79 protein-coding genes, 2 tRNA genes and 1 pseudogene are annotated in these 104,998 nt (G+C 71.1%); 33 read left to right on the plus strand and 49 right to left on the minus strand.

The window, feature by feature from the left end:
• The 14 genes from ACGWYJ_RS17960 to ACGWYJ_RS18025 all read right to left on the minus strand — a co-directional run.
• Window positions 1–334, minus strand: a 334-nt coding sequence (locus tag ACGWYJ_RS17960; protein WP_395107174.1) for a hypothetical protein, incomplete at its 3' end; no start/stop codon positions are given.
• Window positions 335–539: 205 nt separating this feature from the next.
• Window positions 540–1,409 carry a TIGR03936 family radical SAM-associated protein gene (locus ACGWYJ_RS17965; protein WP_395107175.1) on the minus strand — a complete coding sequence of 290 codons (870 nt, stop codon included), beginning with the start codon at window positions 1,407–1,409 and terminating at the stop codon, window positions 540–542.
• Window positions 1,410–1,573: 164 nt separating this feature from the next.
• On the minus strand, window positions 1,574–3,496 hold the full coding sequence (locus ACGWYJ_RS17970; RefSeq protein ID WP_395107176.1) for a TIGR03960 family B12-binding radical SAM protein: 1,923 nt from the start codon (window positions 3,494–3,496) through the stop codon (window positions 1,574–1,576).
• Window positions 3,497–3,583: 87 nt separating this feature from the next.
• The gene (gene rodA / locus ACGWYJ_RS17975) at window positions 3,584–4,768 is read right to left on the minus strand and encodes a rod shape-determining protein RodA (protein WP_395107177.1); all 1,185 of its coding nucleotides are present in this window, start codon (window positions 4,766–4,768) and stop codon (window positions 3,584–3,586) included.
• Window positions 4,765–6,846 (minus strand): penicillin-binding protein 2, encoded by a 2,082-nt coding sequence (gene mrdA / locus ACGWYJ_RS17980; protein ID WP_395107178.1) that lies wholly within the window; start codon window positions 6,844–6,846, stop codon window positions 4,765–4,767. Before mrdA ends, rodA begins: the two co-directional genes overlap by 4 nt.
• A complete protein-coding gene (gene mreD / locus ACGWYJ_RS17985) occupies window positions 6,843–7,478 on the minus strand; it encodes a rod shape-determining protein MreD (protein WP_395107249.1) in 636 nt (211 codons plus the stop codon). Before mreD ends, mrdA begins: the two co-directional genes overlap by 4 nt.
• Before the next feature lie 5 nt (window positions 7,479–7,483).
• On the minus strand, window positions 7,484–8,494 hold the full coding sequence (gene mreC, locus ACGWYJ_RS17990) for a rod shape-determining protein MreC (protein WP_395107179.1): 1,011 nt from the start codon (window positions 8,492–8,494) through the stop codon (window positions 7,484–7,486).
• Window positions 8,495–8,611: 117 nt separating this feature from the next.
• The gene (locus tag ACGWYJ_RS17995; RefSeq protein ID WP_285699552.1) at window positions 8,612–9,646 is read right to left on the minus strand and encodes a rod shape-determining protein; all 1,035 of its coding nucleotides are present in this window, start codon (window positions 9,644–9,646) and stop codon (window positions 8,612–8,614) included.
• Between the two features lie 222 nt (window positions 9,647–9,868).
• Window positions 9,869–10,279 (minus strand): nucleoside-diphosphate kinase, encoded by a 411-nt coding sequence (gene ndk / locus ACGWYJ_RS18000; RefSeq protein ID WP_395107180.1) that lies wholly within the window; start codon window positions 10,277–10,279, stop codon window positions 9,869–9,871.
• A 96-nt stretch (window positions 10,280–10,375) separates the two neighbouring features.
• Window positions 10,376–11,740: a hypothetical protein gene (locus tag ACGWYJ_RS18005; protein ID WP_395107181.1), complete on the minus strand. Its 1,365-nt coding sequence runs from the start codon at window positions 11,738–11,740 to the stop codon at window positions 10,376–10,378.
• A gap of 120 nt (window positions 11,741–11,860) precedes the next feature.
• Window positions 11,861–12,211, minus strand: coding sequence for a DUF4233 domain-containing protein (locus ACGWYJ_RS18010; protein WP_395107182.1), 351 nt, complete (start codon window positions 12,209–12,211; stop codon window positions 11,861–11,863).
• Window positions 12,208–13,590, minus strand: coding sequence for a bifunctional folylpolyglutamate synthase/dihydrofolate synthase (locus tag ACGWYJ_RS18015; protein WP_395107250.1), 1,383 nt, complete (start codon window positions 13,588–13,590; stop codon window positions 12,208–12,210). Before ACGWYJ_RS18015 ends, ACGWYJ_RS18010 begins: the two co-directional genes overlap by 4 nt.
• Before the next feature lie 103 nt (window positions 13,591–13,693).
• Entirely contained in the window at window positions 13,694–14,671 is a 978-nt protein-coding gene (locus ACGWYJ_RS18020) for a hypothetical protein (RefSeq protein ID WP_395107183.1), read from the minus strand.
• Between the two features lie 37 nt (window positions 14,672–14,708).
• Window positions 14,709–17,333 (minus strand): valine--tRNA ligase, encoded by a 2,625-nt coding sequence (locus ACGWYJ_RS18025; protein ID WP_395107184.1) that lies wholly within the window; start codon window positions 17,331–17,333, stop codon window positions 14,709–14,711.
• Window positions 17,334–17,472: 139 nt separating this feature from the next.
• Here ACGWYJ_RS18025 and ACGWYJ_RS18030 point away from each other — a divergent pair, with 139 nt between their 5' ends.
• The 3 genes from ACGWYJ_RS18030 (at window position 17,473) to ACGWYJ_RS18040 (ending at window position 20,299) form a co-directional block, all read left to right on the plus strand.
• On the plus strand, window positions 17,473–18,174 hold the full coding sequence (locus ACGWYJ_RS18030; RefSeq protein ID WP_395107185.1) for a hypothetical protein: 702 nt from the start codon (window positions 17,473–17,475) through the stop codon (window positions 18,172–18,174).
• Window positions 18,175–18,406: 232 nt separating this feature from the next.
• On the plus strand, window positions 18,407–19,204 hold the full coding sequence (locus ACGWYJ_RS18035; RefSeq protein WP_395107186.1) for a sensor histidine kinase: 798 nt from the start codon (window positions 18,407–18,409) through the stop codon (window positions 19,202–19,204).
• A 435-nt stretch (window positions 19,205–19,639) separates the two neighbouring features.
• Window positions 19,640–20,299: a response regulator gene (locus ACGWYJ_RS18040; RefSeq protein WP_395107251.1), complete on the plus strand. Its 660-nt coding sequence runs from the start codon at window positions 19,640–19,642 to the stop codon at window positions 20,297–20,299.
• On the opposite strand, the gene clpX is transcribed toward ACGWYJ_RS18040, so the two are convergent.
• The 4 genes from clpX to tig all read right to left on the minus strand — a co-directional run bounded on the left by clpX (window position 20,296) and on the right by tig (window position 24,762).
• Window positions 20,296–21,570, minus strand: a complete 1,275-nt coding sequence (gene clpX / locus ACGWYJ_RS18045; protein ID WP_395107187.1) for an ATP-dependent Clp protease ATP-binding subunit ClpX — start codon at window positions 21,568–21,570, stop codon at window positions 20,296–20,298. The genes ACGWYJ_RS18040 and clpX overlap by 4 nt on opposite strands.
• Before the next feature lie 185 nt (window positions 21,571–21,755).
• The gene (locus tag ACGWYJ_RS18050) at window positions 21,756–22,382 is read right to left on the minus strand and encodes an ATP-dependent Clp protease proteolytic subunit (protein WP_285699599.1); all 627 of its coding nucleotides are present in this window, start codon (window positions 22,380–22,382) and stop codon (window positions 21,756–21,758) included.
• 89 nt (window positions 22,383–22,471) lie between these two features.
• On the minus strand, window positions 22,472–23,104 hold the full coding sequence (locus ACGWYJ_RS18055) for a ClpP family protease (RefSeq protein WP_285699598.1): 633 nt from the start codon (window positions 23,102–23,104) through the stop codon (window positions 22,472–22,474).
• 182 nt (window positions 23,105–23,286) lie between these two features.
• On the minus strand, window positions 23,287–24,762 hold the full coding sequence (tig, locus tag ACGWYJ_RS18060; RefSeq protein WP_395107188.1) for a trigger factor: 1,476 nt from the start codon (window positions 24,760–24,762) through the stop codon (window positions 23,287–23,289).
• Between the two features lie 362 nt (window positions 24,763–25,124).
• Between tig and ACGWYJ_RS18065 the strand changes: the two genes are divergently transcribed.
• On the plus strand, window positions 25,125–26,528 hold the full coding sequence (locus tag ACGWYJ_RS18065) for a hypothetical protein (RefSeq protein WP_395107189.1): 1,404 nt from the start codon (window positions 25,125–25,127) through the stop codon (window positions 26,526–26,528).
• Here the strand turns inward: ACGWYJ_RS18065 and ACGWYJ_RS18070 are convergent.
• On the minus strand, window positions 26,525–29,017 hold the full coding sequence (locus ACGWYJ_RS18070; protein ID WP_395107190.1) for a Tex family protein: 2,493 nt from the start codon (window positions 29,015–29,017) through the stop codon (window positions 26,525–26,527). The genes ACGWYJ_RS18065 and ACGWYJ_RS18070 overlap by 4 nt on opposite strands.
• 178 nt (window positions 29,018–29,195) lie before the next feature.
• Between ACGWYJ_RS18070 and ACGWYJ_RS18075 the strand changes: the two genes are divergently transcribed.
• Together ACGWYJ_RS18075 and ACGWYJ_RS18080 are read left to right on the plus strand one after the other, a co-directional pair.
• The gene (locus ACGWYJ_RS18075; protein WP_395107191.1) at window positions 29,196–30,488 is read left to right on the plus strand and encodes a sensor histidine kinase; all 1,293 of its coding nucleotides are present in this window, start codon (window positions 29,196–29,198) and stop codon (window positions 30,486–30,488) included.
• Entirely contained in the window at window positions 30,440–31,087 is a 648-nt protein-coding gene (locus ACGWYJ_RS18080) for a response regulator transcription factor (protein ID WP_285699488.1), read from the plus strand. The genes ACGWYJ_RS18075 and ACGWYJ_RS18080 overlap by 49 nt, the downstream gene beginning before the upstream one ends.
• Before the next feature lie 7 nt (window positions 31,088–31,094).
• Here the strand turns inward: ACGWYJ_RS18080 and ACGWYJ_RS18085 are convergent, their stop codons facing one another.
• The gene (locus tag ACGWYJ_RS18085; protein WP_395107192.1) at window positions 31,095–31,517 is read right to left on the minus strand and encodes a cupin domain-containing protein; all 423 of its coding nucleotides are present in this window, start codon (window positions 31,515–31,517) and stop codon (window positions 31,095–31,097) included.
• A 59-nt stretch (window positions 31,518–31,576) separates the two neighbouring features.
• On the opposite strand from ACGWYJ_RS18085, the gene ACGWYJ_RS18090 reads away from it, so the two are divergent.
• From ACGWYJ_RS18090 to ACGWYJ_RS18105, 4 genes are all read left to right on the plus strand, one after another.
• The gene (locus ACGWYJ_RS18090; protein WP_395107193.1) at window positions 31,577–32,074 is read left to right on the plus strand and encodes a MarR family winged helix-turn-helix transcriptional regulator; all 498 of its coding nucleotides are present in this window, start codon (window positions 31,577–31,579) and stop codon (window positions 32,072–32,074) included.
• A 126-nt stretch (window positions 32,075–32,200) separates the two neighbouring features.
• Window positions 32,201–33,481 (plus strand): glycoside hydrolase family 18 protein, encoded by a 1,281-nt coding sequence (locus tag ACGWYJ_RS18095; RefSeq protein ID WP_395107194.1) that lies wholly within the window; start codon window positions 32,201–32,203, stop codon window positions 33,479–33,481.
• A gap of 192 nt (window positions 33,482–33,673) precedes the next feature.
• Window positions 33,674–36,364, plus strand: a complete 2,691-nt coding sequence (alaS, locus tag ACGWYJ_RS18100) for an alanine--tRNA ligase (RefSeq protein WP_395107195.1) — start codon at window positions 33,674–33,676, stop codon at window positions 36,362–36,364.
• A 57-nt stretch (window positions 36,365–36,421) separates the two neighbouring features.
• Window positions 36,422–36,943, plus strand: a complete 522-nt coding sequence (locus tag ACGWYJ_RS18105; RefSeq protein ID WP_395107196.1) for a hypothetical protein — start codon at window positions 36,422–36,424, stop codon at window positions 36,941–36,943.
• A gap of 6 nt (window positions 36,944–36,949) precedes the next feature.
• Here ACGWYJ_RS18105 and ACGWYJ_RS18110 read toward each other — a convergent pair whose 3' ends face one another.
• A complete protein-coding gene (locus ACGWYJ_RS18110) occupies window positions 36,950–37,639 on the minus strand; it encodes a DNA polymerase beta superfamily protein (protein ID WP_395107198.1) in 690 nt (229 codons plus the stop codon).
• 122 nt (window positions 37,640–37,761) lie between these two features.
• Between ACGWYJ_RS18110 and ACGWYJ_RS18115 the strand changes: the two genes are divergently transcribed.
• On the plus strand, window positions 37,762–38,997 hold the full coding sequence (locus tag ACGWYJ_RS18115) for a PP2C family protein-serine/threonine phosphatase (protein WP_395107199.1): 1,236 nt from the start codon (window positions 37,762–37,764) through the stop codon (window positions 38,995–38,997).
• 56 nt (window positions 38,998–39,053) lie between these two features.
• Here the strand turns inward: ACGWYJ_RS18115 and ACGWYJ_RS18120 are convergent.
• Window positions 39,054–39,127 (minus strand) — tRNA-Pro (locus ACGWYJ_RS18120).
• 122 nt (window positions 39,128–39,249) lie between these two features.
• On the opposite strand from ACGWYJ_RS18120, the gene ACGWYJ_RS18125 reads away from it, so the two are divergent.
• Window positions 39,250–39,323, plus strand: a tRNA-Gly gene (locus ACGWYJ_RS18125).
• A 52-nt stretch (window positions 39,324–39,375) separates the two neighbouring features.
• Here the strand turns inward: ACGWYJ_RS18125 and ACGWYJ_RS18130 are convergent.
• The 6 genes from ACGWYJ_RS18130 to ACGWYJ_RS18155 all read right to left on the minus strand — a co-directional run bounded on the left by ACGWYJ_RS18130 (window position 39,376) and on the right by ACGWYJ_RS18155 (window position 53,026).
• A complete protein-coding gene (locus ACGWYJ_RS18130; RefSeq protein ID WP_395107200.1) occupies window positions 39,376–39,888 on the minus strand; it encodes a MerR family transcriptional regulator in 513 nt (170 codons plus the stop codon).
• Window positions 39,889–39,897: 9 nt separating this feature from the next.
• Window positions 39,898–40,773 carry an SDR family NAD(P)-dependent oxidoreductase gene (locus ACGWYJ_RS18135; RefSeq protein ID WP_395107201.1) on the minus strand — a complete coding sequence of 292 codons (876 nt, stop codon included), beginning with the start codon at window positions 40,771–40,773 and terminating at the stop codon, window positions 39,898–39,900.
• Window positions 40,774–42,881: 2,108 nt separating this feature from the next.
• Window positions 42,882–45,065: a UvrD-helicase domain-containing protein gene (locus tag ACGWYJ_RS18140; protein ID WP_395107202.1), complete on the minus strand. Its 2,184-nt coding sequence runs from the start codon at window positions 45,063–45,065 to the stop codon at window positions 42,882–42,884.
• Window positions 45,062–51,643, minus strand: a complete 6,582-nt coding sequence (locus tag ACGWYJ_RS18145) for a DEAD/DEAH box helicase (protein WP_395107203.1) — start codon at window positions 51,641–51,643, stop codon at window positions 45,062–45,064. The genes ACGWYJ_RS18140 and ACGWYJ_RS18145 overlap by 4 nt, the downstream gene beginning before the upstream one ends.
• A 382-nt stretch (window positions 51,644–52,025) precedes the next feature.
• Entirely contained in the window at window positions 52,026–52,217 is a 192-nt protein-coding gene (locus ACGWYJ_RS18150) for a DUF397 domain-containing protein (protein ID WP_395107204.1), read from the minus strand.
• A complete protein-coding gene (locus ACGWYJ_RS18155; protein WP_395107206.1) occupies window positions 52,214–53,026 on the minus strand; it encodes a Scr1 family TA system antitoxin-like transcriptional regulator in 813 nt (270 codons plus the stop codon). Before ACGWYJ_RS18155 ends, ACGWYJ_RS18150 begins: the two co-directional genes overlap by 4 nt.
• 103 nt (window positions 53,027–53,129) lie before the next feature.
• On the opposite strand from ACGWYJ_RS18155, the gene ACGWYJ_RS18160 reads away from it, so the two are divergent.
• Window positions 53,130–53,519 carry an ATP-binding protein gene (locus ACGWYJ_RS18160; RefSeq protein WP_395107207.1) on the plus strand — a complete coding sequence of 130 codons (390 nt, stop codon included), beginning with the start codon at window positions 53,130–53,132 and terminating at the stop codon, window positions 53,517–53,519.
• Between the two features lie 74 nt (window positions 53,520–53,593).
• The gene (locus tag ACGWYJ_RS18165; RefSeq protein WP_395107208.1) at window positions 53,594–53,803 is read left to right on the plus strand and encodes a hypothetical protein; all 210 of its coding nucleotides are present in this window, start codon (window positions 53,594–53,596) and stop codon (window positions 53,801–53,803) included.
• A gap of 260 nt (window positions 53,804–54,063) precedes the next feature.
• Here ACGWYJ_RS18165 and ACGWYJ_RS18170 read toward each other — a convergent pair whose 3' ends face one another.
• The 4 genes from ACGWYJ_RS18170 to ACGWYJ_RS18185 form a co-directional block, all read right to left on the minus strand.
• Entirely contained in the window at window positions 54,064–55,317 is a 1,254-nt protein-coding gene (locus tag ACGWYJ_RS18170) for a hypothetical protein (RefSeq protein ID WP_395107209.1), read from the minus strand.
• 265 nt (window positions 55,318–55,582) lie between these two features.
• Window positions 55,583–60,607, minus strand: coding sequence for a class I SAM-dependent DNA methyltransferase (locus ACGWYJ_RS18175; protein WP_395107210.1), 5,025 nt, complete (start codon window positions 60,605–60,607; stop codon window positions 55,583–55,585).
• Window positions 60,604–63,354: a DEAD/DEAH box helicase gene (locus ACGWYJ_RS18180; protein ID WP_395107211.1), complete on the minus strand. Its 2,751-nt coding sequence runs from the start codon at window positions 63,352–63,354 to the stop codon at window positions 60,604–60,606. The genes ACGWYJ_RS18175 and ACGWYJ_RS18180 overlap by 4 nt, the downstream gene beginning before the upstream one ends.
• A 13-nt stretch (window positions 63,355–63,367) precedes the next feature.
• The gene (locus ACGWYJ_RS18185; RefSeq protein WP_395107212.1) at window positions 63,368–64,366 is read right to left on the minus strand and encodes a serine/threonine-protein kinase; all 999 of its coding nucleotides are present in this window, start codon (window positions 64,364–64,366) and stop codon (window positions 63,368–63,370) included.
• Between the two features lie 1,325 nt (window positions 64,367–65,691).
• Here ACGWYJ_RS18185 and ACGWYJ_RS18190 point away from each other — a divergent pair.
• From ACGWYJ_RS18190 to ACGWYJ_RS18200, 3 genes are all read left to right on the plus strand, one after another.
• A complete protein-coding gene (locus ACGWYJ_RS18190; protein WP_395107253.1) occupies window positions 65,692–66,204 on the plus strand; it encodes a flavoprotein in 513 nt (170 codons plus the stop codon).
• A 77-nt stretch (window positions 66,205–66,281) separates the two neighbouring features.
• Window positions 66,282–67,394 carry a PP2C family protein-serine/threonine phosphatase gene (locus ACGWYJ_RS18195; RefSeq protein ID WP_395107213.1) on the plus strand — a complete coding sequence of 371 codons (1,113 nt, stop codon included), beginning with the start codon at window positions 66,282–66,284 and terminating at the stop codon, window positions 67,392–67,394.
• A gap of 110 nt (window positions 67,395–67,504) precedes the next feature.
• The gene (locus tag ACGWYJ_RS18200; RefSeq protein WP_395107214.1) at window positions 67,505–67,828 is read left to right on the plus strand and encodes a DUF3040 domain-containing protein; all 324 of its coding nucleotides are present in this window, start codon (window positions 67,505–67,507) and stop codon (window positions 67,826–67,828) included.
• Between the two features lie 28 nt (window positions 67,829–67,856).
• On the opposite strand, the gene ACGWYJ_RS18205 is transcribed toward ACGWYJ_RS18200, so the two are convergent.
• Window positions 67,857–68,426 (minus strand): hemerythrin domain-containing protein, encoded by a 570-nt coding sequence (locus ACGWYJ_RS18205; protein WP_395107216.1) that lies wholly within the window; start codon window positions 68,424–68,426, stop codon window positions 67,857–67,859.
• A gap of 371 nt (window positions 68,427–68,797) precedes the next feature.
• On the opposite strand from ACGWYJ_RS18205, the gene ACGWYJ_RS18210 reads away from it, so the two are divergent.
• Both ACGWYJ_RS18210 and ACGWYJ_RS18215 read left to right on the plus strand, forming a co-directional pair.
• A complete protein-coding gene (locus ACGWYJ_RS18210) occupies window positions 68,798–69,217 on the plus strand; it encodes a CBS domain-containing protein (protein WP_395107217.1) in 420 nt (139 codons plus the stop codon).
• Between the two features lie 46 nt (window positions 69,218–69,263).
• The gene (locus ACGWYJ_RS18215; RefSeq protein WP_395107218.1) at window positions 69,264–69,767 is read left to right on the plus strand and encodes a nitroreductase family protein; all 504 of its coding nucleotides are present in this window, start codon (window positions 69,264–69,266) and stop codon (window positions 69,765–69,767) included.
• 8 nt (window positions 69,768–69,775) lie between these two features.
• Here the strand turns inward: ACGWYJ_RS18215 and ACGWYJ_RS18220 are convergent.
• Window positions 69,776–71,335 (minus strand): annotated as a pseudogene (locus ACGWYJ_RS18220) (FAD-dependent monooxygenase).
• A gap of 155 nt (window positions 71,336–71,490) precedes the next feature.
• On the opposite strand from ACGWYJ_RS18220, the gene ACGWYJ_RS18225 reads away from it, so the two are divergent.
• Window positions 71,491–71,922 (plus strand): Lsr2 family protein, encoded by a 432-nt coding sequence (locus ACGWYJ_RS18225; RefSeq protein WP_395107219.1) that lies wholly within the window; start codon window positions 71,491–71,493, stop codon window positions 71,920–71,922.
• A 223-nt stretch (window positions 71,923–72,145) separates the two neighbouring features.
• The gene (locus tag ACGWYJ_RS18230) at window positions 72,146–72,826 is read left to right on the plus strand and encodes a hypothetical protein (RefSeq protein WP_395107220.1); all 681 of its coding nucleotides are present in this window, start codon (window positions 72,146–72,148) and stop codon (window positions 72,824–72,826) included.
• Between the two features lie 6 nt (window positions 72,827–72,832).
• On the opposite strand, the gene ACGWYJ_RS18235 is transcribed toward ACGWYJ_RS18230, so the two are convergent.
• Window positions 72,833–73,525, minus strand: a complete 693-nt coding sequence (locus tag ACGWYJ_RS18235) for a hypothetical protein (protein WP_395107221.1) — start codon at window positions 73,523–73,525, stop codon at window positions 72,833–72,835.
• Window positions 73,526–73,884: 359 nt separating this feature from the next.
• On the opposite strand from ACGWYJ_RS18235, the gene ACGWYJ_RS18240 reads away from it, so the two are divergent.
• Window positions 73,885–75,339, plus strand: coding sequence for a hypothetical protein (locus tag ACGWYJ_RS18240; RefSeq protein WP_395107222.1), 1,455 nt, complete (start codon window positions 73,885–73,887; stop codon window positions 75,337–75,339).
• On the opposite strand, the gene ACGWYJ_RS18245 is transcribed toward ACGWYJ_RS18240, so the two are convergent.
• Window positions 75,336–76,151 (minus strand): IPT/TIG domain-containing protein, encoded by an 816-nt coding sequence (locus ACGWYJ_RS18245; protein WP_395107223.1) that lies wholly within the window; start codon window positions 76,149–76,151, stop codon window positions 75,336–75,338. The two genes, ACGWYJ_RS18240 and ACGWYJ_RS18245, sit on opposite strands and share 4 nt — an antisense overlap.
• A 176-nt stretch (window positions 76,152–76,327) precedes the next feature.
• Here ACGWYJ_RS18245 and ACGWYJ_RS18250 point away from each other — a divergent pair, with 176 nt between their 5' ends.
• Together ACGWYJ_RS18250 and ACGWYJ_RS18255 are read left to right on the plus strand one after the other, a co-directional pair.
• On the plus strand, window positions 76,328–76,675 hold the full coding sequence (locus tag ACGWYJ_RS18250; protein WP_395107224.1) for a hypothetical protein: 348 nt from the start codon (window positions 76,328–76,330) through the stop codon (window positions 76,673–76,675).
• A gap of 51 nt (window positions 76,676–76,726) precedes the next feature.
• Window positions 76,727–77,722 carry an LLM class flavin-dependent oxidoreductase gene (locus tag ACGWYJ_RS18255; protein WP_395107225.1) on the plus strand — a complete coding sequence of 332 codons (996 nt, stop codon included), beginning with the start codon at window positions 76,727–76,729 and terminating at the stop codon, window positions 77,720–77,722.
• Between the two features lie 5 nt (window positions 77,723–77,727).
• Here the strand turns inward: ACGWYJ_RS18255 and gabT are convergent, their stop codons facing one another.
• Window positions 77,728–79,092, minus strand: a complete 1,365-nt coding sequence (gene gabT, locus ACGWYJ_RS18260; protein WP_395107226.1) for a 4-aminobutyrate--2-oxoglutarate transaminase — start codon at window positions 79,090–79,092, stop codon at window positions 77,728–77,730.
• Between the two features lie 113 nt (window positions 79,093–79,205).
• Between gabT and ACGWYJ_RS18265 the strand changes: the two genes are divergently transcribed.
• The 3 genes from ACGWYJ_RS18265 to ACGWYJ_RS18275 are packed head-to-tail and all read left to right on the plus strand — an operon-like array spanning window position 79,206 to window position 82,868.
• Entirely contained in the window at window positions 79,206–80,750 is a 1,545-nt protein-coding gene (locus ACGWYJ_RS18265) for a PucR family transcriptional regulator (RefSeq protein ID WP_395107227.1), read from the plus strand.
• Window positions 80,751–80,754: 4 nt separating this feature from the next.
• Complete coding sequence (locus ACGWYJ_RS18270) at window positions 80,755–82,182, plus strand: aldehyde dehydrogenase family protein (protein WP_395107229.1); 1,428 nt, start codon at window positions 80,755–80,757, stop codon at window positions 82,180–82,182.
• The gene (locus ACGWYJ_RS18275; RefSeq protein WP_395107230.1) at window positions 82,179–82,868 is read left to right on the plus strand and encodes a gamma-glutamyl-gamma-aminobutyrate hydrolase family protein; all 690 of its coding nucleotides are present in this window, start codon (window positions 82,179–82,181) and stop codon (window positions 82,866–82,868) included. Before ACGWYJ_RS18270 ends, ACGWYJ_RS18275 begins: the two co-directional genes overlap by 4 nt.
• Here the strand turns inward: ACGWYJ_RS18275 and ACGWYJ_RS18280 are convergent.
• Both ACGWYJ_RS18280 and ACGWYJ_RS18285 read right to left on the minus strand, forming a co-directional pair.
• Window positions 82,840–84,327, minus strand: a complete 1,488-nt coding sequence (locus ACGWYJ_RS18280) for a carboxyl transferase domain-containing protein (RefSeq protein ID WP_395107231.1) — start codon at window positions 84,325–84,327, stop codon at window positions 82,840–82,842. The genes ACGWYJ_RS18275 and ACGWYJ_RS18280 overlap by 29 nt on opposite strands.
• Window positions 84,328–84,399: 72 nt before the next feature.
• Window positions 84,400–85,383 carry a sensor histidine kinase gene (locus tag ACGWYJ_RS18285; RefSeq protein WP_395107232.1) on the minus strand — a complete coding sequence of 328 codons (984 nt, stop codon included), beginning with the start codon at window positions 85,381–85,383 and terminating at the stop codon, window positions 84,400–84,402.
• A 603-nt stretch (window positions 85,384–85,986) separates the two neighbouring features.
• Here ACGWYJ_RS18285 and ACGWYJ_RS18290 point away from each other — a divergent pair.
• Window positions 85,987–87,162: a serine/threonine-protein kinase gene (locus ACGWYJ_RS18290; protein ID WP_395107233.1), complete on the plus strand. Its 1,176-nt coding sequence runs from the start codon at window positions 85,987–85,989 to the stop codon at window positions 87,160–87,162.
• 27 nt (window positions 87,163–87,189) lie between these two features.
• Here the strand turns inward: ACGWYJ_RS18290 and ACGWYJ_RS18295 are convergent, their stop codons facing one another.
• Window positions 87,190–88,305, minus strand: a complete 1,116-nt coding sequence (locus tag ACGWYJ_RS18295) for a PP2C family protein-serine/threonine phosphatase (RefSeq protein WP_395107234.1) — start codon at window positions 88,303–88,305, stop codon at window positions 87,190–87,192.
• A gap of 612 nt (window positions 88,306–88,917) precedes the next feature.
• On the opposite strand from ACGWYJ_RS18295, the gene ACGWYJ_RS18300 reads away from it, so the two are divergent.
• Window positions 88,918–89,133, plus strand: coding sequence for a hypothetical protein (locus ACGWYJ_RS18300; RefSeq protein WP_395107235.1), 216 nt, complete (start codon window positions 88,918–88,920; stop codon window positions 89,131–89,133).
• A 17-nt stretch (window positions 89,134–89,150) separates the two neighbouring features.
• Here the strand turns inward: ACGWYJ_RS18300 and ACGWYJ_RS18305 are convergent, their stop codons facing one another.
• From ACGWYJ_RS18305 to ACGWYJ_RS18335, 7 genes are all read right to left on the minus strand, one after another.
• The gene (locus tag ACGWYJ_RS18305) at window positions 89,151–89,618 is read right to left on the minus strand and encodes a ribose-5-phosphate isomerase (RefSeq protein WP_395107236.1); all 468 of its coding nucleotides are present in this window, start codon (window positions 89,616–89,618) and stop codon (window positions 89,151–89,153) included.
• Window positions 89,619–89,650: 32 nt separating this feature from the next.
• Complete coding sequence (locus ACGWYJ_RS18310; RefSeq protein WP_395107237.1) at window positions 89,651–90,604, minus strand: ATP-binding protein; 954 nt, start codon at window positions 90,602–90,604, stop codon at window positions 89,651–89,653.
• Window positions 90,605–90,744: 140 nt separating this feature from the next.
• Window positions 90,745–91,500, minus strand: a complete 756-nt coding sequence (locus tag ACGWYJ_RS18315) for an energy-coupling factor ABC transporter ATP-binding protein (RefSeq protein ID WP_395107238.1) — start codon at window positions 91,498–91,500, stop codon at window positions 90,745–90,747.
• Window positions 91,497–92,264 (minus strand): cobalt ECF transporter T component CbiQ, encoded by a 768-nt coding sequence (gene cbiQ / locus ACGWYJ_RS18320; RefSeq protein ID WP_395107239.1) that lies wholly within the window; start codon window positions 92,262–92,264, stop codon window positions 91,497–91,499. Before cbiQ ends, ACGWYJ_RS18315 begins: the two co-directional genes overlap by 4 nt.
• Entirely contained in the window at window positions 92,265–92,609 is a 345-nt protein-coding gene (locus ACGWYJ_RS18325; RefSeq protein WP_395107240.1) for a PDGLE domain-containing protein, read from the minus strand. It abuts the gene before it with no gap.
• Window positions 92,606–93,298: an energy-coupling factor ABC transporter permease gene (locus tag ACGWYJ_RS18330; RefSeq protein WP_395107241.1), complete on the minus strand. Its 693-nt coding sequence runs from the start codon at window positions 93,296–93,298 to the stop codon at window positions 92,606–92,608. The genes ACGWYJ_RS18325 and ACGWYJ_RS18330 overlap by 4 nt, the downstream gene beginning before the upstream one ends.
• A 199-nt stretch (window positions 93,299–93,497) precedes the next feature.
• Window positions 93,498–94,115: a DsbA family protein gene (locus ACGWYJ_RS18335; protein ID WP_395107242.1), complete on the minus strand. Its 618-nt coding sequence runs from the start codon at window positions 94,113–94,115 to the stop codon at window positions 93,498–93,500.
• Window positions 94,116–94,295: 180 nt separating this feature from the next.
• Here ACGWYJ_RS18335 and pepN point away from each other — a divergent pair, with 180 nt between their 5' ends.
• The gene (pepN, locus tag ACGWYJ_RS18340) at window positions 94,296–96,851 is read left to right on the plus strand and encodes an aminopeptidase N (RefSeq protein WP_395107243.1); all 2,556 of its coding nucleotides are present in this window, start codon (window positions 94,296–94,298) and stop codon (window positions 96,849–96,851) included.
• Window positions 96,852–96,931: 80 nt separating this feature from the next.
• Window positions 96,932–97,927 carry a hypothetical protein gene (locus ACGWYJ_RS18345; RefSeq protein ID WP_395107244.1) on the plus strand — a complete coding sequence of 332 codons (996 nt, stop codon included), beginning with the start codon at window positions 96,932–96,934 and terminating at the stop codon, window positions 97,925–97,927.
• Here ACGWYJ_RS18345 and malQ read toward each other — a convergent pair.
• Complete coding sequence (malQ, locus tag ACGWYJ_RS18350; RefSeq protein WP_395107245.1) at window positions 97,924–100,062, minus strand: 4-alpha-glucanotransferase; 2,139 nt, start codon at window positions 100,060–100,062, stop codon at window positions 97,924–97,926. The two genes, ACGWYJ_RS18345 and malQ, sit on opposite strands and share 4 nt — an antisense overlap.
• Window positions 100,063–100,168: 106 nt before the next feature.
• Window positions 100,169–101,593: an amidase gene (locus ACGWYJ_RS18355; protein ID WP_395107246.1), complete on the minus strand. Its 1,425-nt coding sequence runs from the start codon at window positions 101,591–101,593 to the stop codon at window positions 100,169–100,171.
• A gap of 216 nt (window positions 101,594–101,809) precedes the next feature.
• Here ACGWYJ_RS18355 and ACGWYJ_RS18360 point away from each other — a divergent pair, with 216 nt between their 5' ends.
• On the plus strand, window positions 101,810–102,691 hold the full coding sequence (locus ACGWYJ_RS18360; RefSeq protein ID WP_395107247.1) for a nuclease-related domain-containing protein: 882 nt from the start codon (window positions 101,810–101,812) through the stop codon (window positions 102,689–102,691).
• Window positions 102,692–103,086: 395 nt separating this feature from the next.
• The gene (ilvD, locus tag ACGWYJ_RS18365) at window positions 103,087–104,934 is read left to right on the plus strand and encodes a dihydroxy-acid dehydratase (protein WP_395107248.1); all 1,848 of its coding nucleotides are present in this window, start codon (window positions 103,087–103,089) and stop codon (window positions 104,932–104,934) included.
• Window positions 104,935–104,998 lie beyond the last annotated feature (64 nt).

Raw genomic sequence — 104,998 nt, forward strand, 5'->3', positions numbered from 1 at the left:
CGGCCTCGCCGGACGGCGCGGTGCTACCGGTCACCTGCGAGGCGCCGCCGGACTGCTCAGCGCCAACGAAATGGCCAGCGTCACCGACCTCCTGTGGCTCCTCGACGGATTCGCCGGCCTCCACGCTCTCGCCGGGCCGCGTGGCCTCGGCGGGCTGGGTGGTGATGCCGGAGTGGCCGGCGTCTACGGACTCCTGCGATTCCACGGCCGGTTGTGTGGTCTCGCCAGGCTGCGTGGTGGCGGGTTCCTTGGTGCCGCCGGGTTGGGTGGGGGTGTCGTCTGTCGTGTTATCGGTGCCTTCGGCTTGCGCCTGATCGGCTTCGTTCTCCAGCATGCGGGCAATCTCCCGTCAGGTTCCCGGGCGCGACCGCCCACCGCCGCTTGGGGCGGGCCGGTGCGGTGCGCCGCACGGGAACTCTCCAGTCAGTCGTCGGCGCCGCCGCCTCCGGGCCAGAATGGTGGCCCGAGGCGACGACAAAGTCGTCGGGGGCGCGCCCGCCGCTCCCTGGAAACCGGTTCCGCGTCACCACGGCTTCGGTCTACGAGCGGGCGCCGGCGACATCCGCGATCGCGGCCTGATCGGACTGCAGCGGCGCGTGGCCGAGCGCCGTCCCGGCGTGATCGCCGGACGGCACCGCGGTCTGGCGCCCGGGCGAGAAGGCCCGGTCGAGTTCGAGCGGATCCGCGAGCTCACCGGTCTGCGCGTCGAGTGGCCCCTGCGCCAGCCTGGTCACCAGCGGCGGTGACGGCGGCGCGAGGTCGGCGACCTGGCGCAGTCCGGTGAGGATGTCGTCGGGTCGAACGGCAGGTGTGGTATGCCGAACAACCATTCGAAGTATTGCACAAGGGGCGTCCGCCGCCTCCGCGGCGCGCCGGTCCCGCTCTGCCTCGAGAGCGCTGACGGCGGCGCGCACGTCGAAACGGCGCCGTCCCTTCTTGGTGAGCCGTTCCACCTCGATCGTGGCGGCGCCGAGGAAGGCGGCCACGGCCCGTGCGGCGTCGCTCTCGCGTACGCCGTCCAGCCGCACCCGCCACTCGGACGCCTCGAGCCGGTCCGCCAGCGCGCTGGTCTTCTCCGGTCCGGCGGCCACGACATCCACGATGTCGAGCCCGTCCGGCAGCGCGGCGTCCAACTCGGCCCGTACCCGCCCAGGGTCGCGGGTCTCGGTCAGCCCGATCTCCAGGTACTCCGCCTCACTGGCCACCCCGGTCGCCGCCGCACCCGCGTACGAGATCTTCGGATGCGGGCTGAATCCGGCGCTGAACGCGACGGGGATCCCGGCGCGCCGTACGGCGCGTTCCACGGCCCGGGATATGTCGCGGTGGCTCGTGAACCGCAGCCTGCCGCGCTTGGCATAGCGCACGCGCAGGCGCTGGATCACTGGGGCCGGCGCCGGGCCCTCCGGCATGGGAGCCAGGGCTTTCGTCCTTCCTACTCGTGCCGAGTCGAAAACGTCTCCCTATAGAGTACGGGTCACCGGGGGCCCTTCGACCCGCCGGGCCTCTGGGAACAATCCAGAAGCGGCGCGACGACCTGGGCTTTCGTCCCGGAAACCGCGCGTGGAACGACGTTCTAGACAACCGAGAGCGGGAGCAGTTTCTTCCCGGTCGGGCCGATCTGGATCTCGGTTCCCATGGTCGGGCAGACCCCGCAGTCGTAGCAGGGCGTCCAGCGGCAGTCCTCGACCTCGGTCTCGTCCAAGGCGTCCTGCCAGTCCTGCCAGAGCCATTCGCGGTCGAGCCCGGCGTCGAGGTGGTCCCAGGGCAGCACCTCGATCTCGTCGCGTTCGCGGACGGTGTACCAGTCCAGGTCGACCGGCTCGCCGGCCAGTGCCCGCTCGGCGCAGGCCGTCCAGCGGTCGTAGGAGAAGTGCTCGCTCCAGCCGTCGAAGCGGCCGCCGTCCTCCCACACCGCGCGGATGATCTTGCCGACGCGGCGGTCGCCGCGCGACAGCAGGCCCTCCACGATGGACGGCTTCCCGTCGTGGTAGCGCAGCCCGATGGCGCGGCCGTACTCCTTGTCGGAGCGCAGCGCGTCCCGCAGGGCGCGCAGGCGCCGGTCGACGGTCTCGTGGTCGCACTGCGCGGCCCACTGGAACGGGGTGTGCGGCTTGGGCACGAACCCGCCGATGGACACCGTGCAGCGGATGTCCCGGCGGCCGGTGGCGTCCCGGCCCGCCTTGATCACGCGCCGGGCCATGTCGGCGATGGCCAGGACGTCCTCGTCCTCCTCGGTGGGCAGCCCGCACATGAAGTACAGCTTGACCTGCCGCCAGCCGTTCTCGTACGCGGTGGTGACGGTGCGGATCAGGTCCTCCTCGGTGACCATCTTGTTGATCACCTTGCGCATCCGCTCGGAGCCGCCCTCGGGCGCGAACGTCAGCCCGGACCTGCGCCCGCCCCGGGAGAACTCGTTGGCCAGCGTGATGTTGAAGGCGTCCACCCGGGTGGAGGGCAGCGACAGCGAGGTGTTGGTGCCCTCGTAGCGGTCGGCCAGGCCCTTGGCGACCTCGCCGATCTCGCTGTGGTCGGCGCTGGACAGGCTGAGCAGGCCGACCTCCTGGAACCCCGACTCCCTGAGGCCCTTGTCGACCATGGCGCCGATCGTGGTGATCGACCGTTCCCGCACCGGACGGGTGATCATCCCGGCCTGGCAGAACCGGCAGCCGCGGGTGCAGCCGCGGAAGATCTCCACGCTGAACCGCTCGTGCACGGTCTCGGCCAGCGGCACCAGCGGCTTGCGCGGGTACGGCCACTGGTCCAGGTCCATGACGGTGTGCTTGTCGACGCGCCACGGCACGCCGGGCCGGTTGGGCGCGACCCGCTGGATCCGCCCGTCCGGCAGGTAGGTCACGTCGTAGAACTTCGGGACGTACACGCCGCCCGACTTGGCGAGGCGCAGCAGCAGCTCGTCGCGGCCGCCGGGGCGTCCCTCGTCCTTCCACTCGCGGACCACCTCGGTGATCGCCAGCGCGACCTCCTCGCCGTCGCCGAGCACCGCCGCGTCCAGGAAGTCGGCGATCGGCTCCGGGTTGAACGCGGCGTGCCCGCCGGCCAGCACGATCGGGTGCTCGTCGCCCCGGTCGGCGGCCTCCAGCGGGATCCCGGCCAGGTCGAGCGCCGTCAGCAGGTTGGTGTAGCCCAGCTCGGTCGCGAACGACACGCCGAGCACGTCGAACGCCCCGACCGGACGGTGCGCGTCCACGGTGAACTGCGGGATGCCGTGCTCCCGCATGAGCGCCTCCAGGTCCGGCCAGACGCTGTAGGTCCGCTCGGCCAGCACGCCCTCGCGCTCGTTGAGGATCTCGTAAAGGATCTGGACGCCCTGGTTGGGCAGTCCTACCTCGTAGGCGTCCGGGTACATCAGCGCCCACCGGACCCGCGCCTCGTCCCAGTCCTTGACCTGGGAGTTCAGCTCGCCGCCGACATACTGAATCGGCTTGCCCACGCGCGGGAGCAGCGGCTCCAGACGCGGGAAGATCGACTCGACAGGCATGCGATGGGCCTCCGGAATCACGGATCTGGTGGAGTCACGGGGAACCCTCAGCCTACCGCCGCGCCCGGGACGCCCCGGCCGTACGCGCTAGTCGTACGGGCGGCGTCTCAGATGCACGGCCTGCAGCAGACCAAGGGCGATCATGTTGGCGAACGTGGCGGAGCCGCCGTAGGACACGAACGGCAGCGGCAGGCCGGTGATCGGCATGATGCCCAGGGTCATGCCGATGTTCTCGAACGACTGGAAGGCCAGCCAGCACACGATGCCGGAGGCGACCAGGGTGCCGAACAGGTCGGCGGCCTGCGTCGCGATGCGCAGGCCCCGCCACATCACCAGGCCGAGCAGCAGGACGATCGCGGCGCCGCCGACGAAGCCCAGCTCCTCGCCCGCGACGGTGAAGATGAAGTCGGTCTGCTGCTCGGGGACGAAGTGGCCGCCGGTCTGCTCGCCGTTGAACAGCCCCTTGCCGGTGACGCCGCCGGAGCCGACCGCGATCCGGGCCTGCTGCGCGTTGTAGCCGGCGCCGCGCGGGTCGGCGGACGGGTCGATGAACGCGGTGAAGCGGGCGATCTGGTACGGCTTGAGCAGCCCGAAGAACCACACCGCGAACGCCAGCAGCAGGCCGCCGCCCACCAGCCCGCCCAGCCAGCGCTTGCGGGCTCCGGAGACGGCCAGCATGCCCAGCACGACGAAGATGAACACCAGCGTGGTGCCCAGGTCCGGCTGCAGCATGATCAGGACGGCGGGGGCGCCGACCAGCAGCAACGCCAGCAGCAGGTCGCGGGTGCCGGGGCCGACCTCGCCGTCGCGCGGCTCGCCCAGGATCATCGCCAGCAGCACCACCAGCCCGACCTTGGCGAACTCCGAGGGTTGCAACTGGAAGCCGCCGCCGACCACGATCCAGGAGTGCGAGCCGTTGATCGTCTCGCCCAGCGGGGTGAGCACGGCGATCAGCCCGACGCAGGCCAGCCCGTACAGGATCGGGGCGTAGGCGCGCAGCAGGCGGTAGTCCATGACCGACACCAGCGCGCCGATCGCGAACGCCAGCACGACGTTGAGCACGTGCCGCTGCACCATGCTCTCGGGATCCTCGCCGCGCTCGGCCAGCAGCGGGTACGTGGCCGCCCTGACCAGCAGCGACCCGAGCACCGACAGGACCAGCACCGACAGCACCAGCACCCAGTCCAACTGGCGCAGCGCCGCCAGCCGCCGCTTCCACAGGCCGCGTTCGCGGTACCCGTCGAGCGTGCCGATCCCGGTGTCGCCGATCACTGCGCGGTCCCCGTCGTCAGCCTGGGCTGGAGGTCGGGCAGGTTCTCCGGCAGCTTGCCGTCCTTGAGGGCGGGCTTCTTGCCGTTCAGCCCGTAGATCGCCTCGTAGATCTCGCGGACGGCGGGCGCGGCGGTGGAGCCGCCGGTGCCGCCCTGCGAGACCATCACGACCACGGCGAACCTCGGCTTGTCCGCGGGGGCGTAGGAGGCGAACCAGGAGGTGTCGCCCTTGCCGAAGACCTCGGCGGTGCCGGTCTTGCCGGCCACGCGCAGCTTGCCGAAGTCGAAGCCGCTGAACGCGCCCGCCGCCGTACCCGACTTGGGCACGTCGGCCAGGCTGTCCCTGATGTAGTCGAGCACCTTGGCGCGGACCGGCAGCCTCGGCGCCGTCGGCGCCTCGATGCGGCGCACCAGCGTGCCGTCGGGGTTGAGCACCGCGACGCCCAGCCTGGGCACCACCAGCCTGCCGCCGTTGGCCAGCGCCGCGTAGGCCCTGGCGAGCTGCAACGGGGTGACCAGGACGTCGCCCTGCCCGACGGAGAAGTTGGCCGCGTCACCCGCGCGCCACAGGTAGCCTCCGGCGCAGTTCTCGGCGGCGACGGCCTTGAGGTAGGCGGCGCGGCCCGGGTCGGACTTGGCGAGCTCCGGGTAGCCGCGCTTGGCGCCCTTGCAGTTGGCCTCCTTGGTGGCGTTCCAGTACTCCAGCTTCCACTTGCGGTCGGGGATGCGGCCCGTGGCCTCGTCGGGAAGGTCGATGCCGGTGCGGGCACCGAAGCCCCAGTCGCGGGCCATGGCCACCATCGGGTCGGCCGGCTTCTTGCGGGGCCTGGTGCCGCCGTCGCGCAGCCACTGCTCGTACGCGAACTTGTAGAAGATCGTGTCGCAGGAGACCACCAGGGCGCGGTGCAGGTTCATGTTGCCGTGCGCCTGGCCCTCGAAGTTCCGGAACGCCCGGGTGCCGACCTTGAACGAACCCGGGCAGGGGTACGTGCCGTTGAGCGGGTAGCCGTTCTCGACCGCCGCGGCCACCGAGGAGACCTTGAACGTGGACCCGGGCGCGAACTGGCCCTGGGTGACCCGGGAGATCAGCGGCTCGCCCCGCTTCTTGCCCAGCAGCGCCTCGTACTCGTCCTGGGAGATGCCGCCCGTCCACACGCTCTGGTCGTAACTGGGCCGGCTGGCCAGCGCCACCACCCGGCCGTCGGTCACGTCCATCACCACCGCGGCGCCCGCGTCGGCCTTCTCGCCGCGTCCGCGCGCCGCCTCCATCTGGTGGTCGAGCGCCTTCTCGGCCGCGGCCTGCACCTTGGCGTCGATGCTGGTCACCAGGGTGGAGCCGGGCACGGCCGCCTGTTCGGAGGCGGTGCCGGTGACCCGGCCCTGGCTGTCGACCAGCACCGTGCGCAGGCCCGGCTCGCCCCGCAGGTCGGCGTCGTAGGCCGCCTCCAGGCCGTCCCGGCCGATCAGGTCGACGGCGCTGTAGCCGGTGACGAGCAGGCCCTTGCGCCGGTCCATCTCCTCCTGGGTGATCGGCTGGAGGTAGCCGATGGCCTGCACGGCGGTGGCGCCCTCCGGCTTCGGGTACTCCCGTACGGCCTGGACCTGGGCGGTGACGCCGGGGAACTCCTCCTGCCGCTCCATGATCTGCATGGCGCGCTTGGGATCGACCCGGTCGTCCACGGGGATCGGCTGGTACGGGGAACCGGGCCAGCACGGGCGCTTGACCGTGGGCGAGCACAGGCGGGTGCGCTTGGTCAGCTCGTCGTAGGTGGTGCCCAGGACGCCCGCCAGCTTGGTCAGCACCGCCTTGCCCTCGTCCTTCTGGCGGGACAGCGCGGTCTTGTCGACCGACACCACCAGGGCGGTGCGGTTGCGGGCCAGCGCGCGGCCCGAGCTGTCCAGGATCATGCCGCGGACCGCCGGGACGACGATGTCGCGGGTACGGTTCTGCGCGGCGACCTGCCGGTAGTAGTCCCCGTCGAGGACCTGCAACGTCCACAGCCGGCCCAGCAGCACCAGCGTCATCGCGCCGACCAGCACGTACAGCACGACCAGCCGGAAACGGGTCTTGGGGTTCACAGGCCCGGCCCCCGGCCCGAGATCGCGCCGAACCCGCTGTCGGTGGCCCTGCGGTCGGACAGGGCGCGGTAGCGGGCGGCGGGGACGATCATCCGGTCGCGCCCGCGTTCGCGGCGCTCATGTCTGCCGGTGACGCGCAGCACCGCCCACACCACGAACGGGCTGGCGAGCACGTCGTACAGCACCTGCAACGGCACCATCCGGGACGCCAGCGTCCAGGTCGAGCGGGCGTCGCCCAGCATCATCCCGGTCACCGCGTACAGGACGGACCCGGCCAGCGCCCCGGCGGCGACCGCGAAGAACGGCACCAGCGACTGGCGGTCCATCTCGTCGGCGGCCAGCCCGCACACGTACCCGATCAGGCAGTACGTCAGGGCGTACCGGCCGATGGTGTGGTCGGCGGGCGGGATGATGTCGGCGGCGAGCCCGGCCGCGAATCCCGCCACGATGCCGGTCATCGACCCGTACACCAGGGCCAGCGCCACCACCGCGAGCAGCACCAGGTCGGGCGTGACCTGGCCGGGCAGGGGCAGCCTGTTGGCCACCGACACCTGCAGGACCAGCGCCACCGCGAGGATCAGTCCGGCCAGCAGGTTGCGGCCGGTCGGCGTGGTGTCCGGTGCGTTGAGCACGTCGATCAATCCCCCGATCGTGTCGTGGTCGGCCTCGGTGACCCGGAGCCGTCGCCGCTGGGGCGCGCCTCCGGGGCTCCGCTTCCGCGCGGACTGGGGGTGCCGCCGCCCCTCGGGGTCGGGGTGGGCGTGGGGCTGGGCCGCGGCGGGAGGACGGCGTCGCGCGGGTCGGCCTTGGGCGGCGCGACCACGACGGCGACCACGTCCAGACTGGTGAAGTTGGTGAACGGGCGGATGTAGGCGGTGCGGATCAGCCCGCCCGAGGGGGCGTCGATCCGCTCGATCACCCCGATGGGCACCCCGGGGACGTAGGGCCGCTCCCCCTGCGATCCCAGCGTGACGAGCCGCTGGCCGACCTGGAGCGGGGCGTTGGCGTTGAGCATCTGGAACCGCATCGGGGTCGTCCCGCCGCCGCCCAGGCCGCGGCGCCCCCTGCCCTGGACGAGCCCGATCTCACGGCTCGCCTCCAGCCTGCTGCCGACCGTGGAGGTGACGTCGGTGGCCAGCAGCACGGTCGCGGTGTGCGGGCCGACCCTGGTGACCCGGCCGACCAGTCCCTCGGCGCTCATGACGGTCATGTCGGGACGGACACCGCTGGCGCTGCCGACGTCCAGCGTGACGGTGTCCTCGTAGCCCTGCCCCGCGGAGATCACATGCGCGGCGACGATCTTGTAGCCACCGATCCCGGCGGTGCCGAGCAGCCGTTGTAGCTGGGCGGACCGGTCACGGTCGAGCCGCCCGGCCCGGAGCTGCTCGCGGAGCCGCTGGTTCTCCCGTTCCAGCCGGTCGGCCCTGCGCCGCTGGCCGGGGGCGTCGGTGATCGCGTCGAAGGTGCCGCCGATCGGGCGCACCACCGCGGCCGACGCCCGCTCGACCGGGCCGAAGACGGCGGCGCCGAGGCCGCGGAGCCCGCGCAGCGGCGAGTTCGCGCCTCCGCGGTAGTCGACCGTGATCATCGTCAGCGCGACCACCAGCAGCACGCCGAGGACCACGCGGGTCCGCCGGGTGTCCTTCACCCACCGACCTCCCGATTCGTCGTCATGGGGGGACGGCGCCGCCCCCGGGGGGCCGCGGTCCCCCGATCGGCTCCGGCGGACCGGCGTGCCGCCGGGCGGCCGGGCCGCGTCAGTCCGTCAGTGGCGGGGCTCGGGGACGAGCACCTGCCGTAGCGACTCGAAGTCCTCCACGCACTTGCCGGTGCCGAGGACCACCGAGTCCAGCGGGTTGTCGACCAGATGGATCGGCATCCCCGTCTCCTCGCGCAGCCGCTCGTCCAGGTTGCGCAGCAGCGCCCCGCCGCCGGTCAGCGCGATCCCGCGGTCCATGATGTCGCCGGACAGCTCGGGCGGGCACTTGTCGAGAGTGGTCTTGACCGCGTCCACGATCGAGTTCACCGGCTCCTCGATCGCCCGCCGCACCTCCTCGGCGGAGATCACCACCGTCTTGGGCAGCCCGCTGACCAGGTCGCGGCCCCGGATCTCCGCGTGGGGCTCCTCCTTCTCCGCGGGGAACGCCGAACCGATCGCCATCTTGATCTCCTCGGCGGTGCGTTCCCCCAGCATGAGGGAGTACTCCTTCTTGGAGAACGAGATGACGGCCTGGTCGAGCTCGTCGCCGCCGACCCGGACCGACTGGCTGGTGACGATGCCGCCCAGCGAGATGATCGCGACCTCGGTGGTGCCGCCGCCGATGTCGACGACCATGTTGCCGGTCGGCTCGTACACGGGGAGACCGGCGCCGATCGCGGCGGCCATGGGCTCCTCGATGATGTAGACGCGGCGGGCGCCGGCCTGGTAGCCGGCCTCCTTGACGGCGCGCTGCTCGACGCCGGTGATGCCGCTCGGCACCGCGACCACGATCCTGGGTTTGGCGAAGTGGCGTCTCTTGTGCACCTTCTGGATGAAGTAGCGCAGCATCCGCTCGGTCACGTCGAAGTCCGCGATGACCCCGTCCTTGAGGGGGCGCACGGCGACGATGTTGCCCGGGGTGCGGCCGATCATCCGCTTCGCCTCGATGCCGACCGCGACGATCTTTCCGGTGTTGGTGTTGATCGCCACGACCGAGGGCTCGTTGAGGACGATGCCGCGCCCGCGCACATAGACCAGCGTGTTGGCGGTGCCCAGGTCGACCGCCATGTCACGGCCGAGAAACGACAACTTGTTACCCATGAAAAAAGGGAGCCCTTCATGCTTGACGGGCGTGCAGAGCGGCGTCCCCATCGTAACGCGACGAAGCCGGGCAGGGCAGGCACCCCCAGGCCGCGCGTCGGCTAAAAAGCCCGTGCCCGACGGCTGACTTTTCGGTGAAACGCGACGCGGGCCGGATGATCCGGCCCGCGTGCCGTGGTGATCGTGCCCGGTGATCGTGCGCCGTTCGGCGGCCGCGCGCGATCAGGCCAGTTCGGGGAAGAACAGCTTGATCTCGCGGGCGGCGGAGTCGGGCGAGTCGGAGCCGTGCACGATGTTCTCGCCGATCTCCAGCGCGTGGTCGCCGCGGATGGTGCCGGGGGTGGCCTTGACCGGGTCGGTCGCGCCGGCCAGCGCGCGGAACGCCTCGATCGCGCGGGGCCCCTCGACGACCATCGCCACCAGGGGGCCGCCGGTGATGAACTCCACCAGCTCGCCGAAGAACGGCTTGCCGGCGTGCTCGCCGTAGTGGGTCTCGGCGGTCTCGCGCGACAGCGTGCGCAGCTCCAGCGCCACGAGCCTCAGCCCCTTGCGCTCGATCCGCGAGATGACGTCGCCGACGACACCGCGGCGGACGCCGTCGGGCTTGACCAGGACAAGAGTGCGCTCGGACACCGGTGGTTCTCCTTGGAAGGCTCGTGAACGTTGGAAGACTCTAGAACGATGGACCCGCGCCCCTCGCGAAGGGGCCTGCCGGGTGCGCCGCGAAGCTTACCCGGCAACCGGCTCCGGCAGCGCCTTGGCCGGGCCGGAGGCCCTGTGGCGCCGTGCCGCCAGGGCGGGCGGCAGCGCCAGCATGAGGGCGATCGCCGCGGCCGTGAGCAGCCATGTCTGGTAGCCGGCGACCAACGCCTGTGCCTGCTGCGCCGGGGTGGCCGCGTGCGCCCGCTCCCAGCGTCCCGCCTGGAGCGAGAGGACGAGGAGCTGGCCCGCCAGGAGGGCGGGGAAGCACAGCCCGAGGCCGAACAGCGCCGCGCCCGCGCCCGCGTCCCGGAGCGAGGCGGCCAGCGCGGCGCCCACGCCCAGGCCCAGCGGGACGAGCACCGCCGTCAGCGTCCGGGGCTCGGTCGGGACGCGTGCGGCCAGTGCCGCCAGCACCGCCACCACGATCAGCGTGTGCCCGGCCAGGACGATGCCGTGCATCGCGCGCTCCGGGAACCGGCCGGTGAGCAGCGCACCGGCCAGCGCCGCCGCTCCGCACGCCGCGAACGGGACGGGCGGCACCGCGCCCTCGGCGGCGGCCAGGCCCGCCAGCGGCCCTGTCACCGGGTACGTGAGGAGCCCGGTGGTGACCATCACGACCGCACAGCGGAACGGGCTGCCCGCCGCCGCGTCCCGTCCTGCCGCCAGGGCCGGTCCGCACAGCGCGACCAGCGCGATGCACGCCACGACCAGTTGCGCGCCCGGCGACCACTGGTGCGTGGCCATCACCGCCAGGAACGCGACACCGGCGGCGGGGGCGATGGGCAGCATCACCTGCCCGCGTTCCGCCTGCTTCGGTACGGGCAGGGGTTCACAACGCCAGGCCAGGCACGGCACGAGCGCCGCTAGCGCCACCAGTGCGGGCCATGGGAAGGGGGCCAGCGCCACACGCCAGTGACCGCTCATGGGAAGCACGTCCAGGGCCAGGGGCATCGCCACCAGCAGGCCAGCGGCCAGCGCCCCCGCCCACAGCGCGACGAGGAACCTGCTGCGCATCGCCCACACCAGCACGGCCGTCGCAGGGAGGACGAGCCCCGCTCCCACACCTTGCAACACCCGTCCCGCTGCGATGAGCGGCACGGTCTCGGCGTACCGGACGCAGGCGAGCCCGGCGAGCAGGCTGAGCAGGCCCGCCCCCAGCACGGCCCGCGCCGGGAGGCGCCGCGCCATCACCGCCGCGGGCGGGACGGTCAGCACGAGGGCGGGCAGCGTGAGCCCCGCGGCGCGGACGAAGCCGGACGCCGCCGCCAGGTCGGCGCGCGCCCCCTCGGCGACCTGCGCGCTCAGATCGGGAACGACCAGCGCGGCCGCCGACGGGGCCGCCAGCGCCAGCAGCGCCGCTCCCGGCATGGCGATGAAGGAACGGTAGGACACGGCCCTCCCCTTCCGAAGGTCGCCGCCCACCGTTCGCGTTGTACCTAAATTAACGGGAATTTCCCGAAATAACCGTTTTGGATTGCGCGGCGGGCGAATGGCGAAGCCGTCCCCGCGAATTTAGCGCGCGCCCGCGCGCTCCGTCCGGCGGCCCATCCAGATGACCGTCCCCCAAAGCACGCCGAAAAGGGCGCCAAGGAAGAACATGGTCGGCACCATGAAACCGGTCGCGATGATCAGTACCTGGAGCGCCGACCCGGCGGCCACCGCCCACGGGAACCGCAGCATCCCCGCCATGACCAGGCACAGCACCGCCAGGCCCCCGCACACCAGCCCGGCCGCCTTGGCGTCCACCCCGCCCACGGTGATCGCCACCGGGATCGCGAGCCCGATCACGACCGCCTCGCACGTCAGGATCGTCGCGAACAGCCGCCGGACCGCGCTCATGCCCGTCTCGTTCGCCGCGCTCATCGGGAACCCTCCACACGGAGCAGGACGCGGGCGTCGCCCACCGTGACCGTCGAGCCGGTGATCAGAACGCCCGCGCCGCGGTACTCGCCGGTCTCCTCGGCCAGGCCGATCGCCAGGTCGATGGCGTCGTCCAGGCGCGGCGACGGATGCACGCGCTCCGGACCGAAGATCCCTTCGGCCAGGTCGGCCAGCTCCTCCGGCGGCAGCGAGCGGGACGAGGAGTTGCGGGTCACCACCAGCTCCGCCAGCACCGGCTCAAGCTGGTCGAGGACGCCCGCCAGGTCCTTGTCGGCGGCGCCCGCGAACACCCCCACCAGCCGGGTGAAGCCGAACGACTCGGTGATCGTCCGCACGGTCGCGGCCATCCCCTCCGGGTTGTGCGCCGCGTCCAGCAGGACGGTCGGGCCGGTGCGCACCACCTCCAGCCGTCCCGGCGAGGTCGACTTGGCGAACCCGCTGCGGACCAGGGCCGGATCGAGCTGCCCGGCGTCGCCGCCCGCGTACGTCTCGCCCGGAGCGATCCGCGTCGCCGCCTCCAGATTCGGCTCGCCCCGCGTCGGGGCGCCGCTGGCGAACGCCTCCACGGCGGCCAGAGCGGTCACGGCGTTGCTCGCCTGATGGTCGCCGAACAGCGGCAGGAAGATCTCGTCGTACTCGCCGTGCAGGCCCTTCAGCCGCAACTGCTGGCCGCCCACCGCCACGTCGCGTCCCAGCACGCCGAACTCGACGCCCTCGCGGGCCACGACCGCGCCGACCTCGGCGACCCGGCGCAGCAGCACCTCGGCGGCGGGCACCTGCTGCTGTGCCAGCACCGCGACCGCGCCCGGCTTGATGATCCCGGCCTTCTCGGCGGCGATCTCCTCGATCGTCCCGCCCAGGTAGTCGGTGTGGTCCAGGCCGATCGGCGTGATCACCGCCACGGCGCCGTCGGCCACGTTCGTGGCGTCCCAGGCGCCGCCCATCCCGGTCTCCACCACCGCCACGTCCACCGGCGCGTCCGCGAACGCCGCGAACGCCATCCCCGCCAGCACCTCGAAGAACGACAGGTGCGGCTCGTGCTTGTCGTCGACCAGCCCCAGGTAGGGCAGCACGTCCTCGTAGATCTGGACGAACCGCTCCTCGCCGACCGGCTCCCCGTCGATGGCGATCCGCTCCCTGATGGTCGTCAGGTGCGGGCTGGTGAACAGGCCGGTCCGCAGGCCGCGCTCGCGCAGCAGCGCCTCGATCAGCCGGGCGGTGCTGGTCTTGCCGTTCGTCCCCGCGACATGGATCACCGGGTAGGCCCGCTGGGGCTCGCCCAGCAGCTCCACGAGATCACGGATGCGGTCGAGGGTGGGGTCGAAGCTCCATTCGACGCCGCGCGCGCCGATGGCGGCCATGACCTTCTGGTAGTCGCTGAGTCGGGATGCCGGCACGCAGCCAGCCTACTTGCGCTCCGCCCTGTGCCGGACGCACCCCGCGTCCCCCGGCCGCTCCGGGGCGTCAGCTCGTGCGCTTCTCCAGGTCGGCCCGCATGCGGGCGGTCAGCCCGGCCAGACCGGCGGGCCGCGCGGTCTCGGCCGGGAGGTTGGACGCGATGAAGCCGAAGGAGTTCGCCGTCGCCCACGCGCAGTAGAGGTGGGTGGCCGACAGCACCGCGAACGTCCCGCAGGAGACCTGCCCGCCGCCCTTGCCCGGGACGGTCGGCGCCGCGGTGAGCAACGTGCTGGGACGTGCCCGCTGTAAGAAGGCGGCGGGGTCACCGATGGCGGCCTTCCCGCCGAGGAACAGGACGTCCTGCCGCCCCGCCGAGGGATCGAGGTAGGCGCCCTTGGCGGTGACGGCGTGCGCCACACCGCCCACGCGGGCCGCCGCGAGGAGGAACGGGTAGGCGGCGGTGGCCTCGGGGAGGCCGTCGTCCTTGCGCAGGCCGCCCGCCGTCCCGGCCGCGGTGACCTCGTACACGGGGATCTTCTCTTGCCTGGGCAGGGTGACGAAGACCGCCGCCGCGACCACTCCCAGGAGCAGCACGACACCGAGCGCCGCCCACAGGCCCTTCCGCCTCCGCCGCCGTGGCCGGGGCTCAACGGGGGTGGGCAGCGGCGCGGGGGCGGGCGGGGGCGCCGCGTGCACGTCCACAGGAGGCGCCTGGACGGGCAACGGCCCCGTCCCATGGGGTAATGGCCGGGCGGGCTCGGACAGGAGCGGAGGGGCCGTCTCGATGATGTCCTGGACAGCGCCCTGTCCCATGCCCTGCCCCAAGCCCTGTCCCAAGCCCTGGGCGGCGTCATGGGCGTAGTCCCGAGCGTCCCCGAGGGGCAGGTGCTCCGGCGGCGTGGGGTCCGGGGTGGACTTGGCCCACCAGGGCGCCACCGGCAGCGGCGCCGGAGGCAGCATGAACGGGCGCCCCGCTCCCCCGTCCGCGTCCAGTTCGAGGTCCTCGTCCGGCGGCAGATCCGGCCGGGGGAGCGATTCAGTCATGGCGCTTGCGAAGCCTCTCCTCCACGGGCCGCCGCGCTCAGCCGGACGGCAGCGCGGCGAGCTGGGCCTCCAGGCGCTCGATATCGGCCTCCGCCTGGACCAGCCGGTCCCGGTTCTTGGCCACGACCGCCTCGGGCGCCTTGGCCAGGAACGCCTCGTTGGCGAGCTTGCTACGGGCCTGGTCGGCGTCCTTGCGGGCGGCGGCCAGGTCCTTCTCCAGCCGCCTGCGCTCGGCCGCCACGTCGATCGCCCCGGCCGTGTCCAGCCGCACCGTCACGCCCTCCACCGGCAGGGACGCCGTCGCCGAGAACCCCTCGCCCGGCTGGTTGAGACGCAGCAGGGTGCGGATGCCCTCCTCGTGCGCGGCCAGTGGCGACGCGCCGAACTCCAGCACGGCGGCCACCCGCTGCCCCGGCTTGAGCCCCTGGTCGCTGCGGAACCGCCGGATCTCGGTGATCAGCCGCCGCAGCGACTCCACCTCGGCCTCGGCGTCCACGTCGTGCCGCGCCGCGTCGGCGACCGGCCACGCGGCCGTCACCACCGTCTCGCGGCCGGTCACCGACGTCCACAGCTCCTCGGTGACGAACGGGATCATCGGGTGCAGCAGCCGCAGCAGCGTGTCGAGCACCTCACCCAGGACCCGCCGGGTCCTGTCGGCGCGCTCATCGGTCAACTGGACCTTGGCCAGCTCCACGTACCAGTCGCACACCTCGTCCCAGGCGAAGTGGTACAGCGTCTCGCACGCCTTGGCGAAGTCGAAGCCCTCCAGCAGGGCGTCGGCCTCGGCCACCACGCGGTTGAGCCGCGACAGGATCCAGTTGTCGACGGTGGTCAGCTCGTCGGCGGACGGCAGGTCGCCGCGCACGTGCGCGCCGTTCATCAGCGCGAAGCGGGTGGCGTTCCAGAGCTTGTTGCAGAAGTTGCGCGAACCCTGCGCCCACTCGTCCGCCACCGGGACGTCGCCGCCCGGGTTGGCGCCGCGCAGCAGCGTGAACCGGGTGGCGTCGGCGCCGTACCGCTCGATCCAGTCCAGCGGATCGACCACGTTGCCGAACGACTTGGACATCTTCTTGCCGTGGGCGTCGCGCACCATGCCGTGCAGCGCGATGACCTTGAACGGCTCGACACCGTCCATCGCGTACAGCCCGAACATCATCATCCGGGCGACCCAGAAGAACAGGATGTCGTACCCGGTGACCAGCACCGAGGTCGGGTAGAAGCGCTCCAGGTCGGCGGTGCGGTCGGGCCAGCCCAGGGTCGAGAACGGCCACAGCGCGGACGAGAACCACGTGTCGAGGACGTCGGTGTCCTGCGTCCAGCCCTCGGGCGGCTCCTCGTCCGGGCCCAGGGCCGCGACCTCGCCGTCCGGGCCGTACCAGACCGGGATGCGGTGTCCCCACCACAGCTGCCGGCTGATGCACCAGTCGTGCATGTTGTCGACCCACTCGAAGTAGCGGGCCGCCATCTCCGGCGGGTGGATCGCGACGCGCCCGTCCCGGACCGCGTCGCCCGCCGCCTTGGCCAGCGGGCCCACCTTGACGAACCACTGGAGCGACACGCGCGGCTCGACGACCGTGGAGCAGCGCTGGCAGTGCCCGACCGCGTGCTCGTACGGGCGGACCTCCTTGACGATCCTGCCCTGCTGGCGCAGCGCCGCCACCACGGCGGGGCGCGCCTCGAACCGGTCCAGGCCCTCGAACGGACCGGGCTCGGTGATCACGCCACGCTCGTCCATGATCACTTCGAGCGGCAGGCCGTGGCGGCGGCCGATCTCGAAGTCGTTGGGGTCGTGCGCCGGGGTGACCTTGACGGCGCCGGTGCCGAACTCGGGATCGACCAGCTCGTCCGCCACCACCGGGATGCGCCGGCCGGTCAGCGGCAGCTCGACCTCGCGCCCGATCAGGTGCTTGTACCGCTCGTCGTCGGGGTGGACGGCCACCCCGGTGTCGCCCAGCATCGTCTCGGCCCGGGTCGTGGCCACCACGATCTCGGTGTCGCCCGACCCGTACCTGATGGAGACCAGCTCGCCCTCGCGCTCGGCGTGCTCCACCTCGATGTCCGACAGCGCCGTCAGGCAGCGCGGGCACCAGTTGATGATCCGCTCGGCGCGGTAGATCAGGCCATCGTCGAACAGCCGCTTGAAGATCGTGCGGACGGCGCGGGCACGCCGGTCGTCCATCGTGAACGCCTCGCGGGTCCAGTCGACGCTGTCGCCCAGCCGCCGCATCTGGCCGAGGATCGCGCCGCCCGACTCGTTCTTCCACTGCCAGACACGCTCGACGAACGCCTCCCGGCCCAGGTCATGCCGGGAACGGCCCTCCTTGGCCAGCTCTCGCTCGACCACGTTCTGGGTGGCGATGCCCGCGTGGTCCATGCCGGGGACCCACAGCGCCTCGTACCCCTGCATGCGGCGCCGCCGGACCAGCGTGTCCTGGATCGAGTGATCCAGGGCATGGCCCATATGCAGCGAACCTGTCACATTAGGAGGCGGTATGACGATGGAGTAGGCGGGGGCGTCCGGACGCCGGTCAGGGTCGGCGGTGAAGTGCCCAGCCGATACCCAGCGTTCGTAGAGCCTGCTCTCGACGTCCGCAGGCTGGTACTGGGTGGGCAGCTCTACCTCGGCGGCCCCATGGCCGCGCTGAATGCTGGGCGTTGTCACGGAGCCCGATTCTACGGGGCGCCGCGCAGTAGAACGCTCGGACGGTCGGATGCGTCCAAACATCCGTCACAGGGGATTCGGACAGGCCGGACCGGAGGCGCCGCCTCCGGAGCCGGCGGCGACAAGGAGTACGGAAGAGATGAGCGGTTGGAACCCCCCGCCCGCGCCCGGCGGGCCGCCGGGCCCCTACGGTTACGGCGTCCCGGGCCCGGCGCCCTATCCGCCGCCACCGCCGCGCCGCTCGTCGAGCGCGGGGCTGGTCATCGGGTTGATCCTCGGCATCGGCATGATCTTCGTGCTGCTCGTCGTGGTGGTCGTGGTGGTGCTCGCCGGCAGCAGCCACAGCATCGGCACACCCCCGCCCACCGCGGGCGGCTACACCAGGGACTACTCGACCGAGAGCCGGATCTCCTCGCAGATCAACTCGCAGCGCTCGATCATCCGGCGGGCCACCAACTACGCGATCGACGACGTCTACACGGCCGTTTACGGGTCCGGCTCCGACAAGTACCTGTTCGTCGGGGGCAACGGCGACTTCGACCCGAGCGACCTCTACAGGGAGTTCCGCACCGCCGTGAACTCCGAGATCAGCAGCAACGTCACGGCCGCCGTCATCCCCCTGGCCGACGCGGGCGGCGACGGCGAGGCGGTGTGCGCCACCGTCCTCAACCGGCAGTCGTCCCTCAGCACCTACAGCACGGCCCTGTGCGCCTGGGCCACCAAGGACACCTTCGGGACGATCATGCCGGTGCCCGAGGGGTCGCTGAGCACGTCCCGCAGCTACAGCTACGGCACCGTCGCGACCGCCATGCGCCTGATGCGCAAGGACCTGGAGGACTGAGCGGGCCCTCCGACCCGCTCTCCCGACGGCCGGTCCCCGCGGGGGCCGGCCGTCGGCCGTTCCCGCCAAGGTCGGGACTCCGGTCACCTGACACCGGGTCGCCCCGCACGCGACGCTGGTCAGCGGCGTCCCGACCGGCCGGGAACACCGGCGGCGTCCCGACCGCGCCGTACGACCGCCCCGACCGGGCATGGGATCAAGGGACGATGAAGGGACATCGAGGGAGGACCGGATGCGAGCGGTACTCGCGGGCGCGGCCGGCGCGGCGGTGGCGTTCGCCTGCGGAGCGGCGGTGGCGCACATGGCGCACGCCCCCCGGCTCGCCCGGCTCACCTCGGACCTCCAGCGCTCCCGCGAACGCATCCTGGCCACCCGCGAGGAGGAACGCCGCCGCCTGCGGCACGATCTGCACGACGGGCTCGGCCCCACCCTGGCCAGCCTCGCCATGTCGCTGGACACCGCGCGCCTCACCCTCGCCGGCGAGCCGGAACGGATCGAGCCGGTCCTGACGGACCTGCGCGACCGGCTGGCCACCACCGTCGGCGAGATCCGCGAGATGGCCCGCGGCCTGCGCCCGCCCGCCCTGGACGACCTGGGCCTGCCCGCGGCGATCGAGTCGCTGGCCGAGGGGTGCAGCGACCGCGTGGACGTCCGCTTCGACGGCGACCACCGCCACCTGCCCGCCGCGGTCGAGGTCGCCGCGTACCGGATCATCGAGGAGGCGGTGGAGAACATCCGCAAGCACTCCCGCGCCGGCACCACGCTGGTGCTGCTGACCCGGGAGGCCGACCTGCACATCATGATCGCCGACTCGGGCGTCGGCCTGCCCGAACCGGTACGGGGCGCGGGCCCGCCCGCGACCGGCGGCCTGGCCCGGATGCGCGAATGGGCCGCCGAGGTCGGCGGCACCTGCACCGTCACCTCCCGGCCCGGCGTCGGCACGATCGTCTCCGCCCGCCTCCCCCTCGCCGTCCCGGGCTACCATCGGGCATTCAGCGGCGAATCGGGGCGAGCGGGGAACACGTCATGAGCGGACCGCAGGGGCGCGGCGGCGCCTGGACCGACGAGCGAGGAACGAGCGAGGAGGGCCGAGGCGGTCGGCGGGGTCGGCTGGTCGGGGCGGACACCGGGCGCCAAAGGGCGCCCCGGAGGTCCGCGGGGGACCGATCATGAGCGGACCGCAGGGGCGCGGCGGCGCCTGGACCGACGAGCGAGGAACGAGCGAGGAGGGCCGAGGCGGTCGGCGGGGTCGGCTGGTCGGGGCGGACACCGGGCGCCAAAGGGCGCCCCGGAGGTCCGCGGGGGACCGATCATGAGCGGACCGCAGGGGCGCGGCGGCGCCTGGACTGACGAGCGAGGAACGAGCGAGGAGGGCCGAGGCGGTCGGCGGGGTCGGCTGGTCGGGGCGAACACGGGGCGCCAAAGGGCGCCCCGGAGGTCCGCGGGGGACACGAGCGCCGAGGGAATCAGGGTTCTCATCACCGACGACCATCCGGTGTTCCGGCAGGGCCTCAAGGGTCTGTTGCAGGCGCTGGGCGTGGAGGTGGTCGCCGAGGCCGAGAACGGGCCGGACGCGGTGCGGCTCGCCGCCGAGTTGCAGCCGGACGTGGTGGTGATGGACCTGCACATGCCGGGCGGCAACGGCATCGAGGCCACCCGGACGATCACGCGCACCAGCCCGCGGATCGGGGTGCTGGTGCTGACCATGTTCCGCGACGACGACTCGGTGTTCGCGGCCATGCGCGCCGGGGCGCGCGGCTATCTGCTCAAGGAGTCGGGGGCCGAGGAGATCGCGCGCGCGGTGAAGGCCGTGTCGGCGGGCGAGGCCATCTACGGCCCGGAGATCGCCCGCCGGGTCCTGGCGTACTTCACCGAGATGCCCGACCGCAGGCAGACCGCGTTCCCGCAGCTCACCGAGCGGGAACGGGAGGTGCTCGAGCTGATCGCGCAGGGCCGCAGCAACCAGGAGATCGCCTCGGCGCTGTTCCTCAGCCAGAAGACCGTCCGCAACCACGTCAGCAACATCTTCATGAAGCTGCACGTGGCCGACCGCGCGCAGGCGATCGTCCTGGCCCGCGAGGCGGGCCTGGGCGAGACCGCCCGCGACCGCGACGGCGTCCCTTAGGCGCTCTTCTCGCGGGGCTCGCGCTTGGTGCGCTCGCGCGGCACGAGGGTCGGGTTGACGTGCTCCAGGACGGCCTCGCGGGTGATGACGACGCGGGCCACGTCCTGACGGCTCGGCACCTCGTACATCACCGAGAGCAGGACCTCCTCCATGATGGCGCGCAGCCCGCGGGCTCCGGTGCCGCGGAGGATGGCCTGGTCGGCGATCGCCTCCAGGGCGTCGTCGGTGAACTCCAGGTCGACGCCGTCCAGCTCGAACAGCCGGTGGTACTGGCGGACCAGCGCGTTCTTGGGCACCGTGAGGATGTTGATCAGGGCCTCGCGGTCGAGGTGGTGCACGCTGGTGATGGCCGGGAGGCGGCCGATGAACTCGGGGATCATGCCGAACTTCAGCAGGTCCTCGGGCATCACCTCGGCCAGGTGGTTGGTCGAGTCCTCGTAGTCGGACTTGGAGCGGATCACCGCGCCGAAGCCCATGCCCTGCTTGCCCACCCGGGCCTCGACGATCTTCTCCAGGCCGGCGAAGGCGCCACCGCAGATGAACAGCACGTTGGTGGTGTCGATCTGGATGAACTCCTGGTGGGGGTGCTTGCGGCCGCCCTGGGGCGGGACGCTCGCGGTGGTGCCCTCCAGGATCTTCAGCAGCGCCTGCTGGACGCCCTCTCCGGAGACGTCCCGGGTGATCGACGGGTTCTCGCTCTTACGGGCGATCTTGTCGACCTCGTCGATGTAGATGATCCCGGTCTCGGCCTTCTTCACGTCGTAGTCGGCCGCCTGGATCAGCTTGAGCAGGATGTTCTCGACATCCTCGCCGACATAGCCGGCCTCCGTGAGCGCGGTCGCGTCCGCGATCGCGAAGGGCACGTTGAGGAGCCTGGCGAGCGTCTGCGCGAGCAGCGTCTTGCCCGACCCGGTGGGGCCGAGCAGCAGGATGTTGGACTTGCCCAGCTCGACGGCGTCGTCCCGGCCGTTGTCGCCGGACTGGACGCGCTTGTAGTGGTTGTAGACCGCTACCGAGAGCGCCTTCTTCGCCGTCTCCTGCCCGATGACATAGGAGTCCAGGAACTCGTAGATCTCCCGGGGCTTGGGCAGGCTGTCCCACTTGAGGTCGGAGGTCTCGGAGAGCTCCTCCTCGATGATCTCGTTACAGAGATCGATGCACTCGTCGCAGATGTACACGCCCGGACCCGCGATGAGCTTCTTGACCTGCTTCTGGCTCTTCCCGCAGAACGAGCACTTGAGCAGGTCACCACCGTCGCCGATGCGTGCCACCCAACTGTCTCCTTTTCGTGGGGCCGTCCGCCCGCCTTGGACGCCGCGGCGGATGCGGCTCGGTTCGTTGCGTCCCGAAGGCTTTCGACGTTGGACTCGACGTTACCGCCTCGGGCGGACTTGGTAAGCCCCTCGCCCGGAAGATGTGGCGTCCGGGCTGAGGGTCTCCCAGGCCGCGCGCCGTCTCAGGACGACACTACCTCGGCCGTGCGCTTCCTGCTGACGAAGACGTCGTCGACCAAGCCGTAGGCCTTGGCCTCCTCCGCCGTCAAGATCTTGTCGCGTTCGATGTCCCGGCGCACCTCGTCCACGGACTTGCCGCTGTGCCGGGCCAGGATCTCCTCCAGTTGCTCGCGGATCCGCATGATCTCGCGGGCCTGGATCTCGATGTCGCTGGACTGCCCGTAGCCGCCCTCGGTGGCCGGCTGGTGAATCAGCATCCTGGCGTGCGGCAGCGCGGCCCGCTTGCCGGGCGTCCCGGCCGCCAGCAGCACGGCCGCGGCCGAGGCGGCCTGGCCGATGCAGACGGTCTGGACGTCGGGCTTGACGAACTGCATCGTGTCGTAGATCGCCGTCATGGCGGTGAAGGAGCCGCCGGGCGAGTTGATGTAGATGCTGATGTCGCGGTCGGGGTCGATCGACTCCAGCGTGAGCAACTGCGCCATCACGTCGTTGGCGGACGCGTCGTCGATCTGCACGCCGAGGAAGATGATCCGCTCCTCGAAGAGCTTGTTGTACGGGTTCATCTCCTTGACCCCGTACGTGGTGCGCTCGACGAAGGACGGGATGATGTACCGGTCGTCCACCGGCATCGGGCGCCGCCCGCCCTGGGTGACCAGGTCGGCGAAGCCGGGTCGGATCAGATCGCTCACTGTGTGCCTCCGATAGGGATTTCTGCGCGTCAGGAGACGGGGCCCTCGGAGGGCACCTGGTTGGCGCTGAGCACCACGTGGTCGACGAAGCCGTAGTCCTTGGCCTCGTCGGCGGTGAACCAGCGGTCGCGGTCGGAGTCGCGCTCGATCTGGTCGAGCGGCTGCCCGGTGTGCTGGGAGATCCGCTCGGCGAGCATCCGCTTGACGTAGAGCATCTGCTCGGCCTGGATCTTGATGTCGGAGGCCGTGCCGCCGATCCCGCCGGACGGCTGGTGCATCATGATCCGCGCGTGCGGCAGGGCGTAGCGCTTGCCCGGCGCCCCGGCGCACAGCAGGAACTGGCCCATCGAGGCGGCCAGGCCCATGCCCACCGTCACCACGTCGTTCGGGACGTACTGCATGATGTCGTAGATCGCCATTCCGGCGGTGACGGAACCACCTGGCGAGTTGATGTACAGGGTGATGTCGCGGCGGCCGTCCTCGGCGGACAGCAGCAGCAACTCGGCGCAGATGCGGTTGGCGATGTCATCGTCGACCTGCTGGCCGAGGAAGACGATCCGCTCGCGCAGCAGCCGCTGGAACAGCTGGTCGCCGAGCGGCAGCAGGGGCGCCTCGGCGACCCGCGCCATGATCCGCGACGACTCGTCGAAAGTCGGAGGCATGCTCACCGGGTGTTCCTCCGGTCCTTTTATCGGTTCGGATGCTTTGGACATTAACGCGCCCCGGCGGCCGATCACGCCGCGAGGCCCCGCTTTTCGCTGGGGGCGTACCCGCGCATGGTGATCTCAATAGAAGGGGAACGCCCCGTGCCCGGGCCGGGCACGGGGCGTGAGCCGATACGGGATCAGGCGTCCTTCTCGGACGTCTCCGAGCCCTTGGCCTCGGCGGTCTCCTCGGCCTCGCCCTCCCCGTCCGTCTCCTCGTCCTTGTCTCCGTCCGTCTCCTGGGCCTCGGTCGCGGTCTCGCCCTCGGCCTGGACGGTCTGGCCGGTCTCGTTGTTCAGCTCGCGGCGGATCGCCTCGACGTCCACCTCGTTGCCGGCGGTGTCCTTGACGGTCACGTGCTCGACCAGCAGGTTGAGCGCCTTGCTGCGCAGCACCTCCGAGACGATCGCCGGAAGCTGGTTGTTCTCGGTCAGGTACTCGGCGAGCTGCTGCGGCTGCACGCCCATCTGCATCGCCTGGGTGACGACGTAGTCGCTCAGCTCCTCGTTCTCGACGCCCAGCTCCTCCTGGACGGCGAGCTGGTCGAGCACGAAGCCGCCCTTGACCGCCTGCCGGGCCGCCTCGGCCACCTCGGTGTCGAACTCTTCTTCGGACTTCTCCTCGCGGGCGAGGTAGTCCTCCTTGGTCATCCCGGCCATCTGCAGTTGCTGCTCCAGTTGCTGGCCGCGGCGCTGGATCTCCTCCTCGACCACCTTCTCGGGCAGCGGGATGTCGATCTTCTCCAGCAGCGCCTCCAGGGCCTTGTCGCGGGCCTCGGCGATCTGCTGGAGCCGCACCTGCCGGGACAGCCGGTCGCGGATGTCGGCGCGCAGCTCCTCGATGGTGTCGAACTCGCTGGCCATCTGGGCGAACTCGTCGTCCGGCTCGGGCAGGTTCTTGACCTTGACGCTCTGCACGGTGACGGTGATCTGGGCCTCCTCGCCGGCCCGCTCGCCCTCCACCAGGGTGCCGGTGAAGGTCGTGCTCTCCCCCGCCGACAGGCCCAGCAGGGCGTCGTCCAGGCCCTCGATGCCGGACTTGCTGCCGACCTCGTAGGAGTAGCCGGAGGTGGAGGCGTCCTCGACCTTCTCGCCGTCGATCTCGGCCACCAGGTCGAGGGTGACGAAGTCGCCCTCCTCGACCGGCCGGTCGGCGGCGGTGAGGGAGGCGAACCGCTCGCGCAGGTTGCCCAGGGTCTCCTCGATCTGCTCCTCGCCGACCTCGGCGGACTCGACGGTCACCTCAAGGCCGTCGTAGTCGGGCACCTCGAACTTGGGGCGGATGTCGACCTCGGCGGTGAAGGCGAACTGGTTCCCGTCGTCGAGCTCGGTCACCTCCACGTCCGGCTGGCCGAGGACGAAGATCTCGCTGTCCTCGACGGCGCGGCCGTACAGCTCGGGAAGCGCGTCGTTGACCGCCTCCTGCAGGACCGCCCCCCGCCCGACGTACTGGTCGATCAGCCGGGCGGGGACCTTGCCGGGCCGGAAGCCCTTGATCCGCACCTGCTGCGAGATCTCCTTGTACGCCTTGTCGAGGTTCGGCTTGAGCTCGTCGAACGGCACCTCGACGGTGAGCTTGACCCGCGTGGGGGTCAGCTCCTCGACATCGGTCTTCACTGGGGTAGGTCTCCTTGATCGGGCGCTGTCTCGGCCGCGGCGTTCGACGCGTGCTTGGCCCGTCGTCGTCTCTCACCGCAGGTCCCGCGCTGAACGGGCCACGGTGGACGGGTCCACCGCGGGCGGGGCGACGCGGGCAGCCGGTAGCCGGGTCCGCGCGTTCGCGCGCCAGTCTATGGGGTACGGGCCGGGAGTGCCGACACCGCGCCCACCGAGCCGGGGCACGTCGCCGAACTAGTGGGCATACCGCTCGTCACAGCGGGTCAACCGCCGGTTCTCGATAGGTTTCTCTAACGCGCCGGTATCAGCAATGTGTTGCCGGGGTGTGACATTGAGCATCCGGACCCCCATAATCGTGCGGGATGAACGGGATAGTTGCGGCCTTTGGTGCGACCGGCCTCTACTATGTCGGCTTCGCGATCTTCAAGGTGGCGGCCGACCGCCTCGAACCGCTGCGCACCAACAGGCTGATGCGCTTGGTCCGGGTGATCCTTTCCAACTGGATCTTCCTGCTCGGCCTGGTGCTCGTTCTGGGCGGGCTCGCCCTGCAGATCGTGTCGATGTCCGAGGTCTCGCTCGCGATCGGCGTGCCGATCTTCATGTCCGGCGCCTTCCTGCTGCTGCTCATCGCGCTGCTGTTCTTCCGCGAACGGCTCACCGGACGGGAATGGCTGAGCCTGTTCATGATCGCCGCCGCGATGGTGCTGATCGTCGCGTCGATCGGTCATCCGCCCCCGATCAGGGCCGTGGACGTGCCCCCCGGGAAACTCGCGGTGATCATTACACCGGCGTTGCTGGTGCCCGCGATCATCTGGCTGATCGGCGATCATCGACCGGACGGAAAACACGCCCGCGAGATCACCGGGATCGCCTACGGGCTCAGTTCCGGCCTGCCCATCGGCACCGCCGAATTGTGCATCAAGGGCTGGAGCGACTCGGGCATCAGCGTGTCGAGCCTGTTCACGCCCTACCCGTACGCGACGGTCGCCTCGGCGGTGATCGGCTTCGCCGCGCTGATGGCCGGGTTTCAGCGGTGCCGGGTGTCCATCGTGGCCGTGGTGATGACGGCCGTCGCCAAGACCCATCTGCTGGTGACGGGCACGTTCATGTACGGCGAGCCCTGGCCCCAGGACGCACGGCACCTCGGGATGCGGCTGGGCGCGCTGGCGCTGGCCGTGATCGCCGTCCTCCAGTTCCCCCGGCACCGGCCCGTCGCCGCCCAGCCAGCCTCCGAGTTGGGCGAAGGCCGGGAGGAGACGGGACGAGGCCCGAAGTCCACCTCGCCTCCCTTGTCGCCCCCTCCCCAGGCACGGCGCTTCGGCGACACCTCACCCGTCCCGCTTGCGGCCCCGACGCCCACGACGACGCCCAAGACAGTGTGGCCCTCGGCGCCCTCGGAGCCGCCGCCTGAGGAGTTCCCGCCGTTCGAGGACGCGCCTCCGGGGCTGAGCCCGTTCGACCGGCCGAGGGAGCGGCGCCCGCCGGGCCGCCGCCGTCCCGGGGGCGGGTCCCCGTCCGGGCACCTGGCGCCCGACCGGGGCTCCGGCCCGCAGGCGTTCGGTCATCCCCCGCCGGAGGACCGCGTCACCGGTGAGCTCCCGTCCGTGACACCGCCGGCGCCCGGCCCGTACGCGCAGGACCCCCTCGGGCGCGGGCCGTCCTGGGACGACGACACGTTCGCCACCGGCGTCGGGGAGGACGGCGCCGAGGAGCCGTCCGGCGGCGTCCACGATGGGACATGGAGGCCGCCGGGTTCCGCCGGCTAGCGGCGGCGTTTGCCGCCCTTGCCCATGTCCCCGGGAAGGCCCTTGTCGAGGCCCGCCCGGCGCAGCGCGTCGGCCATCGCACCGCCGCCGGACCCGCCCGCACCACCGCGGCCGGAGCCTGCGCGGCCACCGCCGCGCCCGCCCTGACCCCGGCGGTTCCCCTGGCCCGCCCGGCCGCCCCTGCCGCCCTGGCCGGCGTCGCCCCGGCCACGGCCGCCGCCCTGGGCGCCGCCTCCGGCGCGGGCGTCGTCGTCGAGCCGCAGCGTCAGCGAGATCCGGTTGCGCTTGAGATCCACGTCCAGGACCTTCACCCGGACGATGTCGCCGGGCTTGACCACGTCGCGCGGGTCCTCCACGTACCGGTCGGACATCGCGGAGATGTGCACGAGCCCGTCCTGGTGCACGCCCACGTCCACGAACGCCCCGAAGGCCGCCACGTTCGTGACGACCCCTTCGAGGATCATCCCGGGCTCCAGGTCGGCGGGGGTGTTGACGCCCTCCTTGAACGCGGCGGCGCGGAAGGCGGGACGCGGGTCGCGGCCCGGCTTCTCCAGCTCGGCGAGGATGTCGGTGACGGTCGGCAGCCCGAAGGTGTCGTCCACGAAGTCGGACGGGCGCAGCCCGCGCAGCACGCGGGTGTTGCCGATCAGGCTCCGGATGTCGCCGCCCGCGGCGTCCACGATGCGGCGCGCCACCGGATACGCCTCGGGGTGGACGCTGGAGGCGTCCAGGGGGTCGTCGCCGTCGGGGATGCGCAGGAAGCCCGCGCACTGCTCGAACGCCTTGGGTCCGAGCCTGGGCACCTCCTTCAGCCCTGACCGCGTGCGGAACGGGCCGTTGGCGTCGCGGTGGGCGACGATGTTCTCCGCCAGGCCCTCGGAGATGCCCGACACCCGGGTGAGCAGCGGCGCGGAGGCGGTGTTGACGTCCACGCCCACGGCGTTCACCGCGTCCTCCACGACGGCGTCCAGCGACCGCGACAGCTTCACCTCCGACACGTCGTGCTGGTACTGGCCCACCCCGATGGACTTGGGGTCGATCTTGACCAGCTCGGCCAGCGGGTCCTGGAGGCGGCGGGCGATCGAGACCGCGCCGCGCAGCGAGACGTCCAGTCCGGGCAGCTCGCGCGCCGCGTACGCGGACGCCGAGTACACCGAGGCGCCCGCCTCCGACACCATGACCTTGGTGAGCTTCAGCTCCGGATGCCGCGCGATCAGGTCGGCGGCGAGCCGGTCGGTCTCCCGGGACGCGGTGCCGTTGCCGATGGCGATCAGGTCGACGGCGTGCTCGCGGGCGAGAGCGGCCAGCGTGGCGATGGACTCGTCCCACCGCCCGCGCCCCGCCGATCCCGTGTGCGGGTAGATCGTGTCGGTGGCGACGACCTTGCCGGTGGGGTCCACGACGGCGACCTTGACGCCGGTGCGCAGGCCCGGGTCCAGGCCCATGGTGGTGCGGGACCCCGCGGGCGCGGCCAGCAGCAGGTCGCGCAGGTTGGCGGCGAACACCCGTACCGCCTCGTCCTCGGCCTCCTGCCGCAGCCGGGTCCGGATGTCGATGCCGAGGTGGACGAGGATGCGGGTGCGCCAGGCCCAGCGCACCGTGTCGTTCAGCCAGCGGTCGGCGGGACGGCCCAGGTCCTCGACGCCGAAGCGCCGCGCGATCTCGGCCTCGTAGGAGCTGCGGGACGCCGGGTCGTCCGGCTCCTCGGGCTCCAGGTCGAGTTCGAGCACCTCCTCCTTCTCGCCGCGGAACAGCGCGAGGACCCGGTGCGAGGGCAGCTTGGCGAAGGGCTCGGAGAACGCGAAGTAGTCGGCGAACTTGGCGCCCGCCTCCTCCTTGCCCTCGCGCACCTTCGACACCACGCGGCCGCGCGACCACATGCGCTCGCGCAGCCCGCCGATGAGGTCGGCGTCCTCGGCGAACCGCTCGACCAGGATCGCGCGGGCGCCCTCCAGCGCGGCGGCCTCGTCGGCGACGCCCTTCTCCGGGTCGACGTAGGCGGTGGCGGCGGCCCGCGGGTCGTTGGACGGGTCGCCCAGCAGCAGGTCGGCCAGCGGCTCCAGCCCGGCCTCGCGCGCGATCTGCGCCTTGGTGCGCCGCTTGGGCTTGTACGGCAGGTAGATGTCCTCAAGCCTGGCCTTGGACTCGGCGGCCAAGATCTGCGCGCGCAGCTCGTCGGTGAGCCTGCCCTGGGAGTCGATCGACTCCAGGATCGCGGCGCGCCGCTCGTCCAGCTCCCGCAGGTAGCGCAGGCGTTCTTCGAGCTGCCGCAGCTGGCCGTCGTCGAGGGTGCCGGTGGCCTCCTTGCGGTACCGGGCGATGAACGGCACCGTGGCGCCGCCGTCGAGAAGCTCGACGGCGACCCGCACCTGCCCTTCACGGACGCCGAGCTCCCGCGCGATCCGCTCGGTGATCGGCGGGACCGGCGGCGGGACGGCCCGGCCGTCCGCGCCCTCGCTGGACACGTTCTGGCTGATGGACGCTGTCACGATGTGGATTCGCTCTCCCCTGGAAGTCCCCTGGTGGTGCCCAAGCATTGTGCAGGTAACCGGGCCGCTTGTCGCGCCGCCCCGAAGATCGGTGAAGTGGACCTAGCACCACTGAGGTGGCGCGCGGAAGCGTCCACAATGGACGCGACGACGCAAAGACGACGGGAGGCGGATCCGCATGGACGGCGACCGCAGGGCCGAGATCGCCCGGGTGGGTCTCGTCACCTGCCTGCGCGGTCTGGTGCAGGCCGTGCTGGCGCTGGCCGTGGGCATCCCGCTGTTCGTGATGACCGTCCTGTCGATCGCCTTCATCCCGCTGGGCGTCGGGGTGTTCCTGGCCCCTGCCTCGCTGTCGGCGCTGCGCTCGTTCGCCAACATCCAGCGGATGTGGGCGGCGGAGTGGTCGGGCGTGCCGGTTCCCCTCCCGTACCGGCCGGAGCCCGCGAACGCGCACAACCCGTTCCGCCGCCTGTGGTGGATGCTGTCGGATCCGGCGACCTGGCGGGATCTGCTGTGGCTGGTGGTGAACATGCCGGTCGGGCTGGCGCTGGGCCTGTTGCCGGCGTGCCTGCTGGTGTACGGGGTCGAGGGCATGTTCGTGGCGCCCTGGCTGGGGCAGATCACCGCCTACGGCTGGGGCCCGTTCTGGCCGCTTGAGGCGTGGGGCATCGTGGGCGTCGTCGCCCCGGTCGCGCTGGGCGCCCTGCTCACGGCCGTGTCGCTGCCGGTGGGTCCATGGATCCTCAAGGGGCACGCCCTGGTCGCCCAGGCCCTCCTCTCCCCCGCCCGTACCGCGCTGGCCGAGCGGGTACGGGAGCTGACCGAGACCCGTACCGAGACCGTGGACGCGTCAGCGGCGGAGCTGCGCCGCATCGAGCGCGACCTGCATGACGGCGCGCAGGCCAGGCTCGTGGCGCTGAGCATGAACATCGGCCTGGCCGAGCAGTTGATGAAGCAGGATCCGGAGGCCGCGCAGGAACTGCTCGCCGAGGCGCGGTCGGCCAGCGGCCAGGCGCTGACCGAGCTGCGCGACCTCGTCCGTGGCATCCACCCGCCGGTGCTGGCCGAGCGGGGCCTGGACGGCGCCGTGCGGGCGCTGGCGCTGTCGCTTCCGCTGCCCGTCGAGGTCGGCGTCGACGTGCCGGGGAGGGCGGAGGCGCCGGTGGAGTCCGCCGCCTACTTCGCGGTCGCCGAGATGCTGGCCAACGTGGTCAAGCACAGCGGCGCGGGCCGGGCCTGGGTCCGGATCGAGCACGCCGGGGACAGGCTGCGGATGATCGTCGGGGACGACGGCGTGGGCGGGGCGGACCCGGCCTCGGGCAGCGGAATGCGGGGCATCGAGCGGAGGCTCGCCGCCTTCGATGGCACGATGGCGGTGACCAGCCCCTCCGGTGGGCCGACCGTCGTGACCATGGAGCTGCCGTGCGCGTTGTCATCGCCGAAGACCTCGCCCTCCTCAGGGACGGGCTGATCCGCCTTCTGCAGGCGTTCGGGTTCGAGGTCGTCGAGGCGGTGGACAACGGTCCCTCCCTGCTGCGCGCGCTGACCACGCACCGCCCCGACGTGGCGGTGGTGGACGTGCGGCTGCCGCCCACGTTCACCGACGAGGGGCTGCGCGCGGCGCTGGAGGCCCGCAAGCAGGTCCCGGGCCTGCCGGTGCTGGTGCTGTCGCAGCACGTGGAGCAGCTCTACGCGCGGGAGCTGCTGTCCGACAGCACCGGCGGCATCGGCTACCTCCTCAAGGACCGGGTGTCGGACGTGAGCCAGTTCGTGGACGCGGTGCGCCGTGTCGCCGACGGGGGTACGGCGCTCGATCCGGACGTGGTGGCCCAGTTGCTCACCAGGCACGCCCGCGAGGAGCCGTTGCAGAGGCTGACTCCGCGTGAGCGCGAGGTGCTCGGCCTGATGGCGGAGGGCCGCTCGAACGCGGCCATCGCGTCGGCCATGTTCGTGACGGAGAAGGCCGTCAGCAAGCACACCAACAACATCTTCAGCAAGCTGGGCCTGCCGCCTTCGGAGGACGACAACCGCCGCGTCCTGGCCGTCCTCACCTACCTGGGCATGGCGTAGGCGCGGCTCAGCGCGCCCACAGCGGGACGAGCCGCTCGTCCCCCTTGGGCGCCAGGTCGCACGGTCGCTGTTCCTCGCTGGGCTCGGCCAGGACGTAGACCTGGGTGCCGGCGGGGGCGGTGACGACGGCGGAGAACCCGCCGTCCGGGCCGGTGGTGACCTGACGGGGCACGTCGGCCGGTATGACGACGGTGTCGCCCGGCCCGACGGTGAGCTCCTGCCCGCCGAGGTCGATGGTGGCGGCGCCGTCCAGGCAACTCCACACCTGCCCGGTGTCGGCGGCGTGGCGCGGCCCGCGGCGGTCGGGGATCATGTCGACCCGCCACAGGGCGAGATCCGCGACTCCGCCCTGGGTGGGGCTGGCAAGGGTCGTCATCACTCCGTTGGGCGTCTCGGTCCTGCGGCAGTCGGCCCGGCGTACGAGGGTCATGGCGATCTCCCCTAAGATAGACAATCAAGTTGTCCATATAGTCAATGAGGTTGTCTTTTATGTCAAGCGCCTCCGGGACGGGGCCCGACCTCCGCCCCGGCACCGGATACGAGCTGCCGCTGCGGATGCTCATGGCCTTCCGCCTGGTCATCGACGAGGTGCACCGGGAGCTCGCCAGGAAGGGCCACCCGAACCTGCGCCCGCTGCACGGCTTCGTGTTCCAGGCGATCGGCCCGCACGGCACCACCGCCGCCGAGCTCGGCCAGCGGCTCGGCGTGTCCAAGCAGGCCGCCGGCAAGACGGTCGAGACCCTTGAACGGCTCGGCTACGTGGAGCGCGGCACCGATCCCGCCGACGCCCGCCGCAAGATCGTCCGGTTGACTGCCAGGGGCGCCGACTCGCTGGCCCGCTCGTCGGCGGCGTTCGACCGGATCAGGGCGCGCTGGGCGGACGACCTGGGCGCCGACCGCCTGCGCGCGCTGGAGGAGGACCTGCGCAGGCTCACCCCCGAGGACTTCTTCCGGCTGGACGTGCCGGGGTGGTTCGGCACCGCCTGACCGGTGGTCCGGCCCTTGCCAGACCGTCTCCGGTCGCCTACGATCCGTTCAACTCTTAGGAAAGTTTCCTAAGAGTTAGAGCGGGGTTCCGATGTTGGGTTCGGGGGCGAACTTGAACGGAGGACCATGTCCAGGCCAGAGGGACGGCGGGCCGGAAGACGCGCCCGCGCATCGATCATCACGGCGACCGCACTCTTCGTGACCACGCTGACCGCGCTCCCCGCGTCGGCGACCGTCACCCCAAGGCTCCCCTCCACCACGCAGGCGACCGCGCCCGCCCCTGCGCAGGCGGCGAACAGGGTGGTCGGCTACTTCGCGCAATGGGGCGTCTACCAGCGCAACTACCACGTCAAGAACATCGACACCAGCGGCTCGGCCGCCAAGCTCACGCACATCAACTACGCCTTCGGCAACGTCCAGAACGGACAGTGCGCGGTGGGCGACTCCTACGCCGACTACGACCGCTTCTACCAGGCGTCCGAGAGCGTGGACGGGCAGCCCGACTCCTGGGACGCCGGAGCCCTGCGCGGCAGCTTCAACCAGCTCCGCAAGCTCAAGGCCAAGTACCCGCATCTGAAGGTGCTCTGGTCGTTCGGCGGCTGGACGTGGTCGGGCGGCTTCGGCCAGGCCGCCGCCAACCCCGCCGCGTTCGCCGAGTCCTGCTACAGGCTGGTCGAGGACCCGCGCTGGGCGGACGTGTTCGACGGCATCGACATCGACTGGGAGTACCCGAACGCCTGCGGCCTCACCTGCGACACCAGCGGGCCGGGGGCCTTCCGCGACCTGATGGCGGCGCTGCGCTCCCGGTTCGGGCCCGGCAACCTGGTGACCGCCGCGATCACCGCGGACGCCGGCGCGGGCGGCAAGATCGACGCGGCGGACTACGCGGGCGCGGCGCAGTACGTCGACTGGTACCTGCCGATGACCTACGACTTCTTCGGAGCGTTCGACGCCGACGGGCCGACCGCCCCGCACTCGCCGCTGTACTCCTACGACGGGATCCCGCGGCAGGGGTTCGACTCCGACGCGGCGATCCAGAAGCTCAAGGCCAAGGGCGTGCCGGCGAGCAAGCTGATGCTCGGCATCGGGTTCTACGGCCGCGGCTGGAGGGGCGTCACGCAGAGCGCGCCCGGTGGCGCGGCCACCGGCCCAGCACCCGGCACGTACGAGGCGGGCGTCGAGGACTACAAGGTGCTCAAGACGAGCTGCCCGGCCACCGGGACCATCGCGGGCACCGCGTACGCGCACTGCGGCGACCAATGGTGGAGCTACGACACCCCCGCCACCATCGGCGGCAAGATGGCCTACGCCAGGGACCAGGGCTTGGGCGGGGCCTTCTTCTGGGAACTGAGCGGCGACACCTCCGGAGGTGAGCTCATCACCGCGATGCGGAACGGCATCGGCTGAGCCCGTTCCGGGTGAGCCGCCGAGGCGCGCATATCCGGATGCATGTGCTCACGGCGGGCGCTATTTTGACTCGCATGGTGCTTCACGAGGCAGGGCGGCGAGCTAGCCGCGCCGAGCCGGGGAACGGGCGGTCGCGCCCGGCCCGGTTCGGCGTGGCGTGCCGCCGTCCCTTCGACCTCGTGAGGCCCTTCCATGCTTTCCGGTGAGATCCGGCAGACCTTCCTCGACTTCTTCACCGAACGCGACCATCGCGTGGTGCCGTCGAGCCCGCTCGTCCCGTCCGATCCGACGCTGCTGCTGACGGGCGCGGGGATGGACCAGTTCAAGCCGTACTTCCTCGGCCGTTCCGAACCCGACCACCCGCGCGCGGTGTCGGTGCAGAGATGCGCGCGCACGACCGACCTCGACCACGTCGGCCGCACCACGCGGCACACGACGTTCTTCGAGATGCTCGGGAACTTCTCCTTCGGCGACTACTTCAAGGAGGAGGCGACCGCCTGGGCGTGGGAACTGCTCACCCGCGGCTTCGGGCTCGACCCGTCCCGGCTGTGGGTGACCGTCTACCTCGACGACGACGAGGCGGTACGGCTGTGGCGGCGGATCGGCGTCCCCGGCGAGCGGATCCAGCGGCTCGGGATGGCCGACAACTTCTGGTCCATGGGCGTCCCCGGCCCGTGCGGCCCGTCCTCGGAACTCCACTACGACCGTGGCCCGGCGTTCGGGCGCGAGGGCGGGCCCGCGGTCGACGGCGAACGCCACCTGGAGATCTGGAACCTGGTCTTCATGCAGAACGTGCGCGGGGAAGGGCCGTCCAAGGAGGGCTACCCCATCGTCGGCGACCTGCCCGCGCCCAGCATCGACACCGGCCTGGGCCTGGACCGGCTCGCCGCGATCCTCCAGGACGTCGACACGCTGATGGAGACCGACCTGCTGGCGCCGACGCTGCGGCTCGTCCAGGACCTGTCCGGGCGCGAGTACCCCGGGCGGGACGGCGGCGAGGAGTCCACGTCGTTCCGGATCGTGGTGGATCACGCGCGCACCATCGCGTTCCTCATCGCGGACGGGGTGCTGCCGTCCCCGGAGGGCCGCGGGTACGTGCTGCGCCGGCTGATGCGCCGCGCCGTCCGCCACGCGCGGCTCCTCGGGGTGGACGAGCCGGCGCTGCCCGCGCTGACGTCGCGCGTCGTCGACACGCTCGGCCCGGCCTGGCCGCGGCTGGTGGACGGGCGCGAGCTGATCACGCAGGTGTGCGAGGCGGAGGAGGAGACCTTCGCGCGGACGCTGCGGCAGGGGTCGCGGATGCTGGACTCGGCGATCGGGCGTGCGCGCACGTCGGGTTCCACGGTGCTCCCCGGACGGGCGGCGTTCGACCTGCACAACTCCTACGGCTTCCCGTTCGACCTGACCGTGGACGCGGCGCGCGCGGCGGGCCTGACGGTGGACGAGGACGCGTTCACCGCGCTCCTCGAAGAGCAGCGCAGGCAGGCGTACGAGGCGAGCAGGGAACGCAAGGGCGGCGAGGCGGCGCGGCGCGACCTCTACCGGCGCGTCGCGGACGAACACGGCCTGACCACCTTCGTCGGGTACGACGCGACCTCGGCCGAGTCCCGGGTGCTGGCGCTCCTGGACGGATCGGGCCGCTCGGTCGCGTCCGCGTCGGAGGGCGACGAGCTGGAGGTGATCCTCGACCGGAGTCCCTTCTACGCGGAGGGCGGCGGCCAGGTCGGCGACACGGGCACGCTGCGCACGTCCGGCGGGACGGTCCTGGAGATCCGTGACACCCGTCCCGGACTGGACGGGCTGCACGTCCACTCGGCGCGGGTCGTCTCGGGTGAGATCCGTACAGGGGACGAGGCGGAGGCGATCGTCGACGCGGCGCGGCGGGCGGCGACCGCCCGTTCGCACAGCGCGACGCACGTGCTGCATGCGATGCTGCGCCGCTTCCTGGGCGAGCATGCGGTGCAGCGAGGGTCGCGGGTCGAACCCGGGCGGCTTCGCTTCGACTTCTCACACTTCGCGCATGTGGACGTGCGGCACGTCCAGTCCCTGGTGAACGACTACCTGATGGACGATCCCGAAGTCCGCGTGTGGGAGGCGAAACGGGACGAGGTCATGTCTCCCGGCTTCGGCCTGATGGCGGACGCGGTCGCGCTGTTCGGCGAACGCTACGGCGAGCGGGTGCGGATCGTCGACATCGGGGACGCCTCCCGCGAACTGTGCGGCGGTACGCACGTCGGTCACGGGTCGCAGGCCGGTCCCCTGCACATCCTCAGCGAGACCTCGATCGGGACGGGCCTGCGCCGCATCGAGGCGCTGACGGGCCCGGACGCGCTGCGCCACCACGACCACGAGCACGCGCTGCTGCACGAGCTCGCGGCGCTGCTGAAGGTGCCCGCGGACCAGGCGCCCGAACGGCTCCGGCAGAGGCTCGACACCTTCGCGGAGGCGCAACGGCATCTGGAGGCGCTGCGGGCGTCCGAGCGCGCGGCGCTCGCGGACCGCCTCACCGGCGGCGCCGAGATCCTCCCCGGCGGCATCTGGCTGGTCACCGCGACCGTCCCGGACGGGGTGGTCTCCGACGCCGGCGACCTGCGGACGCTGGCGCTGGAGACGATCGCGCGCTGCCCGTCCGGCGAGGGCGCGGTCGTCCTGGGCGCGCGCACCGGCACGGCAGCGTCCCTCGCGGCGGCGCTGACCCCGCGCCTCGCCGGCTCCGGGCTGCGCGCGGCCGAGCTGCTCACCACCGCGGCGCGGACGGTCGGCGGCGGCGCGGGCGGCAAGGGCGGCGTCGCCACCGCGGGCGGACGGGACACCGGACGGCTGGACGAGGCGGTCGCGCAGGCGGCGCGCACCGCCCGCGAGCTCCTCACCAGCGCGCCTTGATTGTTGATATTTCAGGCGTATCGTCCGAATCAGTCGGGCCGATCGAGTGAGGGGAGCGTGGCTGTGCTGCGGGTGTTCTGCTTCGGCAGTCTGGGAGTGACGGTGGAGGACGTCTTCCTGATCGATCCCGACCCCGAGCACGCCGCACGCGAACGCGGCGTGCGGGTCGAGCTGCGCCTGCTCGACCCGCAGCCGTGGCGCGGCTCCATCAACGCGTCCCAGAAGGTGGTCGTCGACCAGGCCGTGTGGCGCGCCGACTTCCTGGAGACCGAGGAGGGCGGGCCCGGCAGCAAGGACCGGATGCACTACCACCCCGGCATGCGGAACAACGAGCCCGGCCGGCGCACCTTCCGCGACGAGCTCACCGACAACCCGATGGGCTGGCTGGCCGGCCAGCTCGCCGACCCCCTCTCCCTGCTGGAGGACGCCGGGATCCAGGACCTCGACGCGTACCGTCCCTCCGCCGACGCCCTCCGCGAGGGCCTGGGCGAGGTGGTGCTGAGCGTGACGAACGTCCTCGCAGGCGTGCGCGCGGGCGACCTGGCCAAGGTGCCCGTCCGCCCCGGCCCGCCGACCTGAGCCCGTTCAGAGGAAGGCCGCGCGCACCTCAAGCAGCCAGCGCTCCACCGCGTCCTCATCCGGCCGCTCGGCCAGCGGCGTCCGGATCGCGTCGAACTTCGACTCGGCCTCGGCCAGCAGGCTTTTGGCCTCGTCCAGTTCCCCTTGGGCCACGCGCTCACCGAAGTCCCGGTACCACTGCGGGTTCTCCAGCCTCACCGTGAGCCGTCCCGTCCGGTACAACTCCAGGCCCTGGTGGACGAGCCGCGCCAGATGCCGGGCGTGCTTGGCCGTCCGCTTGCGCGTGTCCGCCGAGAACGACCCGTCCCCGCGCCCCTCCAGCCTGCGGAACTGGGACACCGCGTAACCGAAGTACGCGTCCCTGACCCGCCTGGCCGACAGGAACGCCTCCCGCACGCCGATCAGCCGGTCCCCCAGCTCCGTGCGCGTCTCGTACTCGTCCAGCCACAGCAGCTCGGTGACCGTCGGGTTCACGCCCAGGCACAGCCCCGCGAACTTCCCCGCCTCATGCCGCGTGACGTCCGGGTCGGTGGTGACCGTGGTGGCCTGCTTGCCCACCGGCGGACGCAACCCGTGGAACAGCACCGTCGGCGCGGCGAACACCGCCAGCCGGTCCACGTCCGACTCCGGAGTCGCCAGGCCGTACGCGGTGGACCCCACGACACCGGCAAGCAGCACATTCGTCACATCCACCATCACGGCCTCCTTCCCGGGACATTCTGGGGACCGCCCCTCGCCGCCGCACCACCTTTTCCGGGACGGCGGGAAGGATTCGCCGCGCCAGGGGTAGACCCACCGTGACGGCAGGGGGTGAAGACGTGGCCGAACTGCGCGGCGGAGATCGCGACCAGATCCAAGCCGGGCTTCAACGGCTCGCCACCGAGCGCGGCGAGGCCCGCGAGCTGCTGGACGCCGTCCTGGAGATCAGCAGGCATCTGGAGCCCGAAGAGGTCCTGGATACCATCGCCCAGGCCGCCCAGGAGGTGGTCAACGCCCGGATCGCCGCGGTGGGCGTCCCGGACGAGGAGGGCCGCTTCGGCAGGCTGATCAGCTCGGGCTCCGGGGCCGGGTCGTTCGCCGATCAGATCGGCGACCTGCCCCCTCCGGGCAACACACAGCAGGACCCGCTACAGCTGCGCCTCGACCAGCTCAAGGAGGCCCAACAGCCGACGATCACCTCGCTGCTGACGGTGCCGATCCCGATCCGCGGCGCGGTGTACGGCCACCTGTACCTGATCGACAAGGCCGGGGGACGGTTCACCGACCGGGATCGGCAGGTGGCGACCGCGCTGGCCGGCGCGGCCGGGGTGAGCATCGAGAACGCCCGCCTGTACGCCAGGCTCCGCGCGGCCACCGAGGACTTCCAGCGCCGGCTGCTGCCCCCCATGCCTCAACTGCACGAATGGGAGCTGGAGGCCCGGTACCAGCCCTCGGGCCAGGCTCCGAACATCGGCGGCGACTGGTACGACCTGATCCACCTGCCCGAGAAGGTGCCGTGCCTCATGGTGGGCGACGTGATGGGCCACGACGTACGGGCCGCCACCGTCATGAGCCAGATCAGCAACATGCTCCGCGTGATCGCCTTCGACCAGCGCGAACCGCCGAGCCGCATCCTGCAACGCCTGGACGAGGTCCTGCACGCCCTCCACGGCGGCCCGATGGCCACGGTCATCGTGGCGCGGCTGGAGGGCACCGGCCCGTCCCGCCGGATTTGGTGGTCCAGCGCCGGTCACCTGCCGCCCCTGCTGGCCGTCCCCGGCGAACCGGCCCGCTACCTGGACGCCGAGGCCGGACCCCCACTCGGCGTCGCCCCGGAGATCGCCCGTCCCGACAACAAACACCCCATGCCCGCCGGCGCCACCCTCATCCTGCACACCGACGGCCTGGTCGAAGACCGCGCCCACACCCTGCAACAAGGCATGGACCGCGCCGTCAGCATCGCCGCCACCCACGCCGACTGCCCGCTGCCCCAGCTATGCGACACCCTCCTGGCCAGCAGCCGCCACCCCTTGGAGGACGACGTGGCCCTCCTGGCCGCCCGCCTGGCCCTCTGACCACCAAGCGAAAGAGGCCCCGTCCTCCACAGCGGAGTCCAGAGCCCCTGCCTACGTCGGGCTGGCGGGATTTGAACCCACGGCCCCCGGCACCCAAAGCCGGTGCGCTACCAAACTGCGCCACAGCCCGTCCGACCCGAGCAGTCTAATGCCGATCAAGCCCGGACGCCTCGCCCAATACGCGCGCAACGCGAGCACGCCCGAAACCCTGTACCCTACGGGTGTCGATCAGCGGCCCTCCGGCCCACCGACGCGGGCGTAGCTCAATGGTAGAGCCCCAGTCTTCCAAACTGGCTACGCGGGTTCGATTCCCGTCGCCCGCTCCACCCCAAAGGCCCAGGCCAGGGACCGATGTCCCCACCTGGGCCGTGCTCGCCTTCACGATCGCCTCCGGTTCCGCGCCCGTTGCGCGTTCTCCATTGACGACGGGCCGGTGTGGCCGCCGTAGGTGGCGATCTTGTATTCGGTCGCTGCCAGGGACAGGGTCAGTTCCCTGAGCCGGCGGCGGATCGTGTCGCGGTGTTCGAGGAGCAGGTCAAGGCGCTCCGGGACGGTGTCGTCGCCCTCGTCGGCCAGCCGCATGTAGTGCTGGAGGTCGCGCATGGCCATCCCGGACAGGCGCATGCGGGTCAGGAACACCAGCCTGCGTACCGCCTGCGCGTCGTAGCTGCGGTGGCCGCTGGCGTCGCGGCCCACCTCGACCAGCCCGATCCGCTCGTAGTAGCGCAGCGTGTGCGGCGATATGTCGAGGAGGTCGGCGACCTCGGTGATGGTCATGGGGTCGGTGGCGGCGCTGACGTCAACGAGGCGGTGGATCACCTCGGCCGGCATCCGGCCGTCGACCTCGTCGAGGGCGGCCAGGGCCCTCGACATCAGATCGTCGGTGGCCATGGTGACACTCTAGATCGGCCGGGCGGACGCGGGGGCGCCGGGGAAGTCGGCGGCACGCGCGGTCGGAGCCCAGCGTTCGACCTCCTCAAGGTTCTGCCGGTAGGACCTGGCGATGCGCTCGACCGCCTCACGCCCGAGCGGAAGGCGAAGCGGCAGCTCGTCACCGGCGACCAGGTCAACGATGATCTCCGCGGCCCGTACCGGATCGCCTTCCTGGATTCCGTCGGCGTTCGCCATGTCGTTGCGGACGGCCCCCAGCAGGTCTCTGTAGGTGGCGCCGGCGTCGGCGAATCCGAGCACGCCGGGCGCGTTGAACGAGGTGCGGAAACGGCTCGGCTCGACGATCATCACGCGGACCCCGAACGGCGCGACCTCACCGGCCAGCGCCTCCGACCAGCCTTCGAGCGCGAACTTGCCGGCCGAGTACGCGCCGACACCCGGGAAGGAGACGCGCCCGCCCTGGCTGCTCATCTGCACGATCGTGCCCGACCCCTGCCCGCGGAAGTACGGCAGGACGGCCCGCACGAGCGCCGCCGGACCCAGCAGGTGCAGTTCCAAGGACGCGCGAAGCTCCTCCTCGCCGACCTCCTCGGCCGCGCCGACGATCCCGCGTCCGGCGTTGTTCACCAGCACGTCCACCTGACCGAACCGGCCGACCGCCGCCCGTACGACGTCGCCGGCGCGCCCGGTGTCACGCACGTCGAGCTCGGTGACCAGCACCTGGTCGCGGTGCGCGTCCGCGAAGTCGGCCACCGACCGGGGCCGCCGCACGGCCAGCACCACGTTGTCACCCCGCCCGACCGCACACTCCGCGATGGCCCGGCCGAAGCCCGTCGAAGCGCCGGTGATGATCCAAGTCCGCTGAGTCCCCGGTTGAGATGTCATGCCGGCGACGCTAGAAGTTCGAGCGCACTCGAACGCAAGCGCGGCGTCCGCCGCCACCTGTCGACGGCTGCCCCCGGCCCCCGAACCAAGGACCGGATACGCCCACCACGGACCAGCCGCCATGGACGCGCTGGCCGCCGCGCTCGGCGACCCCGACCCGCAGGTACGAATATCCGTACTCAGCGCGCTCGGCCAGCACTCATGCCACCGCAGCAGTCCCCCACATACCCGGCTCGGCAAGGCCACGCCTACCAGGAGGGGTCCAGCCATCCATCCGAGTAGTCGAGCCGTGCCACCCCACTTGTTACGTTCTGCTCTTTCAGATCAGGCGTCCCAATGGAAACTCATTTTCTTTTGGTGGCCGTTTGCAACATATGGAGATTTTCACAGACAGCGGTCGGCCGACTGACTACTCTGACCGGAGCCATAACGGAAAGGAGAATTATGGGGCGCAGGCAAACACGAGCAGAGAAGGACCGAAACAGAGTCATCTCCTGGTGGGCGGCCATCGCTCTACTCGGAATATTCGCATGGCAATCCGGTCGTCCAGAAACCTGGCTCTTACCGATCCTCGCCTGGTCCTACTACCAGCTGTTCTCCGCCCCGAAGCTCTGCGGGGTGGAGACCACCAGGGGCCATCCGTGCAAGAACCGTGCCTACGGACGCCTGATGGCCTGCAAAAGGGAACCATCTCACGACGTCTACAAGCGAGATGCCTTCCTCCGCCTGCTCGGCTTCCATCGTGGCGCACGACCGATCTCCGCGCCCGCCTCATACAGACGAGCCGACCGGGCACCCATTGACCAATCCGAGAACCCGCAGGGTCCTGCAACAATCGATTCGACTCAGCAAACCTATGCCATTGCGACCATTGGTTTGGCACTGATAGGGACCGCGGCAACAGTGGTACAGACCATATTGGCCGCCTAAACGGAGTAGATGAAGGCGGACCCGTCCCGCGTGAACACCATGCCGTGCAGGCGCCGCCCGTCCCGCTCCAACCAGGCGTGCCCGGCGATCGGGGACTGTTGCAATGCCCTTGCAAGGCGTGCGGCATCGCCCGTTCGGCCGCCACGCACCACCGGGTCTCGGGGTGATCGAGCAGACGTACCGACTTCACGATGTCGCGGTCGGCGGCCCGGCAGTCGACCGCCCACGGCGGGGACGATGCCGAGCTGCTCCCCATGCCTTCGATGCCCAGCCGGGTCAGGCCGGCCCGCGCCAGCACGATCGCAGCGAACTCCCCCGCCTGCGTCCAACCGGGCGAGGCGGGGAGTTCACATTGCCGCGCAGGTACCCCACCCGCAGATCCGGGCGGAACCTCCCGCGCTGGGCGCGCCGCTGTACCGCCGAGGTGCCCGCCGGCGCACCGAAGGCGGGCGCGCGAAAGCCACCGCCCATGTCGGCCTTCCGGCTGACGGCAGCCACAGGGTACGCGCCGCCGCCGAGCTGACGCATGCCACGAGGCGCAGGTTCATACATGCCTCCGGCGGAGGCACTCCGGCTCCGGGAACCCCAGCCCGAACCACGAAAGGTGGTGCAGGAAGCTCGGGGTGAGCCGATTCAGGCGCCAGGCGCGATCAGATCCGACTGATCAGATCCCATAGCCCGTTAAGAGCCAACACCCACAGGACAAGCTCAGCGAGCCCTTCCTCACGCAGCTTCCGGCTGAAGCCGCGCGCAGCACGGCGCAGCGCGGAACAATCGCGGAAGGGACTGCCCCGTTCGTGCATCCGGTTTTAGGCCAGGGGTTGGGCTAACCGTCCTCTTGGTGCCTCCACCCTGCCGAGCATGAACGCCAGCCGTACCGTCCAGTCGCGTGCCCTGATCGTGCCCGTTCGGCACGACTGGCGTCCTCGCCGCGCAGCGGCTCGGTAGCGCGCCGTGCTTGTCGAAGGGTTAGCCGACCGAGTCCCTGGCAGCCACTCCATCACATGACTCAACCGGGCGGTGATCCGCGCCTCGCGGTGGAAGCGGCGGCGCAGCTACCGGTCGGCGTCTGCCAGCTCGATCAGATTGATTGTGCGCCGCAGGTCGGTGCCAATCCATATCGCCCCATACCGCCGCGGCCGATGAGCGAGGTGACCGGTTGCGGCAGGCGACGTCTCTCAAGGCAGGAACCCGCTCTTCGTCCCGTGCCAGGTGATGACGGCGTTGTCGCGCGCCCGGGTGACGGCGACGAACAAAAGGGAACGCGCGGTCCGCATGTCGCGGCGGTAGCGCAGTGGATCCTCCGCGGCGTGCCGGGTGATCCAGGCGGCGGGGACGAGGCCCTCGGCGACCCCAGCGATGATCATGTTCTGGTATTCGAGGCCCTTGAACCGGTGCATGGTGCCGATGTGGACGGGCGCCTCGACGTAGCGGGGCCCGTCGGCGGTGATGGCGCAGGCGACGATGCCCTCCTTGGCGAGGCGGGTCTCGACGTCGGCGACCATCCGGCGTTCGGGGACGCACACCGCGATCGAGTCGCCGTTCCATGCCTTGACCTGCTCGACGATGCCGTCGAGTTCGGCGTCCCAGGTGGGGAAGCCACGCAGTTCCGGGACGGCGCCGCGCAGCACCGACCGGTAGCCGGCGAGGTCGTCGCGGCCGTCGTCCAGGTCGTCCCACTCCTCACCGCCGAGCACCCGGACGGCGGTACTGAGAATCTCGTGCGTGGTGCGGTAGCTGAGCGTCAGCCTGGACGACCGCCCGCGGATCGCGATGCCGAGGTTACCGAGCGACACGTGGTTGCCGTAGATGCGCTGGTGCGTGTCGCCGGTGATGAACATGTCGTTCGGGCCCGGGTCGACCATGGCGCGCAGCATCCGCCAGTGGGCGGCGGACAGGTCCTGTGCTTCGTCCACGACGACGTGCTGGTAGCGGGGACGCAGCCGCATGCCCGACTCGTCCTGGAGCTGAGGCGTGTCGGCCTGCCGCGCCCGGTACGCGGCGCGGTCCCGGGCGCGGGCGGCCTCGATCTGCGCGGCTCGCTCGGTGACCTGCCGGAGCGTCGACAGGTTGTTGTTCTCCAGCCGGATCACGTACCGCTCGGTGAGGTTCCAGATCCGCTTGCGGTCGGCGCGGTTGAGCGGGCGGCCCCGTCCGGCGCGGCGAGCCCGGAAGTACTCGGCCTGCGTCCGCAGGCCCTGCCCGAGGATCACCTGCGACCATTCGTCGTGCAGGAACCCGGCGTCCCAGCGGGTCTCGTTCTCCTCCGCGAGCAGCGCGTCCCACTCCTTGCGCGCCTTCTCGTCGTCGAGGCGGCGGCGCACCCGGCCGCGCTCGGTCTCCGCGACGATCTCACTGGCGAGTTTGTCCACGTTGGTGATGTGGACGCGCGCGGCCACCTCCTCCCCCGCGAGCGCGATGAGGCGCTGTTCGAGGTCGGCGGCCAGGTTCTTGTTGAACGTGGTGAGCAGGACGGCCTTGCCGCCGCCGGCCGGGAGCCGGTCCACCAGGTGCTTGACGCGGTGCAGCGCGACGATCGTCTTGCCGGTGCCGGGCCCGCCGCTGACCCTCGCCGGGCCGTTGTAGTCGCGTTCGACGAGCTTGCGCTGCGTCGGGTGGAGGTACACCTTCCAGCGGCCGAAGTCGCCTTGTTCGAGCACCTCGCGCAGGTCGGCGTCGGCGGTGGTGACGGCCGTGGCGGGACGGGCGAGGGCCGCCGCGTAGTCCTCGGTGTCGACCTCCTCCGCGGCGGCGACGGGCGCCGTCACCTGCTCCAGAACGTCCTCGGGGGACGTGCCGTCGTAGAGCGCGAGCAGCACCTCGCCGGTCAGCTGCGGCGCGTAGGACACGAGGCCGAGCAGCTCGTCCTCAGTGGTGATCTTCGCGATGAGCGGCAGCAGCGGTTCGGCGACGCCGAGCCCGAGGAGCTGCTCGGGCGGGTACGCGGCGAACAGCGGAGCCGCCTCGACCGGTTCCCGCGACGGTTCGGGCGCCGGTTCCGGCCGCCCGCTGTCGCCGATGACCTCTTCGGCCACGACCAGGTCGAGGAACTCGATGCCGCCCGTCACCGGGTTGATCTGGTACCGGTACCGGTCGAGGTGGTCGTACACCTCGCCGCGCGGTTTGACCGCGACGAGGATGTACTCGGTGCCGCCCGCGTGCAGCAGCAGCGCCCGGTAGTCGTCGTTGACCCGCGCCGAGTACAGCTGCGAGTTCTTCAGCTGCTTGAACCGCAGCCCCTTGTTGCCGGGGTCGGTGCGGAACTTGTGCTGGAAGTCGTAGATCGCGCCCTTCACCGACCGCGGGAGCTTCAAGATCTCCTTCTCGGCCCGGTCGAGCAGCCGCAGCGTCGCCCCGCTCACTTCGTTCCCTCGATTCGTTCGGCCAGTTCTTCGCGGGTCCAGCCGTCCACGGCCCGGACGTCCCAGCCCGCCTCCGCGTAGGCGATGTCGCGGCGCCGCGCCTCCTCGTCGTCCCCGGCGAGGACGATCGCGACCTTGCGGTCCGGCCAGGCCACTTCCGCCTGCCATGCCTGCTCGCCCAGCTCGTAGCCGACGCCGGAGTCCGGCGGCGCCGCGACCCCGGCGGCGGCCAGGTCGCGCACGAACGCGACCAGTCCGGGTTCGTCGGGGTCGATCATGTCGAGGACGTTCGCCCAGCTGTCGGTCAGCACCGTCGGCTCCGCCGCCGGTTCGGGCCCGGCCGCGTCGACGCGCGTCGGCGCGGGCTCCTCAGGCGGCGTCGCGGGCGCCGGAACGATCGCGGTGGGGTCCGGGGCCGTGGTGGACACCGGGGTCGTCTCCGGCTCGTCCGGCAGGTCCGCTTCCCTCAGGTCGTCGTCCAGCGGGACGAGGCTGAGCGCGGCCTGCCGCCCCTCGCCGCCCGCCGCCGCGAGCAGCGACGGGTCGAACCGGTCGATCTCCGACAGCGCGAGCTGCCCGCCGTCGCCCTCGCCGTGGTCGAGGAACTGCAGCAGATTGCCCCAGTACAGCCAGGTCGCCCAGCGTCTCTTGTGCGCATCGGGGTCGGCGACGACGGTGTCGTGCCGGTCGTCGATGACAACGAAGGCGCTCCATGCGGGGGCGGCCGCGCGGCTCTTGTCGAGGATCACCGTGAGCGGGTCGGCGGCGTACACCTCGACCGGCCCCTGTTCCAGCGCGGGCAGCGGCTCTCCGCGCAGCGCGGCGTTCACGCGTGCGGTCACGCCGGCGCGGTCGCTGCGCGTCCCGCCCGTCCGGAGGCTGGACCTCAGCACCCCGAAGGTGACGGCCTCGGCGCGCCGCAGCCACACGTCGCGGTCCGGTTCGGCAAGGTAGGCGAGCAGGGTGTCGACGGGGTTGGTCCACATCGTCCGCGGCAGGTCGTCCGGGTCCCCGGTGCGCTCGTACAGCTTCCTGGCCGCCAGCCGCGCGTTGTTCTGGTACGGGCTGTACGCCTCGACGCCGTCGCACGGCTCGTGGCGGCGGGCCTCCCATTCGTCGAGGTCGGTCCAGGTGAGCGCGAAGACCACTCTTCCGTGCGCCCGGAGCTGGGCGCGCTTCGCGGCGTCGGCGGCGAGCCGGTTGATTTCCGGCGCCGCGTGGTAGTTGTAGCCGTCGAGGTACACCGTGACCTGCTGCGGCTCGTCGTCGATGAGCCGGAACACCACGTCCGGCCGCGTTCCGCGGATCGTGTTCTGCAGGGTGACGCGCCACCGTCGGACGGTCGCGCCGCTCGTTTCCGGGTCCGGGACCTCGATGCGCAGGTCGGCGGTCTTGCGGCCGGCGACGACCGGGCCGCGCGTCAGCGACGCGTTGCCGCCGTCGCGCTTCGCCCAGCTCTCCAGCCCCTCCAGGAACCGCGCCTCGAGTTCGCTTTCGACCTGGTCCCACAGGGAGATCTCGCTCGTGTCGGAGACCGGGATCGTCCGCCAGTCGTCCAGGAGCTCGTCCAGCATGTCGACGGCCTCTGCCCGGCTGACCTTGTCGAACAGCGCCCCGGGGACGTGCGACAGCAGGCACCGGTGGCACGCGCGCTTGCCCGGGTCCTCCCGGCAGGGGCATCCGGCGGCGCGGGCACGGGCCGCCTCCAGCACCCGCCGGAACTCGGCCGGGTCGGCGAGGCGGTGGAGGTAGCCGGTGCCGCCGGGCAGCGTGTCGTGCAGGACGAGGAAGCGGCGCCGCCGCCCGGTCGCCTGGTCCGGCATCGTCGCCGTGACGATCTCCAGGTGGTCGGGGTCGCCGCCGTACCGGTCGGCGACGCCCGCCATCAGCGCCGCCCGGAACGACGCCGTCCGCTCCTCCACGTACAGTGTGGCGACGGGCAGCAGGATCCGCAGCGCCTCCGTCCTGAGCTCGTGCGCGAGGATCATCTTGTGGTGGTCGGCGTCCCGTGACGCCCGCCGATAGGAGCACCAGGTGCGGTGGTGCCTGCGGCTCCGGTCCGCCGAGGACGTGCCGATCAGCGCGTCCCGCCCGTTCCCGTCGTCCTGGCCCGGCGGCCCGTCCACGGTCGTACCGCCGCAGGACGGGCACACGTGGAAGTGCGCGACCTGCCGTTCCTCCCCGGCGAAGCGGGTCACGTCACGCCGATCGGTGCGCCGCACCCCGAGGTTGAAGCGACGCACGACCGCGTGCCGGGTGTAGTCGACGCCGAACACGGCGCTCGCGTGCCGCCAAGGCCCCCGCGTTTCGTCGTCATCGGGCCGCGTCTCGTCGGCGCGGACGATGTCGACAGGATCGATGTCGACGGCGACGGCTTCTTCGTAGAAGCGGCGCTGCCGTTCGTCGGAGTCGTCGTCGATGCGCGCCTCGTCGCGCCGGTCGTGGGCGAAGACGCGCACCGGCTTCAGCACCTTGTGCAGGTTCTGCACCGCGCCGATGGCGGGGTCACCGCACCGCGCGCACGCCGAGATGTCGTCCGCCGCATCGATGCCCGTCCGGACGTGCCCGCAGCTCGGGCACACCCGCCAGTGCTCCCATGAGGGACGCGACTCGGTGCCGATGTCCAGGCCGCTGACCTTGTGCTGGTAGCCGCGGATGTAGAAGGAGTTGCCGGGCGCCAGTTCGGTCAGCGCGAGCCGCGCCGACCGCCCGTACTCGCGGACCTCGCTGTGGTAGGTCCGGCCTTCGCCGGTCTCCTCCTCCCACGTGATCGTCGCTTCGAGCGTGGTGACGTTGTCGAGCAGCGAGTAGTTCGGCAGCAGCCCGAGTTCGACGAGCGTGCCTTGCGCGCTGCGCCGCCCCATGTCGCCCATCAGCCGCGCGATCTCGCGCCGCTCGGAGCGCAGCGACCCGCGAATCGCGTTCTGCGACGGGTCCGATTTGAGCAGCGAGTCGATCGCCTCGTCGATGCGGCCCAGCCGGTCCTTCAGATCGGCGCGGCGGGCCTCCCAGCGCTCCTCGACGTCGCGGACGACGCCCTTCAGCCCGGCGGCGGCGAACGCGCGCAGGTCGGTGGCGGCTTCCGGCGACACCGAGTCGCCGAACAGGTCGAGGAACGGTTCGACGGCGCCGCACTCCGGTGCGGCGGCGGCGAACGCGGCGAGCCAGCCCGTCGCGCCGAACAGCGCGGACGCGCGGCGCGGCAGCGGCAGCACGCCCGGCAGCCGGCCCCGCGCGCACAGGTCGACCAGGTGCGCGGCGTACTGGCGGCGGAGGATCTCGATGGCGGACAGGTAGCTGCCGGGCGGCACGATCCGGCCCGCGATCATCGCCTCGGGCTCGTTGATGAAGTACAGGTCGCGGGGGTGGCGCCCGACGAGCGTCACGAGGAACGCGTTGCCGGTCCTGCGCCCGGCCCGCCCGACCCGCTGGACGTAGTTGGCGGGGCCGGGCGGCAGCGACGCCAGGATCACCGCGGACAGCTCGCCGATGTCGATGCCGAGTTCCAGCGTCGGCGTGCACGCCATGACGTTCGGGTCGTTGTAGCGCTGTTCCTTCTTGCGGAACCGCGCCTCGACGTCCTCGCGTTGCCGGCGGGTGAGTGCGCCGGTGTGCTCGGCCGTCACCACCCGGAACGGCTCCTGCCCGAGGTACAGGCGGCGGTAGTAGTCGTCGCGGTGGCTGCGGGTGCCGCGGTCGGTGAGGGCGCCGCCGCACCGGTAGCGGGGGCACGGCTGCCCGTACCAGGCGTCCACCAGTTCGGGACGGAGGGTCTGCTGCCACGCGCACCGGTCGCAGCCGAGCCCGGCGTGATCGGCCTCCTCGTCGGTCAGCGCGTGCACGAGGACGTGCCCCGGCTGCAGCCCGTACACGCTCGTCGCGCCGTCGATGACGCGTTTGGCGACGAGGCCCTCTTCGGCGAGGACAGGCAGCAGCCGCCGCAGGTACTCGCCGGCCTGCCGCCGGTCGAGGGCGAGGCAGCGGGCGGCCCAGTCCTGGGACCAGCCCTGGTCGGCGTCGATCCGGTCGAACTCCGACCGGCGCTTCTGCCGGTCGAGCAGGAAGGTCGGGGCGCTCAGCCCGCGTGGGAACGCGGGCATCCCGTCGGGACGGCGTCCCCAGATCGCGCCGAACCGGCTGCTGCCGCCGTTCGCGATCCACGCGTCCAGCCACCGGTGCTTGATCGCGCCCCGGTAGCGGAGCCGTTCCAGCAGCCCGCGCAGGAACGTCGCGTACCGCTCCGGTGACTGCGGCTCGATCATGCCGGTGACCTGCGTGTGGACGTCCCGTGCCAGCGCCGCCGCGCGGGCGGGGTCGGGCAGCGCGACCTCGGCGACGGCGGTGCGGGTGAGGTCGAGGGTACGGCCCTGCCGGGACCGCAGCCCGAACTCCAGGATGGTCTGGAACGCCAGCCGCTCCCCGATCAGCTCCCACGTGGCGGGCGTGCCGCTGGTGGTCTCAGCGAGGATCGCGTCCACCTCGGGGCGTTCGTGCAGGTCCGGCGGGACGACCGCGGGCAGCACCCCCGCCTGGCTGGCCGCCGCCGCCAGGTCGCCGATCACCTCGTTCAGCGGCGTGCCCCTCCCCGGCTCCAGCCGCGAGTTGATCAGCCGCCGCAGGGAGAAGGCGTAGGACCGGTTCGCCACGAACCCGGCCCGGTGCGCCGCGTCCTGCACGGAGTCGTTGAACAGCAACGTCTTGCGCTTGCGCGGATCGGCGGACAGCTGTGATCCCGCCATCAGCTGCGTGACCGTCACCGCCGCCAGCGACGCCAGCCCGGCACCGAGGTAACGGATGCCCTGGTCCATCGCGCACGCCGGGCACCGGTCCTGCATCGCGGCGTTCTCGGACGCCTCGTCGTGCGTGAGGTCGGTGAGGACGAACACGCCGTCGTCGAGCGCACCGTACCGGTGCAGCGCCGGGTCGAACGTCTTCACCCTGTCCCCGGTGAGGATGGCGAGGCCGCGCACCCGCGCCTCGACCTCCGCCTTCGTCGCCGCGATCAGCGGGCGGACCCGCTTCTTCTCCGGCCCGGTGGAGGCCCGGTAGATCCGCTCCGGGACGGTGACGAGGTCGCCCGGGTCGCGCTGCGGGGAGAAGGCGGCCCACCCGGACCGCCCGCAGTGCCGGCAATAGACCGCCGGGAGCATCGTCCGGTCGTAAGGGTCGAAGCCCGACTCGGCCTCCAGGACCGGCGGCTCCCCGATCCACGCGAACGCGGCCCTGTCGTCCACCATCCGCAGCAGCCGGGACACAGCCCGCACCCACAGATGCGTTTCCACCAGCAGGAACGGCGTCTCCGGGTCGTCGGCCTCCGGGTCGCGCGCCTCGGAGATCAGCGCCACGAACCGCGCCAGCGCCTTCGCCGCCTTGGTCGGGTTGTCGCGGATGGACACCCCCCACGCGTACGCGCCCATCTTCGGCAGCAGCTTCAGCATCTGGTCGGGCGTCAGCGGGTCGCCGTCCTTGAGCAGCTCCAGCACGGCCCGGGTGAGGATGTGCCGCTTCAGCACCTTCGCGAGCTGCACCGGCGTCAGGTCGGCGCGGCCGGTGACCTCGCGCTGGATGCGGGACAGCGCGGCAGAATCGTGGATCGGGTCGCCGCACGCGATGAGGTCGTCCGGTGACGGCAGCGGGAGCCCATAGTCGAGTTCGTCGAGGAACTCGTCGACGGTGCAGCGGTCCTCCCCGATCACGGCGTCTTCGGGGAACGGCGTCCCGAACACCTCGCGCGCCGCCGCCCGGATCTCCGCGCCGTCGCCGCTCTCGCCAAGCGTCGCGGACGTCGCGACCGGGCAGATGTCCCCCAGCGGCCGCCCCGGCTTGGCCTTGCCGGTGACGGCCGCCAGCCGGCGCAGCAGCATCGCCACGTCGGTGCCCTGCGCCCCGTCGTAGGTGTGGAACTCGTCCACCACCACGTAAGCCAGCGCGGCGTCCTTCCACAGCGGCACGTCGTCGCCGCGCTGGAGGAGCAGGTCCAGCATCTTGTAGTTCGTGATCAGGATGTCGGGCGGGTTCCGGCGGATCTCCGCCCGGTCCGTCATGACCCGCGGATAGCCGATCTCCGGCATGTCCCCGATGTAAAGTCCCGCGGTGACCTGCTCCAGGCCGGACTTGTGCAGGTAGTCGTTGAGCCGGTGCGCCTGGTCGGTGGCGAGCGCGTTCATGGGGTACAGCAGGACGGCCTTGACGCCGCCCCTCCTCTTCGACCGCTCCCGGCGGCAGTGATCCAGCACGGGGATCAGGAACGACTCGGTCTTCCCCGACCCGGTCCCCGTCGTGATCAGCGTCGGCTTCGCCGGGCCATGAAGGGTGCTGAGCCGCTCGAACGCCTTCGCTTGATGGCGGTGTGGACGGAAGTCGAGCCTGTGCCACTCAAGGCAGTCCTGCCAGCCGGACTCGGCTCTGCGGAACGGCGTCCGTATCCGCAGGTACGGGCCGCGGAAGATGCCCTGGACCGGGTCGTTCAGAAACCGTTGCAGCGCCTCCCGCGCCGACGGGTCGCTGAGCGCGAACGTCGTCGACAGGTACTGGGTCAGGTTCTCCCGCAACTCCTCCGCCGCCAGCGTCGGCTTCAAGTCTCAACGCCTCCGAAGTCATCGAACCTACGGGGAGGGGCAGTGGCGCCTGCCCGGCAGGCATCCGGTGTCTTGCCCTGCGCACCGAGAAGACCCTGCAACCTTGCGCGACTCTACTGGCTTCATACGACTTTATGCCGGTGCGCACGGCCAGCCGTCCGACGTCGGTCAAAGCACAGGCAGAGTTTGCGGGGGAGGGCGACGTCGTCGCTGAGACGGACCCCTGTTCGAGGTAGGCCCTGGCCGCACCCCCGGCTCAACGCCGGGACTAGGGAAACCCCGGCGGCCTTCGGTAATCCTCAGCTTCGACCCGGCTGAGCGCCGACTTCGCCAGGTCAACGAAAGGGGCGAGGTATCGCGCGTACTCAACGCGTTGCTGCCGTCAGGGCAGGTCGTGCGCTCCGCGCTTGATGTCGGCGGCCAACCGGCGGAACCGCTCGACCGGAAGCGTGATACGGGGGCCGTTCGGGTCCTTGCTGTCACGCACGCCGACCGCCCAGGGGAAACGCGCCAGTTCGACACAATCTGAGGTCGCACTGCCGCCGCTGTGGCTTGACTTGTGCCAGTTCGTCATCCGTATCTCTCCAGTTCGGCCGCCAACAGTGCCCGGGAGTGCCCGACTGGGGCGGCTATGTCGCCGATGCGGTCATACCTTATGGCGACCTCTTCCACGTCGAGAGGATCCGTCAGGAAGCGGCCTCGCGTGACCGCTTCGGTGTATGCCAGATCACGGCCGTCCGTGCTGACGATCTTGAATGATCCGTCCAGCCCTGGGTGGGCTCTGTCCTGTCGCTCCAGGACCCGGATGCTCACGTACGGGTGCTCACTCAACTCGACGAGACGGGCGAGTTGTTCGCGCATGAGTTCCGACGGCCCGACCGCTTGCTCTAGAACCGTCCAGTTCAGTATCGCGGTGAGATGCGGAGGATTGGGTCTGTCGAACACGGCGGACTGACGAGCGAGCCGCCGCTCCAGGGCGGCTTGAGGGTCCGCTACCGCGTTGCCGGTGAACGTGGCGAGAGCATAATCCGGCGTCTGAAACAGGCCGGGAACGTACAGCGTCTCCCACATGCGAATGCGGCTCGCACGCCCTTCGTACTCCGTGAGGCCAGTGAACCAGTCTCCCTCGTCGCTCGCTCCGGCAAGTGCGACCAGAGACGTGAACATGTCCCCCGTCCGCCACTCTCGGTCGATGATCTTTGCATGCTTGTTGGTGAGCTTGAGCAGGCCGGACTCATATCTGGAAACGGTAGAACGATCACAGTCCAGAACGTCCGCCAGCGCCTGTCCGGTGAGACTGTGCGCTTCACGGTATCGGCGCAGGTGCACGGCGATGAAGTGCCAGAGCGAGCGATCGTGAGCGAGAGAGTCACGCAGCGACATTCATGATCTCTTTCGTTGCGGTTGCTTCCGGAACGTAGCGAGCTTAACCCGGCACGGGCACTCTTGACCTCCGAAGCATCAAGACATTGCGAAGGTCGTTGATATGTCCGCATCCGCCCCGGAAATACCGACTCTCTTTCTTGATCCCACGGACCAAGCGCCAGCACTCGCAAGAGACTTTCTCTCCGTCCATTTCGGTGAGTGGGGTTCCGCCGACGACTTCATGGCGCGTCTGGTGGTGTGCGAGCTGGTGACCAACGCCTGGCGGCACGGCGAGGGGAAGATCATCCTTCGCGTCTTCCGCGACAGCCGCCCGGATCTGGCGGTGATCGAGGTGTGGGACCAGGGGAACGGGCTGCCGGTGGTCGGTCAGGAGGACGTCGAGGCGACGTCGGGCCGGGGGCTGCTGCTCGTAGCGCAGGTCGTCCACAGCTGGGGAACCCGACCGATCACGGAAGGCGGAAAGATCGTATGGGCCAAGTGCGCCCTCTGAACGCCCGGGTCGAGCGGCACGTCCTGCGATGGCGGACGTACCGGGGCCGCGAGACAGCGGAAAGGTTCTTAAGCGTGTTGGCCGTCCCCCTGGAGCGCCGCGGGTGGCGTCTCGTCCGGCTCTACCGTGCGCAGGGGTTCCCCGTGCCCCTGCTGTGGGTCTACGCCGACGGCCCTGACAATCACGTCGGGCTCGGGGTTGTCGTGCTGGCGGTTCTGGGCGGCGCATGGGGATACCACGACGCGGAGCGCGGACGGCACGGCTACCTGGCCCCCTTGCGGTGACGCCAAGGCCGCCGCCGGACAAGTCGAAGACCTTCTGAAACACCGCATGTTCCCCGGCACCTGGTAGACCACACGAGGGACGACCCCATGGGTGGGCCCAGAGTCGTCCCTCATTCCCGGCGGTGACGCACGGCCCCGGCTGGGGAACTCGGGGCGTGCCCGTCACCGTCCGCCCCGCCTCTCTGCATGCCCCAGTGCAGAGAAGCGGGGCCACGTCCAAGAGGCTCCGGGCCGCGCAGCGCCGACCGGTCGGCGCTTGCTCACGCGTCCTCGGGGTGCTTCTTCTCGTCCCCGCGCAGACGGCGCGCTCGCTCGGCGATCTCGTCGGAGAGCTTGACCCTCACCGTGTTGGCTCGGGTGAGAGTTTCGCTGCCACGGCTCCTGGCGGCATCGACGCCCTTCGCTCCGGTCTCAAGCGCCTTGTCCCTTACCTCTACGGCCGCGTCCGCCCAACGCCTCGCCTCCGATGACCGCTCGGCGGATTCAATCCCAAGCAGCTCATGAAAGTCATGAACGCCGCTCGTGACATGGTTGCTCGCCTGGACGACAGCCGGGGAGCTGGCCGGGTGCAGCAGCACCTTGGCGTTGGCCGTGCCGGCGGCCGCGTCCATCCGGGCCACCAGGCGCTCGGTGCACTCCGAGATGAGCTCCAGGCGGCGCTGCCGGGCTGCCTTCAACCCGAGGCGGTGCCCGTCCAGCTCGTCCGGAGAGGCGTCCAGCACCCGGTCGAGCTCCAGCACGGCGATCGCGTCCTGCAACTGGAAGCAGCGAGCCAGAACAGCAAGCCACCCCCGAACCGTGGACTCGGCTTCCTTAGCGGCTGCGGCTAGGTCGCCGATCTTGGTCTTGCGCTCCATCTTCTCCGCGAGTGCATCGAGTTGCCGCAATGCGTACGCCTGGGTTTCCGCGATCGTCGCCGGCGCGGTCTGCACCTTCGACCACGTGACCTCGTCCACCCGGCCCCGCTTCTCCCGGATGGTCATGGACTCCTCTATGACGAAGCCCACTCCGATCATGCGGGCGAGGACCGCGTCCTTCTGGGCGCGGAGCACGTCGTCAACCTTCTCGTCGATCGTGGCGAGATAGTCGGTGATCTCGTTCATGGTCTGCTGCATCGCGATCTGCGCCATGATCCCGGCGGCACCCGCAAGCACCGCCGGGTTGGTCACCAACGATCGGGGAGTCTTCACGAACTCGACGAACCCCCTGATCTGCCCCTTGTTCCCTTTCACCACACCTGTGCTGAGACCCGACTTCGAGCTTTCCCTCATCCCGTACTTCTTGACGACCTCCGCCGACTCCTTCGTCAGCTTCACCCAGCGACCGGAGTTGGCGGCGATCTCTGAACCCGCCTGCGCGGCAACGGCCCCGGTGGCGACGATGGACTTGAGCCGGGGCATACCGAGGTCCTTCGACGGCAGTCCCTCCGAGGCGAGGAAGCGTTCGACATCCTCCGCGTCACCGATGACCGCCAGCCCATCACCGTCACTGATCAACTGGATCTCGTTGTCCATCGCCCACTCCTAAAGTGGCTGCCCAGAGTTGGCATCGTGCGCGCGGCGGTCGCCGGGCATGGCCGAGTTCTTCCGGTGATGGGAGGTTGAGGTGCCGCCCCAGACAAGAGAAGGAGGCATCACCTTGCTCCAAAGCGAAGCCGACACCTGGGCCGGGCCGGTTGCGGACCTCAACGACAGCGCCGTTCGCGAAGAGCCCCTTCCCAGGGCCGACACGAAAGCTGGGTCAAGTTATCCCGCGAGTCCTCCGTGACCAACGTCGGCCTCACGGCTCGCTGCCTTCGGCATCGTCGGACGGGATAGGCCCGTCCCATCCGGACGCGCGCAGCCGCTCAGCGAACACCGCATGGGCCTGGCGGTACTCGGCCTCCCGATCGGCCTTGTAGAAGGGCGCTTCGTACCCGTCGGGGACGGGTCCATTGATTTCGGGGTCTAGGTGGTCTTGGAGCTGCTTGAAGTGCTCCTTGGTCTGCCCGTAGCCGAACACGTTGTAATTTCTCGCGATCCTGCGTCCCCGAGAATCGAACCAAATATCGTTCTCCCGATCAGCGAGCACGGGAAACCTGGAACGATATATGCCTACCAACTGATCTGCCGACATGCCAAGCCAGGCGGCCACAAGAGCGTCAATTTCAACGAGCGCTGCACGACGTTCGCGTTCACTGCGGAGTGGCGTGTTATAGTTCCACTCGGATATGGTTGCTGCTGGATCATTGAGCGAACCCAACCCTGGCCACTCCACTGCCCATTCGCTAACTCTCCAGGCAGGATCGTGCAACTCACTCCAGAGGGCGGCATAGGCATTAGTTAGGCAGTTAAGCCGCAGCACCCGAAGCAACAGCATCGAGGCCAATGGATGGTCAGGGCAGGCAGCAGGCATTGCGTTCGCTTCTGCGTACTGAAGATGCGACCGGCCAGTGATACGTAGCATGTAGTCAATTGGCAACGCCGCCCAAAATCCCGCAGCAAGAGCGGTACTACGGTTATCACCGAGCGCCAAGGAATGAACCGTGTGGACGTGCGCGGGGCCAGGTGGGATCAGCGCAGCAAATAGCGACCGTTCGGTGTTGAAGGGGATCATGCTCCGCCAGGCGAGACGATAGAATTCCGTGGAGCGCCGGACAGTAGTCGCTCCCTCCACCCACCGGTCCTGTGCAGCAAGATAGGTCTCCTCGTTACAGGCCCGCTCGTAATTGGCGATCGGAACAGCGTCGACTGGAAGCCGCTCAATATTCCACGCGGACCAGTCCTGATTATTGCGACACGGCACGTTTGGCTGCTTGGCGAACGGTGTCGCAATGCCGAAATGCGGCCCCTGGAGGATCACTTCATCTAGTGTCTTCGGCTTCCCAGTGTTCCAGCGAATGAGGCCCTCATCCTTGGCGTTTTTTTCGTTGTAGCCAGAGCTGATCCTCGGCCCTTGACCACCCAGCCGGTCTCGCACCCTCGCCAGGGACGTGATCGCGTCCTGCTCGACGACCGTTGCCGGAGCAAGCAATGGCGTCTCCTCTGGGGGCCCGTCGTACCCGGTTAGCTCTTGCCATTCGCGCAGTAGCCCCTCGTCAACGAGTACAAGCCGGTCCCGATGGGGTCGAAGGTCCCAATCGCCATTGTGTTTCATGCCAACGCTTGCGCCCACGCCATCATGTGTGAGTGACCCAACTAGTGTGGCCGGGTGGAAGAGCCAACTCACGTTGATGAAGCCGACTTTGGTGGCGGGGCCATAAACATGCAGGCCGAACTCAGTGTTCCTGCTGACCGGCTCAGGGAAGGCCCAATTGCTTACGTTAGTGAAGTGCCCATGGACCCGCAGGTGCCGGTAGGCTGCCGCCCGGAGGCGTTGCTCCTTCACCCCACCAAAGTGGGTGTCCGGATGGATGAGGCCAGCCATGCCCGCTTCCCCGAGGTTGTTCCAGACGCGGCACATGAAGGCGCGGTAGAGGTCTGGGCGGGTACCAGTCAGGTGTGGATAGGCGCTCCTGGAACCGAGGGTCTCAACCGTCCCTGTGTTGGATGACAGCTCATACAGATAGAAAACCCGCGCGTCCTTCCTTGCCAAGACAGCACTCTTGCGATCCCGCCACTCGGTGACGTTCGGCTTGTCGGCCAGCTTGAACCACGGCTCCAGCTCAGCGAGCACTGCGCCCTCCTGCCAGTCAGGCCGAACCCACGGGGGATTGCCTACTTGGAGATCGAAGCCGCCACTGGTGAAGACCTGGGCGAACATGAGTTCCCAGTGGAAAAAGCCCTCTTCCTTGGCGATCCTCTCGGCGGTGGCGAGCCAGGGGAAGCGCTGGTTGAGGCGGAGGTCGCTGTCCATCCCCGTCCAGCCTGGAAGCTGGTTCTCGTACTCCTCCAGTTCGGCTAGGCCGCTGAAGTGGTGGGCCAGGGAGTCTTCTGGAACGTCGGCACGGCCGAGAACGGCTTCGGCGAAGTCGAGCCAGTCGTCCAGGTTGGCCAACGGAATGACGCGGCGCACCTCGTTCAGGCGCGGAGTGCGTCCCTTGGTCTTCTTCCACTTTGCGCCGCTGCCGGTGGCGACCTTGGCTTCCGTGACGGCGCTCATGAGGTCGAGCTGCTCAGGCTGGCTGCCAAAGAGCGAGTCGGTGACGTAAACCCGCGAGAGGCCGGTGTCCTCGGGTTGAGAGGCAGGGCGGTCGTCGTCCGTGATGATGTGGACGGGTTCAAGCTCGTCCGTCTCGGTTCCGTACACATCGGCGGTGCCGTCCAGCAGGTCGGCCTTGTCGAGGGGCCAGAACCAGAGGGCGCACCAGGCGTCCATGACGGTTTTCAGCCGCCAGTACGGCGTTCCGGGCGCGGTGAGGTCCGCGTACACCTTCTCCTTCGGGATGGCGTGTTCCGGCTGGTCGATCCAGTCGGCGCCCCACACGTCGATGGCGCGGCTGATCTCGCGTTCGGAGATGGTGAGCCGCTGGATGACCAGTTCCCACAGGTACTCGGCGCGCTTCGACAATGCCTGGAGGCGCTTGAGCTGGGACGTCTTGCGGCCCTTGTCCGAGACCTTCGCCCTCATCTTTCTGCGCCAGGCGGCGAGCTGCTTCGCCTGGTCGGGGGCCAGGTTCTTGGCCTCCTTCGCACCGGCGACGGCTCCCCAGCCTTCGGCGGGCACCAGGAAGTGGTGGACCTTGCCGGACGGGATCTCACCATCGCGGAACGGGATCTCCTCCGGGGCCTCCTTCAGCCAGGTGCCCTTGGTGAGCTGCGCCGCGTCATACACCTTGCGGCCTGCGCCGATCAGGGAGTTGCCGCGTCGGAGGTGCAGCCCGAACCACGGGGCCTGGAGGCCGGGGTGCATGACGTTCAGCCACAACGACACCTCGGCCAGCTCGATCGCGGTGTCGTTGAGGTCCACCCCGTACGAGTTGTGCAGCGCGATGTACGCCTTGACCCGCTGCAACTCCTCCTCGTACTTCTCGGGGTCTATGTCCTTGCCGAGTTCCTTCTGGCGACGCTTGAGGTACTCGGCGGCGACTTGGTTGATGGCCTCGTTGAGGAACGCGCCCGACCCGAGGGCGGGCTCGCAGATCTTCCAGCCGAGGATCTCGCGGGCCGTCGTGGTCGTCCCGTCCTGGTCGAGGCGATACTTGAGCGCGAGCTGGACCGTGACCTGCGTCAGCGACTCGGGCGTGTAGTACGACGCCGACGTCTCGCGGTCGCGGCCAGCGAGGCGGTAGACGAACGAACCCTTCTCGTAGCGGAGGAACTCCTCCTCGCCGTGAAGGTCGTCGTCCTCGCTGCGGCGGACGAAGACGTCCTGCGGGTAGTCGCCGGCCTTGGACGCCGGGATCATCCACGAGCCGTCCTTCGGGTCGCCGTTCTTCGCGACCTCGTACAGGTCCTCGCTCGCGATGAACCCGGTGTACGACATCAGCCCCTCGTACACCGCGCCCAACTGGTTGATGCCGAGCTGCGCGTACGAGATGAACCCACCGCGCTCCTTCCTCCGTCCCTTGGTGAGCATGAGGCGGCGCAGCACCCGATGGAGCGTCTCGTTGCGGAGGCGCGTGTCGATGACGCGCTCGTCCTCGTCGTCGCCCACCGAGATCGAGCCGATGAGTTTCACCGAGTCCCGCTCGAACAGGTCGGAGCGCAGGGGCTCGAATCGCAGGCCCTCGCCGTCCGGGCCATCCTCGTCACGGGTGGTGCGGGGCCGGTAGCCCTTGTTGACCATCCGGAACAGCAGGTCGAGCGACTCGTACAGGTGGAACGAGTTGCGGGCCTGCTCGCTGGACAGGTCGTTCACCACCAGGTCGCCGAGGCGGGCGAGGCTGTACCCCTTCAGGTAGTCCTGGTCGTTGGTGGGGAGGATGCCGAGGTCGGGACGCGCCTCCGCGTACAGCAGGAACAGGATCCGGTACAGGTACCGCAGCGCCTCGCGGCCGAGCTGGGCGGCCAGCTCGCGCGACTCCATGATGTCCTCGGGCTTGGCGCCCTGCTCACGGATGCGGCGGAGGACCTCGTTGGCGATCAGCTCGACGGACTCCTTGAGCCCGTCCCGCAACTCCTTGGAGACGCCGACCGCGTGGTTGCGGGAGCTGGTGAGGAGTTCGGCGAGCGGCTCGTCGCCGCCCTCGGCGGGCGGCAGCAGCGAGTCGGCGCCGAAGAGGGCGGCGATGACCTCCAGTTCGGCCGCATCGTTCCGGCCGAGCGCGACGTCCAGGCTGACGGCGATGTACCGGCCCTCGCCCCAGCTCCCGCGGTCCGCCAGCACCAGCACGCCGCCGGCGAGGATCAGCACGTAGCGGGGCGGCTCGTCCGTGGCGAACAGCCAGGTCGCGAGCTTCGTGCCGTCCTCGATCCGGTCGTTGCCGTCGAGCTGGAGCGGGTGGAGCAGGCCGGAGTCCATCGCGGCGTCCACGTCGGTCGCCCAGCCGCACTCGATGGCGATGAGGTGCCGGTCGGCGTAGGCGACCTGGACCACATGCTCCTCGTCCGTCCGCCGGACGGTCAGCGCGCGCGGCTCCGCCTCGTACCCGAGGGCGCGCAGGATCGAGCCGTGCAGCTCACCGAGCTTCTTCCGCCATTCCGGCAGGTCGTCCGGGACGAACTCCTCGCCGCGGAGCCGCTCGTCGAAGTCGGCGAAGTACTTGCGGTCGGCGAAGTACGGCTTGCCGAGCGCGCGGAGCCCGCGGCGCGGGGTGACGCGGCCGTCCTTCTCCTCGTCCGTCCAACGGGCGTGAAGGCCCCGCTTGATGTCCTTCGGCAGCACCTCGGCCAGGTAGTGCGCGGAGAAGTACTCGCCGCGGTTGACCAGCGAGTCGAGCCTCACTGCGTGGCCTCCTGGGGGACGAGGACGGCGAGGACCCGCAGCAGCGGCTCCCCGGTGGTCTGCAGGGAATCGAGCAGGCGCCGCTGCCGCTCGACGGTGTCGTCCACGCGTTTCTTCGTGCGCTGGGTGGTGTGCATGCCGTCGAGGGTGAGCTGCCGCCACGACTCCAGGTGGTCGCGGTAGTCGTTGAGCGGCGCGACGATCTCGGCGTCGTAGTGGGCGCGCCTTTCCTCAAGGTGGCGGCGCGCGGCGGCGACGGCGTCCGGGATGCGGGCGGTGAGCGGGGCGAGGTCGACGGGGCGGCCGGTGTTCGTCATGTCCGGGCCGACGCCGGCAGCCGCCAGGATGTCGGGCATCTTCCCAGGCAGGACCCGGCCGGACGCGACCGCCATCCACTCCACGACGGTCGGCTGGCCGAAATGGTTCGAGTACACGCCCTGCACCAGATACGTCGGCTCGTCCACCTGCGCGACGATGACGGGCGCGGTCTGCCGGCCGAGCTGAACCAGCACCTTGTCCGTCACCCACTCCACGAGGGGGTGCAGGTCGGACAGGTAGGCGATGTCGGGCCACAGGGTCTTCTGGTCGCGGGCCTCGGCGAGCTTCCGCTTCGCGAGGTCCTCGTCGAACGTGACCTTCATGCGCTTCTTGACATCGTGAGTGCGCAGGTAGTCGGCGGGCAGCGCGGACAGCCTGTGAACGAGGTCCTTCGGCGGGGCGAAGGCGAGGAGCGCGCCGTCGTCCTCCAGGTCGGGCAGCAGGTTCAGCGTGTCGATGGCCTCACCGACGAACTCGCGCGTGTCCGCGAACAGCCGGGGGACGTCCGCGCGGGGCGGGGCGCCCTCGGTGACCTGCCCCTCGATGGGGCCGAGCAGGTCGCCGAGCAGGTCGTCGATGGGGACGTCCGGGACGGACTCCTCAACGGTCTTGCCGTTGAGGAGGTCCTGGATGAGCCGCCGCTCCTCCGCCTCCGGCCGGTACTCGCCGGTGATGGCCTCGGCGGTGCCGAAGGCGCGGTGCGCGGTCTCCTCCTTCTCCAGCAGCTTGGCCGACACCGTCCGGTCGTCCTTGACGCCATCGATGCCGGAGGTGAGCAGGAGAGCGGAGAACTGCGGCCGGTGGCGCTGCCCGTAGCGGTCGATGCGCCCGTTGCGCTGCTCGATCCGGATCAGGCTCCACGGCACGTCGTAGTGGATCAGGTGGTGGCACTGCCGGTGCAGGTTGACGCCCTCGGACGTGACGTCGGTCGTGACCAGCAGCCGAACGTCGCTGCCGCTCAGCCCGAACCGCTCGATGATCTGCATCTGCTGCTGGTCGGTCATGCCGCTGCCGAGCATCTTGTCGACGGCCTTGGCGGGCAGCTTCAGCCGCTTCGGCAGGACGTCCGCCAGCCAGTTCACCGTCTCGACGCTCTCGGAGAACACCACGGCGCGGTTGCCGTCCCGGACGACGATCCTGTCCAGCTCGGTGACGAGCGCGTCCAGCTTGGACGAGTCGCTGTCGGTGATCTGGTCGGCGAGTTCCTTCAACGTGGTGAGCGCCCGGATCTCATGCTCCTCCTTGGCGTTGCGCAGCCGGTTCGCGACCGTGCTCTGCAGCGCGCGATGCGACGACAGGAACGCCTTGAGCAGCGTGTACGGGAACAGCCGGTTGCGGGAGCCGGCGACCGGGCCGCCGGTGCGCTCGTCCCCCGCGAGCCACACCCGCGTCAGCTCCTCGAAGACCTTCTCCTCTTTCGGCGTGGCCTGGCAGGTGATCGGGACGGACGGCCCCCGGTCCGGCCACTTCGCGCCCATCTGGTCGCGGACCTCCGGGCTGATCTTGGTGCGCCGGATGTAGAGGTGGTCGATCTGCTTCGCCTCGTAGTTCTCCGCGTCCACGATCGCCGCCGGGTCGAGCATGCGGATCAGCTCGGCGAACGACTCGGCCTTGCCGTTGTGAGGGGTGGCGCTGGCCAAGAGGAGTGCGTCCGTGCGGCGGGCCAGCAGCTTCGCGAGCCGGTTGCGCAGGGTGCGCTCGCCGATCAGGTTGTGCGACTCGTCGATGACGACCGCGTCCCAGTGCATGTGCTCCAGGTGCTGGCCGTACTTGCCCTCGTTCTTCAAGGTGTCGACCGACACGATGATGCGCTTGTAGTGCGTGAACGGGTTGCGTCCGGCGGGAAGCTCCTGCTGGATGCGCTCGATGCCGACCGAGTCGAGGCGGATCAGCGGGATCGAGAACCGCGTCCACAGCTCCCGCTGGAACTGTTCGAGAACCTGCTGCGGGGTGACGACCAGGATCCGCTCGCCGCGGCCGCGCCGGATCAGCTCCGCCAGGATCAGCCCGATCTCCAGCGTCTTGCCGAGGCCCACCACGTCCGCGATGAGCAGCCGGGGCCGGACGCCGCGCAGCGCCAGCTCGGCCGGGCGCTGCTGGTAGACGAGCGGATCGAGGAGGAACCGGTCGGACAGCGCCAGGCCGCGCTCCGTCTGCGGGAGCGGCGTGCGGCGCAGCACCGCCTCCAGGAAGAGCCGGCTCTTCGCGAACCGCGGCGTGTCGTCCATCTCCAGGACGGTCTCCTCCGGGCGGAGCAGGCTCACGTCGTCCAGGTCGGTGAAGAAGACCGCCTCCTCGTCCCGCACGAACTCCGAGGCGCCCACCGCCGTGATCTTGTGGCCGTCGGCCACGGGCACGCAGGTGCGGACGATCCACTCCGCGTCCCGGACCTCTATCCGGGCACCGGGCGGGTAGGAGGTGTCGGTCACGAACGGGTCCTTCTCAGAACGGAGCGGTCACGGCGTAGGCGGCGCGGAGGCGGTCGGCGAGGCGTGCCACCACCGAGCCCGGCGGCGCGACCTGCGACAGGTCGACGCGGCGGCGCGGGCGCGGCGGGACGTCCTCGGGATCGGATTCGCGCTCCACATAGGTTGCCAGGGTCAGCGCCCGGGTGGCCGCCGGTAGCGGGTCGCAGAGCGCTTTGAGCCGCGCCCGGGCGTTGGCCACCGTCGGCCTGGCACCCGGATCGTGCGCCAGCATCGCGGCGACCGGCGCGACGAACGCGTCCGGGAGCCCGCTCATGTCGGGCGGGGCGTCCGCAGAGACGATCTTCGCCATCAAGGCCACGATGGTGTCGGCCTTGTAGGGGTAGTGGCCGGTCAACGCGTAGAGGAGGGTCGCCCCGAGCGCGTGGACGTCTGCCGCCGCAGTGATCTGCTTGGGCGTGAGGGCCTGCTCCGGGGCCATGCACGTCGGCGTGCCGAGCGCCGCCGCGGACGTGGTCAGGTCGGTCGGCCCTTCGGCGAAGGCGACCAGGCCCAAGTCGATCACCGTGGGCCCGTCCCGCCCGAGGATGATGTTGGCGGGCTTCAGGTCGCGGTGCAGCAGCCCCGCCGCGTGGATGTCGTGCAGTGCGTCCGCCAGCAGAACGCCGAGGGCGGCCGCGTGCTCGATGCTCAGCGGGCCCCGCTCGCTCACGAACTCCTTGAGCGTGAGGCCGCGCACGAACTCCATCGCCAGCCACGGCTGTTCCCCGTCCGCGTCGGACGCGTCGACCAGTGAGGCGATGTGCGCGCCCTGGACGGTGCGGAGCGCCTCCGTCTCGCGAGCGAAACGTTCCCGGACCTCATCCCGGTCGATGAGCTCCGCACGAATCACCTTCACCGCGACCTGCTCGTACTGGTCCGTGACGCCGTAGTAGACGCGCCCCATGCCGCCGGAGCCGAGGCGTCCGTGCAGGGTGATGCGGCCACCGATCCGCCTGGGATCAGACCGGTCCAACCCTTCCACGCTCACCCGCCTCGTCGCCGCCACTCATCCATTCACGCCGACACCAGTCCGAGTAGAGCAACCGTGAGACGGCGTGATCGACACGAACCAAGATCACTCAGCATCCCCTGATCTCAGTGTTCATCACGTGAACACCAACACGCTTGTTGACTGTGCGCACCTGGCCAGAAATGGACTGGTGACCCCTTCCAGGTAGACGGCCGGGCACCCGCATCCGTTGACACAGACCTCACCCGGCTGGACAGCCCCATCGCCGATCGTTGCGACAGGGCTTTCCAGGTGATCGAGTAGCCGAAGCTCGTGCTACCTATCCCTGGGCTTCCTCGACCAGGTCGGGCAGATCACGCCAGGCGGATCAGTTCCCCGTGCTCGATGTCGCCACAGTCAAGGTCTTCTCGAAGCTCGTCAGTCATCTTCGTATAGTGCAGGAGCGACTCGAAGACCCGCCGGGGATCTCCAAGAGCACAAGGCCACGTTCGGGCTTGATTGCGATGACTTCACCTTCGACCAAGGACAAGGACGCACGTCGATGGCACTAGGGTCCCTGGCGGCGGCGGAGGTTTTGCTGTACCTGCCAGGCGGTGGCCGCGAGGCCGATGATGCCCGGCTCCTGACGGGTGGGGCCGGCGTTCGATCGGCTTATCGGGTGCGTGGCGCATGACCGCCTTGTCCAGGCTTTCCATGTCCAGCCGCCAGCCCTCGACCCGTCGTGACACCAGCGACGGCTCGGCCTGTACATGCGGAAGCCAAGGGGCCAAGGCGGCTTCGCTGAACTCCTGCTGCTCCGGGGTCAGCGGTGGCGCGTCCGGCTGCCGCCCCGTGCGGCGATGCCAGCGGGATTGAGCTCGACCCCGACGCAAAGACGGCGTCCCTTCTGGCCGCCGTGACCGTGCCGAACGTCGTTAGTGTGACGATCAAGCCAGGTCCGGGATCTCGAACGATCTGATAGATCAGGAACAGGTCCACGGCGCCGAGAGCGGACAGGATCGGCATAGTGCCCCGCCGCACTGCCGGGCGACATAGGCATCGTCGGCGAACTCGTGGGGCGTGTCATCAGGCCCCATGAGCAGCGCTCCCGTGCCGGACGCGCTGACGGCGGTACGGAGGCGCGCCGAACGTGGTGAATCACCGCGCTGCTCGAATGATCGCATGCCGCGCTCGGCTCGGGCTCACGGCATTGCTGGTGTGGTGATAGGCGCTGGTTCCTCGCGCACGTTGAAGGGGCAGCCGAACGCCTCGCTGTAGGCCCGTATTCGGTGGTGGCCGATGGCATGGTGTTAGTGAGTCGTGCAGTGTCCTGAGATGGGGGGTCGGTGGTGGGGCTTCTTGGGGTTGTTGTTTGTGCGGCCGGGCCTGCGGGGGGCGTTGGGGAGCTGGTGTCGCTCGCGCAGGGGCGGGGGTGGGACGTGCAGGTCATCGCCACGCCTTCGGCGCTGGACTTCATCGATGTCGAGGCGTTGGAACGGCAGACGGGGAATCCGGTGCGTTGGCGGTACCGGAAGCCCGGGGAGCCTCGGGCGCCCTTGTCGGACGCCATCATCGTGGCGCCGGCGACGTACAACACGGTCAACAAGTGGGCTCATGGCATCAGCGACACCTATGCGCTGGGGGTGCTCGCGGAGGCTCCTGGGATGGGGACGCCGATCGTTGTGCTGCCGTTCGTCAACAGTGCACTGGCGGGGCGGCACGCGTTCAAGCAGAGTGTGTCGACGTTGCGCAGTGAGGGCGTGCGCTTCCTGACGGGGTACGGGGAGCGTCCGCCGCGGAGTGAGGGGGACGACCATTTCCCCTGGCATCTGGCGTTGAGGGAGGTCGAGCGGGCCGGCTGACCTGGGCCGCCGGATTGCGGCCGTTGGGGATGGGGAGGTCAGCGTGTGCGCCCTGAGGGGCGGGAACGGGGGGAGAGGTGATTTCCAGGCGGGTCGGCGGATGGTTCCTGCGCATGCTGCCGTACGGAGTGATGGTCCTTGTGGCGGCCATCGACTTCGTCAGCGGTCCCGGGCACGCCTTCCTGCCCATCCTGTCGCTCGGGCCGGCGTTCGCGAGCCTGACCGGCGGGATCAGGCGGATGGTCGTCGTCGGCGCGCTCGCGCTGGCATTGGCGGCGTTTCTGGCGGCCTACAACGGCCTGCTGGGCACCCGCACGGCCTACCTCAGCATCGTCACCATCGCCGGTGTCGTCGCCGCCGGGATCTTCGCGGGGAAGATCAGGCAGAACAGCGCCAGAGAGCTCGCCGACATCCGTACGGTCGCGGAGGCCGCGCAGCGGGTGCTGCTGCGTCCGGTACCGACGCGCGTCGGCTCCATACACGCGGCCGTGCGTTACATCTCGGCCACGGCCAGGGCCCGCATCGGTGGCGACCTGTACGAGGTCGTGGTCACCCCCAAGGGCGTGCGGCTGATCGTGGGGGACGTGCAGGGCAAGGGACTGGACGCGGTCGAGACAGCCGCCGCCGTCCTCGGCACGTTCCGCGAAGCGGCCTACGACGAACGCGACCTGCCGGGCGTGGCCATGCGGTTGGAGCGCACGCTGTCGCGTCAGTTGAACGACGAGCAGTTCGTCACCGCGGTCCTGGCCGAACTCCAGGTCGCCGACCGCATCCTCCTGCTCAACTGCGGTCATCCCGCGCCGCTGGTGCTGCGCGCGGACGGTGACGTCGAGCTGGTCGAGCCTCCCGAGCCCGCGCCGCCACTGGGCATATCGCCGCTCGCCGACGTCCGGCCGCCGCTGTCCGAAGTGCCGTTCGCGCCCGAAGACCAGCTCCTGCTGTACACCGACGGTGTGATCGAGGCACGCGATGCGCGCGGGGCCTTCTACCCGCTCGTCGAACGGGCCGGGCTGCTTCGGGACGATGACCCGGAAAAGGCGCTCGACAAGCTCCAGGCGGATCTGCTCGCGCACTCCGCGTCACCGTTCCAGGACGACGCCGCGATGCTGCTCCTCAGGCGGCGTTCCAATGCGCTGTCGCCCGAAGGGACCCCGGCGGCATCGGCACCACAAGGCCCCGGGCAGGCTTGACGCGCGGACGGCACGCTTTCCGTCAAACCGCGCATGGGCTGCGCCCTGAGGGAACGCATTTGAAATGAGACGGCGTTCCGACGCGTCGCCATGACGGGGGAAACACGGAGATGAAGCTCTCGCAGTATGAGGCGCGCAGGCTCCAGCAACTGGAGCAGCGGCTTGCGGTGGACGATCCGGACCTGGCCTCGCTGCTGTCCACGGGTTTTGAGGAGCCCGACCCGCCCGCGCGTGTCTCCCCGCGGCCGGCCCCGCACGGCGTGCCGACGCGCGGTGGCGGGACGGCGACGGTGATGGTGCTCGCGCTGGCTTTCCTCGCCCTCCTCGTCCTGGGCGCGCACGCGCTGACGACGAACCCGCCCGCGGTCGAGAACAGGACGCAGTGTCAGGCCGCCGGCTGTGAAGACTTCCGGCGGTACGTGCCCGGCGAATGACCGGGCGCGTACCGGCGGAAGAGGCGTCTCAGCGGGTGCCTCGGCCGGTGACCTTGTCGATGACCCTGTCGGCCATCGCGACCGCGGCGCCCGCGCCCTTGAGGACGCCCGGCTTCGGCGGTGTGTTCGGATGCGGCCGGGTCGGGGCCCGCTTCTTGCCCTCTTCGAGCTTGCGCCCGAGATCCTGAGCGCGCTCCTGCGAGATGACCCTGCGCAGCTCAGGCCACACCTGGTCCTCCTCGTAGGCGATGTGCTCGCGGCCCTCGGCGATGAACGAGGCCAGCAGTTCCTCGAACCGATCTGAGCCGGCTTCGGCGTGCCTCAGGTCGTTGAGGGTCTTCTTGGCGTCCTGTTCCTGCGCGACCGCGTGGTCGGCCAGCCGGTCGCCGTCGGGGACGAGCTCGCGCACGGTCGGCCAGAAGTACTCCTCCTCGACCGCCTCATGTTTGGACTCCTCGATGATGAGCTGCTCCACCATGTTCTTGCGGAGCCGCCGCTCGTCCTCGCCGGACGGCGCCGGGCGGCCCTCTTCGAGTTCGGTGAAGACCCGCTTGACCTCGGTATGGTCCCGGGAGAGAACATCGAAGACGTCAGGCATCGGTTCTCCTCTCATCGGTCTCCCCCACCCCTGCCCGCTCCGCGCGCGGCAAACGTACGACCATGAACGAGGTTGAAAATCACCTCGTCAGGAGGTGGGCGGAGGGGCCGCGGGCCGCGAGAGCGACGGCACCCAGGGCCTCGGCGCGGTCGCCGATGAGGGCGCGGGCGGCCGCGCAGGGGATCTCCCAGCGCGTGCGGTTCGCCCCGGGAGGCGGGGAGCAGACAACCCGCACGGCGCGTCCGGGCATCGCGCCGGTCCGCTCGCCAGGTACCACGGGGGGGATCCACGCCGCCGCGGATACGGAGCAGATCCTTGGGTATGCGCGGCGTGAGAGATCGCGAATCCGCAGAACATCGAGGGGGTCGACCATGGCACAGATCGTGGGAGAGGTGATGACACCCGCGCCGGTGGCGGTGCCGCCCGAGGCGTCCCTCGTCCATGCCGCGGTGCAGATGCGCGAGCACGGGATCGGTGATGTCCTGGTCGCCGAAGACGGCCGCCTGGTCGGGCTCCTGACCGATCGCGACATCGTGGTGCGCGGGGTGGCGCTGGGCCGCGACATGGCCGCGACGACCGTCCGCGAGGTGTGCAGCGCCGACCCGGTCACGGTCTCCCCGGGCGACGACGCCGAGACGGCCGAGCGGCTGCTCCGCGAGCACGCGATCCGCCGCCTGCCGGTGGTGCAGGACGGCCGTGCCGTCGGCGCGATCAGCCTCGGGGACCTGGCGATCGAACGGGACTCCCGGTCGGTGCTCGCGGACATCAGCGCCAAGCCGCCCAACACCTGAGCGGACGGCGCACGACCGATCAGCGACACCGAGAGAGGCCAGCCGCGTGGAAACCTGGGAAGCCATCACGTCCCGGCGCAACGTCCGGTCGTACAAGGACGAGCCCGTGCCGAAGGAGCAGCTCGACAGGATCCTGGAGGCGGGGCGCCGGGCGCCGTCGTCCCAGAACTGGCAGCCGTGGGACTTCGTGCTGGTGACGCAGCGGCGGCGCTTGGAGGAGCTGGCCCGCGTCTGGGGAGGCGCGGGGCACGTGGCGCGCTCGGCCGCCACCATCGCCCTGGTCACGGACGCCGCCACGCAGGAGAGGGCTCGGTTCGACCTGGGCCAGGCCACGATGGCGATGATGCTGGCCGCGGCCGACCTCGGCATCGGAAGCGGCCACGCCAGTGTCTCCGACCAGGAACTGGCCCGCGAGCTGCTGGGCTTCCCCGAGGACAAGGTCTGCGCGTTTCTGATCGCGTTCGGGGTGCCGGCGGACCGGCCGCTGCGCCCGGTCCAGCGGCCCGACCGTAAGCCGTTCGACGAAGTGGTGCATCGCGAACGCTGGTAGGCGCGTCTTCAGCCGGTGACGACCTCGCCCAGGGCACGGCGCAACGCCACGGGAAGGTCCGCCGGGTCGTACAGTACGGCCGCGACATAGGCGTCGGGACGCACCAGCCAGATCTCCCCGGAACGGGCGCCCAGGGCCTTGGCGAGACCGCCCGTCCGGTCGATGTCCGCAAGGGCGAGCACCGGCACCGGCGCGTCCCGCAACGTGACACCCTCGGTCGTCAACGCGAGGAACCCGTCCCGCGCCAGAGCGCGCATGCGGTCGCGGCGCGCCGTCACGGGCGCGTCGGGAAGCAGGATCCCGGGACCGGGCGGCGGGACGTGCCCACGCGGCGGGCGTCCCGCGAAGGGACGTTCCGGGTCGGGCGTCGTGAGCGGGGACGCGACGTACCAGAAGGGCTCGGCGAGCCGGCCCGAATCCACCTGGCGACGCGCGGCAACGTCGGTGGCCGCGCGTGCCAGCACGTCCGCGCGGTGACGGCGGGCGGCGTCGTCCTGCGGGACGAGGAAGTCCATCGTCGCGGAGGTGACCTCAAGGTTCTCCAGCGCGGCGGCGTGCCGTTCGGCGTGGTAGCTCCCCAGCAGTCCGGGACCCGCCTCGCCGCTGAGCGCGTAGGCCAGCTTCCACGCGGCGTTCTCCGCGTCCGCGACACCCGAGTTCAGGCCGCGGGCGCCGAAGGGCGAGTAGACGTGCGCGCAGTCGCCGGCGAGCAGGACCCGGCCCACCCTCATCCGGTCCGCGACGCGCGAGCTGAAGCGGTACACCGACTTCCACACGATCTCGTACGGGCGGTCGCCGACGATGGCGCGGATCCGCGCGTCCAGCCCGCCGGAGACCTCCTCGGCCGCCAGGTCGTAGCCGGCCGGGACCTGCCAGTCGATCCGGAACGTCCGCCCCGGGCACGGATGGATCAGCACCTGGCGGCCCGGGTTCCAGGACGGGTCGAAGTAGAACCGCCGCTCGTTCGCCCATCCCGGCAGGTCGGCGCGGATGTCGCAGATCAGGAAGAGGTCGTCGAACGAGCGCCCGTCGAACGCCACGCCCAGCATCCGCCGCACGCCGCCGTGCGCGCCCGTGGCGGCCACGGCTTAGTCGGCGCGGATCTCGCGCGTCCCCCCGCCGGTCCGGCAGGTGACCGTCACGCCCGCGTCGTCCTGGTCGATGCCGGTGACCTCATGGTCCCAGCGCACGTCGATCAGCGGTTGCGCGGCGATCCGCTCGTCCAGGATCTCCTCGGTACGGGACTGCGAGATGTTGACGAACGGCGGGAACGCCGACACCCCCGGGTCGGGCAGAGCGTAGGCGAACAGCTCGCGGTCACGGCAGAACGTGCGCGCGGTCGTCCAGGTGACGCCCTCGGCCGCGATGGCACGGCCCGCGCCCACGCTGTCCCACACGTCCAGGACGTCGCGCTGCTGGCAGATCGACTTGGACCCGATGCGGTCGCGCCCGGGACGGCCGTCCACCACGACCACGCGCACGCCCCAGCAGGCGAGCAGCAGCGCGGCGGTCTGCCCGACGGGCCCGTTGCCGAGCACCGCGACCGTTCCGCTTCCCATGGGCACCATCGTCACCCGGGCGGCCCGTCACCGGAAGCGCGGCGCGCATCCGCCCTTCCGCGCGGTAGTTGTCACGGACGGTAGCGCCACGCCGGTGCGGGGCGTCCGGTGTTGTCCCTGCCGTCCGCTAGCGTCTGGGTAGCCGGCCTAGCAGAAAGGACCACATGGCGGAGAAGGTCATTCTCGTCGACGACATCGACGGGACCGAGGACAGCGATGTCGCCAAGCGTGACTTCGAGGTCCTGGGACGGACGTTCACGATCGATCTCAGCGAGGCCAACGACAAGCGGCTGCGGGACGCGCTCGCCACGGTCGAGCAGTTCGTGGACAGGGCCCGTGAGGTCAAGGCCGCCGGGCGGGGGCGCAAGGCCGCGAGCGCGGCGAAGGTCAAGGGTTACACCAACTCCGACGTGCGCGCGTGGGCGCGGGAGAACGACGTCGAGGTCTCGGCGCGGGGCGTGATCGCCGACGAGGTCTACGCGGCGTTCATCCAAGCCCACCCCGACGCCGCGCCCGACACAGCGCCCGACACCGTGCCCGACACCGTGCCCGCCGCCCAGGCGCCTCCGGCGGACCAGCCCGACGACGACGCTTAGGGCGACCCGCAACCTGGAAACGGACGGCACGCGCGGCGTGCCGTCCGTTTTCTTCGCCGGCGGTCCGAATCCCACGCGCTCCCCCCTTCCCCGGAAGTCCGTGCGGCGGTCATGTGTGCGAAGTCACGCGCGCGAACGGGGGATGGCGTTACCATCGCTGCGTGCACGTGCATTCGAACGCGCATATGCACTGCCTAATGCACGGGATTCTTGCGGGGTGACGGTGGACGACGCAACGACGCGCAGAACGATGCTGGCCGTGCACCGGACGATCCTGTGCGCGGACGTGGAGGAGTTCTGCCGTCCCGATCGGACCAACCCCGTCCAGGTCGCGGTGCGGGCCGCCCTGCGGAGGTCGCTGGAGACGGCGTTCGGCCGGTCGGCTCTGCGGTGGGAGCGCTGCCACCGCGAGGACCGGGGGGACGGGATGCTGATCCTGGTGCCGCCGGACGTCCCGAAGGGACTGCTGGCCGGGCCGTTCATGTCCGCGCTGGCCGCCGCGCTCGCCGAGCACAACCGCCAGGTCCCGCCCAGCACCAGGATCCGGCTGCGGGTCGCGGTGAACGCCGGGGAGGTGCAGTTCGACGCCCATGGCGTGGTGGGGACGGCGATCAATCAGACGTTCCGGCTGCTGGAGTCGAAGCCGCTGAAGGAGGCGCTGCGCACCTCGCACGCCGATCTGGCGCTGATCGTCTCCGAATGGTTCTACGGCGAGGTCATCCACCACCAGGAGGCCGGCGAGTTCGGCGTGTTCCACAAAGTGCCGGTGCGGGTGAAGGAGACGACGGCCTGGGGATGGCTGCGGCTGCCGCAGGAGGCGCGGGTCCGCGATCGGGTGCGCACCATGGCCGACCAGGACGTCCTCGACCATCCGGAGATCGAAGCCGCCCTCGCCGGCCCCTGAGAGAGGTCAGCCCTGGCCGCGTTCCTCGGAACGCCGCGACCGCCCCTGAGCGCGCCGGCCTTCCTCACGGCCCTGGGGCTCGGGGCGTGCCCCGCGTCCGGAACGGCCGCGCGGCTCCGGAGCCTCGCCGGGGAGCCCGTGGGCGTCCGCCTCGGCACGCGCGCCCTCGCGTGGGGCGGGATGCTCGGCGGGAACGCGGACCGCCACCTCGTCCTTCTGGAGCAGGCCCGCGGTCTCCGCGTACTGGCGCCCGCGGGGGGTGATGTCCCAGGCGTTGTGACGCCACTCCTTGCGGCGCCACACCACGCCCGCCGCCAGCAGCTTGCGCCCCACCCGGCTGATCTCGGTCTCGTCGGTGCCGAGCTCGGCGGCGAGCTCCTTGTTGGACATGCCCTGCCGCCGCGCCACCGCCACCAGGAAGCGGGCCGCGTGACCGTTCGGGTGCAGGCTGAGCTGGAGCCCGGACGGCAGCCGCCGCAGTGCCCAATGCACCGTGTCGATCAGGCCGAGGATCCGGCCGCGCTGCTCGCGCTGGTCGCCGTCCAGCGCCGGGACGTCCAGATAGTGGGTGCGGAACAACCACTGGAGGCCGTCCTGCACCTCGATCAGCGCCGGTTCGTCCGCGCAGAGCGACGCGTCGGTGATGAGCATGCCCAGGGCGCTGAAGTGGCCGTCGCCGACCCCCTTGCCGTGCTCCATGGAGCCGATCAGCCGTCGGGCCTCAGACCTGCGGTCATGTCCGATCTGCGGGAACGGACCCTTCGCGCGCGCCCTCGGATTCACGGGTCACCTCACGGGTCTCGGGGAGGACGGACCCTTCCAGGGTGCGTCGATGCCAAGTGAATGTCAAGTGAGGAATCTCCGGAATGTCACCATGAGCTGCACCACAGTCCAGGGAGACCTGCCCGCGGCGCGAGGAGGGCGTGACCGTTCCGGTACCCACTCTCGCGAACTTGGGCGCCACTTTCTGTATCGGATGCAACTGATCGAAGTGACTCGCCGGAGTTAGCATCGATCGACCGCACGTGACCACCCTCGTCAACCCCCTGGGGGCGCTTATGACGGATCAGTGGGCGGCGCCTGCCCCGGCCCACCCCGCCGATCCTGCTGATCTCTTCATCCGGCTCTACGACGCGCTTCCCGACCATCGATTCCAGGGCTGGCAGGCGACCGACTGGCACCGCGACCCGGCGGTACGGCGCCGGGCCGACGAGATCTGCGAGACCGTCCTGGCGCTCGGCCGGCTCGACCCCGACCTCACCGAGGAGATCATCGAGGCGGACGGCGACCGCGGGCGGTTCGCGATCCTGCTGGGGCTGGACGCCGCGCTCGCCTACGCCAGCCCCTACTCGCCGTACCACGACGCGCCCGCGCTCAGCGGCGTGCTGATCCAGTACCTCACCGAGGGGCGGCTCAACTCCGACGAGCGCGACGGGGCGCTGCTGCCCCGCTGCGCCTTCCCCGGCCGCCCGCTCGGACGGCGGACGAAGGCCGAGTTCTTCGGCGTGCACCGCGTCCCGCCCGCCGAATGGGAGCGGATCGACCACAGCGTGCTGCCCGCCGTCAACGACGCGCACTTCAACCGCGACGAACCGGTCACCATCGGCTGCGCGCCCGTGCTGGAGACCTTCGACGACGTCGAAATCGGGTTCGAGCACCGCTACGACATGACCCTCTACCGGCTCCGTCCCGTCGACTCCGACGCGGTGCGCAAACGGATCCGGACGATCGTCAGGCGGCTGGACGAGGCGGGCGCGCGGATCGCGGTGATGCCCGAGATCGCCCTGTCGGACGGCCTGCTGGAGCACTGGAAGGAGGTCGCCTACGACACCGCCGGCCGCGACCGCGACCAGCACCCGCTGCGCTACATCATGCTGGGCAGCGGCCCGCTCGGCCCGGGTGACCCCCCGCCCAACCGCGCCGTCCTCATCGACCGCTGGACCGGTGAGGAACTGCTCGTCCAGGACAAGCTCTCCGGCTTCACCCTCGACCAGGACCAGATGCGGCTGTGGCGGCTGCCCGGCGCGCCCGAGAGCGGCACCGCCGACGAGCACATCCAGCCCGGGACCCGGGTCTCCGTCCTGGACATGGCCCTGGGCCGCCTCGCCGTCCTCATCTGCGAGGACCTGACCCGCTCCATCGGCTGGGAACGCGAGCTGCTCGCCTGCGGCGTGTCGCACCTGCTCGTGCCGATCTTCTCCAAGCCGATCCTTCGCTACCGCTGGGAGCAGCAGGGCGCCGAGCGCCAGATCGCCACCCTGGGGAGCTGGGTCACCGTCGCCAACAGCCTCGTGGTCGGCACGGTGATCCCCGACGACGAGCTACCGGGGCCCCGCTACACGGCCCTGGTGGCGGGTCCGGAAGGGCTGGAACGCACCTCCTACTCGGGCACCGTCCAGTTCGCCAAGGCCAAGACCGGTGACCAACTGGCCGTGCTGGACGACACCGAGGCCCTTCCCACCCTGCTGCCCGGAGCCCCCTACGACGTGTGGCACAGCCACTGGACGGGCTAACGCCCCTCCCCTCGGTCGACGGTGAACTCCGTGGCGCTCGTCGCGGAGCCCGAGGGCGTCGTCACGGTGAGGCGGCCGGTGACCGCGCCCGGCGGGACGGTGGTCTGGAGGCGGGTGTCGCTCACGTCGGTGACGGGCGCGTCCGCCTGACCGAAGCGGACGGTGGAGGCCGAGCCCAGGCCGATGCCGCGGATGACGACCAGGCTGCCGACCCGGCCGGACGCCGGTTCCACCGAATGGACCTGCGGGGGGAGCGCCTGGTCGCGGCCCGCCCGCGGGTGGGCGAGAAGGGTCGCGAAGACGGCGCTCAGCTTCTCGGCGGTCTCCCGGGAGAACAGCCCCACCAGCGCGGCGATGGCCGTGACGCCGTAGGGGTTGACGTCCGACGAGCCGCCGGTCGGCGAGGTCAGGCCGCCGCGCAGCACCAGGTAGACGATCAGGCCGAGCAGCGCGCCGACGAGCGGCAGGAAGCCGTACATCATCAGCCAGCTCCGGCGGAGCGTGCGGTTGCCGACGTACCAGTAGAGCGAGCGGAGCGCGTGCACCACCGCGCCGAGCGCGCCCGCCGCCATGACGACGATGAACAGGCATGCCTCCCGCGACAGGCGGGGCGACCAGCCGAAGAGGCGGACGGTGACGGTGTCCGGGGTGAAGGCGTAGCGGCCGTCCGCCGACACGCGGGGGCCGGGCGGCCACGCCTGGACCAGCACGATCACCAGCGCGGCGGCCAGCAGCACGAGGAACCCGGCGACGAGGACGATGTCCCGGATTCCGGCGTACCGGTTCCCGACCGTCGACTCGTTCTCCCCCAACGCGCGCCCCCTCCGCCGGCTCCCGATGTCGCAGGGTTATCTAAGCGTGCCGGGAGGGACGGTGCGAGCCCCTCCGGACGGGCCGCGGACGGGCCCGCTCTGGAGCGCGGCGGCGCGCAGGCGTATGATCCTGGTCACTTGAGCGAACGTTTGTTCACCCGCCGTCTCCTGGATCGGTGACCGCCATGACCGACGCCGCCTCGGCTTCCGCCCCCTTCCCCGGTCCCCACCCCACCCCCTACACCGCCCCCGGCCCGCGTCTGGCCGCCGGCATCGGCCCGGACGGTACGTACACCAGCGGCGGCCGCTTCCTGGCCTTTCTCGCCGGGCTCTGGACGATGGTGGCGTTCTTCCCGCTGCTGTTCGTCGGCGCGATCCTCTACACCAAGGCCGAGGAGGTCTGGCCCGAGGATCCCGAGCGCGCGCGCAAGCTGGTCGTGTGGTCGTGGGCGTCGGTCACCTGGATGCCGCTGGTCTGCGCCGCGGTCGTGACGGGCATGGCGCTGGTCCTCGGCTCCCTGTAGTCCCCGTCGTCGAGCGGGAAGAGGACGGGACGCCGCGGAGTTGGACCGATCATGACCGTCCCGTTCTCCGTGCTCGACCTGTCCCCCGTGGTCAGCGGTGGCTCCTCGGCGCAGGCCCTGCGCAACACCCTCGACCTGGCCCGCCACACCGAGGCCCTCGGCTTCCACCGCTACTGGCTGGCCGAGCACCACGCGATGCCCGGCATCGCCAGCTCCGCCACCGCCGTGCTGATCGGCCAGGTCGCGGCGGCGACGTCCCGGCTGCGGGTCGGCTCGGGCGGGATCATGCTGCCCAACCACGCGCCGATGGTGGTGGCCGAGCAGTTCGGGACGCTGGAGGCGCTCTACCCGGGCCGCATCGACCTCGGCCTGGGCCGCGCCCCCGGCACCGACCAGCGCACCGCCCTGGCCCTGCGCCGCTCGCCCGAGGCGCTGTCGGTGGACGACTTCCCCGAGCAGGTGCACGAGCTGCGCGGCTACTTCGGCAAGGACAGCACGGTGACCCCGGCCGCCGGCAACGAGCCGCCCGTGTGGCTGCTGGGCTCCAGCGGGTACAGCGCGCGGCTGTCGGGACTGCTGGGCCTGCCGTTCGCGTTCGCCCACCACTTCAGCTCCGAGAACACGCTTCCGGCGCTGCGCCTGTACCGCGAGTCGTTCCGGCCGTCCGCCGATCTCGACCACCCGTACGCGATGATCGCGGTGTCGGTGACGGCCGCCGAGGACGACGAGCGGGCCCGCGAGCTCGCCGCGCCGCAGGCGCTGTCGTTCCTGCGGCTGCGGCAGGGACGCCCGGGGCCGCTGCCCAGCCCCGAGGAGACCGCCGCCTACCCCTACACGCCGTTCGACCGGGAGATCATCCAGTCCCGGCTGGCGGGGCAGGTGATGGGCGGGCCCGAGACCGTCCGCGCGCAGCTCGACGCGCTGCTGGAACGCACCAAGGCCGACGAGGTGATGGTCGTGACCTCGGTGTACGAGCACGAGGACCGGCTGCGCTCCTACGAGATCCTCGCCGACCTCTACGGCCTCAAGTCCGAGACGGCGCCGTAAACCCCTCAGAGGGCGGCGAACGCCTCGTCCAGGACGTCCAGCCCTTCCAGCAGCAGGTGCTCGGGGATCACCAGCGGGGGCAGGAACCGCAGCACGTTGCCGTAGGTGCCCGCCGTCAGCACGAGCAGCCCCGACTCGTGGCAGCGGCGGGCGACCCGGGACGTGAGCCCGGGGTCCGGCTCCTTCGTGCCGGGACGCACCAGCTCGATCGCGGTCATCGCGCCGCGCCCGCGCACGTCGCCGATCACGTCGTGGCGTCCGGCGAGGGCGCGCAGGCGGGGCAGCATGATCTCGCCGATGCCCCGGGCCCGCTCCACCAGCTTGCCGTTCTCGATCTCGTCCAGGACGGCCAGCGCCGCCTCGCAGGAGACCGGGTTGCCGCCGTAGGTGCCGCCGAGCCCGCCCGGGTGGACGGTGTCGAGGACGTCGGCCCGCCCGGTCACGGCCGCCAGCGGCATCCCGCCCGCGATGCCCTTGGCGGTGGTGATGATGTCGGGGACGACGCCCTCGTGCTCGCACGCGAACAGGTCACCGGTGCGGGCGAACCCGGTCTGCACCTCGTCGGCGACGAACAGGATCCCGTTGTCCCGGCAGAACGCGGCGATCGCGGTCAGGAAACCGTCCGGCGGGACGACGAAGCCGCCCTCGCCCTGGATCGGCTCGATCACCACCGCCGCCACGTTGCCCGCGCCGATCCGCTTGGTGATCTGGTCGATGGCCTGTTCCGCCGCCTCGGGCCCGCAGTTCTCCGGGCCGCCGGGCCACCGGAACGGGTAGGCCATCGGCATCCGGTACACCTCGGGCGCGTACGGGCCGAACCCGTGCTTGTACGGCATGTTCTTGGCGGTCAGCGTCATCGTGAGCAGCGTCCGGCCGTGGTAGCCGTGGTCGAACACCACCACCGCCTGCCGTCCGGTGGCGTAGCGGGCGACCTTGACGGCGTTCTCCACCGCCTCGGCGCCGCTGTTCACCAGGAAGGTGCGCTTCTCGTGGTCGCCGGGGGTGAGCCGGTTGAGGGCCTCGCAGACCGCGACGTACGACTCGTACGGGGCCACCATGAAGCAGGTGTGGGTGAACCGCCCGGCCTGCGCGGCGACCCGTTCGGCGACGCGCGGGTTGGCGTTGCCGACGTTGGTGACGGCGATCCCGGAGCCGAAGTCGATCAGCGAGTTGCCGTCGGCGTCGACCACCACGCCGCCGCCCGCGTCCACCACGTACACCGGCAGCACGCTGCTCACCCCCGGGGCCACGGCCGCGGCGCGGCGCTCCTGGAGCTCGCGCGAGCGGGGACCGGGGATCTCGGTGACGACACGGCGTTCCTGGGGCAGGCGGTCCAGGCCGGCGGGCCCGTCGATGATCTGGCTGCTCATGGCGCGAACATAGGACGGCCCGGCCGTACGCTGAACCGTACGTCCCGGCGAAACGGGCCCGCCGGCCTGGACGGTCCGGCGATCCGGCCGCCGATCGTGGAAGGAGTCGCGAGGTGCCGCCCACCCTGCGCCAGGTGGCCGCGCTGCCCCAGCTCGGCCTGCGCCCGCTGACCGAGCTGCGGCGCGGCGTCACGGTGCGGTGGGTCGCGGTCAGCGAGCTGGAGGACCCCACGCCGTTCCTGGAGGGCGGCGAGCTGGTGCTGACCACGGGGATGCGGGTGACGGCCGAGGGCGCGGCCCGGTACGTGGCGCGGCTGGTGGACCGGGGCGTGGCCGGGCTCGGCTTCGCCGTCGGCGTCATCCATGAGGACGTGCCGCGCGAGCTGCTGGACCAGGCCCGCGAGCAGGGCCTGGCGCTGCTGGAGGTGCCGCGCCCCACCCCGTTCATCGCGATCGGCATGGCGGTCTCGCGGCTACTGGCCGCCGAATGGTACGGGGACGTCACCCGGTCGTCCCAGGCGCAGCGGGAGCTGACCCGGGCCGCCCTCAAGGGACCCGGCCCGCTGATCGCGCGGCTGGCGCGGGAGCTGGGCGGCTGGGCGCTGCTGCTGGACGCGTCCGGGGAGGTCAGGCATGCCGAGCCGGCCCGTGCCCGCCGCCGCGCCCCCGGCCTGGCCGGGGAGCTGGAACGGCTCAGGCGGACCCGCTCGTCCCGTCCGCGGCAGGGTGAGGCGCCCGCCAGCGTCGCGCTGTCCGGCGAGGACGGGCATGTCGTCGTCCAGGTCGTGGGGCTGGGCGGCAGGCCGCACGGCTTCCTGGCGGTCGGCACCGAGGATCCGCTGCCGCCGTCCGCGCACGCGATCGTGGGCGCGGCCGTCTCGCTGCTCACCCTCCAGACCGAGAGCCCGGGGACGCGGCGGCGGTTGCGCGCCGCGCTCGGCGGCCTGCTGCTCGGGCTGCCCCCGGACGTGGCGGCCGACGGCGTGCTGCCCGAACCGCCGGTCCGGGTACTGGCCTGCGCGGGCGGCGAGGCGGTGCTGGACGCGCTGGAGCTGGACCCGGCGGGCGAGCGCTGCCTCGCGGTGCCCCTGGACGACGGGCGCTGCGCGGTGATCGTCCCGGACCGGCTGGCCGGGCAGGTCACCGGGCTGGCCCGTGCGAGCGGCCCGGTCGGCGTCAGCGACCCGGTGGACGATCTCGGCTCGCCGGATCAGGGCCTCCCCTGGGCCCTCGTCCAGGCGGAACGGGCGCTGGTCGCGGCGCGGCGCGTCCGGGCCGGGCGCGACAGCCCGCACGGCGTCCTCCACCACGCCGACCTGCCGGGGCAGGGCCTGCTGGGCCTGCTCGACCCCGGCCTGGCGCAGGGCTTCGCCGAGTCGACCCTCGCGCCGCTGCGCGCGGAGGACCCGTCGCTGGTCGATTCGCTGCGGGCGTACCTGGCGGCCAACGGGCAGGGCGAGGCGGCCGCGCGCGCCCTCGGCGTGCACCGGCACACGCTGCGGACGCGGATGCGCAAGGCCGCCCGGCTGCTGGGCCGCGACCTGGACGATCCGGCGGTCCGGGCCGAGCTGTGGATCGCGCTCGCCGTGACGGACAGTCCGCACACCGCGATTGGCCATGCTGGAGGGTCGCGGAACGCTCCACCGGAGATAGCGTGAGGGTATGAACGCGACCCCCTTCTGGCTGGCCGGTCGGCCCGCGACCGGTGACGAGGAACTGACCGTTACCCACCCGTACGACGGCCGCGTCGTCGGGACCGCCGCCGTACCGACCCCGGAACAGGTCGAGGAGGCGGTCGCCGCCGCCCACGCGGTGCGCCGCGAAGCCGCCGCGCTGCCGCTGCACGTGCGCGCGGACGCGCTGACGCACGTGTCCAGGCGGCTGGCCGAGCGCTCCGAGGAGATCGCCCGGCTGATCACCGGTGAGAACGGCAAGCCGCTGCTGTGGGCGCGCGGCGAGGTGACCCGCGCCGTCGCCACCTTCCGGTTCGCCGCCGAGGAGGCCCGCCGCTGGAGCGGCACGACCCAGCGGCTCGACACCGACCCCGGCGCGGTCGGCCGGATGGCCTACATCGCCCGCGTGCCCCGCGGCCCAGTGCTGGGCATCTCGCCGTTCAACTTCCCGCTCAACCTGGCCGCCCACAAGATCGCCCCGGCGATCGCGGTGGGCACGCCGATCGTGCTCAAGCCCGCGCCCGCCACCCCGCTGTCGGCGCTGCTGCTCGGCGAGCTGCTGGCCGAGACCGACCTGCCCGAGGGCATGTTCTCCGTCCTGACCGTTCCCAACGACCGGGCCGGCGGGCTGGTCGAGGACCCGCGGCTCCCGATCGTGTCGTTCACCGGGTCGGTCCCGGTCGGCTGGTCCATCCGCGACCAGGTGCCGCGCAAGCACGTCACGCTGGAGCTGGGCGGCAACGGCGCGGCGGTCGTCCTGCCGGACGCCGACCTGGACTGGGCGGCGTCCAGGATCGGGCTGTTCTCCAACTACCAGGCGGGGCAGAGCTGCATCGCCGTGCAGCGCGTGTACGTCGACCGCTCCGTGTACGAGACGTTCCTGCCCAAGCTGGTCGAGGCGGTCAACGGCCTGGTCACCGGCGACCCCTGGGACGACAAGACCCAGGTCGGCCCGCTGGTCAGCCAGGACGCCGCCGAGCGCGTCGAGTCCTGGGTGAACGAGGCCGTCGAGGCGGGCGCCAAGGTGCTGACCGGCGGCACCCGCGACGGCGCCAGCTACGCCCCCACCGTGCTGGCCGACGTGCCCGCGGACGCCAAGGTGCAGAACCTGGAGGTCTTCGGCCCGGTCATGCTGGTCGAGCCCGTGGACGGCGTGGACGAGGCGTTCGAGAAGGTCAACGCGTCCTCGTTCGGGCTCCAGGCCGGGGTGTTCACCCGCGACCTCGACCTGGCCTTCCGCGCCCACCGCGAGCTGGAGGTCGGCGGCGTGGTGATCGGCGACGTGCCGTCCTATCGCGCCGACCAGATGCCCTACGGCGGTGTCAAGGAGTCCGGCGTCGGCCGCGAGGGCCTGCTCTACGCGATGACCGACTACACCGAAGAGAAGATCATGGTCCTCACCGGCCTCCCCCTGTGACCAGGCCGTTGATCGCGCTGCCCGCGCGTTTCTCGGAGTCGGCGTCGGCGCTGCGGTACCGGGCCGAGGTCGCCGCGCGGGCGCTCGTCGAGGCCGTGTGGCGGGGCGGCGGCGAGCCGTTCATCATGCATCCCGCCGACCCCGCCGAGGTGCCCGCACGGCTGGCGCGCTGCGACGGCGTCCTGCTGCCGGGCGGCGGTGACCTGCACCCGCGCCACTACGGCGCGGCGGAGGCGCACGAGGCGCTGTACGACGTCGACGAGGAGCAGGACGCCTTCGACCTGGCCGTGGCCGAGCACGCGCTGGCGTCCGGGCTGCCGACGCTGGCCGTGTGCCGCGGGCTGCAAGTCGTGAACGTGGTGCGCGGCGGGACGCTCCGCCAGCACATGGACAGCGCCCACCGCCACGTCGTCCACCCCGTCGCGGTCGAGCCCGGCACGCTCCTGGCCAAGACGATCGACGGCACCTCCGCCGCCGCGTCCTGCTACCACCACCAGGACATCGACGTCCTGGCCGACGGCCTCATGGTCACCGCCCGCGCCGCCGACGGGACGATCGAGGGCGTGGAGTACGCGGAGCCCGGTCCCGGCTGGTTCCTGGGCGTCCAGTGGCATCCGGAGGACACCGCCGCCACCGACCCCGCCCAGCAGGAGATCGTCACGACCCTCGTCCGGGCCTGCCGGTGAGCGCCGACAGGGCGTTTCCGATCGCGGCGGCGGCGCGGCGGCAGAACGCCTCCGGCTCGTCCGCCGCGTCCGGGCGCTCCTCGACCAGCTCGTCCACCAGCCCGTCGCTCAGCAGCTCGGACGCGCCGATCCGCTGCGCCACGGCCGCCTCGGCGGCCCGCCCGGCCGTCCGATACATGATCACGGAGGCGCCTTCGGGCGGCAGCGGGGCCAGCCAGGAGTGCCGCGCGGCCAGCACCCGGTCCGCCGGCAGCAGCGCCAGCGCCGCCCCGCCCGCCCCCTCGCCCATCAGCAGGCACACCGCCGGAACCGGCAAGGCGATCAGGTCCGCCATGCACCGCGCGATCTCTCCGGCCAGCCCGCCCTCCTCGGCCTCGGCCGACAGATCCGCCCCCGGCGTGTCCACCACGGTGACCAGCGGCAGCCCCAGCTCGCCCGCCAACCCCATCCCGCGCCGCGCCACCCGCAACCCCGCCGGTCCCAGCAGGTGCCCGCGGCGCTGGCTGCGCCGGTCCTGGCCGACCACGACACACGGGACACCTCCGAACCGCGCGAGGGCCAGGAGCAGACCGGGGTCGGCCTCGCCCTGACCCGTCCCCGACATGGGCGTGACCGTGTCCGCCCCGAACTTGAGCAGCTCCCGTACCCCGGGCCGCCCGTCCCTCCGGGCCCGCCCGAACACCTCCTGACCGTCCTCACCGCCTCCGGACGGGACCTCACGCCATGACGGCGTACGGACGCGCCGGGAGCCCACGGGGGGCGGCGAAGCGGGGCAGGGACGGGAGGCCAGGACCTCCAGGGCATCGGCGGCGATCTCGGGGAGGTCGTCGATGCCCACCACGGCGTCGATCAGGCCCTTCGCGAACAGGTTCTCCGCGACCTGGACGCCCTCCGGGAAGGGCTTGCCGTACAGCCCCTCGTACACGCGCGGGCCCAGGAAGCCGATCAGCGCGCCCGGTTCGGCGGCGGTCACATGCCCCAGCGAGCCCCAGGACGCGAACACGCCGCCCGTCGTGGGATGGCGCAGGTAGACCAGGTAGGGCAGCCCGGCGGCGCGGTGGCGGGCCACGGCGGCGGTGATGCGGGCCATCTGGACGAACGCGACCGTCCCCTCCTGCATCCGGGTGCCGCCCGAGGACGGCGCCGCGACCAGGGGAAGCCCCTCGGCGGTGGCGCGCTCCATCGCCGCGACGATGCGGTCCGCTGTCGCCACCCCGATCGACCCGGCCAGGAAGCCGAACTCCGAAACGACGTAGGCGATCCGCCGTCCCCGCAAAAGCCCCTCACCGGTGAGCACGGCCTCGTCGCACCCGCTGCGCTCTCGCGCCGCCGCGAGTTCCCGCGCGTACGCCGACCCCGGTTCCGCCACGGAACGGGGCTCCACATCCCACGATTGATGCTCGTCCAGCACCCGCCGCAGCAACTCACGAGCCCCGACACGCCCACCCGGCCCCACCATACGAACCTCCCTGGCCTCCCTGGACCAAGCATGCGCCCGCAACCCCACCTTGTGCCGCCCCGCGCTCACAGATCAGTACAGCGGGAGGCGGCAGATGAGGCGGGCACCGCCGGGGCCGTCGCCCACCACCAGGCTGCCGCCGTGTGCCTGGGCTATATCGCGGGAGATGGGGAGGCCCAGGCCCGTCCCGTCGTCGTCGGCGCGGCGGCCTTCGGGAAGCCGCAGGAAGCGCTGGAAGACGCGCTCGCGTTCCTCGGGCGGGATGCCGGGGCCGTCGTCGGCGACCATGAGGAGGGCGTCCCGGTCATCGGTCCCGACCGCGACCCGGATCTGGCTCTCGGCGTGCCGTTCCGCGTTGTCGAGCAGGTTGGTGAGCAGGCGGACCAGGTGGGAGCGGGTGGCGAACACCACCACCGCGTCGGCGACCCGCACGTCGATCGGCACGCGCCCGGCACGCCGCGCGATCTCGGTCTCGACCAGCTCCCCCAGGTCGATCTTCTCCTGCTCGGCCCGCACGCCGGCCTCCAGCTTGGCGAGGACCAGCAGGTCCCGGACGATGAGCTGCAGCCGGTCGGCGCTCTCCAGGGCGGCGCGGGCCACCGTGGGCCAGTCCTCGTCCTCCGGGTGCTCCAAGGCCACCTCCAGCCGGGTCCGCAGGCCGGTCAGAGGGCTGCGGAGCTCGTGGGACGCGTCGGCGACGAAGGCGTGCCTGCGTTCGGCCATCCGCTCCAGGTGCTCCAGCGTCACGTTCACGGATCTGGCCAGCTCGGCGACCTCGTCATGGCTCGGCGGGACGCTGACGCGACATTCGCCGGGTTTGTCGGCGATCTCCTTCAGTTCCCGGCTCATCACCTGGACGGGACGCAGCGCGCCGCCGACCGTGCCCCAGAGGATGCGGGCCACCGCGCCGAGCGCGACCGCGAACCCGATCCCCAGTGCCAGATCGAGCGCCATGCCGCCGCGGTCCAGGGACGCCGCCGCGTAGATGCCCAGGGCGCCCAGGACCAGCAGCGCGCCCGCGACCGCGGTGGCGACGGCCGTGAGACGCGCCCGCATCGACCACCGTGACGGAGTCCACCGCACGATCGGACTCATCATCCCGGTCGCCCTCCCATCCTTGCCACGCCGGCGTGCTCGCGCGGTGTTCACCGGTCCTGGGGGTCGGCGGCGGGGACTCTGATACCTCCGCTAGGACGGGTTGTAACCCTCCCATTGCCGGACGAAACCCTGATCTGCCGGATGATGGGAGCAACCACGAACGAATTCACGGTGAGAGCGGCTTCGCGTCACCGTACCGGCGGCGCGGATCACGCTTGCACCAAGGCGAATCGAGCGGGGCGAAATGGGTAGAGGGGGCGCAGCGGCAGAAAAGGATCGATGCCCGCGCGGAACGGCGCCTCCCACCCCTGGGGTACCGACCGCGCGGACATCGCCTTCGGTGCCGCCAACCACCCTGGACACCCGCGCGCCGAGGAGGATCCGACGGGAGCCGGGCGGTTGCCGAACTGGTCATTACTGTGCCGTGCCCGCGTGCCATCGGGGCTACATCGACGTGACGAACACGTTTCATACGATCCGTGTTCATAGGGCACCATACTGTGCACGATCATCGGGGGACAGGCTGGACCGAAGGCCCTGGAAGGGGGCGAGGAGTACTTCATGGAAGGGCACCTCAGCGGAGCCCCGGCCGGTGACGTCCGCCCCCTCGACGACGTGCGGCCGCTGGAAGCGGGCGACCCCCGGCTGGTGGGCGGCTACACCCTGCTCGGCCGGATCGGCTCGGGCGGCATGGGAACGGCCTACCTCGGGCACGCCCCCGGCTCCGACGACCGGGTGGCGGTGAAGACCATCCACCCGCACCTGGCCGCCGACGCCGCGTTCCGTCAACGGTTCCGGGACGAGGCGGTGCTGGCGGGCCGGGTCGCCTCGTTCTGCACGGCCCGTGTCCTGGCGCACGGGGAGGAGGACGGCCTCCCCTACATCGTCAGCGAATACGTCGGCGGAGTATCGCTCCAACGCCGGATCGCCACAGGTGGGCCGCTGCCGGGCGCCGAGGCGTACGGCGTGGCGGTGAGCGTGATGTCGGCGCTGGCCGCGATCCACTCCGCCGGGCTGGTCCACCGCGATCTCAAGCCCGCCAACGTGATGCTCACGCTCTCCGGATGCCGCGTGATCGACTTCGGCATCGCCCGCTCCCAGGACGCCCCGGCCGCGCCCGGCACCCTCACCTCGGCCGGCACCGTCCTCGGCACCCCGGGATGGATGGCCCCCGAAGTGCTCGGCGGGGAGCAGGCCACCCCGGCGTCCGACATCTTCACCTGGGGCTGCCTGATCGCGTACGCGGCGACCGGCCGGATGCCGTTCGGGGACGGCGACCCGGCCGCGGTCGCGCTCCGCGTGATCCGCGACGAGCCGAGACTGGACGGGCTGCCCGTCCCCCTGCTCCTCGCCGTACGGTCGGCGCTGGCCAAGCGCCCCGAGGACCGCCCTTCGGCGTCCGATCTGCTGCTCGCCCTGGTCCAGCAGTGCGGGCCGCCCTCCGCCCACGACGGCACCGCGAAGATCATCCCCCTGGCCGCCCCGGCCGCCGGGCGTCCGGGCGGGGACGACGAAGGGCCGGACACCGTGGCCTTCACCGTGCTCCGGCATGTCGGGGCGCGCTCGACCACCCGTGCCCGCGTCCTGGCGGGAGCCGCCGCTGCCGCCGCGGTCCTCCTGCTGGGCGGTCTCGTCGCGAGCCTTACCGGAGATGGCGGCGGCTCCCCCACCTCGCCTCCGCCGCCCTCAGCGCCCGCCACGACCGCGCCCGCCTCCGTGCCCGGCCACGGTCACTGAGCCACCGCGACGGCCGGGCGGGCCGGGTCAGGAGCGCCAGATCAGGACGAGGGCGCAGTCGTCGTCGCGGGTCGCGGCCATCGTCTGGACCAGTTCCTTCGCGCCGCTGCGGAAGCCCTCCGGGACGAGCCGTTCGGCCTCGCCCAGCAGCCGGTCGATCCCGGCGTCCAGGTCCTGGCCCGGGGACTCCACCAGGCCGTCGGTGTAGAGCAGCAGCGCGTCCCCCGGGCCGAGCCTGCCGTGCTCGGGGACGCAGCGCAGGTCGGGCACCACGCCCAGCACGACGCCCTTGGCCGAGCCGACCCGCCAGGTGCCGGTGCCCGCGTCGAACTGGACGGCCGGAGGGTGGCCCGCCGACTCGATCGTGTACTCGCCGGTCTTGAGGTCCAGGACGAGATGGACGGCGGTGACGAAGCCCTCGTCCCAGCTCTGGCGCTGCAGATAGGTGTTGCAGGCGGGCAGGAAGCGATCGGGCTGGAGCGATCCAAGCAGCCCACCGAACGCCCCGGACAGCATCAAGGCGCGTGTTCCGGCATCCGTGCCCTTGCCGGACACGTCCACCAGCGCGACCTCCAGTCTCTCATCATCGGAGGCGGAGACGACGAAGTCGCCCCCGAAGGAGGAGCCGCCCGCCTGGAGCAGGACCACCTGGGAGTCCCAGCCCTCCGGAAGGGCGGGCATCTCGCCCTGGCGGCGCAGCCGGTCGCGCAGCTCCAGCAGCATCGAATCGCCCCGCAACCCCTGGACGCCCAGCTTCTGCCGGGTACGGGCCAGGGTCAGGGCGAGGACCGCCGCGACCGCCATGGTGGCGATGAGGCCGGGACCGACCTCCCTGGTGTCCTTCCAGTCGTTGTAGGCGATCATGGCCGCGACCAGCCCGAGCAGGATGCCCAGGCTGCGGACCTTCAACAGCAGGCCGCCGCCCAGAACGGTCAGCACGAGCGCGCTCGGCGGCGCCCAGGCCCGCGAGACGGGCGAGATCAGCCCGATCGCCAGGGTCAGCAGCGCGAGCGCCGCGAACACGTACCGGTCACGGGCCAGGTTGCCACGCCTGAGCCACTGGTAGATCCGCACCAGGACGGGGATCCGGCGCAGGAACGCACGGACCCCCGGAGGGAGCAGGTGGACCAGACGTTGCAGCATGACTCCGGCACTGTATCGAGCATCCACACCAACCGCGCGCATACGTGCGAGCGATCATCTTCTTGCGGCGGGCCCCGTCAGTTCGGGCAAGGGGCGGCCACCGGGACGTGGACGGTGGTGGTCTTGCCTCCCGTCCGAACCTGAAGGGGCACGCAGGCGGGCGCGTCGAGGGAATACCCGCCTGGGAAGACCAGCCACGTGCCGGAGCCCCGCTCAGGTGCGGGGCAGGGTGGGATGTGCAGTTCGGTCGCGTTCCGGCCGCCGGGGCGGCCTGCAACTTGGACGTCAGGTCCAGGCCCACCACGCCGAGGACACCGGCATGCGGGCTGGTCGGGGACGGCGCGGTGTCGATGGGATCGGAGCAATCGAGCGTCCGCTTCCCAGGTGGTGCGGGGCGGGGATCCGAACGGGCGGGAACGCTGGGTGCCACGGGGTCCGTGCAGGCGGTCGCGTTGCACAGCGCGATCACCGCGGTGATTCGGAGAATGGTCCGCACGGGCCTCTTCGCCCTGTTCGTCATGGAGGCCCTGTTCGTCATGGAGGACACTGTCACACAGGTCCGAAGGTGCGCTGACACCCCGAAGGTGTGCAGGCCGGAACGAAAGGCGGGTCATGGGACAGCCTGGTATGCGGATCACGGTGGACGCGGCCATGCGGGCGCGGGACGTCTCGCGACCCCGCCAGGACGGCGCCGAGGCCGCCACGCCCCGGCCCGCGGCGTCCACCGACCAGCCCGAGACGGGCAAGCGGGGCAAGGCCGCCAAGAACGAGCGGCGCCGCCTCGACAAGCGCGGAGGACGCAAACCGCCCCAGGCCGAGCCCCGCTGACCCGAGCCCGCCACCGCTCAGGACGAGCCCGGGATCCTGCCCGTGCGCTCGTACTCGCTCAGCATGTCGATCCGGCGGGTGTGGCGCGGTTCCTTCGAGTACGGCGTCTCCAGGAACAGCCGGACGAACTCCGTCGCGGTGTCGAGGTCGTGCTGGCGGGCGCCGAGGCTGATGACGTTGGCGTCGTTGTGCTCGCGGGCGAGCCTCGCGGTGTCGGCGTTCCAGACCAGAGCGGCCCGGATCCCCTTCACCTTGTTGGCCGCGATCGCCTCGCCGTTCCCCGATCCGCCGATCACGATGCCCAGCGTGCCCGGCTCCCCGGCGGTGCGCTCGGCGGCGCGCAGCACGAACGGCGGGTAGTCGTCGGCGGCGTCGTACTCCAGCGCCCCGCAGTCCACCGGTTCGTGGCCGTTCGCCTTCAGCCAGCCGACCAGGTGCTCCTTCAGCTCGAAGCCGGCATGGTCGCATCCGAGAAACACGCGCATGGGGACATCCTTGCAGGCTCACCCGCGGCGGCTCACCCGGGGACCGGCACGGGGAAGCGGAAGCCGTGGTCGACCTGCGCCTCCAGATCCTCGCCCACCGCGCGGTTGGCCCAGCTCCGGGCGTTCTTGATATGGAACTCCACGGCCTGGCGGCGGTAGCGGTCCCAGTCGCGCTCGGGTTCGCGGGCGTCGACGGCCGCGAGCATCGCGTCCAGCGCCGCCTTGTTGGACGCCTCCAGCTCGGCGTCGTCGCGCCCCTGCTCCAGCGCCCTGACGGCCGCCGACTGGCCGAGCCAGGTCAGCAGGTCGTCGCCGACGTGCTCGCGCAGGTAGGCCACGTCGGCCTCGCCCTGCACCTTGTTGCCGACGACCGCGATGGCGACCTCGTAGTCGCGGGCGTACTCGGTGTACTGGCGGTACACCCCGACGCCCTTCCTGGTGGGCTCGGCGACCAGGAACATCAGGTCGAAGCGGGTGAACAGCCCGGACGCGAAGGTGTCGGCGCCGGCGGTCATGTCGACGACGACGTACTCGGCGGGGCCGTCCACGAGGTGGTTGAGGTAGAGCTCGACGGCGCCGGTCTTGGAGTGGTAGCAGGCCACGCCCAGGTCGTCGTCGTTGAACGGGCCGGTGGCCAGCAGCCGCACGCCGCCGACGTCCACGCCCAGCGCGTGCACCGGGTCGTCGCCGCGGACCCGTAGCAGCCGCGACCCGGCGCCGGGCGGGGTCGTCTTGACCATGGCGGACGCGGAGGAGATCCGCGGGTTGTCGCCGCGCAGGTACTCCTTGATCTCCGGCAGCCGGTCGCCCAGCGCGGGCACGGCCGCGGCCGTCTCGTCGTCGAGCCCGAGCGCGGCGCCCAAGTGCTGGTTGATATCGGCGTCGATGGCCACCACCGGAAGGCCCCGCGCCGCCAGGTGCCTGACGAACAGCGACGACAGCGTGGTCTTGCCGCTGCCGCCCTTGCCGACGAATGCAACCTTCACAAAATGCCCCGTTTCGGATATGAAAACCGTTGCCATTTCCAGTAGTCAACTCTCCCCGACCGCCGCCCTCCGGCGCAAGCGGAAACGCACGGTACACACGGGAACGCACACCCGCGCGGGGCAAGGCGGGTGTGCGGCGCTCAGAGCCGGGCCGCGGCGGACGGGTCGAACCCGAAGGGCAGTTCGAGGCGATGGGCGGCCAGCAGCTCACCATCGGCCAGCAGCTCCGGCGTGGGGGCGTCGGCCGCGATCACGCCGCCGGACAGGATCAGCGAGCGCGGGCACAGTTGCGCGGCGTACGGGAGGTCGTGGGTGACCATCAGCACCGTCACGTCCAGCGAGAGCAGGATCTCGGCCAGCTCGCGGCGGCTGGCCGGGTCCAGGTTGGACGACGGCTCGTCCAGGACCAGGATCTCCGGCTCCATCGCCAGGACGGTCGCCACGGCCACCCGGCGCCGCTGCCCGAAGCTGAGATGCTGCGGCGGGCGGCCGGCGACCTCCAGCATGCCGACCCGGCGCAGCGCGTCCTCCACCCGGCGGTCCAGTTCGGGGCCGCGCAGACCCAGGTTGGCCGGGCCGAACGCGACGTCCTCGCGGACGGTCGGCATGAACAGCTGGTCGTCCGGGTCCTGGAACACGATCCCGACCCGGCGGCGGATCTCCCGCAGCGACTCCCTGTCCTTGGGATCGACCCGGAGGCCGCCGACCCGCACCTCGCCCAAGCCGCCGTGCAAGATGCCGTTGAGATGCAGGACCAGGGTCGTCTTGCCCGCCCCGTTGGGCCCCAGCAACGCCACCCGCTCTCCCCTGGCGATGGTGACGTCCACGCCGTACAGGGCCTGGGTGCCATCGGGATAGGCGTACGCGAGGCCGCGTACCTCCAGGGAAGGGGTCATGGGGTCATCCAAGCGGCAAGGGCGACCAGCCCGGCACTCAGGGGCAGCGCAGAGGCCATCCCCCACTGCGCTGCGGTCGCGCCGACCTCGTGCAGGACGGGCATGCGGCCGTCATAGCCGCGGCTCACCATCGCCAGGTGCACCCGCTCGCCGCGTTCGTACGACCGCAGGAACAGCGCGCCCAGCGACCGGGCCAGCACCCCCGCGTGCCGCAGGTCGCGGGCCTCGAAGCCGCGCGCGGCGCGGGCCAGCTTCATCCGGCGCAGCTCCCCCACCACGACGTCGCCGTACCGGAGCATGAACCCGGCGATCTGCGTGATCAGCTGCGGCATGCGCAGCCGCTCGATGCCCAGCAGCAGCATCCGCGGCTCCGTGGTCGCCGCCAGCAGGACGGACGCCATCACGCCGAGGGTGCCCTTGGCCAGGATGTTCCAGGCGCCCCACAGGCCGTGCCGGCTCAGTTCCAAGCCGCCGAGCACGGTGACCTTGTCACCGGTAGCGACGAACGGCATCAGCAGCGCGAACGCCACGAACGGCACTTCGATCAGGGTGCGGCGCAGCACCACCCCGTACGGGACCCGCGCCACGGCGGCGACGACGGCCAGCAACACCGCGTACACCGCGAACGCCCAGATCCGCTCGCGCGGGGTGGCCACGACGACCAGCACGAACGCCAGTAGCGCCACCAGCTTGCATTGCGGCGGGAGCCGGTGCACCGGCGAGGTTCCAGGGACGTAGAGCCGGTGCACATGGCGATGCCCCACCTAGCCGTCCTTCAAGGGAGAGGAGCCCACGGTGCCCAGGGCCTCGTCCTGGGCGGGCCCGCGGCGGCGCAGGACCCAGAACAGGCCGCCGCCCAGCGCCAGCACGGCGGCGACACCGATCACGCCGGACAGCCCGCCCGACAGACGCTCGCTGTCCACGCCCTTCACGCCGTAGTCGCCCAGGGGCGAGTCCTTGAGGGCATGGTCCTTCTCCTGGGCGTTGATGCCCTTGTCCTGCGCGACCTTCTCCAGGCCGTCGGGCTTCGAGCTGGCGTAGTAGCTGACGAACCCGGCCAGGACGACCGTCACCAGCAGGGCGGCGAGGAAGAAGCGCTTGGTGCTCATGACGGGTTGTCCAGGGGCTCGGCGGAGAGGGCGGCGGGCGTGCCGGCGGCGGCGGTGCGCAGCGTCACCGGCTTGATCAGGTCGCGCGCCCCGTACACCAGGTCCGGGCGGACGGCCAGCACGCTGGACACCGCGAACGACGTGATCAGCGCCTCGCCGATCCCGATCAGCAGATGCACGCCGACCATGGCGGCGGCGACCGTCCCGATCGGGATGTCGGTCGTGCCGCCGAGCGCGTAGATCAGCGTGAAGGCCAGGGCGGAGGCGGGCACCGACACCGCCGCCGCCGCGAACGCCGCCCCGCTCGCCGCGGGACGGGTCTTGGGCAGGACGCGCAGCAGCGACCGGAACAGGCCGTACCCGACGGGGACGGTGACCAGGGCCATCAGCGTGATGTTGACCCCCAGGGCGGTGAGCCCGCCGTCGGCGAACAGCAACGCTTGCAAGAGCAACACGACCGAGACGCACAGCACACCCGCGTACGGGCCGACCAGTATCGCGGCCAGCGTCCCGCCGAGCAGATGCCCGCTCGTCCCGGAGGCGACCGGGAAGTTCAGCATTTGCGCTGCGAACACGAAGGCGGCCGTCAGCCCGGCCAGCGGAGCGGTGCGGTCGTCCAGTTCCCTGCGCGCGCCGCGCAGGGAGACCGCGACGCCCGCGACCGCCATGGCCCCTGCCACGAGCGACACCGGTGCGTCGATGAATCCATCCGGTACGTGCACGTCACCCACCAATCCTGCCGATTCGACTCGACGGGACCAGTGTGCGGGCAGATCGGTGGCAACTGCAAGTCAGTCGCAATAGCCGGTGCCTCGCAGCCGACGGCGGGGCCCCTGGCCCGAAGCGGCCGTACGGCAGGGACCGTCCCCGGAGGCCGGGCCGGGCGGGTCAGTCGAAGATGGGGTCCCTCGTCCTGGTGCGCTTCAGCTCGAAGAACCCGTCGGTGCTCGCCACCGCCAGGACCCCGTCCCACAGCTTCACGGCGGCCTCGCCGCGCGGGATCGGGGTGACGACGGGACCGAAGAAGGCGCTGCCCTCCACCTCGATCACCGGGGTGCCGACCTCCTGGCCGACCTTGTCGATCCCGACCTTGTGGGACGCGCGCAGGGCCTCGTCGTACTCGGTGGAGTCGGCGGCCTCGGCCAGGTCCGGGTCCAGGCCCGCGGCCTCCAGGGCGGCGGCCAGCGTCGCCTTCTCCCTGGGCTGCTTCTCGTGGTGGAAGCGGTTGCCCAGCTCGGTGTAGAGCCGCTCCAGGACCTCCGAGCCGTACTTCTGCTCGGCGGCGATGCACACCCGGACCGGCCCCCACGCCTGCTTCAGGAATTCCCGGTACTGCTCGGGGATGTCCTTGTTCTCGTTCAGGACGGCCAGGCTCATCACATGCCAGCGCGGCTCGATCGGGCGCAGCGCGGCGACCTCGTGCACCCAGCGGGACGTGATCCACGCCCAGGGGCACAAGGGGTCGAACCAGAAGTCCACGGGGGTGCGCGGCGTGTCTGAAGACAAGAGGGTCCTCCTTAGACCGGTCAATGTCACTCACGGGCAACCCAGAGATCCGCATCACCATTCCCGGCGATTCCGGGCTCGTTCCCCGTTTTGCCCACACCGGCCGTGCCGCCCCGCCCTAACGAGGAGCCCCCTTGGTAGACATGGAACGACACCTTTCGGGACAGCCAAGGAGTACATGTGGCAGGCAACCTCACGCGCGACGAGGCGCGGGAACGGGCCAGGCTGCTCACGGTCAGCGAGTACGCCGTCGACCTGGACCTCACCACGGGCGACGAGCGGTTCGGCTCCACCACCGTGATCAGGTTCGGCTGCGCCGAGCCCGGCGCGTCGACCTTCGTCGACCTGCACGGGGCCGTGGTGCGGGAGGTCACCCTCAACGGGACCGCGCTGGACCCCTCCGGTTATGACGCCGAGAAGGGCCGGATCCCTCTGCCGTCCCTGGCCGAGTCCAACGAGCTGCGCGTCGTCGCGGACTGCGCCTACTCGCGGTCGGGTGAGGGATTGCACCGGTTCGTGGACCCGGTCGACCAGAACGTGTACCTCTACACGCAGTTCGAGACGGCCGACGCGCACCGGATGTACGCGTGCTTCGACCAGCCGGACCTCAAGGCCACCTTCGAGTTCACCGTCAAGGCGCCCGGGGACTGGCAGGTCGTCACCAACGAGGCCCCCGACGGCCGCGACGAGGCGGAGGACGGCGGCCCCGTCATCTGGCACTTCCCGCCCACCCCGAAGGTCTCCACCTACATCACGGCCCTGATCGCGGGCCCGTACCACAAGGTGACCGACGAGTACCGGCGCGCGGACGGCACCTCGATCCCCCTCGGCGTGTACTGCCGCGCGTCGCTGGCCGAGCACCTGGACGCGGACGCCATCGTGGAGGTGACCCGGCAGGGCTTCGCGTTCTTCGAGGACGTCTTTGACCGCCCCTACCCGTTCGCCAAGTACGACCAGCTGTTCGTGCCCGAGTTCAACGCCGGCGCGATGGAGAACGCCGGAGCCGTCACGTTCCTGGAGGACTACGTCTTCCGGTCGCGGGTCACCGACGCCGCCTACGAGCGGCGCGCGGAGACGATCCTGCACGAGATGGCGCACATGTGGTTCGGCGACCTGGTCACCATGCGCTGGTGGGACGACCTGTGGCTGAACGAGTCGTTCGCCACGTACATGAGCGTGCTGTGCCAGGCCGAGGTCACCAAGTGGAACGGGTCGTGGACCACGTTCGCGAACCTGATGAAGGCGTGGGCGTACCGGCAGGACCAGTTGCCCTCCACCCACCCCATCTCGGCCGACATCCCCGACATCCGGGCGGTGGAGGTCAACTTCGACGGGATCACCTACGCCAAGGGCGCCAGCGTGCTCAAGCAGCTGGTGGCCTATGTCGGCCGCGACAACTTCCTTGAGGGGGTGCGGCGGTACTTCCAGCGGCACGCCTGGGGCAACACCGTCCTGACCGACCTGCTGGACGCGCTGGAGGAGACCTCGGGACGCGACCTGGAGTCGTGGTCCAAGGAATGGCTGGAGACGGCGGGCGTGAACACGCTGCGCCCCTCCTACGAGGTGGACGCCGACGGCGCCTTCACCTCGTTCGCCGTCCTCCAGGAGGCCAAGTCCGAGTACCCGACGCTGCGCTCGCACCGCATCGCGATCGGCCTGTACGACCGCACCGAGGAGGGCATCGTCCGGCGGGACCGGGTCGAGCTGGACATCGTCGGCGCCCGCACCGAGGTGCCCGCCCTGGTGGGGCGCGAGCGTCCCGACCTGGTGCTGGTCAACGACGACGACCTCACCTACGCCAAGATCCGGCTGGACGACACGTCCCAGCGGACCCTCGTCCAGGGGATCGGCGACATCAAGGAGGGCCTGCCGCGGGCGCTGTGCTGGTCGGCGGCCTGGGACATGACCAGGGACGCGGAGATGGCCACCCGCGACTACGTCAAGCTGGTCGTCAGCGGCATCCGGGGCGTCACCGACATCTCGGTGGTGCAGACGCTGCTGCGTCAGGCCCGTACCGCCGTGCAGCAGTACGCCGACCCGGCCTGGCGGCCCGAGGGCCTGCGGCTCATGGCCGACGCGCTGCTCGAACTGGCCGAGGAGGCCGAGCCCGGCTCGGACTTCCAGCTCGCCTACATCCAGGCGTTCGCCTCGGTGGCGGTGACCGACGACCACCTGGACCTGCTGGCCGGGCTGCTGGACGGCTCGAAGGTCATGGAGGGGCTCAAGGTCGACACCGACCTGCGCTGGGCGCTGCTGCGCCGCCTGGTGGTGATGGGACGCGCGGGCGAGGCGGAGATCGCCGCCGAGGCCGAGCGGGACCCCACCGCGGCCGGAGAACGGCACGCGGCGGCCTGCCGCGCGGCCATCCCGACCGCCGAGGCCAAGGCCGCGGCATGGGACCGCATCATCGGCGGCGAGCTGCCCAACGCGGTGTTCCGGGCGACGCTGGGCGGGTTCGTGGAGCCCGACCAGGCCGAGCTGCTCGTCCCGTACGCCGACCGGTACTTCGCCGAGGTCGGCCGCATCTGGAAGGAGTGGAGCAGCGACATGTCCCAGACGTTCGCCGAGGTGGCCTACCCCTTCCTGGTCGTGGAGCAGTCCACGATCGACCGCACCGAGTCCTACATCGCCGAGAGCGACCCCCCGGCCGCCTTGACCCGCCTGCTGTCGGAGGGACGCGACGGCGTGGCGCGTGCCCTGAGGGCCCGCCGCAAGGACGCCGAGGCCGCGCGCTAGGAGAAAGGGGCGCTGTAAGGGCGCTCTACGAAAGGGGCGATGGAGGAGCCGCGGGAACAGGCCCGTGGCAGGGTGGAGGCGTGGAGACTGCGCGGGAAGTACTGACGGCGCTTGCGCGCAGACACGCCTTCGGTGACATCGCGGCTCTGGTCGCCTCCGGCTTCCGGGTGGACGGTGAGTCCACCCGGGTCGCGGCGTTGTGCGCGTTCGGGCAGCGCGTCTTGGACTTGGACGCCGAGGACTTCGGCATGCCCGAGGAGGCAGGGGAAGTCCCCAAGGACCTCTTGGACCGGGCGCGCGCAAGCCGGATGCCCCAGGCCCCGCGTGAACGGCCACGCGGGGCCCTGGGCAGCCTGCGGCCCGCGTACGCGCTGCTGCTGGAGGTCGTGGAGATCCGCTGGCACAGGCGGGAGATGGCCGCCCTCGTCGCCGCCCTGCACATCGCCGGCGAGTACCTGCCGATGCTGGCCTGGGAGCCCGTCCTGGGCCATGCGGGCGACCCGGCCCGGCTGGGTGAGTCGGTCTCCGGGCCGGGCAGCCGGTTCGGTGTGCCCATCGAACCCGGTGCCGCACGCAGGTGCGACCACACCCGTCCCGAGCGCTCGGCCTGTGAACGCAGCCTCCGCGTCGCCAACGAGCCGCCCCCGGGTTGGCGTGCCTACCTGGACCGGCAGCACAGCCAGGTGTCCAAGGCCCTGGGTGACTGCGCCGCGCGCTGCCGCACCCCCTGCTCGGTCATGAGCCGCCTGGACGGCCGCGTACGCGCCGATCTGGAGGAGCGCTGCAAGCTGGCGGTCGAGTTCACCGACGGCGCCCTGGTCAAGCTGCGGCACGCGGCGCCCGTCGGGCATGGCTTCGGGGTGCCGTCGCCCGAGGAGGTCCAGACGGCCTGGTCGCGTTCGCAGTCGTCGCTGCGCCGCCACCGCCTGGGCAAGGCCGCCCTGGCGGACGCCGACGCCGACACGTTCCCGCTCCCCGGCCTACCAGCGGTGTTCTCCGCCATAGGCGCCGCCGACATCACCCCGGACGACCTCCTGGAAGACGTGTCGTCCAGGCTGACCGCCGCGCTTTCCTAACCTGAGGGTGGCTGGAACGGAGCCAGAGAGGTCTCCAGCATGGGAACGCTTGGGAGGTCCTCAAGGAAGATGGGCTCGCCCTCTGGATCTCCCAGCGGAATGCGCCAGTTGGGGTACTCGTCGGTGGTGCCCGGCTGGTTCTGGGTGCGCCGCTCCCCCACGGCGTCGGCCAGGGACACCCCAACCAGGCGGGACGGTGTGTAGGCGAGGAAGGCGTGCAACGCGGCCGTGACCTCCGCGTCGTGGTCGGTGGAGCCTTCCTTGAGCGCGTCCAGGATCTCCTCGGGCGTGGTGTCCAGCAACTCCTCCTCGTGCAGGAGGCGCAGCCAGTCCGCCAGCTGCCTTGCGTGGTCGGCCGTCTCCTCCTCCACGGGACGGGTCAGCAGGCCCAGGCGTTCGCGCAACTCGATGTGGTCGCCGTGCAGGAAGCCCGCGATAGGCGGCATGTCGTGCGTGCTGACCGTGGCCAGGGACGACTCCCGCCAGTCCTCCGGCTTCTTCGGACGGCCCTCGGCGTCCCGCTCGAACCAGAGCAGCGACGTCCCCAGCACGCCCCGTTCGGCGAGGTCGTCTCGTACCTCGGGTTCGACCGTGCCCAGGTCTTCGGCCACCACGACGGCCCCCGCCTGGGCCGCCTCCCAGACGAGCGTGGAGAGCATCGCCTCGCGGTCGTAGTACACGTAGGTGCCCTCATCCGCGGACGCGCCCTCCGGCACCCACCAGAGGCGCGAGATCTGCATGGCATGGTCGAGACGCAGACCGCCCCCATGGCGCAGCGCCGCGGCCAGCATCCCCCTGAAGGGAAGGTAGGCGGCATCGGCCAGGCGGCCCGGGTGCCAGGGTGGCTGGCCCCAGTTCTGCCCCTTCTGGTTGAACTCGTCCGGGGGCGCGCCCACGCTCATCCCCGGCGCGAACATCGGCCGGTACATCCAGGCGTCGGCGCTGCCCGGATGAACACCGACCGCCAGGTCGTGCACGATGCCGATGGGCATCCCCGACTCACGCGCCGCCGCCTGGGCCTCCGCGAGCTGCTCGTCGAGCTGCCATTGGAGCCAGGCGTGGAACTCGACGCGGTCTTCGAGGCGCTTGGCGGCATGCGCGACGGCCGGATTCTCGGCGTCCCGCAACTCGTGGGGCCAGCGCCGCCAGTCCGCGCCGTGCTCCTCGCTCAGCGCGCTCCACGTGGCGAAGGCCGTCAAGGGCGCTCCCTCGCGATGGCGGTACCACTCGTAGGCGCGCTGCCGTTCGGCGCTGCGCGGCACGGCGAAGAGGATTTCGAGGGCCTCCCGCTTGGCCTCCCATGCGGCGTCCCTGTCGAGGAGGGCGCCTCCTTCACGGCCGGTCCCGTCACGCGGCTTGGCCTTGGTGGCGAGGACGGAGATGCGCTCGCGATCCCTCGCAGGCAGGGCCGCGTACTCAGGGACGTCCTCCACCCTCAGGTACAGGGGGCTGGCGAAACGGCGGCTCATCGGCGAATACGGGGACGGCCCTATAGGGGTGACGGGTTCGGTGGCGTGAAGCGGGTTGACCAGGATGAACCCCGCGCCCAGGTCACGGCCGCTCCACGACGCCAGCTCCGTCAGGTCGTGCAGGTCGCCGATCCCCCACGACTCCTTGGACCGGACCGAGTACAGCTGCGTCGTGAACCCCCACGCCCTGGACGGAACCTCAAGGCGCGCGGGAGTGAGCAGCAAGGGCGCGCTCTCCTCACGCCACTGGCTGCGGACCCTGACACGTACGCGATGCCAGCCGTGCGGCGTCCCAGGCGGCAGGTAGTACTGCTTCAGCAGGCCGTCGCGTGTACGGACGCTCGTGGCATGGAGCTGGACCGACCCGCGGTCGGCCATGTCCAGCCACACCTCGTCCGGCCCGCGCGCACCCCACGGGATCTGGAGGGCCTCCCTGCGTCCCGCCCGCTGGAACAGGATCGGGGGCAGCAGGCGGTTGCGCTTCTCCTCCTCCACCCTGGCCAAGGTCTCGCGCACCGCCGCAGGAGTGGAGACGTCCGCCCCCAGCGCGGTGAGCACCGCCCTGAGGGTGTCGTCGGACACCTCGGTCTCCTGGCCCCGCCAGTCGGTGTAGCGTGTCGCCACCCGATGCTCCTGGGCCAGCCTGTTCAGTTCCGCATCAGCCACGCTCTGACCATGCCCCTTAGTCCGTGCCCCCTATTACGCAATACCCGTGTACGAGGCCCTTTCTCATGTACGTCGCCGACCGTCCCTGGGTTGTGCCTGCGCCAGGTCACTCGTCCCAGATCGGAGGCTTGCGGTCGATCCAGGGGCGGGCCTCTTCGAGCTGCGCGGACAGCGAGATGAGCGTGGCCTCGCCCCCCAGGCGCCCCGCGAGCATCACGCCGATGGGAAGCCCGTCGGCGTTCCAGTACAAGGGCACGTTGACCGCGGGCTGCCCGGACACGTTGTAGACCGCGCAGAACGGCGTGAAGTGCTTCTGCCGCTCGAAGTTCTCCGCGGGCTCCTGATCGTGGAAGTACCCGATGGGCACGGGCGGCTGAGCGAGGGTCGGGTGCAGGATCGCGTCGAACTCGTTCATCACCGGGAACGCGCTGCGCAGCGCGGACTGCAACATCGCGTGCGCGCGGAGCAGCTCCGGCCCGCTCGTCGCGTCGCCCTTAGCACGCAACCACCGGGTGAGCGGCTGCAGAAGCTCCTCCTGCGAGGGATCGACCGGCGTCAGCGTCGCCATCACCCCCCACAGCGTCTCGAAGATGGGGACGAGCGCGGCGTCCATCACCGGAGGCAGTTCCACCACCTCGTGACCCAGCTCCTCAAGGAGCGCCGACGCCTCCTCGTACGCCGCGACGCAATCGGGGTGAACCTCCGCCCCGGGCACCACCGGTTCGCGGCTCCGAGCGATCCGCAGACGGCCCGGCGGGCGGTCGGCCGCCTCCAGGTAGGTCCCCTCCGTGGGCGGCGCCATGTAGAGGTCTCCGGGCATCGGACGGGCCATCACGTCCAGCAGCAGCGCCGCGTCCCGCACCGACCGGGCGATCGGCCCGTTGGTCGACAGGCCGAACAGGTCGGGAACGATCGGGCCCTGCGAGATCCGGCCCCGCGTCGGCTTGATCCCGAACAGCCCGCACACGCTGCTCGGGATCCGGATCGAGCCGCCGCCGTCGCTACCCTGCGCGACCGGGGCGAGCCCGCCGGCCACCGCCGCGGCCGCGCCACCGCTCGACCCGCCCGCCGAACGCGAGGTGTCCCAGGGAGTACGGGCCGGTGGCGCGACGGCGCTTTCCGTATAACAGGGCAAGCCGAATTCGGGGGTCGAGGTCTTACCCAGAAGGACAGAACCTGCTTCCTTCAGGAGGGTGACGACACTGTCGTCCGTGAACCCGGTGAAGCCGTCGTAGGCCCTCGATCCCAGGGTCATCCGGACCCCGTCGACCATGTTCAGGTCCTTGATCGGCACCGGGACGCCCAGCAGCGGCGGCAGCCCGGCCGGGTCCGGCGCCTCCAGAATCCGCTTTTCCGCGCGCCTGGCCTCCTCCCTCGCCCGCTCGGGCGTGCTGGTCACAAAGGCGCCGAGCCTGGAGTCGAGCCGCTCGATCCGATCCAGGTAGTGCTCGGTGACCTCGACGGGGGACAGTTCCCTGGCGCGAATGGCGGCGGCGAGCCGCATGGCGCCCAGATCGTGGGTATGAGTCACAGAGCCGAACGCTAGACGCCGGATGCCCCGGCATCAAAGATGACAGGGGCGGCAAGTCGCCCGACTCGGCCGACAAGGCAGCGGACGCCCGTACCCGGCCATGGCAACAACTAACCCCTTGGAAGCGGCGACAAAAGTATTAACCCGACACCGCTAGTCCGCGGACGCGGAAATGATTACTCTGCGCACGGAGGATCATGCTTGCGGTACGAAAGGATGACGGAGCGTCAACTCATGGCGATCATGGAGCGGGGCGACGCACGGGAGGCGCGCGGCCAGCCCCAGCAGACGCAGCACACATCCCACGACCAGGCCGGGGAGGCGTCGGAGGCGAGGGGAGGTCCTGAGGGGCGCCCGCCCAGGGACTCGCTCGCCGAACTGCTGAAGGAGCCACGGGCGCGCCGGTGGCTGGAACGGGCGGCGGTGGCGCTGGCCCTGTTCATCGTGCTCAGCCTCGTCTTCAGCATGCGCGTCGGCATCACGGTGGCGGCGCTGGCCGTCATCGCCGACGTCGTCCGCCGTTCCCGCAAGGACTCCAGCGTCCCCGCGTGGCAGAAGTCCTCGGCCGCGGAGCGGCGCACCGAGAAGCAGTTGCGCTCGCTGGAGAAGGGCGGCTACCGCGTCCTGCACGCGCGCGCCGTCCCGCGCGACGGCGAGGGCGTCAGCGACGGCCGCATCGACCACCTGGTGATCGGCCCCAGCGGCGTGTACGCCATCGACTCGGAGAAATGGGACAAGCGCCTCCCGGTGCGCACCCTCTCCCACCGCAAGCTCTTCCACGGCCCCTTCAACAAGAAGGACCGCCTGGACGAGGCGCGCTGGGAGGCCGAGCAGGCCAGCAAGATCATCGCCAACCGGGTCGGCTTCGAGGTGCCCGTCCAGCCGTCGGTGGCCATCTACGGCCCCAGCATCCCCTGGAAGGTGATGCGGGTGCGCGACGTGGACGTCTACGCGGGCCCCCGTGCCCGCGGCTATCTGCGCCGCCGCCCGAAGATCCTCACCGAGTCCGACGTCCAGCGCATCTACCAGGCCGCCCAGCAGGCCCTGCCCCCCAAGTACCCGACCGAGGCCGAAGCCGGCCTCGACAGCAAGCAGTAAGCCCGGGACGGCCCGAGGCCGTCCACGGCTCAGCGCAGAGCCCCGAACGACCGGGCCCGCAGACCGGTGTGGAGGGGCACCTCGTGCTTACCGGCCGGCGACCCCCCACGGCATCGAGCGCGAGGCGCCCTCCTTCTCTCCGCACCAGGCGCCGCCCTCTGGCTGATCAATTGACCCCGCCGCCCCGGACAAGGCCCTTCCGAGCCGGGTCGGCCGGAAAAGCCGGCCGTTGATACCATCGGCCCGTACGAGCCGGCCCACACGACCTCTGCAGAGCCGGCCGCGGCGCCGCGATCCGCCGCCGCGACGAAGATCATCGTATGGCGCCGTCCGGCCGACCTCGCCGGCGGACGTACGATCGTTCCAGAGCACGCCACAGGTTGGAGAGGTCACAGATGCCCCCGCTCAGGTCACGTACGGTCACCCACGGCAGGAACATGGTGGGCGCCCGCGCCCTCATGCGCGCCAGCGGCGTCCAGCGGGAGGACTTCGGCAAGCCGATCGTGGCGGTCGCCAACAGCTTCACCCAGTTCGTCCCCGGCCACGTCCACCTGCGCGAGGTCGGCGACATGGTCGCCGCCGCCGTGCGCGAGGCCGGAGGCGTCCCCCGCGAGTTCAACACCATCGCCGTGGACGACGGCATCGCCATGGGACACGGCGGGATGCTCTACTCGCTGCCGTCCCGCGAGCTGATCGCCGACGCCGTCGAGTACATGGTCAACGCGCACTGCGCGGACGCGCTGATCTGCGTCTCCAACTGCGACAAGATCACCCCGGGGATGCTGATCGCCGCGATGCGGCTCAACATCCCCACCGTGTTCGTCTCCGGCGGCCCCATGGAGGCCGGCAAGCCCGTCGAAGGCGTCCAGAACGGCCACAAGCTCGACCTGATCGACCCGATGATCGCGTCCGCGGACACCTCCGTCCCCGACGAGACCCTCGACAAGCTGGAGGAGGCGGCCTGCCCGACCTGCGGGTCCTGCTCGGGCATGTTCACCGCCAACTCCATGAACTGCCTCACCGAGGCGATCGGGCTGGCCCTGCCCGGCAACGGCACCGTCCTGGCCACCCACACCGCCCGCAAGAAGCTGTACGCCGACGCGGGACGCACCGTCGTCGAGCTCGCCAAGCGCTACTACGACCAGGACGACGACTCCGTCCTGCCGCTGAGCATCGCCACCCGGGACGCGTTCGAGAACGCCATGGCCGTCGACATCGCCATGGGCGGCTCCACCAACACGATCCTCCACCTCCTGGCCGCCGCGCACGAAGGCGGCGTCGGCTTCGGCCTCAAGGAGATCGACGAGCTGTCCCGCCGCGTCCCCTGCATCTGCAAGCTCGCCCCGGCCACCCCCAAGTACCACGTCGAGGACTGCCACCGCGCCGGCGGCATCCCCGCCCTCATGGGCGAACTCGACCGGGCCGGGCTCCTCAACCGCTCCGTCCACACCGTCCACTCCGCGTCCCTGCCGGAGTTCCTGTCCGCCTGGGACGTGCGCTCCCCCGACGTCCGTCCCGAAGCCGTCGAGATGTACCACGCGGCCCCGGGCGGCGTCCGCACCACCCAGGCGTCCGGCCAGAGCGCCCGCTGGGACACCCTCGACCTCGACCGCGAGACCGGCTGCATCCGCGACGTCCAGCACGCCTACACCGCCGACGGCGGCCTCGCCGTCCTGTACGGCAACATCGCCCCCGAAGGCGCCATCGTGAAGACCGCGGGCGTCGAAGAGGAACTGTGGACCTTCACCGGCCCCGCCGTCGTCTTCGAATCCCAAGAGGACGCCGTCGAAGGCATCCTCGGCGACAAGGTCAAGCCCGGCGACGTCGTCGTCATCCGCTACGAGGGCCCCAAGGGCGGCCCCGGCATGCAGGAAATGCTCTACCCGACCAGCTTCCTCAAGGGCCGCGGCCTCGGCAAGGCATGCGCCCTCATCACCGACGGCCGCTTCTCCGGCGGCACCTCCGGCCTGTCCATCGGCCACGCCTCCCCCGAAGCCGCCGCCGGCGGCGCCATCGCCCTCGTCCAGAACGGCGACCAGGTCATCATCGACATCCCCCGCCGCACCCTCGAACTGGACGTCCCCCACGAGGAACTCACCGCCCGCCGCGACAAACTCCTCGCCGACCTGGGCACCTACCGCCCCCGCGACCGCAACCGCCCCGTCTCCGCCGCCCTCCGCGCCTACGCCGCCATGACCACCTCAGCCTCAACAGGCGCCGCCAGAAACATCGACCAGCTATAGAAGTGCCTATCCGCAAGCACGAGCTGCGCTGTGTTTATTGCTTCAGCGAGCTGCGCTGTGCTTA

The sequence above is a fragment of the Actinomadura sp. SCN-SB genome (assembly GCF_043906805.1).
Taxonomy (GTDB): Bacteria; Actinomycetota; Actinomycetes; order Streptosporangiales; family Streptosporangiaceae; genus Spirillospora.

Bases quoted from the DNA above. Each gene is read 5' to 3' on its own strand.
- gabT (WP_395107226.1), bottom strand. From the start codon at position 79,092: ATGAGCAGCCAGATCATCGACGGGCCCGCCGGCCTGGACCGCCTGCCC.
- ACGWYJ_RS18170 (WP_395107209.1), bottom strand. From the start codon at position 55,317: ATGGACAACGAGATCCAGTTGATCAGTGACGGTGATGGGCTGGCGGTC.
- ACGWYJ_RS18010 (WP_395107182.1), bottom strand. From the start codon at position 12,211: ATGAGCGCGGCGAACGAGACGGGCATGAGCGCGGTCCGGCGGCTGTTC.
- ACGWYJ_RS18270 (WP_395107229.1), top strand. From the start codon at position 80,755: ATGAACGCGACCCCCTTCTGGCTGGCCGGTCGGCCCGCGACCGGTGAC.
- ACGWYJ_RS18035 (WP_395107186.1), top strand. From the start codon at position 18,407: ATGCGAGCGGTACTCGCGGGCGCGGCCGGCGCGGCGGTGGCGTTCGCC.
- ACGWYJ_RS18090 (WP_395107193.1), top strand. From the start codon at position 31,577: ATGTCAAGCGCCTCCGGGACGGGGCCCGACCTCCGCCCCGGCACCGGA.
- ACGWYJ_RS18155 (WP_395107206.1), bottom strand. From the start codon at position 53,026: ATGTCGCTGCGTGACTCTCTCGCTCACGATCGCTCGCTCTGGCACTTC.
- ACGWYJ_RS18065 (WP_395107189.1), top strand. From the start codon at position 25,125: ATGAACGGGATAGTTGCGGCCTTTGGTGCGACCGGCCTCTACTATGTC.
- alaS (WP_395107195.1), top strand. From the start codon at position 33,674: ATGCTTTCCGGTGAGATCCGGCAGACCTTCCTCGACTTCTTCACCGAA.
- ACGWYJ_RS18315 (WP_395107238.1), bottom strand. From the start codon at position 91,500: ATGACCCCTTCCCTGGAGGTACGCGGCCTCGCGTACGCCTATCCCGAT.
- ACGWYJ_RS18285 (WP_395107232.1), bottom strand. From the start codon at position 85,383: ATGCGGGCGCGTCTCACGGCCGTCGCCACCGCGGTCGCGGGCGCGCTG.
- ACGWYJ_RS18075 (WP_395107191.1), top strand. From the start codon at position 29,196: ATGGACGGCGACCGCAGGGCCGAGATCGCCCGGGTGGGTCTCGTCACC.
- ACGWYJ_RS18235 (WP_395107221.1), bottom strand. From the start codon at position 73,525: ATGGAGCACGGCAAGGGGGTCGGCGACGGCCACTTCAGCGCCCTGGGC.
- ACGWYJ_RS18130 (WP_395107200.1), bottom strand. From the start codon at position 39,888: ATGGCCACCGACGATCTGATGTCGAGGGCCCTGGCCGCCCTCGACGAG.
- ACGWYJ_RS17965 (WP_395107175.1), bottom strand. From the start codon at position 1,409: ATGCCGGAGGGCCCGGCGCCGGCCCCAGTGATCCAGCGCCTGCGCGTG.
- ACGWYJ_RS18295 (WP_395107234.1), bottom strand. From the start codon at position 88,305: ATGCTGCAACGTCTGGTCCACCTGCTCCCTCCGGGGGTCCGTGCGTTC.
- ACGWYJ_RS18160 (WP_395107207.1), top strand. From the start codon at position 53,130: ATGTCCGCATCCGCCCCGGAAATACCGACTCTCTTTCTTGATCCCACG.
- ACGWYJ_RS18095 (WP_395107194.1), top strand. From the start codon at position 32,201: ATGTCCAGGCCAGAGGGACGGCGGGCCGGAAGACGCGCCCGCGCATCG.
- ACGWYJ_RS18360 (WP_395107247.1), top strand. From the start codon at position 101,810: ATGACGGAGCGTCAACTCATGGCGATCATGGAGCGGGGCGACGCACGG.
- ilvD (WP_395107248.1), top strand. From the start codon at position 103,087: ATGCCCCCGCTCAGGTCACGTACGGTCACCCACGGCAGGAACATGGTG.
- ACGWYJ_RS18200 (WP_395107214.1), top strand. From the start codon at position 67,505: ATGAAGCTCTCGCAGTATGAGGCGCGCAGGCTCCAGCAACTGGAGCAG.
- ACGWYJ_RS17995 (WP_285699552.1), bottom strand. From the start codon at position 9,646: ATGGGTAACAAGTTGTCGTTTCTCGGCCGTGACATGGCGGTCGACCTG.
- ACGWYJ_RS18240 (WP_395107222.1), top strand. From the start codon at position 73,885: ATGACGGATCAGTGGGCGGCGCCTGCCCCGGCCCACCCCGCCGATCCT.
- ACGWYJ_RS18085 (WP_395107192.1), bottom strand. From the start codon at position 31,517: ATGACCCTCGTACGCCGGGCCGACTGCCGCAGGACCGAGACGCCCAAC.
- ACGWYJ_RS18325 (WP_395107240.1), bottom strand. From the start codon at position 92,609: ATGAGCACCAAGCGCTTCTTCCTCGCCGCCCTGCTGGTGACGGTCGTC.
- ACGWYJ_RS18210 (WP_395107217.1), top strand. From the start codon at position 68,798: ATGGCACAGATCGTGGGAGAGGTGATGACACCCGCGCCGGTGGCGGTG.
- ACGWYJ_RS18255 (WP_395107225.1), top strand. From the start codon at position 76,727: ATGACCGTCCCGTTCTCCGTGCTCGACCTGTCCCCCGTGGTCAGCGGT.
- ACGWYJ_RS18290 (WP_395107233.1), top strand. From the start codon at position 85,987: ATGGAAGGGCACCTCAGCGGAGCCCCGGCCGGTGACGTCCGCCCCCTC.
- ACGWYJ_RS18135 (WP_395107201.1), bottom strand. From the start codon at position 40,773: ATGACATCTCAACCGGGGACTCAGCGGACTTGGATCATCACCGGCGCT.
- ACGWYJ_RS17970 (WP_395107176.1), bottom strand. From the start codon at position 3,496: ATGCCTGTCGAGTCGATCTTCCCGCGTCTGGAGCCGCTGCTCCCGCGC.
- ACGWYJ_RS18205 (WP_395107216.1), bottom strand. From the start codon at position 68,426: ATGCCTGACGTCTTCGATGTTCTCTCCCGGGACCATACCGAGGTCAAG.
- ACGWYJ_RS18280 (WP_395107231.1), bottom strand. From the start codon at position 84,327: ATGGTGGGGCCGGGTGGGCGTGTCGGGGCTCGTGAGTTGCTGCGGCGG.
- ACGWYJ_RS18020 (WP_395107183.1), bottom strand. From the start codon at position 14,671: ATGACTGAATCGCTCCCCCGGCCGGATCTGCCGCCGGACGAGGACCTC.
- ACGWYJ_RS18305 (WP_395107236.1), bottom strand. From the start codon at position 89,618: ATGCGCGTGTTTCTCGGATGCGACCATGCCGGCTTCGAGCTGAAGGAG.
- ACGWYJ_RS18300 (WP_395107235.1), top strand. From the start codon at position 88,918: ATGGGACAGCCTGGTATGCGGATCACGGTGGACGCGGCCATGCGGGCG.
- ACGWYJ_RS18030 (WP_395107185.1), top strand. From the start codon at position 17,473: ATGAGCGGTTGGAACCCCCCGCCCGCGCCCGGCGGGCCGCCGGGCCCC.
- ACGWYJ_RS18055 (WP_285699598.1), bottom strand. From the start codon at position 23,104: ATGCCTCCGACTTTCGACGAGTCGTCGCGGATCATGGCGCGGGTCGCC.
- ACGWYJ_RS18225 (WP_395107219.1), top strand. From the start codon at position 71,491: ATGGCGGAGAAGGTCATTCTCGTCGACGACATCGACGGGACCGAGGAC.
- ACGWYJ_RS18050 (WP_285699599.1), bottom strand. From the start codon at position 22,382: ATGCCGGTGGACGACCGGTACATCATCCCGTCCTTCGTCGAGCGCACC.
- ACGWYJ_RS18015 (WP_395107250.1), bottom strand. From the start codon at position 13,590: ATGGCCGCCATCGGCGCGCGCGGCGTCGAATGGAGCTTCGACCCCACC.
- ACGWYJ_RS18150 (WP_395107204.1), bottom strand. From the start codon at position 52,217: ATGACGAACTGGCACAAGTCAAGCCACAGCGGCGGCAGTGCGACCTCA.
- ACGWYJ_RS18110 (WP_395107198.1), bottom strand. From the start codon at position 37,639: ATGGTGGATGTGACGAATGTGCTGCTTGCCGGTGTCGTGGGGTCCACC.